Annotated in this window: 103 protein-coding genes, 1 tRNA gene and 14 pseudogenes (1 of these 118 cut by a window edge); 49 read left to right on the top strand and 69 right to left on the bottom strand. The window is 56.0% G+C overall.

The features are described from left to right. Nucleotides 1-51: 51 nt before the first annotated feature. From HK44_RS02580 to HK44_RS02570, 3 genes are all read left to right on the top strand, one after another. Nucleotides 52-666: a nitroreductase family protein gene (locus HK44_RS02580; protein WP_019689194.1), complete on the top strand. Its 615-nt coding sequence runs from the start codon at nt 52-54 to the stop codon at nt 664-666. Between the two features lie 90 nt (nt 667-756). After that, the gene (locus tag HK44_RS02575; RefSeq protein ID WP_019689193.1) at nt 757-2,136 is read left to right on the top strand and encodes an MFS transporter; all 1,380 of its coding nucleotides are present in this window, start codon (nt 757-759) and stop codon (nt 2,134-2,136) included. A 58-nt stretch (nt 2,137-2,194) separates the two neighbouring features. After that, complete coding sequence (locus HK44_RS02570) at nt 2,195-3,148, top strand: alpha/beta fold hydrolase (protein ID WP_019689192.1); 954 nt, start codon at nt 2,195-2,197, stop codon at nt 3,146-3,148. A gap of 28 nt (nt 3,149-3,176) precedes the next feature. Here the strand turns inward: HK44_RS02570 and HK44_RS02565 are convergent, their stop codons facing one another. Next, entirely contained in the window at nt 3,177-4,076 is a 900-nt protein-coding gene (locus tag HK44_RS02565; RefSeq protein WP_019689191.1) for a LysR family transcriptional regulator, read from the bottom strand. Between the two features lie 109 nt (nt 4,077-4,185). Here HK44_RS02565 and HK44_RS02560 point away from each other — a divergent pair, with 109 nt between their 5' ends. The 4 genes from HK44_RS02560 to HK44_RS02545 are packed head-to-tail and all read left to right on the top strand — an operon-like array spanning nt 4,186 to nt 6,759. Beyond that, nucleotides 4,186-4,815: an NADPH-dependent F420 reductase gene (locus tag HK44_RS02560; RefSeq protein WP_019689190.1), complete on the top strand. Its 630-nt coding sequence runs from the start codon at nt 4,186-4,188 to the stop codon at nt 4,813-4,815. 19 nt (nt 4,816-4,834) lie between these two features. After that, on the top strand, nt 4,835-5,656 hold the full coding sequence (locus tag HK44_RS02555; protein WP_019689189.1) for a DODA-type extradiol aromatic ring-opening family dioxygenase: 822 nt from the start codon (nt 4,835-4,837) through the stop codon (nt 5,654-5,656). Nucleotides 5,657-5,669: 13 nt separating this feature from the next. Beyond that, nucleotides 5,670-6,341 (top strand): alpha/beta hydrolase, encoded by a 672-nt coding sequence (locus HK44_RS02550; protein ID WP_019689188.1) that lies wholly within the window; start codon nt 5,670-5,672, stop codon nt 6,339-6,341. A 16-nt stretch (nt 6,342-6,357) separates the two neighbouring features. Further along, nucleotides 6,358-6,759, top strand: coding sequence for a DoxX family protein (locus HK44_RS02545; RefSeq protein ID WP_019689187.1), 402 nt, complete (start codon nt 6,358-6,360; stop codon nt 6,757-6,759). 77 nt (nt 6,760-6,836) lie between these two features. Here HK44_RS02545 and HK44_RS02540 read toward each other — a convergent pair whose 3' ends face one another. Next, nucleotides 6,837-7,718 (bottom strand): LysR family transcriptional regulator, encoded by an 882-nt coding sequence (locus HK44_RS02540; RefSeq protein ID WP_019689186.1) that lies wholly within the window; start codon nt 7,716-7,718, stop codon nt 6,837-6,839. Nucleotides 7,719-7,875: 157 nt separating this feature from the next. Here HK44_RS02540 and HK44_RS02535 point away from each other — a divergent pair, with 157 nt between their 5' ends. Genes HK44_RS02535 through HK44_RS02520 form a run of 4 tightly spaced genes read left to right on the top strand, consistent with a single transcriptional unit; the run spans nt 7,876 to nt 11,538 of the window. Then, nucleotides 7,876-8,892, top strand: coding sequence for an LLM class oxidoreductase (locus tag HK44_RS02535; protein ID WP_019689185.1), 1,017 nt, complete (start codon nt 7,876-7,878; stop codon nt 8,890-8,892). Further along, nucleotides 8,889-9,689 (top strand): sugar phosphate isomerase/epimerase family protein, encoded by an 801-nt coding sequence (locus HK44_RS02530; protein ID WP_024264704.1) that lies wholly within the window; start codon nt 8,889-8,891, stop codon nt 9,687-9,689. The genes HK44_RS02535 and HK44_RS02530 overlap by 4 nt, the downstream gene beginning before the upstream one ends. Nucleotides 9,690-9,704: 15 nt before the next feature. After that, the gene (locus HK44_RS02525) at nt 9,705-10,511 is read left to right on the top strand and encodes a TIM barrel protein (protein ID WP_019689183.1); all 807 of its coding nucleotides are present in this window, start codon (nt 9,705-9,707) and stop codon (nt 10,509-10,511) included. A gap of 43 nt (nt 10,512-10,554) precedes the next feature. Continuing rightward, nucleotides 10,555-11,538, top strand: a complete 984-nt coding sequence (locus HK44_RS02520) for an LLM class flavin-dependent oxidoreductase (RefSeq protein WP_019689182.1) — start codon at nt 10,555-10,557, stop codon at nt 11,536-11,538. Nucleotides 11,539-11,693: 155 nt separating this feature from the next. Here HK44_RS02520 and HK44_RS02515 read toward each other — a convergent pair whose 3' ends face one another. From HK44_RS02515 to HK44_RS02495, 5 genes are all read right to left on the bottom strand, one after another. Further along, on the bottom strand, nt 11,694-12,476 hold the full coding sequence (locus HK44_RS02515) for a (S)-acetoin forming diacetyl reductase (RefSeq protein ID WP_019689181.1): 783 nt from the start codon (nt 12,474-12,476) through the stop codon (nt 11,694-11,696). A 43-nt stretch (nt 12,477-12,519) separates the two neighbouring features. After that, a complete protein-coding gene (locus HK44_RS02510; protein ID WP_019689180.1) occupies nt 12,520-13,851 on the bottom strand; it encodes a carbohydrate porin in 1,332 nt (443 codons plus the stop codon). 121 nt (nt 13,852-13,972) lie between these two features. Further along, the gene (gabD, locus tag HK44_RS02505; RefSeq protein ID WP_431357294.1) at nt 13,973-15,448 is read right to left on the bottom strand and encodes an NADP-dependent succinate-semialdehyde dehydrogenase; all 1,476 of its coding nucleotides are present in this window, start codon (nt 15,446-15,448) and stop codon (nt 13,973-13,975) included. A 75-nt stretch (nt 15,449-15,523) separates the two neighbouring features. Continuing rightward, a complete protein-coding gene (locus tag HK44_RS02500; protein ID WP_019689178.1) occupies nt 15,524-17,194 on the bottom strand; it encodes a flavin-containing monooxygenase in 1,671 nt (556 codons plus the stop codon). Between the two features lie 162 nt (nt 17,195-17,356). Further along, complete coding sequence (locus HK44_RS02495; RefSeq protein ID WP_019689177.1) at nt 17,357-18,157, bottom strand: SDR family NAD(P)-dependent oxidoreductase; 801 nt, start codon at nt 18,155-18,157, stop codon at nt 17,357-17,359. A 313-nt stretch (nt 18,158-18,470) separates the two neighbouring features. Here HK44_RS02495 and HK44_RS02490 point away from each other — a divergent pair, with 313 nt between their 5' ends. Continuing rightward, on the top strand, nt 18,471-20,339 hold the full coding sequence (locus HK44_RS02490; RefSeq protein ID WP_019689176.1) for a sigma-54-dependent Fis family transcriptional regulator: 1,869 nt from the start codon (nt 18,471-18,473) through the stop codon (nt 20,337-20,339). 49 nt (nt 20,340-20,388) lie between these two features. Here the strand turns inward: HK44_RS02490 and HK44_RS02485 are convergent, their stop codons facing one another. Genes HK44_RS02485 through HK44_RS02460 form a run of 6 tightly spaced genes read right to left on the bottom strand, consistent with a single transcriptional unit; the run spans nt 20,389 to nt 26,984 of the window. Beyond that, on the bottom strand, nt 20,389-21,333 hold the full coding sequence (locus tag HK44_RS02485; protein ID WP_019689175.1) for an electron transfer flavoprotein subunit alpha/FixB family protein: 945 nt from the start codon (nt 21,331-21,333) through the stop codon (nt 20,389-20,391). Nucleotides 21,334-21,348: 15 nt separating this feature from the next. After that, the gene (locus tag HK44_RS02480) at nt 21,349-22,113 is read right to left on the bottom strand and encodes an electron transfer flavoprotein subunit beta/FixA family protein (protein ID WP_019689174.1); all 765 of its coding nucleotides are present in this window, start codon (nt 22,111-22,113) and stop codon (nt 21,349-21,351) included. Between the two features lie 60 nt (nt 22,114-22,173). Continuing rightward, the gene (locus HK44_RS02475) at nt 22,174-23,412 is read right to left on the bottom strand and encodes a CaiB/BaiF CoA transferase family protein (protein WP_019689173.1); all 1,239 of its coding nucleotides are present in this window, start codon (nt 23,410-23,412) and stop codon (nt 22,174-22,176) included. A gap of 26 nt (nt 23,413-23,438) precedes the next feature. Continuing rightward, the gene (locus tag HK44_RS02470; RefSeq protein ID WP_019689172.1) at nt 23,439-24,641 is read right to left on the bottom strand and encodes a 3-oxoadipyl-CoA thiolase; all 1,203 of its coding nucleotides are present in this window, start codon (nt 24,639-24,641) and stop codon (nt 23,439-23,441) included. 24 nt (nt 24,642-24,665) lie between these two features. Beyond that, nucleotides 24,666-26,195 carry a 3-hydroxyacyl-CoA dehydrogenase gene (locus tag HK44_RS02465; RefSeq protein ID WP_019689171.1) on the bottom strand — a complete coding sequence of 510 codons (1,530 nt, stop codon included), beginning with the start codon at nt 26,193-26,195 and terminating at the stop codon, nt 24,666-24,668. A 3-nt stretch (nt 26,196-26,198) separates the two neighbouring features. Next, a complete protein-coding gene (locus HK44_RS02460; RefSeq protein ID WP_019689170.1) occupies nt 26,199-26,984 on the bottom strand; it encodes an enoyl-CoA hydratase in 786 nt (261 codons plus the stop codon). Between the two features lie 237 nt (nt 26,985-27,221). Here HK44_RS02460 and HK44_RS02455 point away from each other — a divergent pair, with 237 nt between their 5' ends. From HK44_RS02455 to HK44_RS02445, 3 genes are all read left to right on the top strand, one after another. Next, entirely contained in the window at nt 27,222-28,088 is an 867-nt protein-coding gene (locus HK44_RS02455) for an IclR family transcriptional regulator (RefSeq protein ID WP_019689169.1), read from the top strand. A gap of 60 nt (nt 28,089-28,148) precedes the next feature. After that, complete coding sequence (locus HK44_RS02450; protein ID WP_019689168.1) at nt 28,149-29,303, top strand: acyl-CoA dehydrogenase family protein; 1,155 nt, start codon at nt 28,149-28,151, stop codon at nt 29,301-29,303. Between the two features lie 64 nt (nt 29,304-29,367). Beyond that, complete coding sequence (locus HK44_RS02445) at nt 29,368-30,642, top strand: MFS transporter (RefSeq protein WP_019689167.1); 1,275 nt, start codon at nt 29,368-29,370, stop codon at nt 30,640-30,642. A 100-nt stretch (nt 30,643-30,742) separates the two neighbouring features. Here the strand turns inward: HK44_RS02445 and HK44_RS02440 are convergent, their stop codons facing one another. From HK44_RS02440 to HK44_RS02420, 5 genes are all read right to left on the bottom strand, one after another. Beyond that, the gene (locus HK44_RS02440; protein ID WP_019689166.1) at nt 30,743-32,194 is read right to left on the bottom strand and encodes an aldehyde dehydrogenase; all 1,452 of its coding nucleotides are present in this window, start codon (nt 32,192-32,194) and stop codon (nt 30,743-30,745) included. Nucleotides 32,195-32,221: 27 nt separating this feature from the next. Continuing rightward, the gene (locus HK44_RS02435) at nt 32,222-33,367 is read right to left on the bottom strand and encodes an NAD(P)-dependent alcohol dehydrogenase (protein WP_019689165.1); all 1,146 of its coding nucleotides are present in this window, start codon (nt 33,365-33,367) and stop codon (nt 32,222-32,224) included. A 48-nt stretch (nt 33,368-33,415) separates the two neighbouring features. Further along, entirely contained in the window at nt 33,416-34,354 is a 939-nt protein-coding gene (gene catA, locus HK44_RS02430) for a catechol 1,2-dioxygenase (RefSeq protein WP_019689164.1), read from the bottom strand. Between the two features lie 80 nt (nt 34,355-34,434). Continuing rightward, nucleotides 34,435-35,718: a salicylate 1-monooxygenase gene (gene salA / locus HK44_RS02425; protein WP_019689163.1), complete on the bottom strand. Its 1,284-nt coding sequence runs from the start codon at nt 35,716-35,718 to the stop codon at nt 34,435-34,437. A 175-nt stretch (nt 35,719-35,893) separates the two neighbouring features. After that, nucleotides 35,894-37,231, bottom strand: a complete 1,338-nt coding sequence (locus tag HK44_RS02420) for an MFS transporter (protein WP_019689162.1) — start codon at nt 37,229-37,231, stop codon at nt 35,894-35,896. Nucleotides 37,232-37,563: 332 nt separating this feature from the next. Here HK44_RS02420 and HK44_RS02415 point away from each other — a divergent pair, with 332 nt between their 5' ends. From HK44_RS02415 to HK44_RS02400, 4 genes are all read left to right on the top strand, one after another. Further along, a complete protein-coding gene (locus tag HK44_RS02415; protein ID WP_019689161.1) occupies nt 37,564-38,466 on the top strand; it encodes a LysR family transcriptional regulator in 903 nt (300 codons plus the stop codon). 132 nt (nt 38,467-38,598) lie between these two features. After that, entirely contained in the window at nt 38,599-40,494 is a 1,896-nt protein-coding gene (locus HK44_RS02410) for an FAD-dependent oxidoreductase (protein ID WP_019689160.1), read from the top strand. Further along, a complete protein-coding gene (locus HK44_RS02405; RefSeq protein ID WP_019689159.1) occupies nt 40,491-41,033 on the top strand; it encodes a VOC family protein in 543 nt (180 codons plus the stop codon). The genes HK44_RS02410 and HK44_RS02405 overlap by 4 nt, the downstream gene beginning before the upstream one ends. A 177-nt stretch (nt 41,034-41,210) precedes the next feature. Beyond that, nucleotides 41,211-42,137: a helix-turn-helix domain-containing protein gene (locus HK44_RS02400; RefSeq protein ID WP_019689158.1), complete on the top strand. Its 927-nt coding sequence runs from the start codon at nt 41,211-41,213 to the stop codon at nt 42,135-42,137. 57 nt (nt 42,138-42,194) lie between these two features. Here the strand turns inward: HK44_RS02400 and HK44_RS02395 are convergent, their stop codons facing one another. Beyond that, a complete protein-coding gene (locus tag HK44_RS02395; RefSeq protein WP_019689157.1) occupies nt 42,195-43,133 on the bottom strand; it encodes a LysR family transcriptional regulator in 939 nt (312 codons plus the stop codon). 118 nt (nt 43,134-43,251) lie between these two features. On the opposite strand from HK44_RS02395, the gene HK44_RS02390 reads away from it, so the two are divergent. Continuing rightward, entirely contained in the window at nt 43,252-43,479 is a 228-nt protein-coding gene (locus HK44_RS02390) for a DUF2790 domain-containing protein (RefSeq protein ID WP_019689156.1), read from the top strand. Between the two features lie 22 nt (nt 43,480-43,501). Here HK44_RS02390 and HK44_RS30365 read toward each other — a convergent pair. Further along, a pseudogene (locus HK44_RS30365) lies at nt 43,502-43,903 on the bottom strand (methyl-accepting chemotaxis protein); the annotation flags it as partial. A 419-nt stretch (nt 43,904-44,322) separates the two neighbouring features. Then, nucleotides 44,323-45,591, bottom strand: a complete 1,269-nt coding sequence (locus HK44_RS02380) for an OprD family porin (RefSeq protein WP_019689154.1) — start codon at nt 45,589-45,591, stop codon at nt 44,323-44,325. Nucleotides 45,592-45,930: 339 nt separating this feature from the next. Between HK44_RS02380 and HK44_RS02375 the strand changes: the two genes are divergently transcribed. The 8 genes and pseudogenes from HK44_RS02375 (at nt 45,931) to HK44_RS02345 (ending at nt 53,996) form a co-directional block, all read left to right on the top strand. Beyond that, nucleotides 45,931-46,854 carry a LysR family transcriptional regulator gene (locus tag HK44_RS02375; RefSeq protein ID WP_019689153.1) on the top strand — a complete coding sequence of 308 codons (924 nt, stop codon included), beginning with the start codon at nt 45,931-45,933 and terminating at the stop codon, nt 46,852-46,854. A gap of 335 nt (nt 46,855-47,189) precedes the next feature. Further along, the gene (locus HK44_RS02370) at nt 47,190-48,479 is read left to right on the top strand and encodes an MFS transporter (protein ID WP_019689152.1); all 1,290 of its coding nucleotides are present in this window, start codon (nt 47,190-47,192) and stop codon (nt 48,477-48,479) included. Between the two features lie 4 nt (nt 48,480-48,483). Next, complete coding sequence (locus tag HK44_RS02365; protein ID WP_019689151.1) at nt 48,484-49,668, top strand: amidohydrolase; 1,185 nt, start codon at nt 48,484-48,486, stop codon at nt 49,666-49,668. 212 nt (nt 49,669-49,880) lie between these two features. Next, nucleotides 49,881-51,221: an OprD family outer membrane porin gene (locus HK44_RS02360; RefSeq protein WP_019689150.1), complete on the top strand. Its 1,341-nt coding sequence runs from the start codon at nt 49,881-49,883 to the stop codon at nt 51,219-51,221. Nucleotides 51,222-51,248: 27 nt separating this feature from the next. Beyond that, on the top strand, nt 51,249-51,683 hold the full coding sequence (locus tag HK44_RS02355; RefSeq protein WP_158002028.1) for a hypothetical protein: 435 nt from the start codon (nt 51,249-51,251) through the stop codon (nt 51,681-51,683). Between the two features lie 423 nt (nt 51,684-52,106). Next, on the top strand, nt 52,107-52,388 hold the full coding sequence (locus HK44_RS02350) for a hypothetical protein (RefSeq protein WP_019689148.1): 282 nt from the start codon (nt 52,107-52,109) through the stop codon (nt 52,386-52,388). 64 nt (nt 52,389-52,452) lie between these two features. Beyond that, a pseudogene (locus HK44_RS29560) lies at nt 52,453-52,690 on the top strand (AbrB/MazE/SpoVT family DNA-binding domain-containing protein). Between the two features lie 514 nt (nt 52,691-53,204). Further along, nucleotides 53,205-53,996, top strand: coding sequence for an IclR family transcriptional regulator (locus tag HK44_RS02345; RefSeq protein WP_019689147.1), 792 nt, complete (start codon nt 53,205-53,207; stop codon nt 53,994-53,996). 56 nt (nt 53,997-54,052) lie between these two features. Here the strand turns inward: HK44_RS02345 and HK44_RS02340 are convergent, their stop codons facing one another. The 6 genes from HK44_RS02340 to HK44_RS02315 form a co-directional block, all read right to left on the bottom strand. Further along, complete coding sequence (locus HK44_RS02340) at nt 54,053-55,399, bottom strand: OprD family outer membrane porin (RefSeq protein WP_019689146.1); 1,347 nt, start codon at nt 55,397-55,399, stop codon at nt 54,053-54,055. Nucleotides 55,400-55,540: 141 nt separating this feature from the next. Further along, on the bottom strand, nt 55,541-56,311 hold the full coding sequence (locus HK44_RS02335) for an SDR family NAD(P)-dependent oxidoreductase (RefSeq protein ID WP_019689145.1): 771 nt from the start codon (nt 56,309-56,311) through the stop codon (nt 55,541-55,543). A 38-nt stretch (nt 56,312-56,349) separates the two neighbouring features. Then, on the bottom strand, nt 56,350-57,663 hold the full coding sequence (locus HK44_RS02330; RefSeq protein ID WP_019689144.1) for an MFS transporter: 1,314 nt from the start codon (nt 57,661-57,663) through the stop codon (nt 56,350-56,352). A gap of 139 nt (nt 57,664-57,802) precedes the next feature. Then, the gene (locus HK44_RS02325) at nt 57,803-59,341 is read right to left on the bottom strand and encodes a 3-hydroxyacyl-CoA dehydrogenase (protein ID WP_019689143.1); all 1,539 of its coding nucleotides are present in this window, start codon (nt 59,339-59,341) and stop codon (nt 57,803-57,805) included. Nucleotides 59,342-59,377: 36 nt separating this feature from the next. Then, nucleotides 59,378-60,586, bottom strand: coding sequence for a CaiB/BaiF CoA transferase family protein (locus HK44_RS02320; protein ID WP_019689142.1), 1,209 nt, complete (start codon nt 60,584-60,586; stop codon nt 59,378-59,380). Continuing rightward, on the bottom strand, nt 60,576-61,409 hold the full coding sequence (locus tag HK44_RS02315) for a hypothetical protein (protein WP_024264700.1): 834 nt from the start codon (nt 61,407-61,409) through the stop codon (nt 60,576-60,578). Before HK44_RS02315 ends, HK44_RS02320 begins: the two co-directional genes overlap by 11 nt. A 308-nt stretch (nt 61,410-61,717) precedes the next feature. Here HK44_RS02315 and HK44_RS02310 point away from each other — a divergent pair, with 308 nt between their 5' ends. The 3 genes and pseudogenes from HK44_RS02310 (at nt 61,718) to HK44_RS30270 (ending at nt 63,035) form a co-directional block, all read left to right on the top strand. Then, nucleotides 61,718-62,137 carry a VOC family protein gene (locus HK44_RS02310; protein WP_003411016.1) on the top strand — a complete coding sequence of 140 codons (420 nt, stop codon included), beginning with the start codon at nt 61,718-61,720 and terminating at the stop codon, nt 62,135-62,137. 229 nt (nt 62,138-62,366) lie between these two features. Continuing rightward, nucleotides 62,367-62,663: pseudogene (locus tag HK44_RS30105) on the top strand (sigma 54-interacting transcriptional regulator); the annotation flags it as partial. Between the two features lie 96 nt (nt 62,664-62,759). After that, nucleotides 62,760-63,035: a helix-turn-helix domain-containing protein gene (locus HK44_RS30270; protein ID WP_347249076.1), complete on the top strand. Its 276-nt coding sequence runs from the start codon at nt 62,760-62,762 to the stop codon at nt 63,033-63,035. Between the two features lie 135 nt (nt 63,036-63,170). Here HK44_RS30270 and HK44_RS02300 read toward each other — a convergent pair. Both HK44_RS02300 and HK44_RS02295 read right to left on the bottom strand, forming a co-directional pair. Further along, a pseudogene (locus HK44_RS02300) lies at nt 63,171-63,344 on the bottom strand (transposase domain-containing protein); the annotation flags it as partial. An 82-nt stretch (nt 63,345-63,426) separates the two neighbouring features. Further along, complete coding sequence (locus HK44_RS02295) at nt 63,427-64,152, bottom strand: reverse transcriptase domain-containing protein (RefSeq protein WP_242031535.1); 726 nt, start codon at nt 64,150-64,152, stop codon at nt 63,427-63,429. A 250-nt stretch (nt 64,153-64,402) separates the two neighbouring features. Between HK44_RS02295 and HK44_RS29555 the strand changes: the two are divergent. Further along, a pseudogene (locus HK44_RS29555) lies at nt 64,403-65,497 on the top strand (recombinase family protein); the annotation flags it as partial. 567 nt (nt 65,498-66,064) lie between these two features. Here the strand turns inward: HK44_RS29555 and HK44_RS02285 are convergent. The 4 genes and pseudogenes from HK44_RS02285 to tnpA (HK44_RS02270) form a co-directional block, all read right to left on the bottom strand. Beyond that, nucleotides 66,065-66,775, bottom strand: a pseudogene (locus HK44_RS02285) (reverse transcriptase N-terminal domain-containing protein); the annotation flags it as partial. Between the two features lie 578 nt (nt 66,776-67,353). Then, nucleotides 67,354-68,703: pseudogene (gene tnpC / locus HK44_RS02280) on the bottom strand (IS66 family transposase); the annotation flags it as partial. Between the two features lie 81 nt (nt 68,704-68,784). Then, complete coding sequence (gene tnpB, locus HK44_RS02275) at nt 68,785-69,120, bottom strand: IS66 family insertion sequence element accessory protein TnpB (protein ID WP_019689136.1); 336 nt, start codon at nt 69,118-69,120, stop codon at nt 68,785-68,787. Next, entirely contained in the window at nt 69,117-69,485 is a 369-nt protein-coding gene (gene tnpA / locus HK44_RS02270) for an IS66-like element accessory protein TnpA (RefSeq protein WP_080690565.1), read from the bottom strand. Before tnpA (HK44_RS02270) ends, tnpB (HK44_RS02275) begins: the two co-directional genes overlap by 4 nt. 3 nt (nt 69,486-69,488) lie before the next feature. On the opposite strand from tnpA (HK44_RS02270), the gene tnpA (HK44_RS30360) reads away from it, so the two are divergent. The 3 genes and pseudogenes from tnpA (HK44_RS30360) to tnpC (HK44_RS02255) all read left to right on the top strand — a co-directional run. Next, entirely contained in the window at nt 69,489-69,878 is a 390-nt protein-coding gene (tnpA, locus tag HK44_RS30360; protein ID WP_019689134.1) for an IS66-like element accessory protein TnpA, read from the top strand. Continuing rightward, nucleotides 69,875-70,219 (top strand): IS66 family insertion sequence element accessory protein TnpB, encoded by a 345-nt coding sequence (gene tnpB, locus HK44_RS02260; protein WP_020723502.1) that lies wholly within the window; start codon nt 69,875-69,877, stop codon nt 70,217-70,219. The genes tnpA (HK44_RS30360) and tnpB (HK44_RS02260) overlap by 4 nt, the downstream gene beginning before the upstream one ends. A 37-nt stretch (nt 70,220-70,256) precedes the next feature. Beyond that, nucleotides 70,257-71,505 (top strand): annotated as a pseudogene (gene tnpC, locus HK44_RS02255) (IS66 family transposase); the annotation flags it as partial. 49 nt (nt 71,506-71,554) lie between these two features. Here the strand turns inward: tnpC (HK44_RS02255) and HK44_RS30355 are convergent. Continuing rightward, nucleotides 71,555-71,917, bottom strand: a complete 363-nt coding sequence (locus tag HK44_RS30355; protein WP_198424409.1) for a group II intron maturase-specific domain-containing protein — start codon at nt 71,915-71,917, stop codon at nt 71,555-71,557. Between the two features lie 121 nt (nt 71,918-72,038). Next, nucleotides 72,039-72,677 (bottom strand): reverse transcriptase domain-containing protein, encoded by a 639-nt coding sequence (locus HK44_RS29395; RefSeq protein WP_198424408.1) that lies wholly within the window; start codon nt 72,675-72,677, stop codon nt 72,039-72,041. A gap of 790 nt (nt 72,678-73,467) precedes the next feature. Here HK44_RS29395 and HK44_RS02245 point away from each other — a divergent pair. Next, a pseudogene (locus HK44_RS02245) lies at nt 73,468-73,698 on the top strand (transposase domain-containing protein); the annotation flags it as partial. Nucleotides 73,699-73,801: 103 nt separating this feature from the next. Then, entirely contained in the window at nt 73,802-74,767 is a 966-nt protein-coding gene (locus tag HK44_RS02240; protein WP_019689988.1) for a DUF3298 domain-containing protein, read from the top strand. A 343-nt stretch (nt 74,768-75,110) separates the two neighbouring features. Here HK44_RS02240 and HK44_RS02235 read toward each other — a convergent pair. From HK44_RS02235 to HK44_RS02225, 3 genes and pseudogenes are all read right to left on the bottom strand, one after another. Next, nucleotides 75,111-75,195 (bottom strand) — tRNA-Leu (locus HK44_RS02235). A 333-nt stretch (nt 75,196-75,528) separates the two neighbouring features. Beyond that, on the bottom strand, nt 75,529-76,302 hold the full coding sequence (locus HK44_RS02230) for a ParA family protein (RefSeq protein ID WP_019689986.1): 774 nt from the start codon (nt 76,300-76,302) through the stop codon (nt 75,529-75,531). 360 nt (nt 76,303-76,662) lie between these two features. Further along, nucleotides 76,663-77,325 (bottom strand): annotated as a pseudogene (locus HK44_RS02225) (Ppx/GppA family phosphatase); the annotation flags it as partial. Here HK44_RS02225 and HK44_RS02220 point away from each other — a divergent pair. The 3 genes and pseudogenes from HK44_RS02220 to HK44_RS02210 form a co-directional block, all read left to right on the top strand. Beyond that, nucleotides 77,308-78,069, top strand: coding sequence for a divalent metal cation transporter (locus HK44_RS02220; RefSeq protein ID WP_198424407.1), 762 nt, complete (start codon nt 77,308-77,310; stop codon nt 78,067-78,069). The pseudogene HK44_RS02225 and the gene HK44_RS02220 overlap by 18 nt on opposite strands. A 174-nt stretch (nt 78,070-78,243) precedes the next feature. Further along, complete coding sequence (locus tag HK44_RS02215; RefSeq protein ID WP_019689983.1) at nt 78,244-78,471, top strand: AbrB/MazE/SpoVT family DNA-binding domain-containing protein; 228 nt, start codon at nt 78,244-78,246, stop codon at nt 78,469-78,471. Between the two features lie 940 nt (nt 78,472-79,411). Then, a pseudogene (locus HK44_RS02210) lies at nt 79,412-79,636 on the top strand (transposase domain-containing protein); the annotation flags it as partial. Between the two features lie 61 nt (nt 79,637-79,697). Here HK44_RS02210 and HK44_RS02205 read toward each other — a convergent pair. Further along, entirely contained in the window at nt 79,698-80,702 is a 1,005-nt protein-coding gene (locus HK44_RS02205) for a hypothetical protein (RefSeq protein WP_141651654.1), read from the bottom strand. A 192-nt stretch (nt 80,703-80,894) separates the two neighbouring features. Further along, nucleotides 80,895-81,161, bottom strand: a pseudogene (locus tag HK44_RS02200) (transposase domain-containing protein); the annotation flags it as partial. A gap of 423 nt (nt 81,162-81,584) precedes the next feature. On the opposite strand from HK44_RS02200, the gene HK44_RS02195 reads away from it, so the two are divergent. The 3 genes from HK44_RS02195 (at nt 81,585) to HK44_RS02185 (ending at nt 83,736) form a co-directional block, all read left to right on the top strand. Next, the gene (locus tag HK44_RS02195; RefSeq protein WP_019689979.1) at nt 81,585-81,800 is read left to right on the top strand and encodes a hypothetical protein; all 216 of its coding nucleotides are present in this window, start codon (nt 81,585-81,587) and stop codon (nt 81,798-81,800) included. A gap of 436 nt (nt 81,801-82,236) precedes the next feature. Then, on the top strand, nt 82,237-82,818 hold the full coding sequence (locus HK44_RS02190) for a hypothetical protein (protein WP_019689978.1): 582 nt from the start codon (nt 82,237-82,239) through the stop codon (nt 82,816-82,818). 156 nt (nt 82,819-82,974) lie between these two features. Continuing rightward, the gene (locus HK44_RS02185; RefSeq protein WP_019689977.1) at nt 82,975-83,736 is read left to right on the top strand and encodes a hypothetical protein; all 762 of its coding nucleotides are present in this window, start codon (nt 82,975-82,977) and stop codon (nt 83,734-83,736) included. Nucleotides 83,737-83,749: 13 nt separating this feature from the next. Here HK44_RS02185 and umuC read toward each other — a convergent pair whose 3' ends face one another. Continuing rightward, entirely contained in the window at nt 83,750-85,024 is a 1,275-nt protein-coding gene (gene umuC, locus HK44_RS02180) for a translesion error-prone DNA polymerase V subunit UmuC (RefSeq protein ID WP_019689976.1), read from the bottom strand. Next, nucleotides 85,017-85,442: a LexA family protein gene (locus HK44_RS02175; protein WP_019689975.1), complete on the bottom strand. Its 426-nt coding sequence runs from the start codon at nt 85,440-85,442 to the stop codon at nt 85,017-85,019. The genes umuC and HK44_RS02175 overlap by 8 nt, the downstream gene beginning before the upstream one ends. 103 nt (nt 85,443-85,545) lie before the next feature. Between HK44_RS02175 and HK44_RS02170 the strand changes: the two genes are divergently transcribed. After that, the gene (locus HK44_RS02170; protein ID WP_019689974.1) at nt 85,546-86,229 is read left to right on the top strand and encodes an SOS response-associated peptidase family protein; all 684 of its coding nucleotides are present in this window, start codon (nt 85,546-85,548) and stop codon (nt 86,227-86,229) included. A 29-nt stretch (nt 86,230-86,258) separates the two neighbouring features. Here HK44_RS02170 and HK44_RS02165 read toward each other — a convergent pair whose 3' ends face one another. The 4 genes and pseudogenes from HK44_RS02165 to HK44_RS02150 all read right to left on the bottom strand — a co-directional run. Further along, nucleotides 86,259-87,443 (bottom strand): HEPN domain-containing protein, encoded by a 1,185-nt coding sequence (locus HK44_RS02165; RefSeq protein WP_019689973.1) that lies wholly within the window; start codon nt 87,441-87,443, stop codon nt 86,259-86,261. Between the two features lie 50 nt (nt 87,444-87,493). Then, nucleotides 87,494-88,288 carry a DNA adenine methylase gene (locus HK44_RS02160; RefSeq protein ID WP_019689972.1) on the bottom strand — a complete coding sequence of 265 codons (795 nt, stop codon included), beginning with the start codon at nt 88,286-88,288 and terminating at the stop codon, nt 87,494-87,496. Between the two features lie 150 nt (nt 88,289-88,438). After that, nucleotides 88,439-88,981 (bottom strand): lysis system i-spanin subunit Rz, encoded by a 543-nt coding sequence (locus HK44_RS02155; protein ID WP_019689971.1) that lies wholly within the window; start codon nt 88,979-88,981, stop codon nt 88,439-88,441. Next, nucleotides 88,963-89,094, bottom strand: a pseudogene (locus tag HK44_RS02150) (glycoside hydrolase family 19 protein); the annotation flags it as partial. The pseudogene HK44_RS02150 and the gene HK44_RS02155, both read right to left, overlap by 19 nt. A 215-nt stretch (nt 89,095-89,309) precedes the next feature. Here HK44_RS02150 and HK44_RS02145 point away from each other — a divergent pair. Beyond that, a complete protein-coding gene (locus HK44_RS02145; protein ID WP_019689970.1) occupies nt 89,310-90,134 on the top strand; it encodes a tyrosine-type recombinase/integrase in 825 nt (274 codons plus the stop codon). A gap of 567 nt (nt 90,135-90,701) precedes the next feature. On the opposite strand, the gene HK44_RS02140 is transcribed toward HK44_RS02145, so the two are convergent. Next, nucleotides 90,702-92,204, bottom strand: coding sequence for a DUF6056 family protein (locus HK44_RS02140; RefSeq protein WP_019689969.1), 1,503 nt, complete (start codon nt 92,202-92,204; stop codon nt 90,702-90,704). Nucleotides 92,205-92,753: 549 nt separating this feature from the next. On the opposite strand from HK44_RS02140, the pseudogene HK44_RS30090 reads away from it, so the two are divergent. After that, nucleotides 92,754-94,185: pseudogene (locus HK44_RS30090) on the top strand (IS1182 family transposase). 578 nt (nt 94,186-94,763) lie between these two features. Here the strand turns inward: HK44_RS30090 and HK44_RS02130 are convergent. From HK44_RS02130 to HK44_RS02075, 12 genes are all read right to left on the bottom strand, one after another. Continuing rightward, nucleotides 94,764-95,276 carry a DUF2514 domain-containing protein gene (locus HK44_RS02130; protein ID WP_019689967.1) on the bottom strand — a complete coding sequence of 171 codons (513 nt, stop codon included), beginning with the start codon at nt 95,274-95,276 and terminating at the stop codon, nt 94,764-94,766. Continuing rightward, nucleotides 95,273-95,620, bottom strand: coding sequence for a DUF6527 family protein (locus HK44_RS02125; protein ID WP_019689966.1), 348 nt, complete (start codon nt 95,618-95,620; stop codon nt 95,273-95,275). Before HK44_RS02125 ends, HK44_RS02130 begins: the two co-directional genes overlap by 4 nt. Next, entirely contained in the window at nt 95,617-96,228 is a 612-nt protein-coding gene (locus HK44_RS02120) for a glycoside hydrolase family 19 protein (RefSeq protein ID WP_019689965.1), read from the bottom strand. Before HK44_RS02120 ends, HK44_RS02125 begins: the two co-directional genes overlap by 4 nt. Nucleotides 96,229-96,316: 88 nt before the next feature. After that, nucleotides 96,317-96,877, bottom strand: coding sequence for a hypothetical protein (locus HK44_RS02115; RefSeq protein ID WP_019689964.1), 561 nt, complete (start codon nt 96,875-96,877; stop codon nt 96,317-96,319). A gap of 14 nt (nt 96,878-96,891) precedes the next feature. After that, entirely contained in the window at nt 96,892-98,745 is a 1,854-nt protein-coding gene (locus tag HK44_RS02110) for a hypothetical protein (RefSeq protein ID WP_019689963.1), read from the bottom strand. 55 nt (nt 98,746-98,800) lie between these two features. Beyond that, on the bottom strand, nt 98,801-99,457 hold the full coding sequence (locus tag HK44_RS02105; RefSeq protein ID WP_019689962.1) for a hypothetical protein: 657 nt from the start codon (nt 99,455-99,457) through the stop codon (nt 98,801-98,803). After that, a complete protein-coding gene (locus HK44_RS02100; RefSeq protein WP_019689961.1) occupies nt 99,458-100,585 on the bottom strand; it encodes a baseplate J/gp47 family protein in 1,128 nt (375 codons plus the stop codon). It lies immediately after the preceding gene. Nucleotide 100,586: 1 nt separating this feature from the next. Beyond that, a complete protein-coding gene (locus HK44_RS02095) occupies nt 100,587-100,952 on the bottom strand; it encodes a hypothetical protein (RefSeq protein ID WP_019689960.1) in 366 nt (121 codons plus the stop codon). Further along, complete coding sequence (locus tag HK44_RS02090) at nt 100,949-101,494, bottom strand: phage baseplate assembly protein V (protein ID WP_019689959.1); 546 nt, start codon at nt 101,492-101,494, stop codon at nt 100,949-100,951. The genes HK44_RS02095 and HK44_RS02090 overlap by 4 nt, the downstream gene beginning before the upstream one ends. Next, a complete protein-coding gene (locus tag HK44_RS02085; RefSeq protein ID WP_242031534.1) occupies nt 101,491-102,609 on the bottom strand; it encodes a rhs element Vgr protein in 1,119 nt (372 codons plus the stop codon). Before HK44_RS02085 ends, HK44_RS02090 begins: the two co-directional genes overlap by 4 nt. Next, entirely contained in the window at nt 102,602-103,588 is a 987-nt protein-coding gene (locus HK44_RS02080; RefSeq protein ID WP_019689957.1) for a hypothetical protein, read from the bottom strand. Before HK44_RS02080 ends, HK44_RS02085 begins: the two co-directional genes overlap by 8 nt. 6 nt (nt 103,589-103,594) lie before the next feature. Next, nucleotides 103,595-105,604, bottom strand: a complete 2,010-nt coding sequence (locus HK44_RS02075; protein ID WP_019689956.1) for a hypothetical protein — start codon at nt 105,602-105,604, stop codon at nt 103,595-103,597. Between HK44_RS02075 and HK44_RS02070 the strand changes: the two genes are divergently transcribed. After that, entirely contained in the window at nt 105,603-105,833 is a 231-nt protein-coding gene (locus HK44_RS02070) for a hypothetical protein (protein ID WP_019689955.1), read from the top strand. The two genes, HK44_RS02075 and HK44_RS02070, sit on opposite strands and share 2 nt — an antisense overlap. Before the next feature lie 8 nt (nt 105,834-105,841). Then, nucleotides 105,842-106,312 (top strand): hypothetical protein, encoded by a 471-nt coding sequence (locus HK44_RS02065; RefSeq protein ID WP_019689954.1) that lies wholly within the window; start codon nt 105,842-105,844, stop codon nt 106,310-106,312. Nucleotides 106,313-106,355: 43 nt separating this feature from the next. Here HK44_RS02065 and HK44_RS29535 read toward each other — a convergent pair whose 3' ends face one another. Further along, nucleotides 106,356-107,309, bottom strand: a complete 954-nt coding sequence (locus HK44_RS29535) for a BRO-N domain-containing protein (protein ID WP_242031533.1) — start codon at nt 107,307-107,309, stop codon at nt 106,356-106,358. Continuing rightward, the gene (locus HK44_RS02055) at nt 107,290-107,460 is read right to left on the bottom strand and encodes an Arc family DNA-binding protein (protein ID WP_019689952.1); all 171 of its coding nucleotides are present in this window, start codon (nt 107,458-107,460) and stop codon (nt 107,290-107,292) included. The genes HK44_RS29535 and HK44_RS02055 overlap by 20 nt, the downstream gene beginning before the upstream one ends. 152 nt (nt 107,461-107,612) lie before the next feature. Between HK44_RS02055 and HK44_RS02050 the strand changes: the two genes are divergently transcribed. Beyond that, a complete protein-coding gene (locus HK44_RS02050; RefSeq protein ID WP_019689951.1) occupies nt 107,613-108,026 on the top strand; it encodes a helix-turn-helix domain-containing protein in 414 nt (137 codons plus the stop codon). A 12-nt stretch (nt 108,027-108,038) separates the two neighbouring features. Here HK44_RS02050 and HK44_RS02045 read toward each other — a convergent pair whose 3' ends face one another. From HK44_RS02045 to HK44_RS02010, 8 genes are all read right to left on the bottom strand, one after another. After that, nucleotides 108,039-108,524 (bottom strand): hypothetical protein, encoded by a 486-nt coding sequence (locus HK44_RS02045; RefSeq protein WP_019689950.1) that lies wholly within the window; start codon nt 108,522-108,524, stop codon nt 108,039-108,041. A 178-nt stretch (nt 108,525-108,702) separates the two neighbouring features. Further along, nucleotides 108,703-109,101, bottom strand: coding sequence for a hypothetical protein (locus HK44_RS02040; protein ID WP_019689948.1), 399 nt, complete (start codon nt 109,099-109,101; stop codon nt 108,703-108,705). 95 nt (nt 109,102-109,196) lie between these two features. Further along, on the bottom strand, nt 109,197-109,625 hold the full coding sequence (locus HK44_RS02035; protein WP_019689947.1) for a hypothetical protein: 429 nt from the start codon (nt 109,623-109,625) through the stop codon (nt 109,197-109,199). 58 nt (nt 109,626-109,683) lie between these two features. After that, the gene (locus HK44_RS02030; protein ID WP_019689946.1) at nt 109,684-111,237 is read right to left on the bottom strand and encodes a phage tail protein; all 1,554 of its coding nucleotides are present in this window, start codon (nt 111,235-111,237) and stop codon (nt 109,684-109,686) included. 62 nt (nt 111,238-111,299) lie between these two features. After that, nucleotides 111,300-111,506, bottom strand: a complete 207-nt coding sequence (locus tag HK44_RS02025) for a hypothetical protein (protein ID WP_019689945.1) — start codon at nt 111,504-111,506, stop codon at nt 111,300-111,302. Nucleotides 111,507-111,514: 8 nt separating this feature from the next. Next, nucleotides 111,515-112,336, bottom strand: coding sequence for a hypothetical protein (locus HK44_RS02020; RefSeq protein WP_019689944.1), 822 nt, complete (start codon nt 112,334-112,336; stop codon nt 111,515-111,517). A gap of 1 nt (nt 112,337) precedes the next feature. Then, nucleotides 112,338-112,976: a hypothetical protein gene (locus HK44_RS02015; RefSeq protein WP_019689943.1), complete on the bottom strand. Its 639-nt coding sequence runs from the start codon at nt 112,974-112,976 to the stop codon at nt 112,338-112,340. Nucleotide 112,977: 1 nt separating this feature from the next. Continuing rightward, on the bottom strand, nt 112,978-113,297 hold the 3' portion of the coding sequence (locus HK44_RS02010; protein ID WP_019689942.1) for a hypothetical protein. Its footprint extends 73 nt past the window's final position; only the last 320 of its 393 coding nucleotides appear in the window; its start codon lies beyond the right edge, outside the window — the gene reads right to left on this strand; its stop codon occupies nt 112,978-112,980.

Raw genomic sequence — 113,297 nt, 5'->3', positions numbered from 1 at the left:
CAACGGTAACCGCCGTGGCTACGCACACTCCCGCCCTGCACAGAGACCACCATGTCCGGTATTGCTGAAGTTATTAAGTCCCGAATTTCCGCCAACAGCTACGACACTGAACGTGAGTTGACCGACCAACAGGTCAGCGACCTGATTGATCTGGCTACGCACGCCCCTTCGGCCTTCAACCTCCAAAACTGGAAGTTTCTGGCCGTTCGCAGCAGCGAAGCCAAGGCGCGGTTGCTGCCGCTGGCCTACAACCAACAGAAAGTCATGGATGCAGCCGTGACCTTTATTGTCTGTGGCACCCTCAATCCCCATGAAACCCTGCCTTCAGCCCTGAAACCGACGTTAGACGCCGGCATTATTGACCAGTCGATCTACGACATGTGGCTGGGCGCCGCTCAAGGCATGTACCAGCAAAACCCGCAGTTGCAACGCGATGAGGCAATCCGCTCGGGCTCGCTGGCGGCCATGACCCTGATGCTCGCCGCCAAAGGTCAAGGCCTTGTTTCGACGCCCATGATCGGCTTCGACCAATCGGCAGTGGCACAAGCGTTCGGTCTTGGCGCGACGGAGATACCGGTGATGTTGATCACCGTTGGCTACCCTGGCTCGGCCAACTGGCCTCAAAAGCCTCGCAAAGCTGTTAACGAAGTTCTGCAATTCGTGTAAGCCATGCAGCCAGCGAGAGCCAGGCACTGCCTGGCTGCGCTGGCCTTTCATGATCAACACGCGCCTACAACATGCCTGGACTGTAAACCAGTGTCCGAAAAACCCATCTCATCCGCCTCGCTACGGGCGATCCTGATCGCCGCTTGTTTGGGATTCCTTGTCGTTCAGCTCGATGTGAGTGTCGTCAACGTCGGCCTGGGCGCCCTCAAGAGTGCTTTCGGTAGTGACCTCACCGGCCTGCAGTGGGTCATCAACAGCTACGCGTTGCCTTTTTCTGCCCTGCTCATCCTGGGGGGCGCCTGGGGCGACAAATGGGGAGCAAAATCCGTGTTTGCCGCGGGCTTCGCACTCTTTACGCTTGCCTCCATTGGCTGTGGTGCCGCCGCCAGCATGAGCATGCTGATCACCATGCGTATCGTGCAGGGCATCGGAGCGGCTTTTCTGATACCGACATCACTCACCCTGATTCGCGTGTCATTTCATGACCCCGACGCGCGTCGTGCCGCTGTTGCCCTTTGGGGCGCCTGTGGGGGTATCGCATTGGCTGCCGGTCCTGTGATTGGCGGTTTGATGATCGAGTACTTCGGCTGGCGAAGCGTATTTCTAATGAATATTCCGATCGGCCTGCTGGCTGTCGGGCTGATTCTGCGCTATGCCCCCGCCTCCCCTCGGGTTGATAAGCAGGTCGATTTGCCAGGGCAAATCAGTATCGCGATTTGCCTGGCGTCACTGACCTATGGCTTGACCGAATCCAGTGCCAAAGGCTGGGCAAGCGAAACACTGACGGCAATGGCCATTGCCGTGATCAGTGCGGTGGCATTCATCCTGATCGAGCGTCGGGTAAAACATCCCATGCTGCCCACCCAACTGGCGAAGAACAAAGTGCTTGGGAGCATGGCGCTTGCAGGCGCTGCGATCAATTTGACGTTTTATGGGACGGTCTTTGTTTTCAGCATCTACTTTCAAGCCTTCCTGCACTACGACGCATTCAAAACCGGCTTGTCGTTTATTCCGCTGACAGCGGTATTGACACTTTCCACGATGCTCTCATCAAGGTTTGCCCGGCGATTCAGTGCCACTCGCATTATCACGACGGGTTTCACGGTTCAGATCGTCGGGTTCATCGCGCTCTCGCAGACCACATCCAACAGCTCGCTCTGGCTGCTCAACGGTGCGTTGATGCTGGTGGGAATCGGTAGCGCCATGTCAGTTCCGTTCATCACCAACTCGATGCTGTCCTCGGTCACGCAGCATGACGCGGGCATCGCCTCCGGCCTGATGGCCTCCGCCCGGCAACTGGGCGGCGTGATAGGTGTTGCTGTGTTCGGCACGATGATCGCTCATACGGACATAGCCGATTTTTCTGCCGGGCTATCCAGCGCGATGCTGTTTTCGGCGCTGGTTCTGGCAATTTGCATCGTGGTCAACCTGTATGCAGCCTCCGGTCGGCGTCAAAAAATACCGGTATGAATGCCCCATTACGCCCTGACTCAATTACGCCATTTATTCAACTGGATGGGATAGCACTTTGAAATACCCACTGAACAATCAATCGTTGCTCTCATTTCTCGGCGAAGACTTTCTCTTTCCCCATGAAATACCTGGCCGACCGGTTCGGGTTTCTGACTTTCAAGACCTGAAACTCAACAGCTTTGTCACTAGCGACGGGGTTAACCTCGCCTATTGGGAAGCCGGTGCGGGCACGCCGCTGATCTTCATTCCAGGGTGGTCAGCCAACGGGGCGTTGTATTTCCATCTCATGCACCTCCTCAGCCAGCACTATCACGTGTACGTGCTGGATGTCAGAAACCAGGGACTCTCCGAAAAGGTCAGCTTCGGCAACCGAATTTCCCGATATGCCATGGACGTGAAACAGTTTGCCGATCACCTGGGCGTGTCCGTAGCCGATTACTGCGGCTGGTCAATGGGGGCGTCGATCCTGTGGGCCTATATCGACCTATTCGGCACACAAGGCATGCGCACGCTGAGCATCATTGACCAGGCACCCTCCGTTTATTGCCACGAAGACTGGACGGAACAGGAGCGGCAGCAAGCCGGGGCGTTTACCACCTCGCCCGAGCGCATGATTGCGTCCTACGCCAAAGGAGCACCCACCAATCAACTGATCAGCGCGACTCGGGTGCTGGAACGTGCCATGGCCCTGGACTCACCCTGGTTTCACAACGTAGTAAGCCTGACTCAGGCCGTTATGAAGGATGACATGGCGTTTATGGAGCGCGTGCTGTTCGATCACGTCACCAACGATTGGCGGGATGTCATCCAGGCAAAGATTGATATTCCTACCGCCATTTTCACTGGCGAATACAGCGACTGGCTGGACAGCCAGCGCTGGATGAATTCGGTCGTTGCGGGATCTGCGCTGCATGTGTACACCAAGGCCGAACAGGGCGATCACTTCCTGGCGCTGAAGAATCCGGAAAAGTTCGCGGCCGACCTGCGAGGCTTTCTGGATAAGTATTGAGTCTGCCGCTGTCCGGCGAGGTCCTCTACTACTGCTCCCATTGAGGATTGGCAAATCGCTCAGCGAGAAAGTTGATCAGCACCCGGACCTTGGTTGCCAAGTGCTTGCGCGTGGGATAGACCACGTAAATGCCCAACTCGACGGATTGGTACTCAGGCAGAATCTCGACCAGGTCCCCTTTGCGCAAATCATCGGCCACCATGAAGCTGGGCTGCAAGGCAATGCCGCCCCCCGCCAGGGCGATACTGCGACAGGTATCGCCATTGTTGCAGCGCACAATCGAGCGGGTGCGCACACTTTCGCTGCCATTAGGTCCAGTGAACTGCCATTCATTGCCACTGGCGAAGTTGGTATACGCAATCACCCCGTGCTGTGCCAGGTCTGCCAGCGTGCGCAGTTGTGAGTGTCTCGCCAGGTAGTCGGGTGACGCACACAGGCACATCCGCGTGCCCGCAAGTCGGCGCCCTATCAAGGAAGAGCTCTCCATGCGAGCAATACGAACGGCAGCATCGAAGCCCTCCTCCACCAGATCCACCAATCGGTCATTCAAACAGATGTCCAGCTCGACGTTGGGATAAGCCTGCATGAATTCGCCCCAGATGGGCGCCAAATGGAGCACGCCGAAACTGACCGGTGCATTGACCCTCAAAACGCCGCTGGGCTCCGGTGCAGTGGCCGATACGGCCTCTTCGGCCTGATCCATGAGCGCCAGGACTTCACGCGCCTGGTGATAAAACTGACGCCCCTCCTCCGTCAATGACAGCCGTCGGGTCGTGCGGTGCAGCAACCGCGCGCCGAGTCGCTCTTCGAGGCCGCTGACGTAGCGAGAGATGGCAGCTTTAGACATACCCAACGGTTCGGCCGCGCCGATAAAACTGCCTTTATCGACCACGGTGCAGAAGACCTGCATCTCCAACGCTCTGTCCATCATTGTCTCTGTAAGCGGAACTGTTAATCGCATTTGGCCTTATTTATCTCAATATCTCAACCTATAAACTGAGGCCATTGAAACGCACATCAAGGCAAATGAGGTCGCGATGAAAATCACAGTAATGGGTACCGGCAACATGGGTTCGGCGTTCGCCAAACAACTGTCCAGTGTCGGCCACATCGTCCGAATCACAGGTCGCGACCTCGACAAGGCCGAAACCCTGGCCGCTCAATTTGACAATGTTCGTGCTTATCCGGCTGCCGAGGCACTGGGTGACAGTGAAGTCGTTGTGGTTGCAACCGCTTACGAAGACGCAGTCCGAGCTTTGCAAAGTCTGGGCGACCTGACGGGCAAGGTGGTTATCGACATCACCAACCCCCTGAGCGCCGACTACATGTCGCTGACCATCGGTCACGTGACGAGCGCGGGCGAGGAAATGGCCAAAGCCGTGCCTCAAGCCCATGTCGTCAAAGCGTTCAATACACTGTTCGCCCAGGTGCTCGCCGACGGCCCGAATTTCGCCAATGACCAGCGTGGCAGCGTGTTCGTCGCCAGCGACAGTGAGCGCGCCAAGCAGACCGCGACAGCCCTGGCACACAGCCTGGGCTGGGAGACAGTGGACGCTGGTGGACTGATCAACGCTCGTTACCTGGAGCCATTGGCTGGACTGAATATCTACCTTGGCTATGGCGCGGGCATGGGCACTTCCATCGCCCCTGTGTGGCTTAACAAGTAATCAGTGAGGAGCGTTCACCATGAACACTTCGTTCCCCCTGTTGTTTGTGTCGCATGGTGCGCCGATGTTCGCCATCGAGCCTGGTCTGGCGGGTCAACGTCTGGCCGAGATCGGTCGCGAACTGCCGCGACCCGATGCCATCGTCATTCTCTCCCCGCACTGGATGACCCGCGGCGAAGTCTGCGTTACTGCGAGCACCGCGCCCGAAACCATTCACGATTTCGGTGGTTTTCCCGACGCGTTGTACCAGTTGCGCTACCCGGCACCGGGCGCTCCGGCCCTGGCCGCCCATATCGTGGGTCTGCTGCAGAATGCTGGATGGAGGTCGCGGCTTGACGCCCGTCGAGGTCTGGACCACGGCGCCTGGGTGCCTCTGCTGCATCTCGCCCCTGAGGCCGACATCCCCGTCGTTCAGGTATCGATGCCTGCCGGCCTCGACACCTGCCAGGCCTGGTCGTTGGGCGAAGCCCTTGCGCCACTGCGCGATATGAAGGTGCTGATCGTGGCGTCCGGGAGTCTGACCCATAACTTGTATGAGTTTCGGGGGGCGACCGGCCATGGGGCCGATTACGTGAAAGAGTTTGCTGCCTGGACAGCCCAAGCCCTGAAGGCGGGCAACACCGATTTACTGTTGAACTATAAGCAGCACGCCCCTTCTGCCGAACGCGCCCACCCGACTGACGAGCATTTTTTGCCGTTGCTCATCGCCCTTGGCGCGGCCGGCGAACACTATGAAACCCTTGTCCTGGACGGCGGCGTGAGCTACGGGGTGCTGGCGATGGACAGCTACCTGTTTTCCTCGAACCACAAGAATGGATCTGAATCCATTCAACTCAGCTAAGGCATGACAGACCATGGGTGACATGACATTTTCCGAAGCGGCCCGCGAACCACAAACGGGCCTGATTTTCCGCAAGGGGTGCAGCACTTCGGCGCCCAAGGGCCGCCTGCTGTTACTGCATGGTGTCGGTTCCAACGAAGCGAATCTCGCCTCATTGGCCACATCGCTGCCCGAAGAACTGGAAGTGATGCTGCTGCGCGGTCCGCTGCAAGTTGGCCCACAAGGCTTTGCCTGGTACCAGGTGACCTTCACCGGCAATGGCCCTTCGTTCAATCAAGAACAGGCAGAGTCCAGCCGCCAACTGCTGCAGCGTTTCATCGAAGCACAGCCCAAGCTGCCGACCGTGATCGCCGGCTTCAGCCAGGGCGGCATCATGAGCGCGAGCCTAGGGCTCACCGAGCCTGAGCTGGTTGCCGGCTTCGCCATTTTGAGCGGCCGGATGCTGCGTGAACTTGATCCTCAAGTCGCTTCCGCCGAACGGCTCAATTCCGTTCGCGCCTTCATCGCCCACGGTCATCAGGACAACGTCCTGCCAGTGGCCTGGGCGAAAGAAGCGGACGCCTGGCTGGATCGAATCGGCGTCGTCCATGAAATGCACTTCTACGACATGGCCCACGAGATAGTCGCTGAAGAACTGGTGGACTTCTCGCAATGGTTGGCCCACACGCTGTCACTCTCCAAGTAAAAAAAGGAACTGCACCATGATCGATTCACGCACCGCTCCGTATGCCGCACTCATTATGCGCCTGGCGCTTGGCATCATGTTCATTGCTCACGGCCTGACCAAAGTGCTGGTGTTCACCCCCGCTGGCACCGCAGGTTTTTTTGAGTCCATTGGTTTCCCGGGTTTCCTGGCGTACCCGGTCATGGCCTTTGAAGTCATCGGCGGCTTGATGCTGGTGCTGGGTGTCTACGCACGCTGGGTGGCCGCTCTGGCGGTGGTTCAACTATTCGTGGCCGCTACCGTCCACTTCGGTAATGGCTGGAGCTTCACCAACGCCAATGGCGGCTGGGAATATCCTGTCTACCTGGCGGCAACAGCACTGGTTGTCGCGTTGCTGGGCGATGGCGCCATGGCGACAAAAGCATCCAGCAACGCGTAAGTTACTGCTGGCTCAACATCCACCGACGCCCTGCCCCGGAGCGTCGGTGGTTTTCGTTTGAACTCAGCCGTAAGTCATCACGTCAGGCGCGATGTCATGAAGCTCACGAACGCCTTTATCTTGGGCAACGGATGGCGACTCGATGGCCAGAGAATGCTGAACGTGCGGTGGTCGCGAACGTAGCGATCCAGTACCGGCACCAATCGTCCTTCAGCAATCGCGCCCTCGACGAAAAAATCAGGGAGACAGGCGATTCCCAGCCCCGCCTCAGCCATTGCCATCAACGGTTCAATTGCGTTGGCGGTAGCTGACTGCCCCAGTTCAACACTGGTCTGCCCCTTTTTCGTCACCAGAGGCCAGGGGTCGAGTTTACCGCTGGTGGGAAATCGGTAACGCAGACATGAATGGCTGGACAGTTCCGAGGGTCGTGAAGGAACACCTCGCAGTGAAAGATATTCAGCAGATGCCACCAGGCGGTGACTGTAGCCGTTGAGCTTGCGCATCATCAGCCGCGAGTCTTCAACTTCACCGATCCGCATCACGGCATCGAAACCCTCCTCGATCACGTTGACCAACCGATCACTGAACTCCAGCTCCAGCTCCACGTCGGGATATGCCTGCTGAAACGCAATCAAGTGAGGCATCAGCCTCATCCCCAGCTGCGGCAAACCGAGGCGCAACTTTCCCTGGGGTTTACCGGCAGCCTGAGTGATCTCCCGTTTGGCGACTTCGTATTCGGCAAATATTCGATGGCAGCGCTCCAGAAACAGGCTGCCCTCGGACGTCAGGGTGATGGCCCGCGTGGACCGATGAAACAGCCTCACACCGAGTTCTTCCTCCAGTCGCGCAACCGCCTTGCCAACGGCAGATGAAGACACGCCGGTTCTACGCCCGGCTTCGGTAAAGCTTCGGGTTTGCGCGGCATGAACGAATGCGCCGAGCGCTCCAAAATGATCCATGGCCACCTCAGTCTATTTGAGCGTTTAATTCGTAAATGATCGGAATTTCATCTTATTTTTCTTTCGAATTATACAACTTATAGTCACCGCCATTGGGACTTCACCCGCTCTATCGCGCTGCGAAGTCAACGTCTTCTGACTGTATGAGAGACCTCGAATGACTTCGATGCCTTCCCCCTTTGAACTAGCGCCGGCGCTCAAACAACACCCCGGCTTCGCGCGCGTTTTTCAACCCGGCCATTTGACCTTCGGTTTTATTGCGCCGCTGGAAAGCTATCCCGATAACCCGGGCCCGACCCTGCAGGATCACGCGCAGTTAGCTCATAAGGTTGACGAAGCGGGGTTTTCCGCCATTTGGTTGCGGGACGTGCCCTTTTACGATCCGAACTTCGGTGACGTGGGTCAAATCCTTGATCCGTTGGTCTATGCCGGCTTCCTCGCTGCCGTAACCAAGCAAATAGCTATCGGTACTGCCGGCATTGTCCTGCCTCTGCGCGATCCATTGATTGTTGCCAAGCAGGCCGCGAGTATCGATCAGTTGCTGGAGGGACGATTTATTCTGGGCCTGGCCACAGGCGATCGGCCTGTGGAATACCCTGCCTTCGGACTCGACTTCGGCAATCGCGCAGAGCGTTTCCGTGATGCGCTGGCAATCATTCGCGCCGCTTCGGAAACACACTGGGCCGTGCACCCATCTCGGTTTTATGGCCAGCTGAATGGAGACATCGACCTCGTACCCAAACCAGTGGGCTCACGCATGCCAACCATTATCGTTGGTCAAGCCGGCCAGTCGTTTGAGTGGGTCGGGAAAAACAGTGACGGCATCCTTTCCTACATTTCCAACCCAGCGTTGATTCCCCAGATCATCGAGCGGTGGCGCGCAGCCTGTGGCGGCAACGTCTACAAACCCTATGGCTATGGAACTCTGTTCGATCTGGACCGAGATCCGAACCATCCCCTCCAGGCGGGGCGCGTGCTGCGCGCCGGACGAAACGCATTGATCGAACACTGGAAACGTCAACAGGACCAAGGGGTCGGTCACGTTGCCCTGCACTTCAAACCTCAGCGACGCCACGCCTCGGAAGTCATCGACGAGTTGGGCGAATATCTCTTGCCGCACTTTCCAAGTGCGTCCTTAACCGCCAACCCATTAACCGCGCGGTCCCACTCATGAATCGCCCTTTGCATCATATGGATTTCATTTTCCAGACAACCTTGGGAACCTATCCCCTGGCGGCGCAGTGCGAGATGCTCGCCGAACTCGGCTATCAGGGGCTGACGATATCTGCCTGGAGCAAAGACCTGAAGTCGATCGCTCAGGTCAAACCCACCTGGGATCTTGACGTGGGTGCGGTTTACCTGATCTATCGAAGGGGGTTGGAATCGTTTGTGATCAACATCTTCGAGACCATCGAAGGCTGCACCACAATCGAGCTGGCCCTGCACTCCGGTGACGAAGTCACAAACTTTGACCGCCGAATGCTCGAGCGCCTGCTGCCGATCTGCGAGCGGCGAGGTCTGGAGATCAGCTTGTACCCGCACGCCCGCTACGGCATGCAGACGACCACCGAAGCGGTGGCGCTATGCAAGGAGTTCAACCATCCGCGCCTCAACATCGTATTCAATGGGTATCACTGGTACGCCACTGAAGAGCAGGCCCTGGAGCAACGCCTTGATGCGATGTGGCCTTGGCTGAAGCAGGTGAACATCGCTGGCACTCGGCGCTCCCCGCTCGGATGGGGCGGCCTGGCAACCATCGAACCGCTTGATGAGGGTGAAATGGACAACTTCGTGTTATTGGGCGCGCTCGAGCGACGCGGCTTTGACGGGCGGTTTGGTGTGCTCGGCTGGGAAAGCATGGGTGGCGATGTATATGGCAACCTGCGCCGCTCGGTCACCGCCTTCCGGTCTATGGAACAACGGTTGGCTGCCCACCCTGAGTGGGCTGTCCTGACCGACTCGCCTCGCTGAGCCAGGAGATAAATCATGGCTCAGCGCATCCACGCACTCGATTCCTTCTTCTACTCGTCGATGGGCGTATACGCCTTTCAGACACAGTGCGAAATGTTGGCTGAGATCGGCTACGACGGCATCACTGTCGCCGCCTGGGGTGGCACACCACTGACCGACCTCAGCCTGTTACCCAGCGTCCGGGAAAACCATGGTCTGCACATCGAAGGCCTTTATCTGGTGCTACATGAGGGGCGCAACGATGCCCTGATACGGAGCATCGTCGAAACCGTCGAGGGTGTAGAGCTGATCGAGTTGGCGATTCAGACCACAGTCAATGGCGGCCAAGCCATTCTGCGGTTTATCGAGTCGCTGCTGCCCATTGTCGAGCGGCGCGGAATAAGGATCGCCTTGTATCCGCATCTTCATCATGTCACCCAGACCACCACGCAAGTCGTGCAGATTTGCGAACTCTTTGCTCACCCACGCCTGGGCGCCTCATTCAATGGCTATCACTGGTACGCCAGCCAGGAAGGCCAACTGGAACAGCGCCTTGGCGCGATGAAACCCTGGCTTATGCAAGTGGTGACCTCTGGCAGTGCACTTTCGCAACTGGGCTGGGGCGGCGTGGCGACCATGGAGCCGGTCGACCGCGGAGAGATGGACAACTTCGCCTTGATCGCCGCGCTGAACCGCGTTGGCTATACCGGCAGCATTGGCGTGCTCGGCTGGGATTATGGGGGTGACATTTACCTCAAGCTCCAGCGCTGCCTGGCAACGCTGCGTGAAATCGATCAACGCCTGGAACGTCAACCGTCCTGGTCGGACTTCCCACTTAAGTAGTGAATCCCACGTCACAGACTTCACCTCAAAAACGGAACATGCAATGACAGCCCTTTCTGTGCTTGACCTTATGATGATCGGCGAAGGCAAAACCTTTGCCCACACGATTGATGACGCCACCTCCCTGGCGCGACACGTGGAAGCCCACGGCTACAAACGCTACTGGATCGCCGAGCACCACGACCTGCCGGGGATTGCCTCTTCGGCGACCACCCTACTCATCCAGCATCTCGCTGCGGCAACCAGCACCCTGCGTATCGGTTCTGGTGGAATCATGTTACCCAACCACTCCCCTCTGATAGTGGCGGAGCAGTTCGGGACATTGAATACCTTGTTTCCAGGTCGTATCGATCTGGGCATTGGCAGAGCACCAGGGTCAGCAGGGCTGGCTATTCGCGCGATGCGCGGTGACGCCTCCGAGCGCGACTTCGAGCAAGACATCCAGCAATTGACGGACTACCTGGCGGACAACGGAAATCAGCCAGTTCGTGCAATCCCCGAAACCCATGACGTTCCGCTATGGCTACTGGGTTCGAGCCTCAATAGTGCGGATCTCGCTGCAAAATTGGGGCTTCCCTACGCATTCGCTTCACATTTCGCGCCTCGATTCCTGATACAAGCCATCGCGCACTATCGCGCCTCGTTCCGGCCCTCGGCATTGCTGGACCGCCCGTATGTCATCGCTGGCGCCAATGTCTTCGCGGCCCCAACACGCGCTGAAGCCGATTACCTGGCGAGCTCGCACCGACATTGGGTTAGCAAATTGTACGCGGGAAGAGCGGGTGCTCTGCCGCGCCCGCAAGAGGGTTTTATGGAAAGACTCACCGACGCTGATCGCCAGAATCTGGCTCAAGCCATGTCTTGCACTGCCATAGGCGACAAGGATGATGTTGGAAGTTGGCTGCGCCAGTTCATCGCGACCACTGAGGCAGACGAGGTCATAATCGATGCAAGAATTTACGACCCTGACGCGCGCCGCCGTTCCTATCAACTGGCCGCCGAATCCATTGCCGACCTGCTTGACTGAGGCGTGCATGTGCTGAAATTGCGCAGAGAAACGGTACTGGAGAATGCCCTGGAAATGTCGTAACCAAGACAAGGCGCCGTCAATCAGCTTGAGTGATTGACGGCGCTTGTTCGGGCCGATCTTCTCTTCAGCGGTGCATGGCCGCCAGTCAAGACTTAGTTGAAAACCATTCCGCCATCAATAATGACAGCCTGACCTGTCATATAGTCAGAATCGGGCCCGGACAAGAATGAAACACAGCCAGCAACATCCTCCGGCTGAGAAAGCCTCTTCAACGTAATATGCTGAGCAAACTGCTCCATTCCCCACTCAACGCTTTGATTGGCGTTGTCTGCCACATCCTGGGCAACCTTGCGCATCATGGGTGTATTCACAATGCCTGGGCAATATGCGTTCACCGTTATGCCGAGATGAGCCAATTCCCTGGCCGCCGTTTGGGTGATGCCACGCACTGCAAACTTAGTCCCACCATAAACAGCCAGGTCTGGATTACCGACATGACCTGCCTGCGAGGAAGCACTGATGATTTTGCCTCCATGCCCCAGCGTTTTGAACGCCTTTACAGCGGCCTGGATACCCCATAAAACACCACCCACATTGATATCAAATGTTCTCCTGTAAATTTCTGGCGTAATGGATTCAATAGGAGCAATAGGTGCAATACCCGCATTGTTGATCACAACGTGTAGATCGCCCAGACCATCCACTGCTTCCTGCACAGCTTTGAAGACATTATCGCGATCGGCCACATCGACTTGTATGGCCAAGGCTCTCCCGCCCTCTTTATTGATTCTGTCAGCAACGTGACTGGCGGTATCAATATTCATATCAGCACAGGCTACCGCAAAACCATCTGCTGCCAATCGCAAAGCAATGGCCTCACCGATGCCTTGACCTGCACCTGTAACAAACGCAACTTTTCCCTGGGATTTGCTCATTTCAGTTTTCCTTCTCAATGGTTATGGGAAAAAAGACAACGGTTTAGAAGCTCGCCTGAAGTTTCACGCCAGCGACCAGGGCGTTATCCACTTCGTAAACGCCACCGGGGTGACGCACGTACTGCACGTTCGGGCGCACGGTCAGCCAGTCGGTGACATGAACGCCATAGTTGAGCTCGATGTCGTATTCGCTGTGCTGAACAGGGACGAATTGCGGGTTGTCGTAGTCGTCAATGCCCGTGCTTTCATTGATCTGGCGCTGGCGCTTGGTCACGGCGTCGTTGACCAGCAGCCGGGCGACACCCAGTCCGATGTCATCCTTAGGCCGGGCATCGAACGGGCCTTTGTAGACCGCGCCGATGTTCTGGAAACTTTCGATGCCGCTGGTGGCCTTGTCGTGGACGGTCACGCTGGCAAAAACGCTCAAGCCACGTGACGCATCGCCGTGATGGGAGGTGAGTTGCTGCTGCCCCATGATCCACGCGCCATGTTTGCTGCTGCGCGATTTGGGTGCCTGACCGGTCAACCCTTGCGGCTCGCCATTAACATCGTCAAACACATCATTGGCACTGGCGCTGCTGTGGTAGTAACCCAGGCGGTATTCACCCGGTAGCGCTTCGCTACCCAGCGTCGGTTTCCAGATCACCTCTACTGGCACCAATGCGCCTTTGGTCCCGCTACCGCTGAGTTTGAAGCCGTTGTCAGTCTCCAGGTTCGAAGGGTTTTGCTCGTATACCCCGACCTGCACCGCCCACTGCTCATCGATGTTGTAACGAACCCGCCCTCCCCACTGACTGACAGGACCGCTGTACCAGACATCACCGGCGACGTTGCCGATGGGGGCACTGCAGAACGACAGGCTCTGGAAGTCACAAGGAAAGCTGTTGAAGTCTTCGTTGACTCCCAAGCGCCCCAGTTTGAGGTCCAGTGCGCCGTCGAAAAACTTTTGCCGATACCACATCTGTGTCAGGCGCCAGGTTTGTCCCCGCCCCCATACTTCCTGAACCGAACTGAGTTGACCTGTACGTGGGTCAGCAATTCGATCGTTTGAGAGGTTGTTGCCGTTACGCTCGGTCACCAGTAACTGGAATTCGGCGTCATTCCAGCCCAGCAGTTTTTGCAGATCCAGATGTGTACCCAGTGCCCACTGCGCCGTGTAGCGTGCAGTACGGTCATGGTTGTAGCCGCCGTGGACATTGGTGGCCGCCTCGCCGACGTACCCGACGATGACGTCCACGCCCTGTTCAAGAAGCTCGCTGCGTACCCCTCCCCAATCTCCCGATCCCCACTGCGATGAAGGATCCGCAGCGGCTACGGGTAACGCAATGCACGAAAGGAGCCCGAGCCCCAACGGCAGTTTCCAAGAGATGTACATGTCGATTTATCCTTGTTTTTATGTTTTACGACACAGCATTAGCTGGACCGCAAGGCGATGCCCTTGCGGTCACGAAGAAAGCGATCAATTGAAAAACGGACAGCGCAGGATCTGGCGCGGGTTAGATACCTGCCAGACACAAGTACTTGATTTCGAGGTAGTCCTCGAGACCGTACTTGGAACCTTCGCGCCCGACACCGGACGCTTTGATACCGCCAAAGGGTGCGGCTTCGGAGCTGATGATTCCGGTGTTAACCCCGACAATGCCGTACTCCAAGGCCTCACCGACCCGGAACACCCTTCCCAGGTTCGCGGTGTAGAAATACGCCGCGAGGCCGAACTCGGTGTCGTTGGCCTTGGCGATGACCTCAGCGTCATCAAAGAATCGGAAGACCGGTGCCAGCGGACCGAAGGTTTCTTCCTTTGAGACCCGAGCATGGTCAGGCACATCGATCAGGATGGTGGGTTCGAAGAAATTGCCGCCAAGGGCATGCACTGCGCCACCCTTGATTACCTTCGCGCCCTTGGCCAACGCGTCTTCGATATGCTCGCGCACCTTGGCAACCGCCTTGCCATCGATCAGCGGACCCAGGGTGACCCCGTCGGCAAAGCCGTCGCCAATCTTCAGCCCCCCCACCGCCGAGGCGAGTTTGTCGATGAAGGCGTCATACACCTTGTCATGGACATACAAGCGGTTAGCGCAGACGCACGTTTGCCCGGCGTTACGGAACTTAGAGGCCAGAGCACCCTCCACCGCGGCATCGAGATCGGCATCTTCAAAGACGATGAAAGGCGCATTCCCCCCCAACTCCAGAGAGACTTTCTTGATGTCGCGGGCACACTTTTCCATGATCTCGCGGCCGATTTCAGTGGAGCCGGTAAAAGAAATCTTGCGCACGACCGGGTTGCTTGTGAGCTCTTCGGCAATCTCCGCTGCCGCGCCGGTCACTACCGACAGTACACCTTTGGGAATGCCCGCCTGCTCAGCAAGGTAGACCAACGCCAATGCCGAAAATGGAGTTTGAGAGGCCGGCTTGATGACCATGGTGCAACCGGCCGCCAACGCGGGCCCGGCTTTGCGGGTGATCATCGCGCTGGGGAAGTTCCATGGCGTGATGGCTGCGCACACACCTACGGGTTGCTTGATGACCAGTAGACGCTTGTCCGCTGCACCCGGGATCAAATCGCCGTAAACACGCTTGGTCTCCTCCGCATACCACTCTATGTAGGAAGCGCCGAAAGTGATTTCTCCCAGCGCCTCGGGCAATGGCTTGCCCTGCTCCAGGGTCATGATGTGGGCCAGGTCGTGCTGGTTCTCGATGATCAGGTTGTACCAGCGGCGCAACGTGTTGGCGCGTTCCTTCGCCGATAACTCACGCCAGGCGGGCAGCGCGCGTTCGGCGGCCTCGATGGCACGACGGGTTTCAGCCTTACCCATACGTGGGACCTGGCCGACGGTGACATGGGTCGACGGGTTGACCACGGTGATGGTGGTGCCGTTGTCGGCAGCCAGCCATTCACCGTCGATATAGGCGTGTTGGCGCAAGAGTTGAGGGTTGTTCAATATCACTGCAAGATCTCCGTTGTGTGGCGCCATTGCGCCCGTTAAACACTCGCCTGGACGCTGGGTAACAGACGAGTGCAACCGTTTTGCCAATCGTGTGGTTGTCGATCAGTGCAGTGCTTTGTGCGCGTGCTTGTCCGTGACACTCAGGGCCTTGAACTTGAAGCCGCGGTATTCATTGTTTTTTACTGCCGTCAGGTGTTCGCTGAATGCCCCCAGGCCGCCCATGTAGAAGTAAACCTTGTTGCTCTTGCCGGGGATGTTGGCACCGAAGATCCACGAGTCGGTCTTGGCGAACAGCGTCTGATCAGCGATTTCCTGGCAGATCACGCCCCATTCATGTTCGCTTTGTGGATCGGGCTCCACGCAGGCCAACTCGTTTTCTTCCATGAAGGTAATCAGCTCGGACACCCACTCAACTTCAGTTTCAATGGTGGGAGGGAGGTTGGTGAAAGGACCATTCGGACCGAGGATCATGAACATATTGGGAAAGTTGGCGGTGGCGACTGACATATAGCTCGAAGGTCCGTCGGCCCAGTGATCGTTTATCGAGACATTGTCGCGCCCACGAATATCAATGCGCTTGTAGTTGCCATCTACGGCATCGAAGCCGGTGGCAAAGACCAGTACATCCAGCTCGTGCTCCACACCGTCCGCAGTGCGAATGCCCTTGGCGGTGATTTCCTCGATAGGGTTGGCTTTAACGTCGACCAGCGAAACGTTTTCCCGGTTGAATGTGGCGTAGTAGCCGCTGTCACACAGCGGCCGTTTTGCGTAAAGGTCGCGGGGCATCAACTTGCGGGCGGTTTCCGGGTCTTTGACGATTTCGGCGATTTTTTCCCGCACGAAGTCCTGGGCGGCGAGGTTCGCCTCTTCGCTGGTTGCGATGTCGTTGAAGGTCTGGAACATGTAGCGAAAACCGCCACCACCGTCCCAGGCACGTTGAAAGATGGCTTTCCGCTCAACGGCGTCGACACTCATGGTTGGGATGTCGCTTTCCTGGAAACCGAACGCCAACCGTGAGCTGCGCACTTCTTTCCAGATCGCATCGTAGTTGCGCTTGATGTCATCGACAAATTCGCGGCTAAGCGGACCATTGCCCACTGGTACGGTGTATTGCGCGGAACGCTGGAACACGGTCAAGTGGCCGACCGTCGGCGCGATCGCCGTGATGACCTGGCAGCCGGTGGAGCCGGTGCCAATAACGCCCACCCTCTTGCCCTCGAGCACCGCATCGGCAGGCCAGTTGGCCGTGTGGTACATATGCCCCTTGAATTGGTCGAGGCCTTTTATCTTCGGCACGTTAGTGGCCGATAGCAGACCGAGTGCCGTGACCAGATACTTGGCACTGTATTGGTGACCGTCGTCGGCAGTGACGAGCCAGCGGCTGCTTTGCTCGTCGAACACTGCAGAGGTGATCCCTGTTTCCAACTGGATATCACGACGCAGGTCATGTCGGTCAACCGCATGGTTGAGGTAGGAGAGAATCTGCGGTTGGGTCAGGTAGCGCGTGGTGATATCCCACTCCTGGCACAGCTCACGGTCCCATGAGAAGCAATAGACAAAAGATTCACTGTCGGATAACGCCCCCGGGTATCGGTTCCAAAACCAGGTGCCGCCGATACCGCCCGCCTTGTCAAAGGCGCGGACTTTCAAACCGAGTTCATCGCGTAACTTCTTCAGCATGTAAATGCCGCCAAAGCCCGCGCCAATCACAATAGCGTCATAGTGAATGATGTCGGTGCCAACGGAACGTTTGGCCAGAACTGTAGTTGTCATTATGTTCTCCTGTTTCAGTCATTGCGCCCGCAGACTTCTCTAACGCCAGTGCGTTTTTTGAAAGTTGCAAGCAAGCCGCATCCGTTTCCCTTGACTAAGCGCCAAGGGAAAGAGGTCATCAAAATCGGGGTTGAGCGGGTCAGTACATACCCGCTCGCTCAACTAGAGTGAGAAGCCGCCATCGACGGCGATCGCCTGTCCGGTGACATGGGGTGCACAGGCCAGGTAAACCGCCAGTTGGCCCATGTCTTCAACCGTTTGCGCTTCACCTTGAGGCAGGAGGCTGGACTGGTGCCGCTCCCAGGACTGCACTTCCGTTTCGCCAGGTTGGGCCCAGCGAGCAGATAGCCCTTCATCACCACGCCACATGCCAGTGCCGACTACACCAGGGCATAAGGCGTTGACTGTGATGCCTTCACGGGCGACTTCCTTGGCAAAGGCGTTGGTAAAGCCGATCACGGCAAATTTGGAAGCGCTGTAATGGGACAGGTCAGGGAAACCGACTTTGCCGGCGATCGAGGCCAGGTTAATGATTCGCCCAAATTTATTTTCGCGCATCAGCTTGAGCTCAGCCTGACAGCACAAGAACACACCGCGAGCGTTGATGTTCATGATCCGGTCCCATTCGCTGACCGGTAACTCATCGACCCTGCCGAGACTGACCACGCCGGCATTGTTGACTGCCACATCGAGACGGCCAAATGCCTGCTTGACCTGTTCAATCATGCTGGCGACGCTCTCGGCCTTGCTGACATCAACCTGCAGGGCGACAGCTCGACCACCCAGGGCACGAACGTTGGCAGCGGCCTCTTCGGCGATGCCAATGTCGTAATCCGCGAGCACCAGATCAGCCCCAGCCTGGGCCAGACTTAGCGCAATGCCTTGACCGATACCACGTCCAGCACCGGTCACCAGGGCAACTTTGCCTGTAAGGGAGAAATCGACAGCTTTGGATTCGCTCATGTGATGCCTCTGTTCATTATTGTTGTTGAGATGCGGCCGTCTTATGCGGCCCGCTGAGACAGTCAGAGCAAGGCGAATGCCAACACTGGAATATAAGGCTGAAAGACCCGTAACAGAGCGGTTGAATACTTAAGAAAGCGGACAGAACAGCGCGAGGCTTCAAGACATAATGGCTCTCTCTCCTCATGCCAGGCTGCGAATACTGAGATGTTATGTCTCACCGAAGCCAACTGACCGATTCAGCTTGTAGGGACTGCCCAACGCGACTTTAATGAGTCTCACAGAAAAATAAGATCCAACCCACGGAGGTGCCATGTCCTCTGGCTTTTCAAAGATTCACGTCGAACATGTGAATCGAGTGTTACGCACTGCCGAAAACGCCCCGACCTTGCCGGTGCCTAGTGTCATCCTCGATTCCTGGCGCCGCTCGGTACAGCATCACAAACTCGACCCCGGTTCATTGCAGGGCCCCAGGATCCTTGAGGCTCACCAACTCCTTGAACATCGCGAGCGCGTCGACGACTTTCTGCGCCTTGCCGGCGATGAAGTATCGCGCCTGCACAGCCGCGTACGTGACGCCGATTATTGCGTGATGCTCACGGATACGCTGGGCTGTACAGTTGACTATCGAATCGAGTCGACGATACGCGGCGAATACCGCCGCGCGGGCATGGATGTCGGAACCTGCTGGTCGGAAAGCGAAGAAGGTACGACCGGCGTCTGCGCTGTGCTGATCGACAAACTGCCAGTCACGGTGCATAAGCACGATCATTTTCGCGCAGCGTTCATCGGCATCACCTGCTCCGCGGCGCCCGTGTTCTCTCCGAACAGCGAGATCCTCGCGGTACTGGATGTGTCCTCGATCCGTTCACCGGATGATCGGCGCAGCCAGCACTTGATTCGGCAGATGGTCATTCAGAGCGCCACCGACATCGAGAATGCGTACTTCATGTACAGCACTCAGGATCTGTGGGTGATGCGTGCACATCCGCTGCCCGGATACGTCGACAGTCAGCCGCAGTACCTGTTCGCTTGGGATCGCGATGGCAGGATTCACGCACTCAATCCTGCCGCACGCCGACTTCTGTTGCAGCGTTGTGGAAGAATTCCCACCCATATTGAAGAGGCCTTCGCATCGGAACGACTGCCCGCTTCCGGTGATGACAGCATCCACTACCTGCAATCGGTAGGCTTGCATGTGCGTCTCAAGGTGCCGAGAAGACCCACCAGTGTGCCGATGGCCGGCAATGTGGCTTCAACACTCGATCCCAAGGTGGCTCAAGCGTTGGAGCTGGCGGTGCGCGTCAAGGACCGCGGTTTACCGGTGCTGATCCATGGCGAGACCGGTGCAGGTAAAGAGCACTTCGCGCTGCAACTGCATGCCGCCAGCAAACGACGTAACAAGCCATTCGTAGCGGTTAACTGTGCGGCGATACCAGAGAGTCTTATTGAGAGTGAGCTGTTTGGCTATGCAGCCGGCGCCTTCACTGGCGCCTCCAGCAAAGGCATGCGTGGGCTGCTGCAGCAAGCTGACGGCGGTACGCTGTTTCTGGATGAAATCGGGGACATGCCGCTTATGTTGCAAACGCGCTTGCTCAGGGTTTTGAGCGAGGGAGAAGTTGCGCCATTAGGCGGCGCGCGACCGCAGTCCATCGACATCCAGGTCATTTGTGCTAGCCACCGTGATATCTCCACGCTGGTCGATGACGGCAGCTTTCGTGAGGACCTGTTCTTCAGGTTGAGCGGCGCACGCTTCGATATCCCTCCACTTCGTGAACGCAAAGACAAGCTGGCGTTGATTAATAAACTTCTGGATGAAGAGTGTCAGCGCTCGGGAGAACACCTCGAACTGAGCGAGGGCGCACTGGAAATGCTCTTAAACTACAGTTGGCCAGGCAATATGCGTCAGTTGCACCACGTGTTGCGATACGCGTGCGCCGTCTGTAACAGCCAGGTGATTGGCGTTGAGGACCTACCGGCCACTCTCAGCGTGAGTGCTCCAGTGAAAGGCTTGGAAACGGTATCCGGTAGCCCGGAACGGCAGGCATTGATCGATACGCTGGTACGCAATCGCTGGAAACCTGTGCTGGCGGCACAGGAGCTGGGCATTTCACGGGCGACTTTGTATCGCAAAGTGAATCTGCACGGGATCAAAATGCCAGGCAAAGGCTCCTACAACTGAACAACACCAGGCGCTATGAACATAACGCCTGGTGCCATCGTTTCAAGTTTCAGATCAATTGCTGCAACTGGGGCACCGCCTCGAACAAGTCCGCCACCAGGCCGTAATCGGCCACCTGGAAGATCGGCGCTTCTTCGTCCTTGTTGATCGCTACGATTACTTTGGAGTCTTTCATGCCGGCCAGGTGCTGGATCGCACCGGAGATACCGACGGCGATGTACAGCTGTGGAGCAACAATTTTGCCGGTCTGACCGACCTGCATGTCGTTGGGTACGAAACCTGCGTCGACCGCGGCGCGCGAAGCACCGACGGCAGCGCCCAGCTTGTCGGCCAGGGCGTACAGGTGTTTGAAGTTGTCGCCGTTCTGCATGCCGCGACCGCCGGAAACGACGATCTTGGCAGCGGTCAGTTCAGGACGATCGGACTTGGCCAGTTCTTCGCCGACGAAGCTCGAAGTGCCAGCGTCGTGCGCAGCAACAACCGCTTCAACAGCAGCGGAGCCACCTTCGGCAGCCACCGGGTCGAAACCGGTGGCACGCACGGTGATGACTTTCACGGCAGCGTTCGATTGAACGGTGGCGATGGCGTTACCGGCGTAGATCGGACGCTTGAAGGTATCAGCGCTTTCGACCGAGATGATCTCGGAGATCTGGTCAACGTCCAGCTGTGCGGCAACGCGCGGCAGGATGTTTTTGCCGTTGGAAGTGGCGGCAGCCAGGATGTGGCTGTAGCCCGTGCCCCCGCCTTCATGGGCAAGAGCAGCAACCAGCGGTGCAACGTTTTCCGGCAACTGATGCGCGTAGGCGGCGTTGTCGGCCACCAGCACTTTAGCCACGCCAGCGATTTTCGCTGCGGCTTCAGCCACGGCGCCAGCGCCTTGGCCTGCAACCAGCACGTGGATATCACCACCGATTTCGGCAGCGGCAGCCACGGTGTTCAGTGTGGCCGGGGCCACTACTGTGTTGTCGTGTTCAGCAATAACCAAGATAGTCATATAAGGCTCCTCAACTCAAAGCACCTTCGCTTCGTTTTTCAGTTTCTCGACCAGTTCAGCCACCGACTTGACCTTGATACCCGCGCTGCGTGCAGCTGGCGCTTCGACTTTCACGGTCTTGTTGGTGGAGGCGGTGGAAACGCCCAAAGCGTCCGTAGTCAGCACTTCGAGAGGCTTCTTCTTGGCTTTCATGATGTTTGGCAGGGACGCGTAGCGCGGCTCGTTCAAACGCAGGTCGGTGGTGACGATGGCTGGCAGTTTCAGGGAAACTGTCTGCGCGCCGCCGTCGATTTCGCGGGTCACGGCAACCGTGTCGCCGGACACTTCGACTTTCGAAGCGAAGGTGCCCTGACCGTAGCCGCTCAATGCAGCGAGCATCTGACCAGTCTGGTTGTTGTCGCTGTCGATGGCTTGTTTGCCAAGGATCACCAGCTGAGGCTGTTCCTTGTCGACAACAGCCTTGAGCAGCTTGGCAACGGCCAGGGAAGTCAGATCTTCAGCGGATTCGACGAGGATGGCACGGTCAGCACCCAAAGCCAGCGCAGTGCGCAGTTGCTCTTGAGCGGTGGACGGGCCGACGGAGACGACGACGATTTCAGTCGCAACGCGCCCTTCTTTTATAGAGAGTTCTTTCAGGCGTACGGCTTCTTCCACTGCGATTTCGCAGAACGGGTTCATCGACATCTTGACGTTGGCGAGGTCGACGCCGGAATTGTCCGCCTTGACGCGAACTTTCACGTTGTAGTCGACCACCCGTTTGATGGCTACGAGGACTTTCATGACAGGCTCCAATGGTGAAAATTGACCCGACAGCTCAGGTGGCGTGCGAGGTCATGCATATCAGCGTTCGCCAAGTTGCTCGATGATGCCGCGTGCCTTCAACTCGGCCAGGCGTTCATCGTCCAGCCCCAACTGACGCTTGAGAACTTCATCGGTATGTTCACCCAGCATCGGGGCCGGGCGCAGATACTCCACCGGCGTGCCCGACAACTTGATGGGGCTGCCTACCGTCACGAAATCTGCCTTCAGCGGATGGGGGATATTCACCAGCATATTGCGCGCTTTCACCTGCGGCTCATCCAGTGCCTGGGCAATGCTGTTGATCACCCCTATCGGCACGCCCTGCGGGTGAATACGCCGCACCCATTCATCGGCGGCGGCGCCGAGAAAATGCTGCGCAAGAGTCTCGATGACTGCCTCCCGATTCGTCACTCTGTCCGCATTGCGCGCAAAGCGAGGGTCTGAAGGAAGGTCCGTTAGACCGATAGCCTCGCAGAGTGCAACGAACTGGGAGTCGTTACCGCAGGCGATAACGAAATCCTGATCACTGGCGCGGAATACCTGATACGGCACGATGTTGGCATGGGCATTACCGTAGCGGCCGGGTGATTTACCGGAAGCCAGGTAGTTCTGGCTCTGGTTGCACAGCGTGGCGACCTGAACGTCAAGCAGCGCCATATCGATGTGCTGACCCAGGCCGCTCTTCTCGCGACTGAGCAGCGCTGCCTGAATGGCTACCGTTGAGTAAAGCCCTGTCATCAGGTCGGAAAACGCAACGCCAACTTTCTGCGGGCCTCCACCGGGCAGGTCATCCCGTTCGCCAGTGATGCTCATCAGCCCGCCGATGCCCTGGATGATAAAGTCATAACCGGGCTCGGCAGCCCGCGGCCCGGTCTGCCCGAAGCCGGTCACTGAGCAATACACCAGCCGCGGATTGAGCTGAGACAAGGAGGCATAATCCAGCCCGTATTTCGCTAAAGACCCCGCCTTGTAGTTTTCGATCAGCACATCACAGTCGGTGGCCAACGCACGTACCAGCTCCTGGCCTTCGGGGCTCGCCAGGTTCAGCGCCACCGATAATTTGCCACGGTTGGTCGATTGGTAATAGGAGGCCTCATGTGTGGTCTCATCGTTTTGACCCTTCATCCATGGCGGCCCCCAACCACGGGTATCGTCACCCGCACCCGGTCGTTCAACCTTGATGACTTCTGCTCCCAGGTCGGCCAGGGTCTGGCCACACCAAGGACCGGCCAGCACACGGCTCAAGTCGAGCACGCGGTATCCTGTCAAAGCGCCCATTTCATACCACCTTTTTTTGCGCGCATTCAGACGCGCTGGATAACCATCGCCAGCCCTTGGCCGACACCGATACATAGACTGACCACGGCGTAGCGTTTGCCAGTTAACTGCAAAGCCCGTGCGGTACTCAGCGCCAATCGCGCGCCCGAAGCGCCCAGCGGATGCCCTACCGCAATGGCACCGCCATTTGGGTTTACGCGGGGATCGTCGAAAGCAAGGCCAAGGCCTTTAAGACAGCCCAGCACCTGACTGGCGAACGCTTCGTTTATTTCGATGATGTCCATTTCTGCCAGGCTCAATCCGGCTCGCGCCAAAGCCTTATGGATTGCCTCGACCGGGCCCACACCCATGATGCGAGGCGCCACACCAACGGCCGCTGCAGACAGGATTCGCACCATGGGCACCAGCCCATGGCGTTCACCTGCGGCAGAAGAGCCAATCAGAAGTGCCGCGGCTCCATCATTAACACCGGAAGCGTTGCCCGCTGTCACCACCCCGCCTTCGAGCAAAGGCTGCAAACGAGCCAAGGCAGCGAGATCCGATTGCGGGCGCGGGTGTTCGTCCTGCTCGACCACGTTGGGCGGTGTCTTTCGGCCATTGGGTACGCTCACCGCAAGCAGTTCGTCAGCGAAGAAGCCGGACTTGCGTGCGGCTTCGTAACGCGCCTGCGAGCCTGCTGCAAAAATGTCGGCCTGTGTTCGGTCAATACCGTACTCGTGAGCCACGTTATCTCCCGTCTGAGGCATGCTGTCATTGCCAAATTCGGAGACGATCTTCGGGTTGGGAAAACGCGCGCCGATGGTGCTGTCGAACACCGTCAACTCACGGCTGTAGGCGGCTTCAGCCTTGGCCATAACAAATGGCGCGCGTGACATGCTTTCCACCCCACCCGCAATGAACAGTTCGCCTTCCTTGCAGGTCACTGCGCGGGCCGCATCGATCACCGCGGCCAGACCACTGGCGCACAAACGATTGACCGTCTGCCCCGGTACCGTCACCGGCAAACCGGCGAGTAGCGCAGCATGGCGGGCGATGTTACGACTGTCCTCTCCTGCCTGGTTGGTATTGCCGAGAATCACGTCCTCGATGGCATCACCTGGGATGGCAAATCGCGCAAGCAATTCTCGAATCACATGAGCTGCAAGATCATCAGGTCGCACGGATGCAAGTGCACCACCGTGACGACCAAAGGGAGTCCGCAACCCTGCAAAGATGTAGGCGTCGAGCATGGAAGTATCCTAGGCGTTAAAAGGTCAGGTCAGTGTCAGTTCGGTGTGGCACAGCGACAGGCCAAGGGTGGCGCGTCGGCGCAGCCAAGGGCCAGGCCGGTAACGCGGATCCCCGGTCAATTCAGTCATGCGCTGCAGGATGGTCAGCAAGCGTTTGCTGCCGACATTGTCGCCCCAGGCCAACGGCCCCTGCGGATAACCCAGACCCCGGCGCACGCCCTCATCCAGGTCTTCGACACTGGCGATGCGCTGTTGGACGATATCGCCGGCCAAGTTGACGATCATCGCCAGCACCCGTTGGGCGATGAAGCCGACACTGTCATTGATCACGCTGACACCGACGCCGTCGCGAGCTAGCAACGCATGCGCGGCATTGCGCATGTCGAGTCGGGTTGCCGGGTTCACCATCAGCGTGCGGTAGCGAGCGCAGTCGAGCAGCGGGTCGATGCATACCGTGCGCTCCGGGTCGGTGGCAAAGCACTCTGCGGCACAGGTGGCATCCAGGCCATAGGGCGCCAATAAGCAGAGTGCTTCGCTGGACGGCGTGGCACCCCGCTCTACCTGCGCGCCCAACTGTTCCAGCAAAACCGTAAGGCTGGCACGATCGGCCTCGTTCTCGGTGCCCAGCCACACCGGCGGCAGAGTCTCTACTACCGGCACTGTCTGTGCCTGGGGCGGATCAACCATCTGGCCGTTGGCGTATCGGTAAAAGCCGCGCCCAACCTTGCGACCGACGTAACCAGCCTCAAGCATCTGCCGAGTCAATGCAGCCGGGCGATATCGAGGCTCTTGGTAAAACTGGTTGTAGATCGACTCGATCACCGGGTGCGAGACATCCAGGGCTGTCAGGTCGAACAACTCCAGCGGCCCCATGCGAAAACCCAAGCCTTCGCGCAGGATGCGATCAATCTCGGCGGGCTCAGTCACGCCTTCCTTGAGAATTTGCAGGGCTTCGGTGCTGTAGGCTCGTCCCGCATGGTTAATGATGAAACCTGGCGTGTCCTTTGCCCTAATACCACGATGGCCCATGCGCGCCGCCAACGCCTGCAAGCGATCACCCACTTTCGGATCACTGGCAAGGCCATCGATGACTTCAACGACTTTCATCAGTGGCACCGGGTTGAAGAAGTGGAAACCTGCGACACGTTCAGGACTCCGACATTCCCGGGCGATGCTGGTCACAGATAGCGACGAGGTATTGGTTGCCAGAATGCAATCATCACCGACGACGGCTTCAAGTTGTGCGAGCAAAGCCTGCTTGGCATCGAGGCGCTCAATAATCGCTTCGACGACCAGGTCGACGTCCTTGAGCTCGGTCAGAGCGGTCGCTACCCGCAGGCGATCGCGTGTGGCCTGTGCGTCTGCGGCGAGGACCTTGCCCTTGCTCACCAGCTTGTCCAGTGTCTGTTCAAGGTTATCGAGAGCGGCTTGGGCGGCGCCTTCGCGGTTATCAAACAGCAGAACCTGAATACCGGCCTGGGCTGCAATCTGGGCAATGCCGGTGCCCATGATGCCAGCCCCCACAACCGCCATATGGTTGATCTCGCGTGTCATGAATCACTCTCCCGAGAAGGTGGCTTTGCGTTTTTGAAGAAAGGCACTGGCGCCTTCTTTCTGATCCCTGGAATCGAACAGCAACTGAAACGCCTTGCGCTCCAACGCCAGTGCGCTGTCCAGGGGCAAGTCGGCACCGAGCAACATCACTTCCTTGATCTGCGCGACAGCCAGCGGCGGCAACGCGGCTATTTCAGCAGCCAGCTCAAGCGCTCGCGGCACTGTGCGTTCGTCACTCACCACCTCGCTGACCATGCCCATGGCAAGCGCTTCGGGTGCCGCGACCAGGCAGCCCGTTAGTGCTATACGCATCGCCTGAAATTTCCCGACGGCGCGAATCAGGCGTTGGGTGCCACCGGCGCCCGGCATCAGGCCAAGCTTTACCTCCGGCTGACCGAAGCGTGCCGATTGCCCTGCAACGATAATGTCGCAGTGCATCGCCAATTCGCAGCCGCCCCCCAAGGCGAAACCATTGACTGCAGCGATCACTGGTTTAGGGCAACGAGCAATGGCCTCCCACAAGTACTCCGTGTGGCGGCGGTACATCTCGATAGGACTGGCCTCGGCAAACTCGCGGATGTCGGCACCGGCGACAAAGCACTGTTCACCCCCGGTGAGGACGATCGCACGCACCTGATCATTGCCGGCCAGATCACGAAAGATTTCCGCCAACTGTTCGCGCACAGCGCTGTTAAGTGCGTTTTTGACTTCGGGCCGCTGGATCCGTACGACGGCAACGGCGTCATCGCGGATGTGCAGATCCACTACAGCTTTAAGCTGGGAGTCCATACCTACCTCTTATTTTTGTTTCGATATACGAAACTTAATACCGTAATAACGATCAATCATAGATACGCTTCTAAATTTCTGTAAACAGGCAAACCAATAAATTTGGTTTAACCTCTTATTTACAGTGCATTACAAGCTTTTCATAAATAGATTGGTTTTTTGTTTAGCACCAAATACAATTTCGACAGGCGAAATTGTATTTTATTTTCTTGCATTTCTCGAAAGCGAGGTTCTACCATGGGTCGCAACAAGACAGATCACCAAGCCGTGGACAAGACGAAAGGAGCGGATGAAATCGGCTTACTGAAGATGGGCATGCTGGATCCCGCCAGCGCGCTGAGCGAAGACGAGAACAGTGGTCAGTTCGTAACGGCGTTGGCACGCGGACTTGAGCTGATGAGGTGTTTCACCCCGCGCGACAACGTACTGGGCAATCAGGATCTGGCGCGAATGACCGGCCTGCCCAAACCGACGGTGACGCGTCTGACCAATACGTTGATGCGCCTGGGCTGCCTCAAGCGTGAAGTGCATTCAGGCAAGTATCAGCTGGACGTAGGTGTGTTGGGTTTCGGTTACGCCATGTTGTCGAATCTGGCGATTCGCACGGTGGCTCATCCCTTGATGGAGGAATTGGCCAATCACGCTCAGGCCGCCGTCGCCATGGCCGCCCGGGATCGTCTTCAGATGGTTTACCTGGATGTGGTTCAGGGTCAGGGCAACATGACCATGCGGCGGCAGATCGGCAGCTACCTGCCACTGGCACAGAGTTCGGTGGGCCGGGCATGCCTTGCGGCGATGTCGGAAACCGAGCGGGAGTTTCTGCTCGACCACATTCGCCAGCGTGAATCGGAGCAATGGCCAGCCATTCGCAAGGGGCTGGATAAAGCGTTCAGGGATTTCGCCGACTACGGCTTCTGCCTGTCGATCGGTGAGTGGCACCGCGACGTCAACTCCGTTGCAGTGCCATTGCTACACCCGCAGTACGGGTTACTCACCTTCAACTGCGGTGGACCGAGCTTTCAGCTACCCCGTGAACAGCTCGTGGACGATATCGGGCCTCGCCTGATCAACATGGTCAATAACATTGGCGCCGCTGCTCGCTGACGCAACGGAGTAACGGCGCCCTAAAAAACCGGCTCGCTTTTGCGAGCCGCAGGAGCGCACATGATCCGTGATACCGAAACCCTGCAGATGTTGTTGGATTCCCTTCGTCAGTTCGTTAGCGAGGTGCTGATTCCCCGTGAAAACGAAGTGGCTGACACCGACGCTATCCCCCAAGATATCGTCGAGCAGATGAGGGAAATGGGTTTGTTCGGCCTGACGCTCCCGGAAGAGTTTGGTGGTTTGGGCGTCACGATGGAGGAAGAAGTGAATATCGCCTTCGAGCTAGGCCGCACTTCACCAGCGTTTCGCTCTTACATCGGAACCAATAACGGGATCGGCTCAATCGGTATCCTCCTGGACGGTACTGAGGAACAGAAACATTACTACCTGCCCAAGTTGGCCAGTGGCGAGCTGCTCAGCTCCTTCTGCCTGACGGAGCCTGACGCAGGCTCAGACGCCGCCTCGCTCAAAACCAACGCCGTGCGCGACGGCGACAGCTACATTCTCAATGGCACCAAGCGCTTCATCACCAATGCCCCACATGCCGGAATCTATACTGTCATGGCGCGAACCAATCCCCAGATAAAAGGCGCCGCCGGCATCAGCGCGTTCATTGTCGAGCGCGGCACACCCGGTGTTTCGCTGGGCAAGCCCGACCACAAAATGGGCCACAAGGGTGCTCACACCTGCGACGTCATATTCGAGAATGCGCGAGTCCCGGCCAGCCAATTGATCGGCGGTGTCGAAGGCGTAGGCTTCAAGACTGCGATGAAAGTGCTCGACAAGGGTCGCCTGCATATTGCGGCCCTGAGTGTCGGCGCCGCCGAGCGGATGCTCGACGATGCCTTGCGTTACGCGCTGGAACGCAAACAGTTCGGTCAACCAATCGCCGAGTTCCAACTCATCCAGGCCATGCTTGCCGACAGCAAGGCTGAAATCTATGCGAGCCGTTGCATGGTGCTGGATGCCGCACGCAAGCGTGACGACGGACGTAACGTAAGCACCGAAGCCTCCTGCGCCAAGATGTTCTCCACTGAAATGTGCGGACGGGTCGCCGACCGTTGCGTGCAGATTCATGGTGGTGCCGGCTACGTGAGCGAGTACGCCATCGAACGCTTCTACCGGGATGTTCGCCTGTTCCGCATTTACGAAGGCACTACCCAGATTCAGCAGATAGTCATCGCCCGAAACATGATCCGCGACGCTCAACGCTGAGGCTCCTGGCTTTCAATTTCCGATTCAAGTGCCCTCCCCAAATAAATACAAAAAAGGTAACACCATGGACGCTGCAGCTCAGGCGAGTGTGACTACGCACGCCAAAACCAGTACCTGGGTGCTGGTCTTCATATTCTGCTTTCTTGGATTGTTGATCGACGGTGCCGATCTGATGCTGCTTTCCTACAGCCTCAGCAGCCTGAAGGCTGAATTCGGCCTGAGCAACGTAGAAGCTGGCAGTCTGGGTAGCTTCACCCTGGCTGGGATGGCCATTGGCGGCATCTACGGTGGCTGGGCCTGCGATCGCTTCGGCCGGGTGAAAACCGTAGTCTGGAGTATCGTACTGTTTTCCGTCGGCACCGCTGTTTTAGGCCTGACGCATAGCTATTGGCAGTTCGCGATCACCCGTTTTGTCGCCTCGCTAGGGATCGGCGCACTGTACGTGGCGTGCAATACGCTGATGTCCGAATATGTGCCCACCCGCTACCGCACAACGGTACTCGGCACCCTGCAGGCAGGCTGGTCAGTGGGGTATATCGTTGCGACGCTGCTAGCGGGTTGGATACTGCCGAGCCATGGCTGGCGCTGGCTGTTTTACATCGCGATTGTTCCGGTGATCCTGGCAATGGTGATGCAACGTTTCGTGCCGGAGCCACAAGCCTGGATTAACGCTCAGGCCGAGCGCACCAGGAAGAAAATCACGGGCGTCCAAAATCGGCTCTCCGAAAAGCGCGAAAGCATGTACAAACTGATCTTCAGTGATCCGAAAGCCAGCCGGATGTTTATCTTCTGGGCGCTGACTGCAGGCTTTCTACAGTTCGGTTACTACGGCGTGAACAACTGGATGCCGACGTACCTGGAAAGCGAACTGGGCATGAATCTCAAATCCATGACCGGATACATGGTCGGCACATACACCGCCATGATCCTGGGAAAAATTCTTGCTGGCCTGGCGGCTGATTGTATCGGGCGTCGTACCGTGTTCGCCTTTGGGGCCTTGGGGACCGCGGTTTTCCTGCCGGTCATCGTGCTGTTCCAAAGCCAGGAAAACATACTCTGGATGCTGGTGGTATTCGGCTTTTTGTATGGTATTCCATACGGTGTGAACGCCACATACATGACCGAAAGCTTCGAAGCCAAATTTCGCGGGTCTGCCGTAGGCGGTGCCTACAATATTGGGCGTCTGGGCGCTGCAATTGCTCCGGCTGCTATTGGGTTCCTCGCCTCTCATGGTTCGATCGGTGTGGGTTTCCTGGTCATGGGAGCGGCCTACTTCATCTGCGGTGTGATTCCCGCGCTGTTTATCAAGGACAAGCAGTTCGACCCGCAAAAGCAATAGTGCTTTGCAATACCTAGACGCCTGTCGGTGCGTCTTATTAGGCAAGGCTGTCCATGGCACTCAAGTAAAAAAACCGGCGCTTTATGCGCCGGTTTCAAACTTAAAAGGGATAAGGCTGGTTAGAGGGTTCAACCGTTACCCATTTGACCTCGGTAAACTCCTCAATGACTGCACTGCCATCGAAGCGTCCGTAGCCACTTTTCTTCATTCCACCGTATGGAGCCTGCGGCTCATTTTGGACAGTTGCTCCATTGATGTGTACGCAGCCCGCATCAAGTCGGCCAGCCAGATCCAATGCCCGAGTGACATCGCGACTGAATATTGAAGACGAAAGACCGTAGGCAGTGTCGTTGGCCACCTCCAGCGCTTGCTCGGCGCCCTTCACCCGAACGATAGTGGTCACCGGGCCAAAGGTCTCTTCGTCGTAGATCGACATCTCACGGGTAACCCGATCGACCAGCGTCGGGCCCATCAAGGCGTTTTCCGCCAGGCCGCCAGCGACGATGTCAGCGCCCTTTCCAATGGCATCGTCGAGTAAATAATTGATCCGTTGTACCGAGCCTTGGCCGATCATCGGACCAATCACGCAGTTGGGTGTCGTCGTTGGAACGCCCGTCTCCAGTGACCGTACGCGTTCGGCGAAACGGGAAACGAATTGATCGGCAACCGCTTCATCGACCACGAAACGCTCGGTCGACATGCAGATTTGCCCCTGGTAAAGGAACGCTCCGAAAACGGCAGCATTGACTGCCCCATCGATATCCGCGTCATCCAGAACAATGAAAGGGGCTTTGCCACCCAGTTCCAGGAGGCAGCGTTTGAGATGACTGGCGCAGGTCTGGGCAATCATACGGCCGACCTTGGTTGAGCCTGTGAAGTTCACTCGACGCACAACGTCATGCGCGACCAACGCTTCCGTCACAGCAGACGCGTCCTCTGGCGCGCTGATCAGAAAGTTCAAGACCCCCGCCGGCAAACCGGCATCGTAAAACGCTTCGGCCAACAACGCATGCGTTCGTGGGCTGCTTTCAGAACCCTTGAAGATCACCGTATTGCCACACGCCAGTGGGTAGGCGATAGCCCGTGCGCCAAGAATGACCGGCCCGTTCCAAGGCACGATGCTCAGTACCGCGCCCACCGGTTGGCGCAACGTCATCGACAATGCGCCGGGCTTGTCGGTAGGTATGGTTTCGCCTTTGATTTGTGTGGTCAGGGCTGCGGCTTCACGCAGCAGGTTGGCCGATGCGCCCACGTTAAATTGTGCCCAGAGTTGCGAAGCGCCAATCTCTTCGGCCATGACCGAGCAGAACTGCGCCATTTTCGATTCCAGGGCATCGGCGGCCGCGAGCAGTATGCGGCGGCGTTCGGTTGGGCCGGTTTTTGACCATGTTTGAAAAGCGCGCTGGGAAGACTCGGCTGCGCGGATGGCGTCTTCGACGCTGCAGGCTGCACCTACACTCACGGTCGCGTCACTGAGCGGATTGATGCGCTGGAAAGTCTTGCCATTGGAGGCGTCGAGCTTTTGATTGTCTATTACGATTTGAACGGTCATTGCTGGTTCCTTGGGAGATCGAAAAAGTTAGACCGAAGCAGGGACTGGCATGCGGAGAATCGGTTTGATGGTGACACCGCGCTCGCTATCGGCCATCGCCTGGTTCACCTCATCGAATTCGTAAAACTTGCATAGCTTGTCGAAGGGGAATCGGCCCTGCAGGAAGAGATCAACCAGCTTCGGAATAAAAGCATTGGCAACGACATCGCCTTGCACGATGCCCATGATGCGTTTGCCGGGAATCATCACGTCGTTGATATTGAATGCGACCTCGGTACCCACTTTGGTAGCGCCGACAATGCCACAGGTGCCAAGCGTGGTGACTGAGTCGATCGCCTGGCGCAACACCTCGGAGCGACCGGAGCATTCAAGGCTGTAATTGACACCGCCCTGAGTGATGGCCTGAATGCGTTGAACCGGATCCTCTTCGCGACTATTGATGACATGGGTCGCTCCCAGTTCGAGAGCCAGTTCCAGCCGACTCGGAGTGACGTCCACAGCAATGATGGTCGTAGCGCCAGCGACCTTCGCCGCCATTACCGCCGCCATCCCGACCGCGCCTGCACCAAAGGCGGCGAAGCTCGATCCTGCCTCAACCCTGAGTGCATTGAGAACTGATCCTGCGCCCGTCTGAATACCACAACCCAGCGGCCCCAAGAGTTCCAGTGGTGCCTGCTTTGGGACTTTGACGACGTTGCGCTCATTGGCGATCGTGTAAGTGGAAAACGAGGATTGGCCAAAGAAATGGTCGTGGATGGTGTGGTCGCTGCCACATGCGCAAGCGGAGGTGCTGCCGTCGAGCCGGCCACCACCAAAGTTCAACGGGTGCATGTGTGTGCAGTGCGCCGGGTGGCCCGTTTCGCAAGGCAGGCAAAGACCGCAGGACATGTACGTCATGACCACGTGATCGCCCGGTTGTACGGTCGTCACGGCAGAACCGACTGCATCGACGATACCGGCACCTTCATGACCGAGGATGATGGGCAGAGGAGTGGGAAACAGCTGATCACGCACCACCATGTCAGTGTGGCAAACACCTGTAGCGACCACACGCACGCGCACTTCGGTTGGCCGAGGAGCCTCGAGCAAGACATCCTCAATTTGCAAAGGGGCTCCCGAGGTGCGTAATACTGCGGCACGGATGTTCATCGATTGTGCATCAGTCCGGGACATCGTTGTCTCCTTGAAGTGGTTCGTCGACGTCGAGTGAACGTCGGTTGGTCAGGCAGACTGCAACGCACGCGGGCGTTGGCTGCGATGGGTTGCTTGTTCGCTGGCGGCCGGACGCAGGCTGAAATTGAAAGTCATCTCGGCGAAACGCCCTGCCACACCCATGGCGGCGGCTCGTTCCTCGTCTTCCACAAAGCGAACTTCGCCGATCAATCCGTCACGCGTCGCATAGGCGAAGTCGTCCCACAGGTACTTGTCATTGGACAGATTGATCTGGGTGGTCAGATGTTCATGCCCAGGGGCAGAAATGAAGAAGTGGATATGTGCGGGTCGCTGACCGTGGCGGCCCAAGTGATCAAGGCATTCCTGAGTCGGGCCGGCTGGATCGCAACCGTAGCCCGAGGGCACGATGCTGCGAGCCCGGTAACAACCATTGGCGTCCGTGAGAATCCGGCGACGCAAGTTGAATTCAGACTGGCTCTTGTCGAAGTAGGAGTAGTTGCCCTGGGTGTTGGCTTGCCACAAATCCACGGTGGCTCCAGCGATCGGCTGACCGTTCAAGTCGGTTACGCGCCCTTCCAGAAACATCACCGTTGCTGTGCCATCCTCGGTCCCATCATCCATTCGAGTTTGGTACTCACACAGTGGTGCACCGGCGACGTACAACGGGCCTTCAATTGTCCGTGGGGTGCCACCGGTTCGACCCGCTTCAGCGTCCCTGGCATCCGCCAGCAGATCAAGGAAGTGTTCGATGCCAAGCCCGGCGACCAGCAAACCTGCTTCGTTTCTGGCGCCCAGGCGGTTGACGTAGTCCACCGCACCCCAGAACTCATCGTCGCTGATCTGCAGATCTTCGATCACTCGGGCGACTTCCTGCAGCAACCGTAAGACGATCTGCTTGCGGCGCGGATCGCCTGCATTGTTGTCCAGTCCCGAGGCTTCTCGGAAGAATTGCTGCAATTGCGGCAGTTGAGAAATTTTCACTGTCATTTCGATTCACCTGATCTTATTGGTATGCACCCACGAAGAGAGCCGCTGGGTGCTCCCTCCGCGCGTGTCGGTTCAAATCATTACGCGACTGCTCGCCAGCCCAACTGGGCACGGGCCTCTTGAAGGTCGGACTGCATGTCGTGATTCCACAGCCAGTCGAAGCGCTCGGCGAGGGTTTTGCTCAGTAGTTGTTCGTCATCGGCCACAGCTGGATCACGCATTTCATAAAGCTCCCCGGCTTCCCAGGAGGTACGCTGCACACGGCAGGCACGGGGACGACGGATGGCGTCGTAGGCTTCGAGCACCGCCTGTGGCTGGCTGTCCAGGACCTGTGGATCGGCCAGCAATCGCGCCAGAAGCCAGGCGTCTTCCAGGCCCTGACCTGCTCCAGCGCCCTGGTGTGGCAACATCGCATGCGCAGCATCGCCGATCAGACCCACGCGGCCGTGCACGTAACCTGGTAATTCATCGAGTTCATGCAGCGCCCAAAGGGTGGGGGATGGAATGCATTCGAGCAGAACCCGAGCAGCATCTCCCCAATGGTTGAAGGCAGAGAGCATTTCTTCCTGGCTGGCATTGCGTACCCACGGAGCATCGCTTGGCCAGGTTGGATCAGGACGACTGCGATCGGAAATGAAGGCCACAACGTTGATAAGCCGGCCTTGTTTGACGGGGAACGTGAGGATATGAGCATCAAGCCCCAGGTACATCTGCGGGACGTCGATCAAGTGTTCATCGACACCCCGGGCCCGGTAGGCCGCGCGCAGTTGTTGGCTGTCGATCATCCCGCGATAGGCGCAGGTACCACTGAAACGCGGCGCCACCAGGGGTTGGCCAAGACCGTTGAGAACATGATCACGAATCGATGACTTGATACCGTCCGCGGCGATCAACAGGTCGCAGCGATGCTCAGTGCCATCGGTGAACACCACTCGAGCCTGTTCGGCATCTTGCTCCACACTGACGGCGCGCTTGCCGAATTGAGCGATTCCGTCCGGCAACTGGCTGGCCAGCGCATCGAGGAAGTCAGCACGGTGTACCGATGACTGCCCTACCCCTTCGGCCAGGCTTGCGCCCAGATAACCGGCATCTTCACCACGACGCCATTCGAACCAGATGTCCTGCCAGGGATCCTGCGTCTGGTCGGCAATCTTGCGGTAGGGTTCGGCAATACCCAGGCCCGCAATGGCACGAACGGCGTTGGCGCCGAACGAGACACCCGCTCCGACCTCGCCAAAGGCAGGCGCCGACTCGAATAATTGCACGTCGAGGTGGGAATGACGGCAAAGGTCCAAGGCCAGAGCCACGCCGGCGATACCGCCGCCAACAATGCCGATTTGCAGTTTGGATTGAGAAGTACGCATAGCAAGTTACCCATGAGGCTGATTGTTATTGGAGTAAGCAAATCATCGCCATCCGAGCGCTATTGATAAATACCGCAACTCCCATACATCCCATCATGGGTGTGAATATTACTCGTCAGGTCGACCAGTCATCGGCCGGACGAGCCCTCCCCGGGCTCGTCTTTTGCTGCAAAGGTTACTGCGCCGGTTGCCGGGATAAAGCAGCCTGACGGCCTGGAGCGTTCTGAATCAGAAACACCAGAATGGCGATGGCCCCTACCAATCCTGGTATGGCGAAGATGAGAAAGCTGGCCTGCAGCGGCAGTGATGAAGCGTGCAGTGCCCCACCCAGCAGCGGACCGATGATGGCTCCGGTGCGACCGATATCCATCGCCCAACCAAGCCCGGTAGAGCGTATATGCGCGGGGTAATACTGCACCGTGCAAGCGTTTGCCAGGATCTGCGTGCCAATGGTGCACGCCCCGGCAATGGCGATAAGTAAATAAAGAACCGGTAACGGCGCCTTGAGCGCCAACAGGCTCAGGGCTAACGCTCCGCAACTGAAAAACGCGAACAAGACCTTGGCGATTCCAATCCGGTCCCCCAGCCATCCTCCGGCCACCGCGCCAATGATCGCGCCGACATTCAACGCCAACAGAAACGCCAGGCTGGAATTCAATCCATAGCCCGCTGCAGTCATGAGTTTTGGCAGCCAGGAGCTCAATGCATAAACCATCAGCAAACAACAGAAAAACGCCAGCCACAGCATGAAGGTCTTTAACTTGCGCCCGTCCTGGAACAGCTGTGCAATTGACACAGTCGTGCCTTTGGCGACCCTCTGGTTCAACTGGTCATTGGCGGTGGATTGGTAAGACGGCTCGGCTTGTGCCAGCAGGTTTTGAGCCTTCACGGTCTGCCCGGTGCGCAGCAGGAAATCAATCGACTCCGGCAATTGGCGTATCAGAAATGGCAGAGCCAACAGCGGAACCAGCGCGACATAGAACACGGCTTGCCATCCCCACTGCGGGATCAGCACCATGCCCAGGCTCGCCGATAACATGCCGCCCAACGAGTAGCCACTGAACATGATCGCCACCAGGGTGCTACGGGATTTTTTCGGCGCGTACTCGTTCATCAACGCCACAACGTTGGGCATCACCCCGCCGATGCCCAGGCCAGCGATGAACCGGCACAACGCGAACGCCTCGGGGCTTTTCGCCAGGCCGTTGATCGCCGTGACCCCACTGAAGATCGCGACACACATCATGATGGTTTTACGTCGACCTATACGATCCGACAGTGAACCGAAAAACAACGCCCCCAGCATCATGCCCACCAGCGCGCAACTGCCTAGCGCACCAGCCTGCAACGAACTGAGGCCCCACTCGGTCATCAATGAGGGCAATACGACCCCATAGATGACCAGATCGTATCCGTCGAAAATGATGATCAACGCGCACCAGAACAGCACGCGTGCATGGAAGGCATTGAAACGTGCCCCGTCAATCAGGGCTGATACATCGATCGTACGCATGGCATCGCTCTTTTTGTCATTGTTATAGAGCCGGAAGATCTAGCGCCTCCGGAAAATTGCGAGCTGCCCAATGGACGCAGAGCGTTCAGAGTCGGGCATAGATTCGATCATGGGCAAACCAACAACCGGGATAAATGCAGCCAGGCGAATACTCATTATTTCGATCGTGAATAAAGCTCGAGGTTAAGCAAACGCCCCGTATATCTCTCAATGGACGCGATGTTAGGCGCTTGTTAGGCTTGGAGCCCTTGCAGCGGCGATTTCAGAGCGGTGCAGACCCAATAACGGGCAAAGATCTATCGCCCTCATGAACGCAATCTGCACGAGGCGTTATGGAATTACGTGAGCTTGACCTCAATCTTCTTCTGGTATTCAACCAACTGCTGGTTGACCGCCGGGTATCGACCGCGGCGGATAATCTCGATCTGACCCAGCCCGCTGTCAGCAACGCGTTGAAACGCCTGCGTGTCGCCTTGAACGACGAACTTTTCGTGCGCACTTATCAGGGAATGGAGCCCACGCCTTATGCCCGGCAGTTGGCCGAACCCGTCGCACAGGCCATTCAGACCTTACGCGATGCACTGAGCCGACAGGACACGTTCGACCCGCTCAACAGCAATCGCAGATTTACCATGGCAATGACCGATATTGGTGAAATCTACTTCATGCCACGGCTGATGGACGCGCTGGCTGAACGCGCGCCGGGCTGCTCGATCAGCACGCTGCGCAACACCTCCAATACCTTGGCCGAAGGGTTGCAAAACGGTGCGATCGACCTCGCCGTTGGATTACTGCCACACCTGCAAGCCGGTTTTTTTCAGCAGCGCCTGTTCCACCATCGCTACGTCTGCATGTGCCGCAAAGACCACCCCGCTACCCGGGAACCGTTAACGCTTGAGCGTTTTTGCAGTTATGAGCACGTTCGCGTCGTGGCGGCGAACACGGGACACGGCGAAGTCGATACGTTTCTGGCGCGGGCCGGTATCGAGCGAAACATACGCCTGGAGGTCCCCCACTTCGTCGCCGTTGGCCACATCCTTCAACGCACCGACTTGATGGCCACAGTGCCTGAGCGGTTCGCCAGCAGTTGCGAACAACCCTTCGGCCTTGCGGTGCTACCGACACCCGTGGAATTGCCCAACATCGAGATCAATCTGTTCTGGCACGCACGCTATAACAAAGACCCCGCCAATCGTTGGCTTCGCCAGCTGATGTTTGAGTTGTTTTCGGATTAAGGCACCTGAACGAGTAATGCTGCGACGCCAAAGCAGGATTCTTCAACGCCTCGACATGAATGTTCAATACTCATGCCGGCGCTCATTCCATGCTCGAACCTCAAACAAAAAAAATAATGAGGAGAGATGGCAATGGCACACCCAGACATCCGTAACCTTGTGATTTCAGACGGCCCTGCCGCGGCGCTCTACCAGCCCGGGCGGATCGGCACCTTGCAATTGCGCAACCGTTTCGTACAAGCACCGATCTTCACTCAGTTCGCCAGCACCTTCGGTGAGGTTGACGATAAGCTCATCGAATACCATCGGGCCCGCGCCCGAGGAGGCGTTGGTCTGATCATCACCGAGAATACCTCTATCGATTGGGAAGTCGGGCGCACCGCGGGTCACCCGATGCGAATCGACCACGACAGGTTCATTGGCGCACTCAGCAACCTGGTCGACGCAGTCCACGGCGAAGGCGCGAAAATAGCCGTGCAGCTGCACCACACCGGGCGCCAGAACTCCCAAAGCAATACAGAGCGTAATGAACCGCCACTGGCACCGACAGCCGGTATCACCAGCGCGTTCGGCACCCCGCCGCGCGCAATCGAAGAACATGAAATTCCAGGATTGATCGACAAATATGTTCAGGGTGCCCGGCGCGCGGTGGCCGCTGGCTTCGATGCCGTTGAGCTGCACGGTGCACACGGCTATTTGCTCGGCCAGTTTCTCTCCCCTTTCACAAATAAGCGAACCGACCGCTGGGGCGGATCCCTGGAGAACCGTGCCCGTTTCGCCCTTGAGGTCGTGCGCGGGATTCGCGGACAGGTCGGTGCAGAATTCCCGATCCTGTATCGCCTTAGTGTGATGGAGCCGTACGAGGGCGGTCTCTCATTGGAAGATGGCCTGGCCTTTTGCGAAATGCTCGAGCCTTACGTCGACGCCCTGGATGTCAGCGCCGGGAACTACGACACGGCGATGACGTTGCTGCCCATGGTCGCGCCAGGCTCATTAGTGAATTATGCCAAGCTCGTAAAACAGCGTGTCTCGATCCCGGTGATTGGCGTCGGTCGTCTCACCTGGCTGTTCGACGAGATGGCACAAGCGGTGTCTGACGGCGAACTCGACTTTGTGGCCTTGGGTCGATCGGGTCTGGCGGACCCCGAAACAGTCAACAAGACACGGCGCGGGCAACCGCAAAGTGTCCGCCGCTGCCTGGCGGTCAATGAATGCATCTCGCGGTGGATGTTCAACGGCAAAGGCACCCAGTGCGTGATCAATCCGACCCTCGGACAGGAGCGTCGCGCAAGTGATGCTCGCCGCCCTGCTTCCAGACAGGAGCGAGTATTGATTGTCGGTGGCGGACCGGCCGGTTGTGAGGCCGCGATACTGGCTGCCGAGCGTGGACATAGTGTGAGGTTGGTCGAGAGAGCGGATCGCATCGGCGGCCAGCTCCATGCGTGGGCAGCCGCGAGCCCGTTTCGCATGGAGGTCAAGAACATGATTGCGTTTTACGAGAGCGAACTCGAACGCGTAGGCGTCGACGTTCATCTCAATACCGATGCAGCTGACTTGGACCTGAGCCCATGGGACACCGTACTGCTTGCGACCGGTACCGTTGCGCAGGATCGCGGCCCGGATGTGGCCGATATGCTGGCAAGCGCCAATTTGCCTGTGACGGACGAGGTCACCGTATTTGGTGAAACCGAGGCAGCAATGTTCGCTGCCCTGTGGCTGGCGGAGCAAGGCAAAAAGGTCAGCCTTGTTTCACCCGCGGATAGCGTGGGTATCGACACCAATGATATGCAGCGCGAGCATCTCGCCGGCCTTCTCAAGCATCTGGACGTATCGATCAACACGGCAGCAAAGGTGCCTGATGATGGTTACGTAGTAATGGCGACCGCCCGTGCGCCTTCAACGGTTCTGGAGGAGTCGGTCGATGACATTCGCGTCTACAGCATCGGTACAAGGTCCCGTGGTGGGCGGATGTATGAGGCGACCCAATCCGGTTTCTGGGCGGCGGCGAAAATAGGAGAGTTGTCATGAATGTTCGTGCAATTGAACACGTAGGCATTACCGTTCCCGATATGGAAGCGGCAACCCGATTCTTCGTCGAGGCCTTTGGTGCCGAGAAGCTTTACGACATGCTCGACGCTCCCCTGGGAGGGCCTGAGGTAGAAGCGGGACTCGGCATTCCGCCCGGTGCAGTGATTGCCTCAATCCGGATGCTGCGTCTGGGCAACGGCCCCAACCTGGAGCTGTTTTCCTACACTGGCGTCCAGCAGTTGCAGCCGATTGTTCCGAGCGACTTTGGTATTCAGCACATCTGCATCTACGTTGACGATATCGATGCCGCTGCCAATCGCCTCGAGAAGGCCGGCGGCGTTCTGCTCAGCCGACCCGGCGACCTCCCGGGTGGTGACGCCGGACCAGGTAATCGCTACGTGTACACCCGCACCCCTTGGGGAAGCACGATTGAATTGGTGACTTACCCCTCATCGCAAGCCTATGAGCGTCACACTCACCTGCGCCGCTGGCGACCGGACTTGACCGAGCCGGGTGACCACGAAATCCAGGCGCAGTAAGAAAAGGCTTGCCAGACGAGCGGTGGAAATTCCCCCGATCGATGGCAAGCCTGTTTTGCGTACAAATTTGAAGAATGTGTTAATTTTTAAATCTGTGTTCTCGATGCCTTCAACGCTCAAAAGCCGCTAAGTACTGATAAAAACTCCACAGCCAATACAAATAAAAAGGGAGTTGTGATGAGTGCCATCCTGCTAACGCCAGAAAAAATGCTGGACGTTATCCCTGGTGAAGTAACGATCAAGGGAACCGTTGAGAGCGCGTCTGATAACGGCGTGTCGATCCGGGGTTACCGCTTTGACAAAACCGAAGTCAGTATTCCCTGCATGCGCGATTACGAGTTGGTGAGATGGAAATCAGGTACGTCAAATCTGGGCTTCCACGATGGCAAGCAATGGCAAAAATGGTCCGTTGGCGATAACGACGTCACCATTTTGACCCGAGGCGAATCATCCAGGTGGTACTGGATGAACGATATCGAAGTCAGTCATATCTACATTTCGCAAGCCATGATGGCCAAAGTCGCCAATGAAGTCTTTCAACAGGATGTTGACGGCGTTTTTGTCGACCACTGCCCGCTCGTCAACGACGCGAAGCTCTCCAGACTCATGGCGACCTATGAAATGGAGTGCCTGAGTGGCGAACCGGGGAGCAGCATCTTCGCCCAGACGCTGGAAATACAGATGTGCATCCATCTGCTGCGTCAGTACGTGCGGTGTGACCTCAGAGACAGCGATCAAGCGTCACGCCTGACAAACCTCAAACGCGACCAGCTTCAGCAATACATCGATTCACATCTGTCCTGCCCCATTTCTGTCAAGGAAATGGCCACCATCGTCGACCTGAGTCCGTCGTACTTTGTACGAGTATTTGGGGCTGTATACGGGGTCTCTCCCCATCAGTACGTTCAGTCGCGCCGTTTGAAAAAGGCCGAGCGCATCCTGTCGACGGTGCGCGATATTCCGTTGAAGGCGGTGGCCATGGATTGTGGATTCTCGGACCAAAGCCATATGACCCGACTGTTTCAGGAAAAACTGTTCATGACGCCCAAACAGTATCGCGAGAAAAACGCCTCCAGGCTTTTTTGCTCATCGGCCTTGCAGTAACGAAACAGCGCGTCGGCCAATCACCCAGACACCATCCGGGAATGTTGGCCTTTTCAGTTAGCCTGCTGCCCAATACCGAACATCATTGGCTGTGATCTCATGCCCGGAAAAAAGCCCGGGCAACTCTGCCTTGAGAAAGTCCACCCAAGTCCTCACCTTGGCATCCAGAAAACGCTTGGAAGGATAGAGTGCGTAGACGTTTCGCTCCCTGAGCCGGTGCTCGCCCAGCAGGCGCAGCAGCGTGCCCTCGCGCAGCGACCGGGTGGCGGTGTAGAACGGCAACAGGCTGATGCCCATCCCGGCCTCCGACGCATTGACCATCGCCTCGGGTACGTTGCTCTGGAAGGTCTTGCCAGGCACCACTGAATGCTCACCCTGCTCGTCACGCAAGACCCACTCATCGCCGTACAAAGGGTCAAGCATGCGCAGGCAGCTATGTTGATTCAGTTGTTCCGGGTGAGTGGGCAGGCCCCGACGCGCAATGTACGCAGGCGATGCGCAAAGCATGCTGAAAATGCGCCCTACCGTTTGGGCAACGAATTGTGAATCCTCCAACTCCTGGGCAATGGAGATGACCACGTCGTGTCCGTCTTCAAGGGGATCGGGGTTTCGCTGTGACAAGGTCAATTCAACCACCACGTCCGGGTAGAGCTCGCAGTAGCGGGCAATCAGTGGCGTCATCAAAACGCCCAACCCGTTCAAACAATGCAGTCGCAAGCGGCCACTGGGCTTGAGGTGAGCGCCACGCGCTTCCGCGGTGGCCTCGGCCATGTCGTCCAGAATTTGCCGCGCCCGCAGCAGAAAGCGTTCACCCGCTTCGGTCAGACTCAAGCGTCGGGTGGTGCGCTGCAGCAGGCGAGCCTGCACGTGCTGCTCAAGATCAGCCACCAGCCGAGACACTTGCGCCGTGGAAAAGTCCAGCGCCTGTGCGGCGGTGGTAAAGCTGCCTGCGTCGGCTACACGCACAAATACCCGCAGGCTGTTAAGCAAGTCCATGAACCCTCCGGCGGCAATGACTGTTGCGTCTGATGTAACGCTGCATCAAGTACAGCCCTCTTTATCCACATCGGTAGAAGAATAGAATTGACTCATCGAAACACCACGGAGAAAAACCATGAAGACCTTGTTGAGCGTACTGCTGGCCCTGACTACAACCGCCGTCATGGCTGCCGAGAGCAAGCCGGCCGCGACACCTCCATCCCTGGATATCGCCAAGGTCATCTCGGTAAGCGATACCTCGACTGCCTGCGAAGTCGTGCCGGCGACCATGGTCTACATCGACCACCAGGGTGAAACCCATAAAGTGACCTATCAGGTAATGGGCATGTGCTCGGGCGTTTGAGAGACCGGGACCATCACCGTGTTCAGACCGCTATCCGGGTTGCGTGCAGTGCCAACTCGTGCAGACTGGCCAAGCGCTGCATGATGCGCTCGACCACTTCCAGCCTGGCCACCGCACCACTGCGTAACTCCCCCATCGACTGCAATGCGACCTCGGCCTTGTCCAGGCCCAAACGCGTTGAATCGGCAAGCTGTTCAAGACCCTGACGGGCATCCTGTGCCGACTTTTCAAGGCCCGTGGCGATCTGCCGGATTTGCGCACTGGAGTCCGCAGCCTGACGCGACAGATTGCGCACCTCGTCCGCCACCACAGCAAAACCCCGACCATGATCACCGGCTCGCGCGGCTTCGATCGCGGCATTGAGCGCCAGCAGATTGGTCTGCCGGGCGATGTCCTGGATGCTGCCGACAATCGCACCGATGCGTACCGACTGGCTGCCCAGCTCATCGAACACCTGATCCAGGCGTTGCAGATACTGATCAAGATCCCCAAGCACGGCAGCCGAAGACTGCATGCTCACAGCACTGGCCTGTACCCGCTCACCCGCGCCACGCGCCAACTGGTTGGCAAAGCGCATGTCCTCCTCGGTTTGCTGCACCACTTGAGTCAAGTGTTCGAGTGCCACCTTTACCTGAGCGCCCGGCCAGGCAGGCTCGAGCACTTCAACTACCCGTACCGGCTGGCGCTGATAAAGCACTGCCGCCGCCAGCAGCAACAGGTCGATGAGGCCGGCATACATCAGGTGCATGCCGTTACCGGCAGCGAGCAGCACAACCGCCCCACCCGCTGCAACCAGGGCCAGTCGCGCCCAGCCTTTATTGCTCATACAAGCCTCCAGATCACTCACAACAACGTCCAGGTGTAACTCAGGATCAGCCGGTTCTCATCGATATCACTGCGGTAATTGGAGCGCGCCATTGCATTGCGCACCCGCACGCCAAGCCCTGCGAAGGTGCCGCTCTGCACGACATAACCGAGGTCCAGGTCGCGTTCGCGGTCCTTGCCTTCAAAGCCCTTGCCGGTCTCGACGTTGTTGCCGGTGATGTAGCGCACGGTGCTGGTCAAGCCCGGCACGCCGAGGGCGGCGAAGTCGTAGTCGTAGCGCGCCTGCCAGGAACGCTCGTCGGTGGAGGCGAATTCATAGGTCGGTACTTCGTTGCCGAGCGGCGAGATGTTGGCAAATACCCGGGGAAACGCGCTTTCACCAAACATGCCCTGGTAGCCGACGTAGAAGGTGTGGCCGCCGTACTTGGCCGACAACAGGGAGAAGAACGCCTGGTTGTCGATATTGCCCAACAGCTTCTTGCCATCCTCCTTCGCGTCGAAATAGCCCAGGTTCGCGCCCAGGGTCCAACTGCCCAGGGGCTGGCTGTGTTTCAGGCCCAGGAAGCCTTGCTGGTAGATGTCTTCCAGTTGCCCGTACCAGGCACTGACGCTGGTGTGTTTGTCGTTGAAGACGTAATCGCCGCCACCGTAGTTGAACGCATCACTGCTGGCCTGGCGCTGAGGCACGTAGCTGAGCATGGCCTGCATCTTCTCGTCGCCGGCCTCATTACGCAGGTGGGTAGAGCTCAGATGGCCGCCTTGCAGCGTCAGGCCATTGATCTCGCCGGAGGTGATGCTCGCCCCCTGGTAACTGGGTGGCAGCAGACGGATGTCACTGAACACCAGCACCGGCACGTTGGGTTGCAGCTCGCCAACGCGCAGTTCGGTTTTGGAGTAGCGCAGCTTCAGCGTGCCTTCCAGGCGGCTGTAGTCATCGGCCGCACGGCCATCGCTCTGCACCGGCAACAGGCCGGTGTTGACCCGGTCCGGGCTGCTGTCGAGCTTGAGCCCGAGCAGGCCGATGACATCGACGCCGACACCGATCGGCCCCTGGGTGTAACCGGACTTGGCATTGAGGATAAACCCCTGGGCCCACTCCTCGGCCTTCGACTGCTTGTTAGCGCCGACAATGTCCGAGTAATCCCGGCTGAAGTAGTAATTGCGTGCCTGCAAGGTAGCGGTGGCATCCTCGATAAAACCGCCCTCGGCGGCCATCAACTGGCTGGAACAACCCAAGGCGACAGCCGTGGACAAAAGCGTACGAGTTGCATGAATGGTTGGCTTCATCGATGTGCTCTTATTTTTGTTATGTACGAGGCAAGGCGTGGCGGCAGCACTGTTGCGCGCCATGTAAAACACTGTTACGCATAGTGCAAATCGAGGGTATTGAGACCGTAAGCGCAGCAATATCCGATTTGCGCATATCGCTATCCGATTTGTGCAAAGGGTGATATCGCCAGAGAAGCGATTCCTGTTTTTTGGCTCATGGGTCTTGCAGTAACGAGCGTCCGCCAGCGAATCTGGTTCCGGGGTTCTTCAGATGGCCACCGCATTGTTGCGGCAGTGACAGGCATGACACTATGCAAGCGATTGAATCTTCATCGCACCGCAAGGACCTGTCAGTACGTGAAACTCCATCAAATCAGGGCACTGGTCGCCATCCACCAAACCGGGAGCATCAGCGAGGCCTCGCAGATCCTGCACGTCACTCAACCCGCCATCAGCCGATCGATCAAGGATCTGGAGAGCGAGCTGGGCCTGGCTCTACTGCAGCGCTCCCACAGGGGGATGTCGCTCACTGACGAAGGCCGTCGCATCATTCGCCATGCACAGTTGACCGTCGAGAGCATGCGACGGCTGCAACTGGAGGCTGAAAACATCAAGGATATGCAGGTCGGTGAAGTTACCATCGGCGTCACGTCCCTGACTTCAGTGCTCAAAGGACTGGGGGAATGCATCGCCGGGTTCCAGGCCAAGAATCCGCGTGTACGCATCCGCCTGGTGAATCTGCGCCCCAACCAGATGCTGCATCGACTTAGGGACGGCACCCTGGATTTCGCCATTACTTCGCAGCAGCATACACAGAGGCTAAACCTGGATTGGGAAGCGCTGAGCCGCATGCGGGGTCTAGTGGTCTGTCGAAAAAACAATCCTCTTCGCCACTCCCACTCGCTGCGTCAGTTGCAGTTTGCAAACTGGATCAGCCTCGATGCCATCGACGATCACTCGTCGCAGTTCTATCAAATGTTTGAAGACAACGAGATACCTCCGCCGCAGCGTATAACCGAGTGTTCATCAGTCTTGTTGGCGCTGGATCTGTTACACCACGCCGATGCGTTCATGACGCTCAGTGAAGCCGGAATGGAAAACACGTTACCCAAAGGACTCAATGAAGACCTGATGCAGGTCATGATTGAAGAAAGCATCCCCGAGTACCCCATCTATCTGGTCTGCATTGATCGCCACGCGCTGACCACAACGGCACGAGACCTTTACTACGCGATCAGAAGCGTGCTCTCGAAGAACCAGCCAATGGATGCGTCACGCTAGAGCGCAGCGGCAAGCGAGAAACTTAAGAAAAACGCAACGATATGCCCAACGGTTAAGTCAGTCCCTGTTCCTTGGGACCGACCACCATAACTTCAAGAGCATCGAGCCAAACCCTGTGTTTGCCGCCTGAGTTGCTTGCCATCACGGCTGTGTCGCTGTCGTCAAACAGTGCGTGTGATCGATTATCGGGCGAAACCGCACCGATCTGGCGCCGAGTTTCACTGGGGCGGCTGGACGTCATAACCAACGGTTAATCATCGAAGAAAAGCGCAAGTGCGCAGTGACAGTGTTTGCCGGATATTCGGCCCACAACAAAACTGTCACAGGAAATATCGATGACTACTCTGCAAGCGCCCCCTCTCCCCCGCGCCACCGCGCCATCCGTAATCGGGTCCAGGAAAGCCACCGTCGCCTGCGCTCTAGGCAATGCCCTGGAAATGTATGACTTCACGATTTACAGCTTCTTCGCCGTGGTGATTGCAAAGAACTTTTTCCCCGCACAGTCGGCGATGGCATCACTACTGATGTCGCTGGCCACATTTGGCGTCGGCTTCCTCATGCGTCCGGTGGGCGCACTAGTGATTGGTCGCTTTGCCGACCGCCGTGGCCGCAAGGCCGCTTTGAGCCTCACGATCAGTTTGATGACTTTCGGTACAGCGATGATTGCCTTTGCGCCTTCCTACCAGGACATCGGCTTGTTCGGCACCTTCATGCTGGTTGCTGGCCGCCTCATGCAGGGCTTTTCGGCAGGAGGGGAAATAGGGACTGCGTCGGTGTATCTGATGGAGTCCAGCGCTACGGCAAATCGCTGTCGCAATGTGAGTTGGCAGGCCGCCAGCCAAGGCTACGCCGCCTTAGTGGGGGCCGGTCTGGGTTTACTGCTCAACAGCACGTTGAGCGCAGATGACCTTGAAAGCTGGGGTTGGCGTATCCCCTTTATGCTGGGGCTGCTCATCGGACCGCTTGGCTGGTACATCCGTCGCTGCCTGCCAGAAACCCACGAAACCGAACCGACCAAACGCGATGGTCGACTACGCGATCACATTGACCTGCGTCACACCCTATTGGCAATCGGCCTTATGGCCAGCGCCACCATCGGCATATACCTGTTCATTTTCTATTTGCCCGCCTACCTGACTGTCACCTTGGGTTACCCGCAACGTAGCGCCTTGGCAATCGCTTGTGTGGCAAGTGCTTGTCTGGCTGTCATCACGCCTCTGGCCGGACGCTTTGCCGATCGCCACGGCCTGCGCAAGAAACTGCTGGCCTGGACGATCACCCTGCCGGTGCTACTGGCGTGGCCAGCTTTCTACTTGCTCAGTTTGAGCACTGATTTGTTTGTAGCGATGTTGGTCATTGCGATTCTGGTATTGCCCGGCTGTATCGGGTCGGGTGCCTTCTTCGCCCTGATCATGGAAGCCTTTCCAAAAAATCGTCGCGCCCTGGGCACCGCCGTCAGCTACAGCTTCGGCGTCACCTTGTTCGGCGGTTTCTCCCCATTGATCGCCACATGGCTGACGGCGGCCCTGGATAACCCCCAGGCGCCAGCACTGTACCTGCTCGCCGGCGGCGCCATCAGTCTGGCGTGCCTGGCTGTATTCCCCGAAAACCCTGGTCGGGAGTGACCTGATGAATGCATTGACCCAAACCCAAACCCGGCCCCTTGCCGAACTGGACCTGGACGCTTTTATCCAGTTGCGCCGGGAAATCCACCAGAACCCTGAACTGGGCGCGCACACCCCGCTGACCGCCGAGTTGGTGGCCAGCAAGCTCGAACACTGGGGCTACGAAGTTCATCGCGGCATTGGCGGACATGGCGTGGTCGGCGTACTGCGTCGAGGCAGCGGCAGTCCTCGCCTGGGCCTGCGTGCCGACATGGATGCCCTGCCGATGCAGGAGAAAAACCGATTCGCCCATGCCAGCCGGATCGAGGGACGCATGCACGGCTGCGGCCACGACGGACATACCGCTATCCTGCTGGCTGCCGCGTGGCGAATCGCTCAGGCGCCTGATTTCAATGGCACGCTCAATCTGATTTTCCAGCCTGACGAGGAAGGCCTGGGCGGTGCCAAGGCCATGATGGATGACCATCTTTTCAAACGTTTTCCTTGCGATGCGATCTTTGCCTTGCACAATTTGCCGGGCATACCGGTGGGTACCGCTGTGGTTCAGGCCGGCCCCACCATGGCTTCCTCGGAACGTGTGAAAGTGTTGATCAAAGGTCGCGGCGGTCATGGCGCAATGCCCGAACGCGCCGTCGATCCGGTGCCGGTACTGGCCAGCCTGATCAATGCGATCCAGACAGTGAAATCGCGCAATCTCTGCGTTGATGAACACGCCGTGATCAGCATTGGCATGGTCGAGGCCGGCAGCGTCTACAACATCATTCCCGACACGGCATCGATGCTGATCAGCGTGCGTACCGATACAGCGCAGACCGAAGGCAAAATCAATCAACGCCTGGCAGAGATCGCTCGAGGCCATGAACAGATGTTCGGCGTTGAAATCGAATTGGAAATCACGCAACTGGCACCGGCGCTCGTCAACACGGTGGCGCAAACGCAGGTGCTGCGCCAAAGCCTGGAGCCGCTGTTCAATCCCGGCCAGTTGTTGCCGCACACAGCGAAGATCATGGCGACAGAAGACTTCGCTTGGATGCTGACTGAGGTCCCCGGTTGCTACTTCTTCCTGGGCAACGGTGAAGGCGAGTTTCATGGCTGCTCAGTGCATAACCCCCACTACGACTTCAATGACGAGCTGATTCGCATCGGCTCCGACTGCTGGTTGAAACTGGTGGGGGATTATCTCAACTGATGGCGCAGGCTTTAGCGGCGTCTTCATCGCTGTTTGATGACTTCGAAGTGCTCGAGCCACTGAACCAACAACCCAATACCTGTACGGCCACCAGCAAGCCGCTTGCGGCCTGCTGGACAAGTCGGGCCACGCCCTGCCCGCACAATATCTTCATAACGATTACTCGGCGACTTTCTTCTGATCTGCCCTAAAAACAACAACAGGCAAAGTCTATGTATCGCAAAGGTAATTTGGCGCTTTTCACCGCTGGCTCGCTGGCGGCCGCGGTTTCTACTTCTCAGGTCCATGCCCAGGAACAAGGGTTTCTGGAAGACAGTTCACTGACACTTAATACCCGACACTGGTATTCACACGAAGTCGGCCACAAGGCCACATATTTCAAACTGCAAACACCAGACGGTGTACGCAAGCTGCGTGACCGTACTGCCTGGCTGCAGGGCGTCAGACTCGACTTCGTCTCCGGTTTTACTGAAGGGCCGGTGAGGTTTGGGCTGGATCTTTCGACCTTCTCGGCAGTGGCGCTGGAGCGCAGCCGGACAGCGGCGGCAGGCGGCAGTAATCGAATGTTGGTGGACAAGGATGGCGATGTGGTCGATGACTGGAGCAAACTCGGTATTGCAGCGCTGAAGTTCAAGTTCGCCGACACGCTACTCAAGGTGGGCAGGCAGCAAGTCAGGACACCGATGATGTCCTACACCGACACCCGTACGTTGCCTTCAACGTTCAATGGCGTGTCTCTGGAAAGTCATGACGTCGAAGGGTTGACGATCAAGTCGGGCTACTTCGACAAGGGCTCGCCGCGTACCGGGGCCCGAAGCCAGGATTTGACTCCTACTTACGGTTCGCCCCTGGTCACCAGTGACTTTAACGCTTACGCCGGGGCCGACTATGTGTCGAACGCTGGCTGGCGCAGCAGCGCTTATGTCTCTCGATTCGACAATATCTGGGATCGTGAGTATCTGGGCCTGGGCATGAAAAACCACTGGGGACCGGTTAACGTCGATGTTCAATTGGATGCCTATAACACCCAGTCCAGTGGTCGCGAAATCGGTGGCAATATCGACCAGCAGGCCTACGGCCTCAGTATCACGCCCCAGTGGCGCAACCATTCGCTGAAGATCGGCCTGCAGCAAATCAAGGGCGACGAATATTTCGATTATCCCTTCGAATCCAATGCCATCAACCTGCCCAATACCATGATGTCGTTCTTCAACGGCCCCAATGAGCGCTCGATCGGGGTGTTCTACAACAACGATTGGGTCGCTTATGGTTTGCCTGGTCTCAAGACTACGCTCTGGTACATCAAGGGCATGGGCATCGACGGCAGTCATTACGACGGTGGCCCGAACGGCATCTACAACTCGGTACTCAAGCAACGGGGTGAAAGCCACTATGAAGTGGGCGCCAATGCCAGCTACACAGTGCAATCGGGCACCTTCAAGAACATCAGCCTGATCACGAGTTATTCCACCCACCGAGCCAGTGAATATCAACTGGAAGGTAATCTCGATGAGTTCAGGCTTATCGTCAACGTACCGATCAAGGTGTTCTAAGCCAACCCGTGGCATGTTGCCCGATGAATGGGTGAAACGACCGCAAGGCGCACAATCGGCCTTGCGGTCCATCCACCTGGCGGTTTATTCGACGTGTTCGAACTCAGCCTTTTCGCCTTTGTCGGGAATAGAGAGAGGGGTGCCCTCGACACCCGAGTAGGTAACTATCTGAGCGATCTCATTGAAAAACGGATCCGGGCCATTTTTCCAAAACCATTGTTTGAGGTCGGAATAGATCTGGAGGTGCCGACGATCAAACCCACCGATATGCTCGTTGATGTCAAACGGATACCGGCCGCTTTCATATTGGTAGAGAACGAAATCCTGCAACCTGCGCGCAGTTCCGTAGGTATCGTCGAGCAAAATGTTTTTGTGCAATTCGTAAGGAGACTGAATCATCGGCTGGATCTCGCTGGGCTCATCTCAATCAGTGTAGAGCGCGCGCCCAAAAGTATGCGCTGACAGCTCACATCCTTAAATGACTGCCCCCAAAACTATTGCGAGTACTACGGGTCGTCAGATGGACGATTCGGGGCACTTAAACTCTGATTGCACGACGGATCTTATCCTATCGACCTATTGAGTGCCTGGGGGCCTGAACAGCTCGATGGATGGCTCGCTGCACTCTAAGCAATACTGACAGGTGATGGCCAAGCCACTTCAGTCATCTCGAAAGCTGCTTCCAAGGACGTAGTTAGGGCATCCTTTTCATCACAGACAGTTGCCGTTAAGGGTTGGTAGGCTTACCAGGATTTTTAACCTGCATGCCCCGTAAATGCCAATCTGCAATGCAACAATATGAATGGCATATGGACTTCCCCAACCTGCCCGCCAGTGCACCTAACGAAAACTGAAGTGCCTGGCTTCCGAATAGGAGTAAAAAATTTGCTGACCCGTCCCGACAAAGACGCGCTCCGTGCAATGCTGGAATCGCAAGTCCAAGAAAAACTGCAGCACGATCCTGACGCGATAACGACCTATGCAGCCAAGCCTGAACCAGAGCGCAAACCGTACACAAGCAAACAAACGGTTCAAGACAAGGCATTTCACAAAGTACTCGAGCAGATGCGTGCGGACGCTGAAGCTGGAGTGATACATACGCCTAAGCACGAGCCGCACGATGCTGGGGCTCTTAGCCTTAGGCTTGATGATTATCCAGATCTGTAAACCTGCCGCCATGAAGCAACAAGTATTGAACAGCTTGCAGTATCAGAATTTATATAGAGCACACGTGAGAAAGCCACCTGTGAAAAATCATCATCGAAGAATGGGATGGTGACGGTGTAATCCGGATTCCTGATGAGGCGCTGCAGTAACTGGAGCTGGATGTCGGAGACGACGTGTACCTGTTCAAGGAGTTTGTCGGCAATACTCGCTGCCTAATCCTATCAAAAACGGCTCAAATCGCAGATCGAATAGATGAGCTCACGGAAGCCTGGGGACGGCTTGACGATACCAAGGGCACATGAAGAGTCGAGCATACCCGACTGCCGACAAGGTGGTGTTCAGCCCGAGCTGGCGCTTCTGATAATCAGAAAGACCAGCGCCATGGCGGTACGTGCTGCACACTGTCCATGCTCCAGGATGGCTTCCGCAATCGATGCGTGTGGCGCTTGGAGCGCTTATCCCAGCACCAAGATTTCATTATATTTTTGTATAAAAAACGTAGATCCAAGGTGCAGATTTATATATGGCAGCCCGATTTAACCATTCGAGATTCCCACCAAAATCAAAATTTAACGACAACTAACAAAAGTAAAAAGCCCCATTTAATAGCCCCCCCACTTAGCTAGACCACCCTGCGCATTTAGCTACAACGAAAAACCTTCTATAATTTATTATACCTGCGACAACCACCAAGAACGACAAAAACTCACGCACAGATGACATTCTGGCTTTCGAACACCCACTAAAAATGTATAATCACTTCTTGACTGCGGGTTAGCCCAATCGCTCCAGAGAGAAGCCCTAGGCGAACAAACAATGAAAGACGACAACGCGAACAAGAACTCAGAATCTGAAAGCAAAGCCTACGCAGCGCCCGCTCTCGAGAAGGGTCTGGATATCTTAGAGATGCTCTGCGAGACAGAGCAACCTCTATCCCAGCGAGAAATTGCTCAAAGATTAGGTAGAAGTGTTGGTGAGGTCTACCGAATGATCAACTGCTTAGTTGGCAGAAATTACGTCGCTCTGGTGGAAGACACCTACAGCATCACCAATAAGATTTTTGAATTAGCACACAAAAACCCGCCAACTCACCGGCTGCTAAACGAAGCCAGACCAATTATGCACAAGCTTTCCAGCGAACTTGACCAGTCCTGCCACCTAACCCTATATGGTCAAGGCAAGCAAATGGTTATAGCTAAAGTAGATGTGCCCAGCGGAATGGGATTCAGTGTACGTGTCGGTGCCGAACTCGACGTTATTATTTCTTCCTCAGGCCGAGTGCTTTTAGCATTCCAAGATAAAGGCGTTAGGGCGTTGCGGATTGAAGAGTCCCTATCCCGTAACCCAGATCATGCCGACCCTCAGCTAGACCATATCCTTGATCGCATTGCTGCGAATGGTTATGAATCTGCGCATAGTATCCAGGTTCGCGGGCTGTACGCAGTTAGCTTTCCAATCCTGGACTCGCAAAAACATGCTATTGCCGCCTTAACAGTTCCCTATGCAGAACGAATCGATCAGTCAAAACGAAAATCCATAGCCGAGGTTCAAAGTGCGCTGGAAGCTGCCGCGCTACTGCTATCGAATAGAGTGAGTGGAATTCACTAAGGTCAATTACGATTCCGCTGCGTCGGTCAACGAAACCGACGCAGCCTGCAACCCTGCTACTTAAAAGTGTAAGTATAGTTTACGTACAAACGGGTCTGATCATAATCGATGCCACCCTGAGAATTCGGCACTTCAGTTCGGAAGTTACCTCGACGCAGAGAAAACGCAAGATTTTTGAGCGGGCCGCTTTGCAAAACATAGTCTAAGCGCATGTCCCTTTCCCATTCGCTATACTCCTTGCCACTCCCCTTTGCGTCCTTGATGTCATCTCCCCTAAGGTAGACATAATATGCCTTTAGGCCCGGCACCCCGGCGCCAGCAAAGTCATATGAATACTGGCCAAAAGTAGTGTTTTCGCCTGCTCTGACAAACGCATTGATTAATGAATCAGTGAACAAGTAGACACTGGCGCCCCCTTGCCCTTCTAGGCTGCCGTTCCCACCACGGACATTTCCACTACTAACATAAACCATTGCACCATCATCACTTACTCTCTGATGACCTAACATCAAAGCGTGGGAGCCTAGAGAATATGTGAACATTGCCGACCACGTCTTATTGTCGACTTTACCTGGAGTATCGGCATATCCTCCAGCGTTATTAAACAAATACCCGCCCGAGCCATTTTTTCCATCCGAGTCGCTCTTAAAATATCTTAGATCTGACTTTACAGATTGATTCTCGGCAATATTGAAAACGTGCACCAAGCCAAAGAAATCTTGTGAGTAGTAGTTTTCCAAATTGGAGTGGTAATACTGCAGAAGCAGATCTGCTCTCGGCTTCCAATCGCCTCCAATGAAAGTAAAGTCACTCGAACCTTTACTGCCGCCACTGACAGCAAGCCCCGAATAGTTACTGGAAGCTCGACTTGCACCTTGCGTAAGCTTACCCCCAGTCAATGTCAATCCATCCCATTCCTTGGATGTTAACATTCCACCCTCGAAATTTTGGGGCATAACCCTGGAATCGTTGGCGACTAAGATCGGTAGATTTGGAGCGAGCACCGTCCCTACTGCAAGCTCAGATTTAGAGTATTTGGCTTTGAGGTTCCCGCCGGCGCGCGCCCAACTAGACACGGGCGAACCGTCTGAATCCACGGGAGTTACCGTATTGACGGTCGCCGAAGACTGGTGATCTATACCACCGCCGAGGCTTAACCCCAAGAGCCCTTGGACATCCAACCCAAAGCCTACTGTGCCTTGTGTAAAACCCGAAACGAAATCAACTCTCGCTCCTTGGGCAGTTTGCCGCTGATCGGCGCCTCCAGTTTCTCTATTATCATTTTCGAAATACAAAGTCCGCAACCCGACTGAAGATTTTGAATCCTCAAGAAACCCCGCCGCCAAACAATTCAAGCTCAGTAGAGAAATAGATACAGCTACAACGACCTGGTTACTTTTCATTCGTGAAGCCCCTTGACCATTATTTTTGTTTTCAGGCGACTCTAGCTTGACTATTACGCGCACATGTGTACGCCATCGCAATAGCCAAACTATTGAATTAACAAATAATAGAAAGCGTTATTAAACTATGGAAACAGCCTATTAATGAATGTGACTTCCACCATTGACATCTAATGTTGTCCCCGTGATATAGGAGGAAAAGTCAGAGGCCAGGAATAGGCAGGCGCCGGCGATATCCTCAGCATGCCCAGCACGCTGCAATGGAATGGCTGAGACTATCTCCTTATATTTTTCCGGACTCATGCCATCAATCATCCCTGTTTCGGTCATTGATGGGCACACGGTATTCGCCCTAATACCGTCAACACCAAACTCCCTTGCAATCGTCTTGGTGAGACTGATGACTCCCCCTTTAGAAGCCGCGTAGTGAGCGCCACCCACCAGGCCACCGCCGCGCTGAGCGGCAACGGAGGCAACATTCACTATTGAGCCGAAGCCTTGGGGTTTCATAACTCGCAATGTCTCTTTAGCAAGATTGAAAGCGCCCTTCAGATTCACACTGATCATCCGGTCAAAGTCGGCTTCGTTTATGGACAGCACTGAAAGCGATTGCACGATACCAGCACAGTTAACCAAAGCATCAACCTTACCGAATTGACTAGCTACACTATCCAAAAGAACAGCGCACTCGGCCGAACTGGAAATATCACACTTACGCCCAATCAAAACACTGTCAATCCCATACTTTTCATCAATTGAGTGCTTGATGGTAGATGCGACATCGTCATTCATCGCCAAATCAACTGCCACAACGATTGCGCCCTGGCTTGCGAAAAGGCTGGCAGCTGCGTAGCCAATTCCTCGTAAAGATGCGGCACCAACGACTACACATACCTTATCTTTAAGGATCATGATTAAAGCTCCACTAAGTAAATTATTGTTGAATAGGACTATCGAGACATTTCAAGATGGCGAGTTTCCGGGCTACAGATAATCGCAACGAGTGCTAGACAGATGATCACCCCGCAGAAGATAGTCACGGGTAACGTCGAGCCACCGCCGTTTTGTAGCAACCAGGCCACAACGAAGGGAGTTGGGCCGCCAGCTACCAAATTTGCGCCCGTATAGGCAGCTGCAGATCCAGAGTAACGAACCTTTGTAGGAAACGGTTCAGCGAAGAAAGCAGGTTGCACGCCCGACTGGATTTGCAAGAAGCCTACAAACATTGCCATAGCGGCAAAAATTACGTACCAGTTCTTTGTATCCAGCATTGAGAAATAGAACATAGAGACGATCAACATCATGACTGATGAGATCAACATGATGGGCTTACGGCCGAACTTATCGCTCAATGCTCCCCCAGAAACCACCATAATAACGGCTAACAGGTTTGCACCAGCCAAGCACAAAAATGCACTCTGGCTGTCCATACCTAAATTCTTAGTCAAGTAGCTGAGTGAAAAAACGGTAACAACATAGAAGCATGCAGTTGGCGCACACCAGATGATCAAAAGTCGCAGAATGGTTTTTGGATATTGTTTGAAAACATCGAATGCAGAAACCTTTTCAGTAACACCCTGATTCTGAGCTTTCTGAAAGGCTGGTGTTTCCGTAACACGCATACGAATGTAGACGCCGACGATAACCAAGAGGAAACTCATCCAAAACGGGATACGCCATCCCCAAGACTCAAATTCGACAATGCCCATTATTGCGATAAGAGCGAACATCATCCCGTTGGCGCAGGCAGAGCTGAATGATGACCCTATATTAATGAACGCCCCATAGAGGCCCCGCTTCGACTTCGGAGCATGTTCCATCGTCATCAACTGCGCGCCGGTAGCCTCACCTCCCAAAGCAAAGCCTTGGAAGAAACGTAATGCCACCAGAAAAATTGGAGCCGCTATCCCTATCGTTTTATAAGTAGGAAGACATCCTATCAAGAATGAAGCGCCCCCCATCAGGCACAATGTATAAAGCAAAATATTTTTGCGGCCAATTTTATCTCCGAGCATTCCGAAGAAAAGCCCACCCAAAGGTCGAGCAAAGAAGCCAATGCCAAATGTAATGAAGGCTGCCAATATCCCCATATTAGGATCCATTGCAGAGAAGAACAGCTTTGGAAAAATTGTCGCAGCAACAGCACCATATGCTGCAAAGTCAATCCACTCCAACGCGGCACCGACTGAGCTTGCTATCGTAGCCCTTACGGCCATAGAACTTTCTGGTTTGGTTTCAACCTGATCCATCGTTGCTTCTTTCATAAAAACCTCTTGTAATTATTTTTGTTTTTACTGTATTTCTTTTTTAACTTCTCACGAAAGCCGCTCAACAAAGCCCGTGGAATGCACACGCCTCCAGTTCCATTAGTTGCCTTGAAAACACCGTCACATTCGCAACGTTTCAAATAACTCTTTCAGCATGCCGGAGCGGAATGTTCAACATTGCTCGCCTAGCAAGCCAGGGAGATGGTCGATAACGGGGATCGCCAAGCCCTTGCTGGATATTGTTTAAAATCTCCAGAATGACCTTTGGCCCGAAATGATCTCCAAGCTCGAAGGGGCCCATCGGATAACCGAGCCCAAGCTCTACAGCGAGGTCAATGTCCGAGGGGGAGGCAATGTTCTGCTGAGCAATGTCACACCCGACATTCACAATCAGCGCTACGATGCGTTGAGCCACAAATCCCGTTGAATCATTGATCACAGTGACCGGAGACTCATCATGAGCAAAAAGCGCATGAGCCTCGTTCCTCGCTGACCGATGAGTTGCCGGTGTGGTCATCAGGGTTCGTCTTCTTCCTTGCATCAAAGGATACAAAGCATCCACGGCGATAACACGAGTCGCGTCCAATCCCTCCTCTACGGCGGAAGTGGTGGCATCAGAACCAAACGGCGTAACGACAATGAGTGAACCAGGCTCAGGACGCTGTCCGTCATCGACCTTTATTCCTGCCCCCTCAACAAGGCCGCGTACTTGAGCCGCAGCCTCCGGATACCGATCACTGACCCATACGGTACGTGGCAACATCGAGGGGGCCGGCTGATCCTCAGAAACTACCGGCCTACCCTCTTCATAGCTGTAGAAGCCTCTACCACTCTTACGTCCGAGCAGTCCTCCAGCGAGCCTGACCCGGGCAATGGGCGATGGACGGAAACGAGGCTCCTCGTAAAACTGATGGTATATCGATTCCATCACTGGCTGAGAGACATCGAGCGCTGTGAGGTCAAGTAACTCAAACGGCCCCAGCTTGAACCCAGCTTGCTGGCGCATGATCGCATCAACCTGCTCACATGTAGCCACGCCCTCTCCCAATATCTTGAGCCCTTCCGTATTCATCGCTCTCCCGGCATGGTTCACGATGAATCCAGGCATGTCCTTTGCTCGCACCGGCGTGTGGCCGAGACGTCGGGCAAAAGCGTTGAGAGCGTTGGATACAGCTGGATCGGTATGCACTCCATCGATGACTTCAACAACCTTCATCAACGGCACGGGGTTGAAAAAGTGGAACCCCACGACCCTAGCTGGACAGGCACAAGCACTGGCTATCTCAGTGATGGACAGTGATGAGGTGTTTGTAGCCAAAATACAGCCTTCAGACACGACCTTTTCCAGGTTCTGAAAAATCTCCTGCTTTACCTTGATGCGCTCCACCACTGCTTCGACGATAAGGTCACAGTCAACCAATTCAGCAATCGAATTCGATTGGCACAAGCAAGACTTGGCAATTGCCGCGTGTTCCGCATCCAACTTGCCCTTGTTGGTGAGCTTATCGAGCATCAAGCACACCTGGTCGTAGGCTGCCTGCACCGTGTCAGAATTGGTATCGAACATCAGTACCTTGACACCTGCCAGTACCGCAATCTGGGCAATGCCTCGCCCCATTGCGCCAGCACCGACAATCCCTATTGTTCTGATGTTTGCTACCCGTGATTCGTTCATTACTCCACCTTCACGTCTTGTTGTTTTCGGCACCCACTAAACCCTTTGAGCTACCAAGGCCGCCCGGGTAGAAACCAGATTGTCGATAGCCTCAGAATCGAAGCCCAACTCCTCAAGCAGCTTTCTGGTCTCCCAACCCTTCGGCTGGCTTGGGACACCGGCATCCAAGTAACTACCGTTGAAGCTGATCGTGGAACGTATGCAAGCAACCTTTCCTTCCGTGGGGTGGATCTCATAGTCGATAAGACCAACGGCCTGGAGATGAGGATCGTTAGGGAGCGTCTCGAGCGTGTGACAGGGTTTTGCTGCTAGGTCTGCAGTCCGAAAGTCGGCCAACCATTGCGCTGTCGTCTTCTCAAGCAGAGGCGCCCCTCGGATCTCAAACCACTCCCTCACGTTTTCCGCACGCCCAGCGACTGAGGAGAACCGAGGATCACCAATCAAATCTGCTTTCCCAACCGTCTCTAAAAAGGCGATGACCTGAGCGTCGGTATTGACCGTAAATGAAATCCATCCATCGGCAGTCTGTACTGGCTTGTTGTGGGGACTTAGAAGCCTCTGATCACCAGCAGGCCCAACAGGTGGATCAAAACTCTGTTGCGCCAAGTGCTCTTGCAGCACGAACGCGGACATGGTTTCGAACATAGGGATCTCCAGGCTAACGCCCAGACCGGTTTCGCGGCGGTGATAGAGTGCAGAGACAATCGAACCTGCCGCTATTTCGCCTACGACATGGTCGCAGATCAGCATCGGGACATACCGTGGCACCCCATCACGTGCGAGCGAGAGACCGGTCATGCCTGTAGCCGCCTGGATCACGCTGTCGTATGTCGGCTCACCTGCGTAGGGGCCGTCGGTGCCATACCCTGTTATCAGGCAATAAATCTTTTCAGGGTACTGCTGCAGAATACTCTCCGAATCGATTCCGAGTTTGACCAGCGCCTGAGGCCGCATATTGGCAATGATCACATCAGCTGATTCAACCAGCCTATCCATCACTTCACCCGCGCCGGCTTGTTTCAGGTTGAGGCAAATATTGCGCTTACCGCGATTCAAATGAAGGTAGGCGCCTGAGTGTTGGCCGGTAGGTGAAGTACCACCCAACCCTCTCATTAGGTCTCCTTCTGGGCTCTCCACTTTAATGATCTCTGCGCCGTACTGCGCAAGCCGAGCAGAGCACGCCGGGCCAACGACAACACTCGTGAGATCCAACACACGGATACCTTCAAGAGGCTTAATACTCATAAGCTTCCACCTCCATTTGCGCAGCCACTTCTCCGTAGTTATTGAACACCTTGATATTCAACACATCGCCTTGACTGTCATCCGCGATGGTCAAGGAGCGGCCACTGAACAACGGCGCCGTGTACTTAATTTTCAACTGCCTAGGCGTGACCTTAAGTTCGGTTCGCAAATACTCAGTCAGTAATAAGGTTGTCAGGCCCCCATTCACAACAAGATCGGGAAACCCTTCGACATCTCGCGCATAGGCCCTGTCGAGGTGAATTTTGTGCGAGTTGAACCCTAAGGCGGAGTATTGAAATAACAGCGTGTCATCTGGGGTGAAGGACTTCTGCCGGCTCAACGTAACGGGCTCTGGCTCAGCCTCATACGAGGGCCGCTCGGAGCTCGCAGGCAACAAAAAGAATGTTTGGGTTTCGTTGATAGCAGGCTCTGACTCACCAACAACGACCAATCGATGATCAACGACGACGATAGCGATTTCGCCCGACCGAGTTGATTTTCTTTCGAGGCTGGTTATCGAGCTAAGTCGGGTGATATTGGCGCCAATGGGGATATCGCCGCGAAAGGACACAGTCCGTCCAACCTGCAGTAAGCGGGGAAGCCCCAATTCTGGAAGCGGAATCCCTAACCCTGGAAAGCCATCTCCACGCAGCTGAGACCTCATAGTATCCGCTCCCAGCAACGTGAAATGCCAACCACGAGGCAGAGCCGTACCTTCTACAAGTCCCTCTGAAGGCAGATCCAGCATTGCAGCTACACGACGCGCGTTACTAATGGAGCAGGTTTCGAGTCGACTTGGTGCCGAGTTGATTTGTTCACGCATGGAGTTTTCCTCCTCTACCTAGCGATCGCAAATCACGATTCGCTGGTGAAATTGTTGTTGTGTGAGTGCATCCTATCACGCAAAAACCCGATGCTGTAAAGCACAATCGACAACAATATCTCACAGATGCATCTTTCAATTCACATTTGAATCTGTTTAATATGAGCCCGTCGGCAGCCACTGGCCCACCTCTCAAGGGGGTATCAAGGCTGTCAGCAGAGCCATAGCCGTCCCACAAATGCCCTACTGGCGCGGGATGTACCAAGGCATGAGCCCCTTACTTCCAAATACAATTCGAAGGATCAGCCATGAAATTTCATTTCCATCACATGAACCTCTGCTCGGAAAACGTCGGTCGCCTTTCGTCGTTTTACCGCTCTATCTTCGACCTCGATCGCATCGAGGATGAAGAGCACGTGCGTTGCAACACCGATACGGCCCATGGCTACAGTGCGGAAGTCGATTTCGTGACTGACGGGGCTGTTGAGTTCCACCTAGCGACCAAGGACATCGACCTCAGCTTCCGCATGAACCAGGCGATCAACCCTCTGCACAGCGGCCATTTCTGCTTCCGTACGGACGATATCGAAGGCTTCAAAAAGCGCCTGGAAGAGCTGAAGATTCCGTATGCGGACTACGGTGTTTGGGCCATGGCTAACTGGTACCAGATCTTCTTGCAAGACCCGGACGGAAACATCATCGAAGTACACCAGCCAATCACCAAATAAACATCACCAGCCGCACCCAATAAAGCCCGTCTTGCCCTTTCACTTATGAGTGTTTGAGGCATCACGGGCTTCTTTGTTGGTGCCACAAACTCGGTCGATGGCTTGACCTAGATAAGGAGACGGAAGAAGAGATGGTGTTGACGCCGACACCGAACTGCCCCCCTCGGCACTCTCAGTCCCGTTGAGTATCGTGAGAGCCTGGGCCTAGCGGCATAACCAATCTGAACTTTTCGGACACACTGAAGGAAGCTTCACAGGTGCCCGTAAGGGTGGCTCTATGGGGCTTCTTGAGGCAGCTAAGGACGGTATTCTGCTACTGGACGAAATTGGCGACATGCCATTAACCCTTCAAAGCAGGTTATTACGCGCTCTGCAAGAACGGCAAATAACGCGAGTCGGCAGCACAACAGCTATTCCGTTGAAGGCCCACATTCTCGCCGCCACTCATCGGTCGCTACCCGCATTAGTGGCTAATGGTGACTTCCGCGAAGACCTTTTTTACCGTCTAGATGGGCTACGTGTCGCGTTGCCATCACTGGATCAGCGGCTCGACAAGGAACAGCTGATTGATGCTTTTTTTCAGCGTTCTGGCTACCCAAGACTGAATGCCGAGGCGCGGGCGATGCTCCATGCATATGACTGGCCAGGGAATCTGCGGCAGTTGGAAAACGTAGCAGGCCTTGCTTCAGTTCTTGCCGAAGGCGCTCCCTTTATTACTGTAAATCACCTTCCAGAAGAGATATTAGGCAACACCAGTGCACCGGCCCGGAACCTCTCGGATGCTACGCGAGATATGATCGAGCACGTTCTGCTATCCCATCAGGGCAACGTTACAGCGGCTGCCAAAGAGCTTGGTATATCGCGAACGACCTTGTACAAAAGGTTAGCCCTACGGTAACGCCCGTTTGCAAATAATCCTATAGCTCGAAAGGATGAACCGGCTGAAAGGGTCTTATCCCTCCCCTCCGGCAATCCGAAGTACTGGGGATAGTGACGTCCATTCGTAAGCGCACGGGCAAACCGTCTTGCACGACTAAGCCGGACGCCACCTATGCGGCAGCAGCGCTGCAATCTCACTCGCCCGCTGCGTAGGCAGGCGCGTCAGCACATCCTTCAGGTAGGCATACGGATCGTGCCCATTGTTCCGGGCCGACTGGATCAAACTCATGATCGCAGCGGCGCGTTTGCCGCTGCGTAGCGACCCAGCAAGTCGAGTCAGCCGAAGGAAATTTCACCCCTCGGCTGCTCACAGAACCGTACGTGACAGTCTCCCGTCATACGGCTCTTGATCACACATTCGATGCACGTAGTAAATACCAATGCGCGAACAGCTCCGGATTCTCTCTTCGAACAAGACGCAGCCGATGCTCCGCTTGACGTATAGAGATTCGGTACTTGCTCTTCATCCATTTGAGCAGGCGCGATTGCAACGCGCTCCACAATCGATAGCTGAAGTTTCTGTACCAGAATTTACCGTAGTATTCGATCCATCCTCGAATCACAGCGTTGTACCTGCGAGAAAAATCCCTCAGGTCATCCGTCGTGGATCGATGGATGCGCCAGTGTTTGATCGTGTCTACCATCCTGCGCATCGCCTTCATCGACGCTCCCAGAATGCACTTACGAAAGAGTTCGCCCTTGGAGTTCCTCAGGGTTCGCACCTTGAAGTCATATCCAAGAAAGGTGAAGCTCGTCGCGACATTGTGCCGCTCGAATGTGTCGATGTAGACAATCTTCGACTTTTCTTCGTTGATGGTCAGACCCACTTCACTCATCCGTCGCGTCAGGCTCTCCCTGATTCGAACAGCCTCGCTCATCCTTGTGCAGTGAATAACAATATCGTCGGCATACCGCTCAAACGGTACGCCGCGATGCGTCCTGCCCATCCAACGATCAAAGGCGTAATGCAGGAATAAATTGGCTAACAAGGGCGAGAGAACGCCGGCAACAACAGAGCAAACTCTCGGATAAAATGGGGGCTGCGCATTGCCAGGGATAGTTTCGCCCCAAGGCATGCAGGATGCCCCCACGTCGAGATTGTTCTCGTCATTGAGGGCATTACCCCCACTGATGGGAGACTTCAGTCATGAGCCGAAAACCGCGTATCTGACATATTCGTCTGGCTTTTGAACCAAATCGGTTCTCTTGTGAACAGCTCGAGAGGGCTTATGAGCAGCTTAAGCCGACAGAATCGCGGGCTTCCTCAGAATTGTCGCCATCCCAGCCCTCTGTGACAAAGCATCGTGCTGCCAAGCGAGGTGAGCAATGAGCCAGACTGTGATGGTGGCGCTCTACGCCCGCGTGTCCTCTGACCAACAGGCTAAACGCGGCACGATTGAAAGCCAGATTGCCGCGTTGACAGAGCGGATCTTGGCTGATGGTGCCCACGTGGCTGAGGACATGCGCTTTGTCGACGCAGGCGTCAGCGGTGCGACGCTGATTCGCCCACAATTGGAACGGCTCAGAGACCGCGCTGCACTTGGTCTGATGGAACGTCTCTATGTCCTGTCCCCAGACCGGCTGTCGCGAAAATATGCTCATCAGGCATTGCTGATGGAAGAGCTATCGGCGTGTGGCGTGCAGGTTGTGTTTCTCAATCATGCCATTGGCGTCACTCCGGAGGAGTCGTTGCTGCTGCAAATGCAGGGCATGATCGCGGAATATGAACGTGCCAAAATCATGGAGCGCAATCGTCGCGGCAAGCTTCATGCGGCCAAACGCGGCAGCATCAATGTGCTTTCGACTGCGCCCTACGGTTATCGCTACATTCGTAAGCAACTTGATGGAGCACCTGCACAGTACGTCATCGAATTGCCACAAGCGGCGACGGTCAGAGCCATATTTCAGTGGATTGGGATGGAGCGACTGAGCATTGGCGAAGTGGTACGGCGCCTTGGGGCAGCAGGCACCTTAACCGCCTCAGGTAAACCGTACTGGGATCGCAGTACCGTGTGGGGGGTATTGCAAAATCCAGCCTACATGGGACGAGCTGCTTTCGGCAAAACACAGACGCGTGATCGTTTACCTCGGATACGCGCACAACGCCACAGTGCCAAGGTGCCCAGGAAGGGGTATTCAACCGTACGTACGGATCCAGGTCAGTGGGTCGAGATATCTGTACCGGCAATCGTCAGCGAAGGATTGTTTCAGTCTGTTCAAGAGCAGCTTGCCGAGAATCGCAGAGCACGTCAGCGCCGTCATGGTGCGGTCTACCTGCTTCAGGGCTTGACCGTTTGCGGCCATTGTCACTACGCCTATTACGGTAAAAAGGTCAGCAAGGCAGCGGCCAAAGGCCAACGCCGGGACTATGCCTATTATCGTTGCATTGGAACCGATGCCTACCGCTTTGGTGGCGAACGCGTCTGTGACAATCAGCAAATACGAACGGATCGTCTCGATGAACTGGTCTGGCAGCAGGTTGTTGAACTGCTCGCCCACCCTGGAAGGCTAAAGAATGAATATGAACGCAGGCTGGGTGTCCTCGAAGAAAAAGAACAAACAAATCCTGATACCGCAGCGCTGGAACGACAACGACTGCAGCTGGATAAAGGCAAGTCGCGGCTCATCGATAGTTATGCCGAGGGTATGATCGACAAAACGGACTTTGATCCGAAGATGCGGAACTTGAAGCGCCGCCTGGAACAGCTTGATCAGCAGATTCAGGACTCACGGCGTCATCAGGTGGGTCAGCGCGAGTTGTTTCTCGTCATTAATCGTCTCGAAGAGTTTGCCGCGGCTGTCCATGACCGATTGGGCACACTGGATTTCGTCACAAAACGCGAGATCATCCGCGGCCTGGTCAAACGTGTCGAAATTCATAAGGACGAAATTTTGGTGGTGTTTCGGATTGATCCGGATCCCGGGCTCAACGCCAGCGAGACGTCGACTGGCTCAGGCATCGGAGAGAAAAGTATGCAAGAACGTACGCGGCGTAATGATGCCTCCCTGCGGGGTTCCGGCGTGGCTAGGGAACAGCTCATTCTGGTAGACGTAGCCGGCCTTGAGCCATTTCTGCAAAATCGCTTTATCCATAGGGATGTAGGCGATCAACCAGTCATGGCTAATATTGTCGAAACAGCCTTGAATGTCGCCCTCTAAAACCCACTCTGCGTTTGCTTTTCGTGACAGCACACCAAAGCACTGTGCTGCGGCATCCGCAGTTGAGCGTTCCGGTCTGAACCCGTAAGAGTTCGGATCGGCGGTGGTCTCCGCTATCGGTTCCAGGGCCAGCAAATGCAACGCCTGCATGGCCCGGCATTTCATCGCGGGTATTCCGAGAGGTCTCGTCTTACCGTTTTTCTTCGGAATAAGGACTCTCCGAAGCGGAAGCGGCGAGTAGCCGCGCCGCTTCAACGACTCTATCGCGTGGATCTTGGCCCTCGGTGTATTCCAAGTGACCTTGTCCACGCCGGGGGTGTTTTTGCCTTTGTTTTCAGACACCCGTTTCACGGCTAATGCTTTGCCGCTGAACGAGTGAGTCAGCAACCATTGCAGGGCTTTCGCCTTGTTGTGCCTGCCGTCTTGTATAGCCTTCACAATACGCGCTTGCAGCCCTCTTACTCGACGTTGGACATCGGCCCAGTTGATGCCGTCCCACGTCGTGCCAGAAGGTGCACACTCCAGTGTTGCTGCGCTCATTTGCTCTCCTTCCGTTGAAAGGGTTCTACACACTCTCTTGTGAGGAGAGACCATGAGGACGTCTGCCCGCTTTCGCGTGAAGTGATGTTTCAACTTCTATCCAGCCCGTTACAGGATGGCGTTCGCTTTTTCCTCGTTCCTTCGCCCGCACCGCCATGGGCAGTTTTTGCAAACGGCTTTCCCCGGAGGGAGCGATACGGGATTTCCACGTTCCGCTTACGGAAGTACGTCGGGTTAGGTGCCTGCTATCGACCGGGAGGCGTGCGGGTCACGAAAGCGCAGTTGAAAAACGCTGTTCCCACCTCCGTTACCATTTTGGTTCGAGCGTATAAGCCATTTCCGCTCGTTCAATTTAACGATCTTTACGCAGGTTCACATGTGTTCACCGTACCGACTATCTAGCACTCATCCGGCTACGGCTGCCAGAAGGGTACGCCTCTCGCGATTGATACCCCGCACCTCGCGGTGCCTCGTTACATTGTCAAAGGCGCTCTTGATTCAGCCTTCTAGATTCACCCGGTGACACGGGTGGTTCCCTCCAAGTGGGAACAACTTCTGTAAGCGACTTCGTGTCGCACCTCACACCAATTATTATCGATGGGCACAGCCCCGTCATCGAGGTAGCACGACAGCGCCGTCCAGCGTTTCAAGCTGTAATCCAAGGCTCTGCCAATGGCCGAACCGTTGTGCACGATGTCGCGCTGGGCAACCATCCAGGTATGCAACGCATCCATCACGGGTACCGCCTTTTCTTGCCGTATTCGGCGGCGTATGTCCGGTTCCAGATCCTTAATTTCCCCCTCGATCTCGTACAGCACCTGCATGTAACGCAAGGCTTGTTCAGCCAGCGTGCTCTTGTGGGTCGCATGCAGTTCGAAGAACTTGCGCCGGGCATGGGCCATGCAGCCGATTTCAGTCACGCCGAGTTCGAAGCTGGCCTTGTAACCGCCGAAATCATCGCAGACCAGCTTGCCCTTCCAGTCTTGCAGGAAGTTACGCGCATGCTCGCCGGCCCGGCTGAGGCTGAAGTCGTAAACGACAGCCGAGGTTTCGAAAAACGGGCTGGTGGCGTAAGCCCAAACGTAGGAACGATGGGTTTTCTTGGTGCCCGGCATGAGCATTTGCACCGGCGTTTCATCAACGTGAACGACCGGCTGTTCAAGCACCACTTCGCGCAGCGCATCGACCAGTGGCTGCAACTGCACACCGCAGGCGCCAACCCATTGGGCGAGGGTCGAACGCGGGATAGCCAAGCCGGCGCGGCCGAACATGACTTCCTGACGATACAGCGGCAGATGGTCAGCAAACTTCGCAATCATGACGTGGGCCAACAAGCCCGCAGTCGGGATGCCCTTGTCGATCACCTGCGCCGGCACCGGTGCCTGGATCAGTGTTTCGCAACTGTCGCAGACCCACTTGCCACGGATATGGCGCTCCACGGTGAACACGCCAGGTGTGTAATCGAGCTTCTCGCTGACATCTTCACCGATGCGTTTGAGCGCGCAGCCACAGGCACACTCCGTGCTGTCCGGCTCGTGATGGATCAGCGTGCGGGGAAACTCAGGCGGCAAGGCGCGACGCTTGGGTTTCTGCTTTTCCTGGGTCGGTGCCGGAGTAACTTGCAGCGACTCCAGCTCTGCTTCAATGGCAGCGATATCAGTATCGATCAGATCGTCGAGCAAACTGGCCTGTTCCGGGCTCATTTGCTCGCTGCGTTTGGCGAACTTGAAACGCTTGAGCTGCGCGATCTCGTGGCTGAGTTTTTCGATCAGCGTTTTGTCGTGATGGATCTTCTTGTCCATGATCTGGACGGTCTTGCCCATCGTTTCGACTTGCTCGCCAAGCGCCGAGACGCGTTGCAGCAACTGCGCCGCGAGTGCACGCAGTTGTTCGGGGTTCAGTTGGTCGAGGTCGGGGATCGAAGTCATGCCGCCGATCTTGCCAGATCAGCGTAAACAGGACGACAGGCTGATCGGACAATTGCGCTGCCGGAAGGGGCATGGTTCGGCTCAGAGGATGGAAATGGCGTTTCCGGGGCCAACTCTCTGCCATGGCAAGCCCAGTATCAAGGCGTGTAGCTGTTCGGCGCTCAGCTCCATTTGAGAACCGTGGCGCGTGCCAGACCAAGCGAATTTGCCTTGGTGGAGCCGACGTGCCGCCAACCAGATGCCCAACCCGTCGTGCACCAGGACTTTCATGCGGGTGGCGCGGCGGTTGGCGAACAGATAAGCACAGTGCGGCTGCGCCGCACCGAACACTGAAATCACGCGGGCCATGGCGGTGTCGGTGCCGGCGCGCATGTCCATCGGCTCGGTGGCGAGCCAGATGGTATCGATGCGGATCATCGCAACAGCTCTCGAAGAAAGCTTGCGCAGGCGGCTGAGCTGTCCACTGGCCAAGTCATCTTGACGGGTGTGCGCGGGTGCTGGATTTCAAGGCTGATACTGGAGGGCTGAGCATGTGTTCCAGCGCCGAGCATCTGAGGATGCAGCGGGATGAACGCAGGCTGAAGAGCCACGGCTTTTTGATGATGCAGCCGAATCCATTTGTGGACGAGGTTGGCATTGAGGCTGTAGCCCAAGGCGACGTTTGCGATGGAGGCGCCGGGCTCGGAGCACTCCTGGATGACCTGGGCTTTGAAAGATTTACTGTAGGTACGGCGCTGAGGATGCATGGAAAATCCGCTTGATGGGCCAGAAATGGTGTCCACTTAGTGGACACTATCTTGGATATCGTTGCCCCAGCCCGCCGACCCGGTCGTCGCCCCAACTTCCCACCAGAATTCAAACGCAAAGTTGTCGAAGCCACGTTCCAGTCTGGCGCCTCCGTGTCGTTGATCGCTCGCGAACATGACGTCAATGCCAACCTGGTCTTTCGCTGGCGGCAGCAATATCAAGAGGGCTTGTTCGGCCCGGTCAGCCAGAGTGCAACACTTTTGCCTGTCCAGGTGATCGAGGCGCCAACGGTTTTACCGCAAGTCGTCCAGCCACCGCCAGAGTGTCATTCCGTGATCGTTGTTGAGGCGGGAAAAACCACGCTGCGCATCACTGGCACGCCTGACCCGCAGACCCTGCAACTCATCTTGCAGCAGTTACTGCGATGATTGCTCCTCCCGCTGGAACCCGCATCTGGATCGCTGCCGGCGTCACGGACATGCGCCGTGGCTTCGACGGTTTAGCCGCACTGGTGCAGACTCAGCTTGAAGCCGATCCGTTCTCCGGTCAGATTTTCGCCTTTCGCGGACGGCGCGGTGACCGGATCAAATTGCTATGGTGGGACGGCGACGGGTTGTGCCTGTTTTGCAAACGGCTGGAACAAGGGCGCTTCGTCTGGCCGCAAGCAACCAGCGGCAGCGTGTCGCTGACGGCTGCGCAGTTGTCGATGCTGTTGGAAGGCATTGATTGGCGCAGGCCAATTCGTACAGCACCCGTCCTCGCGGTCTGACTTGCCACGCTGAAAAAATCCCAAGTAACATTCGGTCATGACTCTCGCGACCGACTCCCTGCCTAACGATCTTCAAGCCTTGAAGGCTCTGGTCTCTGCCCAGCGGGCAGAGATTGAGCGGTTGAAAATGATGATCGCCAAGCTGCGTCGTATGCAGTTCGGTCGCAGCTCCGAGCAACTGGACGCGATGATCGATCAGCTCCAACTGAGTCTTGAAGAGTTGCAAGTCAGCCAGACTGAACTGACACCACCAATCGAACCGCCCACTCGCGTCGTCTCTCGGCGCAAGCCGTTGCCTGAACACCTGCCTCGCGAAATTCACGTCCATCAGCCCGAATCACAGTGTTCTGGTTGCGGTGGGAAACTTCGCCATTTGGGGGAGGATGTGTCTGAGGTGCTGGAGTACGTCCCAGCGCGTTTCAAAGTGATCCGTCATGTTCGCCCCAAGTGGGTTTGCCGCTGCTGCGAACACATCGCTCAGGTGCCGGCGCCGAGTCGCCCGATAGCCCGAGGCCTTGCAGGCCCTGGGCTACTGGCCCACGTGCTGGTCTCCAAGTTTGTTGACCATTTGCCACTGTATCGACAATCCGAGATCTACGCCCGTGAGGGCGTGGATCTGGAGCGTTCAACTCTGGCCGACTGGGTCGGCCAGAGCAGTCAATTGCTCAGGCCGCTGATCAACGCCCTTGAGCGTCATGTCATGAGCGGCCATAAAGTCCATGCCGACGACACGCGGATTGGTGTACTTGCGCCGGGCAACGGCAAAACCAAAACGGCTCGCCTATGGACATACGTGCGGGACGACCGACCTGCCGGTTACACGACGCCGGCGGCGGTCTGGTTTGCCTACTCGCCGGATCGCAAGGGGCAACATCCGCGTGCTCATCTCAAGAGCTTCAGCGGGATCTTACAGGCTGACGGCTACGCCGGTTTTGCTCAGCTGTATGCTACAGGCACCATTCAGGAAGCCGCCTGCTGGGCTCACGCCCGGCGCAAGTTTTACGATGTCTACAAAGACCAGGCTTCACCACTTGCTGGCGAGGCGCTGCAACGGATTGCGGCCCTGTATGCCATCGAAAGCGAGATCCGAGGACAACCGCCAGATCAGAGAAAAACGGTTCGGCAAAGTCGGGCAAGTCCGCTGCTGGAGCACCTGCACGCGTGGCTTAACCAGACGCTGACTCAACTGTCGAAAAAATCGACATTGGGCGGTGCAATCCTCTATGCCCTCAACCGGTGGCAGGCTTTAACGCGCTACTGCGATGACGGCCGAATCGAAATCGGAGAGTCGGGATGTGGCGCGGTGGCTTGCGCTCCGTTTCCACACCCCGCTCGTCAAACCGGACGTGCGCTACTAACGCATCCGGCTTTCGTCCGAGATCGATATGCCTTCGCACTCGACACATCGGCCATTCGCACAGGCAACTGATGCAGGCTTAGCTTTCCATATAGAAATGCATCCGGGTATAGACGGTACCCAGAGCGGCCTCGCCGCTTATGCTTCTTGACCAACCAGCGTCGGATACGGCGCTCAGTGTAACGTTGCAGGATTCGATAGTGCTTGAGCACAGGCCCTTGATCGAAGTAGCCAGCCCAGCCTCGAAGGATCGAGTTGAGTTCAGCTATCCGGTGCTCTACCGCATCCCACGTCATGCTGATCGCTGTTTCGTCATGGATTTTTCCAATAATCGACTTCATCGCTCCTTTCGAAGGTTGAGTGCCTATATAGGTTTTCCCATGACGATCGTATTGCCTGCCCAGGTTGTACCCCAGAAAGTCGAGTGACTGTTCCGGGAGTTTCACCAGCGCCGTTTTCTCTTCATTGACCGTCAGCCCCAGCCCGCGCCATCAAACCACTCATCAGCACCATTGCCTGCTCTCCACTGCCGGGGCGGCAGCAGATCACCATGTCGTCCGCGTAATTCACAATCCTTGCATGCAGACGTCTGGCGTAGCCAAACTTTTCCCAGGCCAGAATGAAGCGCCTGAAATACACATTGGCTAGCAGCGGCGAAATCACCGATCCCTGAGCGCTGCCACGGTGCGTGTGCTTGGCTTCGTTGGTGCGTCGAGGCTTTCCGTCAATGAGTTCGATAACGGCCACCTCAAGCCACTGCTTGATCAGCCGCAATACCCTACCATCCGAGATACGCCGGGCCAGACATTTCATCAAAGGCCCGTGTGGAATGGTATTGAAATAGTCACGAAGATCCGTATCGACAACGTCTCTCAACCCAACCCTTGCAGTGTAATAATGCACCTGCCTCACGGCTTCCTTGGCATCTCGACGAGGTCTGAAGCCATACTGCGATGGCTGCATGTCCGCTTCGAAAATCGCTTGGAGTGTGAGATTGACGGCCATTTGAACAACGCGGTCTCGAATGCAGGGAACTCCCAAGGAACGAAGTTTCCCGTTCGGGAATCCATACCCGCCGCAGGGGCTGAGGTCGATATCCACCCGACTTCAGCTCCTCGCGTAGCTGAGCCAGCCACTCCATAGACCCTATGCTTTCAATGTCTTCGAATCGCTGACCATCCACACCGTGGCTGCCTCGGTTTGCGCGGCAACGTTGGTAGGCAATGACCAAAACATCGATTCGGTAGACCTTGTCCCACAGGCTGTAGAAAGCGAAAGTCTGGCTCTGTCTTAGCTTTCACCATACAGGGCACGCTGTAGTTTCCCAAATGGGGTGGCTCTCAGTCTGGTTGGTTGCTGAGCCCAATCCCATCGTTTCTTACCACTTTGTCTCTCTCTCTTGAACCAGGGCTCCTTTCCTACTCCGGCATTACCCGGCTCAACGGTACTACGAGCCCCATCCGCCACCTGTCCGCGAGCGAAGCCATCCCGTCACGGGCTGCGCTGTGTTTGTATGGCCGTGTTTAACGGCTACTTCTCACCCTGGCAGGGTTCCCCTGTTTCGTATGAGTTCCTCTTCTGTACATGTCATCACCACTACCCCGGGCGGCAGTGCCAAGTTCGCGGTCTGACGCTCTCGATCCCTTTAGCACTATCAATCCTTCCCCGTTATTATGGGCGGTCGGCTACCGCAAGGCCATTTTCGGCCTGGGCTCGTGTTCCGCTGCGCGCTACGGCCTGCACAGTCCACTGACTTCCTAAAGAAGCCTTTTCTTCAGATACTTCAGCCCATTCGTTGCCTCCTGAACTGCCTCCGAAAGTGCTTCCGTTCGCGGAGCGACAAGTAGCCGGGTGGATTCGCACCCACTGAACTCATACGCCTTGTCAGGGCGTACACAACAACCAAGTGGAGAATCAGATTCGGCCGTGGGCACTTGGGCGCTCGAACTGGTTGTTTGCCGGATCGCTACGCAGCGGCAAACGGGCAGCGGCCATCATGAGTTTGATCCAGTCGGCACGCATGAATGGGCATGATCCGTATGCCTATCTCAAAGGTGTGCTGACGCGGTTGCCGACGCAGCGGGCGAGTGATATTGCACAATTGCTGCCGCATGAGTGGTAGCCGGTTTGGTGACGCAAGGTGCGACGCCAGGACACATACATTTAGAATGTCATATAAGCGCATCCGCACCGCTCAGTTTTCCTGGATTACAAGGATTGTTGAAATGATTAAGCGTGCTCTGGTTCTGACGTGCCTGATACCAACGATTGCATCTGCCGCGAGTTTCGATTGCGACAAAGCACATTCACCGATAGAAAAAGCAGTTTGCGCTGATTCTGTGGTATCAGCGTTGGATAGCTCTATCGCAACGTCGTATACAGCCGCGATGGAACGTCTGTCGCAGGACGGACAGACAATCCTGCGAGATGGGCAAAGACAATGGTTGCGCTTCGTGCGCGATCTCTGCTTCGCGCATCCGGATAACAGCGGAGTAGGATTCTGTCTGACTCAGCACTATACAGAACGTCTCAAAGACCTCTCTAATGCCGCTATTTCGACCGGGCCCTACCTGTTCAGCCGTAGCGACTACTTTTCCGCGAGTACGCAAGACGAAGCCGGCCAGCCGTACAAAATTCACGCCGGCGCGCCACGAATCGATGCCCCGGTCTCGCCGACGATTGCATTGTGGAATTCGACAGTGGCAAAACAGGCGATGTGGGTAGCTGATTCGGGTTGCGACTCACGACATGGCGATGAGTACTCAGGCTTTACAGTGACCTATGCTTCTGCGCGCGTGATCAGCGTCAGGATGACAGACTGGGAGGACTGCCACGGCACGCCGCATGGCCATGGCGGAAGTACCGGCCTCACGTATCTGATGGAGCCCAGCTTTCATTCTCTTGAAGCTTCAGATCTGTTCGTCGTGGACACCGCCTGGAAAGACTTCCTGACCCGCCGAAGCTACGACGTCATTGAAAAGAAAGCTGACACCACGCAAGTCGAGCTCAGGCAGGTCGAGAAGGCAGCAACCGACATCCGTAACTGGACGCTTACGCGGGACGGCCTGTTGATTACTATCGAGCCATACGCCGTGCTCGCTTACGCGTTTGGGACGACCGAGGTCATCATTCCGTGGCGCGACCTGAAGCCCTTTCTTGCGCCAAATGCGCCGATCCCACCCCAGACCTGATGTTTGTAAATGCCATCGGCCGCGCGCCTCAAGCTCCGGTATCAGGAAGGTGTGTTCGCCGGACGGTTACGGCTTTAGCCCGTATTTACAGGCTTAAAAACTTGTTCAATCAACAACTTACGGACACTCTTGGTCGGCATTGAAGCGTGGGTGAGAGCTGAGTTCGGCACGCCAGGAATGGCGAAAGTTACCAGCGAAGCTCCCAAGTCGGCTCCCAAATAGCTCCCAAGCCTGCGACCAAATTTAAGGTGTTGGATGCCAAATCGCAGACAGCAATAAACACCAGGGTCGGTTAGACGCTAGTGACAAGGAGGGAGCTGGGAAGATGCAGCGGATTTTGTAGTGGTGCCCCGAGCCGGAATCGAACCGGCACGCCCTGCGGCGGCAGATTTTAAGTCTGATGTGTCTACCAATTTCACCATCGGGGCATGGGAAATGCAAAAGCAGGCGCTGATTTAACCCTAAAACAAAACCAGAATCAATCACTTAGGAAATGAGGTACAACTTATGGCCATGAAAATCAATTTTACCAAGTCTGCGCTGGACGACCTGACGTGCCCGGACGGCAAAGCCGACATCCTTGTGTACGACACTGAAATCAATTTATCACAGAGCGCTGAGTGAGTCGGTTGAGCTTTACAGTTAGTGCTTACCTAACCGATTGGGGCATCAAAGCCTATTGCGGCCTAAAGCAGCCCCTGTTTTGCCCTAAAAATGCCCTAAAAGGTATTAGCTTGCACCTGGAACTGTAGTGGTCTCACTCAGGGACGGCCTTCCAGCAAGCTGAACAACTCCACGAATTGCCGGGTGAGCTTGTGTTGCGGTTCCAGATAGATCAGCGGCCTACTTGCTTGATGTGACTCACGCATTTTCACGGAGCTCATCAGGTATGCAGGCAGTACCGGCATGCGCTCAGCAATTAACTCGTCAAGCAGTCGTTGCGGCAGTGCGTTGCGAGCTTGGTACTGGTTAACGACGATGCCTTCAACCTCCAACCTGTCGTTATGATCGCTTTTGGCCTCCTCGATCTCTCGCAGCACACCGTAAATCGCTTGGCGAGAAAAGCTGTCGCAATCGAAAGGGATCAAACAGCGGTCAGCGGCAATCAGCGCCGAAACGCTGTAAAAATTCAGGCCCGGCGGAGTATCCATGTAGATCCGCTCATAATCTTCATCCAGCCTGTCGAGCAATTTACTGAGTTTCTGAATTTTGTAGCGTGTCTCGAGCTTGGACTGCAGATCACTCAACTCCGACGATGCAGCGATTAAATGCAGATTGTCGAAAGGGGTTTCATGGATATGGGCTTGAGCTTTCTTTGACGCGGGGCCTGGGAACAGTGTCTGTTTGAAGAAGTCAGCGATCCCAAGGGGAACGTCCTCGCCACCCAAACCTGTCAAATAATGAGTGGCATTTGCTTGAGCATCCAAATCTATCAGCAATGTGCGGTAGCCCTCGAAGGCGCTGATGGCCGCTAGGTTACACGCGATGCTGGATTTACCGACGCCACCTTTTTGATTGAACACAACGCGTCTCATGAAATGTCCCAAAAATTATCGTATGTGGACATATGTCTCTCCCTGAGTTTGAAAGGCCAACATCTTCGTGCCTTTGAATCCTCTCGCCAGCTTATCGTATCTGTAGCATTCGGATGGCCATGGCAATCGCGCAACAATATCTCCGGCCGCATTTAATAGCAGGCACAGGATGCTGGGGGCTATAGCTTTTGTTCAATGAGCAATCTAAGCCCTCTGTTTACCGGGCACTTGAAGCTGCACTGCAGAAGGCGAGCAAGTGATTTATCACTAAACAAGGAGAGGTAATAGCAGAGGCCCTAATGATCATGCTCGATATCAAGCAATCTCAGGCACCCGCTTCTGCAAGGTAGCTGTCGGGGATCAGTGTTTACACATCAGGCCATGAAGAACCCCGAACCTCAAACCAGGCTCGGAAGGAATCATATGCGAGATACCAAACACCTTGAACGCCGCCAGCATGACCACCAGACCTCCGGGTAAGGCGCTCAGGCGATGGGTTGGCAAGCCCGCTAATTTGAGTCGTTTCACATGCCCCACTTCCAGCAGACGCAACGACAAGCGCAACAGACCGCTGTAGGTGATACCGCTTTGGCCAGAGTCGTTCAATCCGTTGGCCTTGAGCACTTTGGCTAGCACCCTTGCGGTACCTGAAGAGCCGATAGTCTGCTGCCAACCTAGTGCACGATAACGACGTGCAACTTTTTCAAACTGTAGAGTGGCCACACGCTCAGCCTCGAGGAGCGCCTGAGCCGTGATACCACCTCCCTGAAAGTAACGTGCACCAAAGGTACCGCTGCCGATGGCAATGCTCTCGGTCAACAGGGGCTGAGCACCCTGCCCCAGAATCAATTCAGTGGAGCCACCTCCGATGTCCACGACCAGTCGCATGCTCTCTGTACCAGGTATCGTGTGGGCAACACCGGCGTACACCAGCTGGGCTTCTTCATGCCCAGAGATGACATCAATACGAAAACCTAAATGTCGCTCCGCACTGGACAGAAACAGTTGAGCATTATCGGCTTGCACACGGTCTGGCCCAGATTCACCCCGGACGCTACCGTCGCCGCAGTCGTCGTGGCGCTGTTCGGCACGACCATCAGCCCTTATCTGTTTTTCTGGCAGACCTCTCAAGAGGTCGAGGACATGCACAGAAACTCCCACAGTGCACCGCTCAATCAAGACCCGCGTAGCGCACCCAAGGAACTGCTACGCATCCGCTGGGATACCTGGAGCGGCATGCTCTACTCCAACATCACTGCCTACTTCATCATTCTTGCGACGGCAGTGACCCTTAATGTGGCGGGCGTGACCGACATCAACACTGCGGCGCAAGCAGCCAGCGCATTACGGCCGCTCGCTGGCGACTCCGCCTACCTGCTCTTCGCACTAGGCATTCTTGGCGTGGGCATGATCGGCGTACCGGTGCTGGCGGGTTCTGGTGCCTATGCCCTTTCCGAGGTGATGGGCTGGAACGAAGGCCTAGAATGCAGAGTGCACGACGCCCAAGGCTTTTACAGCATCATCGGCATCAGCGTGCTCGTCGCACTCGCCATCCAGTATTCGCCCATCAGCCCCATGAAAGCGTTGTTCTGGAGTGCTGTGATCAACGGGGTCGTTGCGGTACCGCTGATGGTCGTCATCATCATTCTGGTTTCAAAGAAGTCGGTGATGGGCGATTTCACGGTGAGTCGACCGTTGATTGTCCTGGGCTGGGTTGCGACGGCTGTGATGGGTGCGGCGGCGGTGGCGATGTTTATTCCGGGGTAGGCTTGGTCAGCTCATGGCGAGCCTGTTGAGACGGAGCTGATCCTATCGAACTATTAAGTGCCTGGGAGAGTGAATAGCTCGAACGTTTGCTCGCTTCAATCTAAGCCAGCACGTAAAAGCACGTTACCATTGCCGACTCAGAAGCAATGGAGACCGCACGTGAGAAAGCCGCCTATGAAAATCATGATCGAAGAATGGGATGGTGACGGTGCGATTCGAATTCCCGATGAGGCGTTGCAGGAGCTGGAGCTTGATGTTGGCGACTCGCTGTACTTGATAGAGGAATTTTTCGGCAACACGCGCTGCCTTGTCCTATCAAAAAAGCCTCAAATCGCGGATCGAATAGACGAGCTCACTGAAGCCTGGGATAGCGGACAGCTTGTCAACGCCGAGGTGAAATAAGGCAGTCGTAATGAGCTCCCCCAAAGCAGTCAAGGAAGGCCAAGGGGGATGACTCGTCAAGAGCACAGCACGTAAAGACGTGATGCCGAGACGGGCTTAAGCCCGAAGGAGCTTAACTGGACGCATTGCAGACCTGAGGAGGGACACCCTCCAAAAATTGCGGAACACATGACTTTATCGAAGGCAATAAAAAACCCCGTAGATCGTTGATCTACGGGGTTGTTTATAGTGGAGGCCGAGGTCGGAATCGAACCGGCGTAGGCGGATTTGCAATCCACCCACAAAGCTAAGTAGATCAATAGGTTAGCATGGCATGCGTTCCGCAAGCTACTGATTTTCAACGGCCTGTAGACCACGTCCTTCAAGGGCCTGTTTTGGGGTTGCGGAACGTTTTTTTGCTTCATTCTCGGCCCCTCTCCCCTCAGCCAGCCCCATTCCGCACAAGACATTGAGCTGCTTTCGGGCAGCGCTTGGAATGACGTTTGGTTTTTGCCATCCTGCATGATGGCAATTAGCCGTAAACCATCGACGCAGACTTCAAAAGGGCGCATGCGTTTTCACACAGCCTGGACCCATTGAAGCCATTCCCGAACGCCCAGGCACGCATTCCCAGCCAGCGGAGCGAATGGCTTGAGTCGCCTGTCAGGCGCGGAGCTGGTCGAATAGCTTTTGCAGAAAAACATCGTCCGCCACTGAGTCTGAAAGCAAGTAATGCCCAGACCAGTTGTCCCAGCCGGCTGCGAGGCTGAATTCAGCACATTGGAATTTTGGTGAATTTTTTCATCAACGCCTATGACAGGTGAACCCAATCGTTTGAACCCTCGGAGTTTGATCAGGTTTTCAGCTAGCGATAGCCAACAAGAGTCTGACAACTCGTTGAAACTGAGTGTCAGTTCTGTGAGCAGCCGAGGGGGGAAATTCCCTTCGACTGACTCGACTCGCCGGTTCACTGCGTAGCGGCAAACGCACGGCGATCATGAGTTTGATCCAGTCGGCACAGCTCAACGGGCATGACCCGTATGCCTACTTGAAGGACGTCCTTACACGCCTGCCGACGCAGCGGGCGAGTGAAATTACCGAGTTGCTACCGCATCGGTGGCAATCGGTTTTGTTGCGCAAGACGGGATGTCCGGACGCATACAAAGCTCTAACTTCGTGCCTGTAGCGACCTGGATACTTTCAAAAACATTACTTGATAGCACAATTATCTAGTGTGCGCAGTGCACCTACTTGGTGATCACATCGAACACGCGCTTCTCATGCTCCTGCTCACGTTCCGGTCCGGCTACGTAAACACAGCCGCCGCCCGCCTTACTGTCTTTAGACGAGACCTCGCCGTACAGCGAATTCTTGTTCTCGATGCGGTCCAGGCTAGTGGTACTCCAGCCATCTTCGGTCACGGTGATTGTGACTTTATCGGAGAATGTGAGAGAGAAATTTCCGTATGCCGGCGTGCCGAAGCCTTTGGCTGCGATAACGGGACTTTTGTCGGGCTCGACTGCGACTAGGTATTGCCCTTTTTTCGGGGTTCCCCAAATACTGAATCGTTCCTTAGTCCGGTAGTGGGCTAGTGCTTTGAACGCACAGCGATAAAGTAAGGTAGCCTGAACGCCTTTCTGCGCTGAAGTACCCGGAATGCTAGAAGCTACCGGGCCAGGCTCGTCTGGATAGCGAGTGGGGTTTTCTTGTGGATTACCGTTTATTTGTAGGCCAAGACTACGGAGCTCGTCAGGGATATTGCAGCTTTCGAACTGTGGAGCACCCGCTGTCACTGTACAGCGGTCACCACTGAGGTTGAAGACATTATCAGTGGGCCCTTCCAGATCATGCTTAAGTACTTTCCAGACCGAAGCGGTGACCCTGCCGTCATTGGAGTTGAGGCAGCTGCGTCCGTAACGATTCTGGCACTCATTGAGCGCGCCTTTAAGGGCGCTCATCTGGCTTCCGTGGTTACAGGTGACCCCAATTGCGCCTGCGCCTCGCACATTGAAGTTTTCAATTCCCCATAAGGCTGCCCAGCCCCGCTCACAGGAAATCATTCCGGAAACAGTACGGCCAGATTTACTCTCGATCCGTTGCTTTGCAGCCGTTTCGCTATCTGCAAAGACATTGTAGTAATGATTGTCAGGGGTGAAGGCCATATAAAGCTTAGCCGCACTGGCCTCACCAGAAAGTGTGAAAAAAAAGCAAAGAGCAAGACGATAACGCAACCTATTGGCGAGAGGAGTCATGGTTAACTGCTACCCGTTGGCGGAATTTTTAAACTATAGGGCACGGGAGTGAAGGCTTCCAGCTGCACAAAAAATATTCTGACGCTGTCGTGCCTGAAACTGTGACTTGAGGAAACTACAAATCTGAATCATCTGTAATTTTAGCCCGTGTTAATGGCGGATTTGCAGATGACATTTGTAAGCGAGCAGGCATTACAGGTTGCGTAACGGCATACAGTTATGCAGCAACAGCTCGGCGATCTCGCTCGCCCGTTGCGTCGGCAGCCGCGCCAGCACGTCCTTCAAATACTCGTACGGAGCATGCCCATTAAGCTTGGCTGATTGGATCAGACTCATCTGTGTCGCCGCGCGTTTGTCGGTGCGCAACGACCCAGCAAAGAGCCAGCTCTTGCGGCCCAAAGCCCACGGCCTTATCTGCTGCTCGGCGTGATTGTTGTCTATGGGTACTGCATCGTCATCTTGGCTTAGCAGAGCGGGCTAGATGACTTTGCCGGACGCATACGTCTATTAAACCAGGGGCGATTCAAACGTAATCGTCCAGGCACTCCGGCAGCAAAGTGACTTGCGTCCGAGCCTCCCCCTCAATGAATCGCTTCATGATCGTCCCGCGCCACGATCTAGACGATCAGAAGGTTAAACAACCGCTGGAGTTTTCACACAGTCTGGGTCGATTGTTGCCGTACTATCGCATCTATCAGGATAGGGATTCGAACCCCTTCTTGCATCCCTTTAGGCCGCCTCAGGCCAGAAAATACGGTGCTTTCGTCCTGTTCTCATGGCGTCCTGCGGTATATGGCGGCCCTGAATTTGCCCTAATTTTGCCCTAAACCTCTTCACCACTGTCGCTGCTATGCTTGGATTTTATCGAACGGAGTCGACCCCATGCCAGGCGATTACTCACTACCCGACGTACTGGAAAGGATCTACGACAATCAGCTCGCCTTGGAGGCGGCGGTAATGGAGCTGACGTTGTGGGTGGAACAGCGGGGTTCGCAAGAGGTAGGTGACAATGTCCGTGGTGCTCTGGAAGCTGTTGGAGAAAACGCTGGCCACATCAAGCAGGGCTTGGCCAAACTCAGGGGTACGAATCTCGGCTAGGCATCAACCTTCCCGAGAAAATTTCAGGATGGCCCCAGGCAAACCTAACGATTGCCAATGTAAATATTTTTGCTAGACAGCTTTTGGTCCAGGCTGTGTGAAAACGCATGCGCCGTTTTGAAGTCTGCGTTGCTACGTAAAATCTGCCAGCGTTTGGTTAATCAGCAGCCCGAAAATTTGCGTAGGAACGCGATTTTCGCTCCAGTCCTGGCTGTCAAACCTGCTCAAAAACGTTTTCACACAGCCTGGGCCAAAAATAGACATTGGAACTTCTAACAACTTTGGCGGTAACTCGACTCGTTTACCGAGCTAATCTTCCCGATGACTCGATGTCGGGAAATGGGCATAAAGTCGTTTCGTGGGCCAGAAGCGCGTGTTTATCGTTATAAACGGCCCATAAGCTGACCCTGATGACGGCTCCCTAAGGTGGTGAGACATGAATGATGATGAAATTCTCAAAGTGATGACTGCAAGCCGATCAGGCGCGACGGTCCATTGCGTCGATTTTGCGTTCCGCTCCTTGAGAGCCGCTGAAACTCAGGTGTGGAGAATCTGGAATCGGGAAATACCGCCTAGCCAGCAGGATGTTGAAGTTACGAACAAGTACTACCAGGACATCTTGATTGACATCCACTTCTACTTTATCTCGCTGAGGAACGTGTATAGGTACTTGGCCAAGTCAGTGGACGATCCTGCTTTTGATGCTTTTCGCCCAGAGCTGGCTGAGTTAAAAGATCGCTGGTTTTCGCACTATGCCAAAGGGCGTGAAGCATTTGAACACATTGATCAGCGCTTGCCCGGTCAAAAGCATGAATCTCAGATTGTGGAAATCGTAGATAACAATGGCGGCCGGAGAAAGATTCACTACGCCTTTTGGCCAAAAAAGGGGCTGTTCGCCCATTCCGATGGAGAGTGGGATATCACGTCAGCCACATTTGATCGGATCAGCGCGGATGTGAAATCGCTATTATCCCGGATCGTAGAAAGCTGCGTAGTTACAGATCTGCCTCATCCCTAGCGATCAATGTGATTGGGAGTTGAAAGAGCTCAATTTCGGCCATTGGCGCATTAGCTCATCCTCTCAAATGGCTTCTTCTTGGCACCAGGCATCGCTATTCTACGCGGACGCAGCAGATTTTTATTCCTACCCCCAGATTACTCTCGCAGGCTAAAAATGGATTATTTTCAAAGCCTCTTAACTACCATCGTCTCAATTGATTTCTCCCCTCTTAAGTCGCTTGTAGACTTAAACGACCTGCGCAACCTTGCCGCAATTCTCGGTGTCGCAATTGGACTAACGACAGCAAGCAAAAAATGGGGCAACAAAGCTGTATATTTTGCAACGATAGGCGCATCCTCAAATAGCCCATTAAGCATAACTTCTTTATCAATAGCAAATCTAAAGGACAAGCCATTAATCATATATGAAATCAATGTCATTTTTAAAAAAACCAATCGATATTTCCGCCTACAAAAATTTGACCCTCCTCTAGTCATTAAAGGCTTAGAAGCCACAACATTTGTACCAGAAAAATATTCCGAACTGGAAATAAAACCAAACCCATTTCTTGAATTTAATTCAAAGATAGATCTAATCCTTATCACAGAAAGCTCAGCCATAAAATGCAAACCAGCTGAATCACCTGAATCAATTGTCTATCGCCACATGAAGCGTCATAGGCCTATCACCGTATCCAGACGGATATTTAACAAGAAAATTTATAGCAAAGAAACTGCCTTGGCACTCGTATACATGTATGAGGGAACACAGCGAACCAGTTTCCTCTTGAATAACGGCTTATTTTGTGATGAATGGCCATTTCACACCAACATGCTGTCAAAAACTCTAATGCAAAACCGGGAATCGATCATAGCTGGAATTGACGAAATAGCAGAACAAAACAAAGTTCAAATAAATATTATCGAACTCCCTTAATGGAAAAAGTCATCTAGCTACAACTGATTTTCCATAACTGATCAAGCTTAGTGGTATAACTTTGGCTCATCATTTCCCGGCGCATGCCCCAGTCGGGATTCGTCGGCACGCTGGCGGGCCGAAGCGTACCTTTACCCCACCGCCCGTTGATCTGGTCCAACACCGCCATCACCCTTGTCGCCTCAGTCGGCTGGGAAGTGGCGAACAGATCGTCCGTGTACTCACCCGGCTGGCACAGATTCAGGAGCATCACCTCGGCTTTGCTGTAGTTGAATCCAGGCCGGAATACTCGATCAAGCGCATCGACAGCCGCCTTGGTCAGCAAACGAACATCGTCTGTCGGGTAAGGCAGGTCCACCACCACGCCGTTCGCGTATTTGGCCTCCTCGGGATTGAACATTCCAGTGCGGATACTCACCCTGATCTTTTTGCACAGCGAGTTCTGGGCTCTGAGCTTCTCCGATGCTCGCATCATGTACGTGGCCACCGCCTCCTTGATGGGGGGCAGCTCCTTCAGCCGCTTACCGAACATCCGGCTACAACAGATCTCCTGTTTTTGGGGGGGCGGCTCGTCCAACTCCAGGCACGGCGTACCCGCCAGTTCCCGCGCCGTCTTCTCGATCACCACGCTGAAATTCTTGCGCAGCGTCCACGCATCGGACTTGGCCAGGTCCATCGCCGTTTTGATACCCATGGCATTCAGGTGCATTTTCATGCGCCGCCCCACGCCCCACACCTCGGCCACGTCGGTATTACGCAGCACCCAATCGCGCTTTACCTGGTCGCAAATGTTCACGACGCCACCGGTCTGGGCCTGCAAGCGTTTTGCCGTGTGGTTGGCCAGTTTGGCCAAGGTCTTAGTAGCCGCGATGCCAACGCCGACCGGGATGCCAGTGCACCGCAGCACCTGGCTGCGAATCTGTCGGCCGAGCACGTCCAGCCCGTCGATACCGGTGAGGTCGGCAAAGGCCTCGTCGATGCTGTACACCTCCACCGCCGGGACCATGGACTCAATCAGGCTCATGACCCGCTCGCTCATGTCACCGTACAGGGCGTAATTCGACGAGAACGCGACGATGCCGTGTTGCTGCAGCTTGTGCTTGATCTGGAAATACGGCTCGCCCATTTTTACGAAGGGCTTGGCGTCATAGCTTCGCGCGATGACACAGCCGTCGTTGTTCGAAAGGACCACGATCGGGACCTTCGCCAAGTCCGGGCGAAATACGCGCTCGCAACTGGCGTAGAAACTATTGCAGTCGATCAGACCAAAAACTGGTGGCTTAGACATGGCTGCGCACGCTGCTGGTGATCACACCCCAAATTGATAGCTCGTCACCCTCAAGGATATATCGAGCCGGGTATCTCGGATTTTCCGACAGCAGGATCACCTCTTTGCCGCGCTTGCACAGACGCTTACAGACCGGATCGTTGTTCAGCAATGCGACGACAATATGTCCGTGCACCGCCTCGATTGAGCGATCCACTACCGCCAGATCACCCTCAAAGATGCCCACCCCTTGCATGCTGTCGCCAGTGATCGTAACCAGGTAGACGTGCGGCGCCCGGATATTCAAGACCTCATCCAGTGAGATGTGCTGCTCGATATGGTCAGCTGCTGGTGATGGAAATCCGGCAGGGACCCGAAAAGAGCAGAAAGGCAGCTTCGTGCCGCCCTCTAAAATGGGACCTAGAATAGAAAAGCTCATGACGCGGCCTTTTACATATACTGTATTAATATACAGTTAACTTTGATACCGGCTTGGGGTCAATTTTCTTGCAGAAGATTTCGACAGGCGGAGGGCTTATCCAATGTGCGGAAGGCTTTCACAGTACCGGGGCATCCACGACTTCGTTGCGGCGTTGAGCATGCCCAATGTCCTAGTCAACACCGTTGGCGATCAGCCGCTTGAACGGTACAACGTCGCACCGGTGACTCAGGTCGCCCTGCTCCATCTCGAAGGTGACACTCTGCACGCTAACCGAGTGCGCTGGGGATGGCGACCACACTGGGCGAAGGACCGCGCCGCCCCGATCAATGCCAGGGTCGAGAAGGTCGCACACGGGCCGTTCTTCCGGGCGATCTGGCCACATCGCGCCATCACCCCCATCGATAACTGGTTTGAATGGGTTGATGAAGGCGGACCGAAGAAGCAGCCCTACTTGATCAGGCACCGGGACGGCTCACCGATCTTGTGTGCCGCCATCGGCCAACTTCCCGACAGTGACGAAGGTCCAGGCGAGCACGATGGGTTCGTGCTCATCACCGCCGACAGTTCCGGTGGCATGGTGGATATACACGACCGGCGACCGGTGACGCTTTTGCCAGCGCTCGCTCGGGAATGGCTGGACCCGGCGACACCCAAGGAGCGCGCCGAGCAGATGGTGTTGCAACAGAGTGAACCGACCGAGGTCTTCGAGTGGTTTAAGGTAGACAACGCCGTAGGAAACGTTCGAAATAAAGGATCAGAGCTGATCAAAGCGATCCACGAATGAATGATCCCAATCACCATCAGACCAGGTATTTAGCCCTGAAGATCGGGTAACAAGCTGATTTCTTTATTTATCGAACTAGTTAGCATAGACATTCCAAAATCCAACAACTCAGTGTCAGCAAATGAAAGCTTTCTTTGGACTCCATGAACGACACTTGATCTAAGCTGATAGAGATCCCTGCACTTTCTCATAATATCTTTCCTTTCAGCCGCACTTGATGCGAGCGAATAACCACACCTATCAGAAAGCGATTTCGTCAAACCCCCTTCGGAATTATCCTCACCATAAACCGACTCAAGGCCGATACACGTCTTTACGACTTTCATTGCGGGTACATGCTCAGAATCGGCGTCAAAGCTCCATTCACATGCTGCAATAATCCGCGCCAGAGACAGATCATTTGAGCTCGTCAATTTCAAAAAATCCTTCATACCCTCAACGAAAATCTTCTCAATACCCCCCTCTCTATAAAGTGCAGTAGACAACTGAATGGAAGTTAGAGCCTCGGCAATATCTTTGGAAATCGGCAGACTAATAGAGTTAATTATTGATCCATCGTCAATTTCATGTATATAAACTACCGGCTTCGCGGTTTTTCGAGGCCACATTTTCGAAAAAATATCATCAACAAGAACCCCGAACGCCTTCCCTCGCTCGATAAAAACCTTGACCAACGTCAAACTTTCCTGTGGAGTTACTGCTGCTGAATCATAGTCACAATAGCCAGCAACTTTAGTTCTAAGATAGCATGACTCACCCTGTACGTTTACCCCTAGCTTACTCGCCAAGGATTCTCGCCTAACGAAATTATCACTTAGCATCTGCAGAGAAATCCCCGAACCAACATTAATTCCAGCGCCATTCGGAAGAGAGATGCTTGGAAGCTCATAGTATATGTCGTAGTGATAAGGCAGCCCGATAATACGATTGTAAATTCGTACGCACAGTTCCGCCGAATCGATGAAATCAGAAAGCTTCCCACTCAATCTGGAGCCATCATCAGGTTTCGGGATAGCTCGCGCAACAATGCTACTGATCATCATTTGCGCTTGGCGCTGACTGATCCACTGTGCCTTTAGCTTCGATACAGATAGCGCCAAGTTTTCTATTCTTTTCCAGTTTTCATCGTCCTCGATAGATGAGTTCATCAATACACAATTATTAACCAACCCCTCGATTTTAACCTTAAGGTTTTCCAACGCCCGCGCATCCATAATGGCCTCATCAAAGAAATACAGTCCCCTCCTAAACTATCACAACCGTACTAAAACAAGCCTCCAAAGTCCGCTGGTTTCCAATTCATGATCACCAGTTCACCGCTTACTTCGGCTTTCCCCTGCCGCTGATTGGTGTTGCTGTAGCGGATGTCCAACGTTTCAAAATGGAAGCCCTCGAACACGTAGCGAATGTCCGGATGGTCGTTGATGCTGACCATGACCTTGCCTTTGCAGCGGCGCATGAAGTCAGCCATTCGCTCGTAGTTCTCAAACGGAAAGTCCACCCCATAGCCGGCGGTCTGCCAGTAAGGCGGGTCCATGTAGTGGAAGGTATGGGCGCGGTCATAGCGTTCTGCGCATTCAAGCCAGGGGAGGTTTTCGACGTAGGTGCCGGACAGGCGCTGCCACGCGGCCGAGAGGTTTTCCTCGATGCGCAGCAGGTTGATGGCCGGTGCGGTGGTCGCCGTGCCGAATGTCTGACCAGAGACTTTGCCGGCGAAGGCATGGTGTTGCAGGTAGAAGAAACGGGCGGCGCGTTGGATGTCGGTGAGGGTTTCGGGGCGGGTCATTTTCTGCCATTCGAACACCTGCCGCGAGCTGAGCGCCCATTTGAATTGGCGCACGAATTCTTCGAGGTGGTTCTGCACGACGCGGTAAAGCGTGACCAGGTCGCCGTTGATGTCGTTTAGGACTTCGACCGGCGATGGCTGGGGCTTCATGAAGTAGAGCGCGGCACCGCCGGCAAAGACTTCGACGTAGCATTCGTGTGGCGGAAAAAGCGGGATGAGGCGGTCGGCCAGGCGGCGTTTGCCGCCCATCCAAGGGATGATGGGTGTAGACATTGAAAGCAAGACCTTTACTGTATGGATAAACAGGTGCTAGGCTCGCCGCGCTTTGTGCACGAAGCAGGAGCCTAGGCTGGACTTGCAGGGACATTCTGCAGGGACGGCGGCCGGATTGGATGTTGACGCATCCACACCGGCCGCTCTTTTTTACTTCGGTGTTGAGACTTCTTTGGTGTAGGCCTGACAGGCCGCCAGGGCGATCAATCCTTGGTCGCCGGCATCGGTGATACCGATAATTCGTTGAGCATGCGCTGGGTCAAGTTGGGCTCTTGTGGCTCCATGAACCACGCCGCTGGTTGAGGTGGCGGCTGACACTGTGGTGCCGCTGGCTGAATCGGTGGTCTCGAGTAGGACTGACAAGCGCAGATCAGCAGTGGCAAGGCGGTCGCGCAGGCGACCTTGATCACGTTGGGCATCGCTTAAGGCTCGGTAATGGGTTCGTTCACTGGCGGAAAGCCGGCGCTCGAGGGCGAGACGTTTATCCTGCTCGGCTTGTTGCTGCGCGGCCGCTGCCAGTGTCTGTTGACTGAGGCTTTCCGCCTGCAGGCGGGCTTGCTGCTCCAGCTGCTGGCCGTAACGCCAATCCTGAACCTGCCACGCTAACGCAGCCGATCCACCGGCCAATACCATCAGCAGCGCGCCGCTGGCCAGTAACCGATACGGCGCAGGGATCAGGTCGACAAAACGCATAGCACTGCCCTCGCCCGCCCCCACAACTCCAGCCGATCCGCCTGGCCGTTGAGCCCGCCGTTAATCTTGCGGGTGATCGCCTCGAACTCACCCCGATCTGCCAGGGCGTTCAGCTCACGTAGCCACCTCCAGCGTGTCCGGGAGTGCGTTCATGTCGGGAACATTGAGGATGGTTATTGGCTCATCCGGCCGCCGCTGCCCCCTCCCGTATCTTTGAGATTCGTCGTCTAGCCCGCGAATCCGGCTGCGCATTCATCCCCACAAAACCCATGCAAAAAAATCGCACCGCGCCTGCTCCATTCGATCCCAATGGCGGAGGGCACGCAGCATGAGCAAGTTCAAACTCGACAACCGCACCCTGCAACTACTCAACGCCCAGGTCAATCTGAGCGAGACCTTCAATCACACGCTGCGCTCGACGCCACTGCGCGAAGCACTGGCGTTTCGCCTGAAAGTTGAACGCAGCAAATCTGACACCCTCTTCACCGTCGAGCTGGGTATCCGCGCCTACAAGGCAGATGAAGAAATGCTGCGACCTCAAGACGAACCCAACGCCAATCCCTGCTTTGGTGTTCGACGTAATAAAGAAACGCCCCGCGACTATTACGCAGGGGAAACGGTGTGGGATGCGGTCTACGCCCAGGCCGTGCAGGAACTCAAGGACGCGATGGACCTGGCCTATCTGACTGGGCAGCGCCCAGCAGATGTACTGAAGATTGCCGCCACTGATTTGAACAGCGGCTTCCTGATGGTCGGGCAAGGCAAAACCGAGAAGCGCCTGCGTATTCGTCTGGAAGACGCCGGCGCCCAATCTGGACTCAGCACTTTTATTGATGACTTGCAGGAGCGCAGAGCGCTAAACGGTATCAAAACCTCAACCCTAATCACCAACACGTCCGGACTCAGGATGAGCCAGCAGATGTTGCGCAACCGTTGGGATGAAGCTCGGGAAAAAGCCGCAGTCAAGGCTAGTGCCGACGGTGACACAGCGTTGGCCATCAGCATTCGCCAGTTTCAGTTCAAGGACATTCGCTCGAAAGCCGCAAGTGAAATCGAACTGACACACGCCAGCCGACTACTGGGGCACTCCACAGAAGAGATGACCAAGAAGGTTTATCGACGAGTGGGCGAGATCGTAAAACCCACGAAGTAACCCCCCTTCAACTAGCGTCAACCTGGTGCAAGGTTGGCGCTCCCCCACGAAAAATGCGAAATTGCACCCCAGTTGACCACTTAATTACATGGGTACTGACCACTCGCTTGCATTGCACTTGACCAGACATTTGCATTCAATCTGACCACCGATTGCATCAGATTAGACCAGCGCGCTTAGTAACCATGGTCAGGAGAGGGCTGCCCACTGCTGCCGGTGGCGATAGTCAAAAACGACCCACTGCTGACAGTTATGATCTACGTGTTTTTGTTCCCGATAGCGGGCGTTCGCGGTTAGCCGGCAAAAACTGCATGGGATAATTGGAATAAAGCCGCGGAGAGTTGCTCATCCCCGTGCTGCTTCCAGGTCCATTTGAATGGACTTCGTCAGCCAACGCCCTGCATTGACACCAAGCAGCCTGCATTAATCGAAGCGTTGCGTTTAATGTTGAATGCAAACGCCTTAGTCGCGTGGCGGATTTGCAAAAGCTTTAGCCGCAAGCTTTGAATATTTAGGAGAAGTGCACAGTGGATGCAAGATTAAGATCTCACCATTTCACAATGGCCGTTAGTCCATATCTGATGAGACCGCTCTCACATCCGGCGGCTGGCTCATTACATTATGTTGCTCGCCAATAACGTTGTTTGGAGGCCCTAGTCTAATGGTTTTTAAAGCATAATATTTTGCCATTAGCGTGTTGGATAGTTCGCCCGCATCAGTAGAAAGTTCAGCGACTGAAATGGTGCGAGGAAGCCTGGTCACACTTGGAACCAAGGGATTGAGCTGCCCTTCACCTACAGCGCCCTTGATTATCTCAAAGCGCCCACGCATTTCCACCCAATAGCGGTGCCCTCGATAAAGGTCTTTGACCGCTTCATAAACACTCGCTGAACCCAGCAGACTGATGACTAGCAGAATTTGCACCACGTGCACGAAAGAGGCTGAAGCTCTCAGAGGGGCTCCTTTGAAAGCCCAATGAAACAATATGATTAATGTTGGATAGCACCCCAGCAAAAATACAAAATAAACAACACACTCGGCACGATCCGGAAGTGGGTAATGATTGATTAAGAAGCCAACCCCATTTAGCGCGAACAGCAACACCACCCAAGCCAAGGGAAAATACAGCCACTTATATTGAAATTGTCCGTCACGGAAAAATAGTTGGTGGAACTGATCGCGCGTGGCGAAATGTAGAAGTACTGCAGATGCCCATAGGGCTGGATTGGCCAACCAGTTGGTAGCCCTGAGAATAACCCACGGCACAAACATAATTGTCGCTAGCCAGGTTGGAGGTCGAATCAGTCCATTGCTTGTTAAGCTGGCTGCACGTACTGCATTACCCGGTGCCAAAACAGAGATAAAAGAGCAGACAACTCCAATTACTAATATCGCGAGCCAAAATCGAGCACTATCACGCCGCAGTCGCACCGCCAAAAAAAGTAAAGCTGACAATATCGTCAGCACTGAAATCATAGTGAGTTCATTCGACCCAACCGCAATGGCCGTAATCACCGCCGCCGTCAGAAAGCGCAGCGCGATTATCAAATAATTATTAGACGGATAAAATTCACGCCGCGCCGCAACAGCTAGAACAAAGAGAAGGGCCACGTTTGCAAGTTGATAGTCTGCAATACCCATATCCCAGTAGACCGATTGCGCAATGTTAGGCAAGCCTGAAATATATATAACCCAGAATGCAAGAGAGCATACGCAAGTAGTAAGCAGAGGTAACTTGCGACCGACGACTGATTGGAAAAAAGTAAACGTCGTCATCAATGAAAGTGCAATGGCTGACAGGGGGCCGAGGAAATAATAACGCTCGCCCCCTGGCAGCTCGGCAAAAATCGACATGACCGCAGTCGCCGTGTATCGACCTGACCAATGCATGTACCATTCACGCTGCGCTCCCCAAAACCCAAACTGGTTTACTTGATCAAAATACGCAAAATCATCTACCGCAGGGAATGAAAATAAGCTCAGCACCGAGAACAGAAAAACGATTGACAGCGCTACTGCACCGATTAGAGCTGGAGCCGTTTCGTAACGAGCAAATATGGGGCGCTTCATGGGTCGCGTTTCATCTCTGTCAGCGTTGTTATTTCAATTATTACGCTTGTATAGTAAAGGAGCTGGCCGATTCTTAAACGAACAGATAACATTTCGCTGGCGGAAAGCTAAAGCGCGAAATGGCAGTCTTACTTGTCCATGTACCTATTCAGCAAGGCTATTATTGGAAGGCTGCTGATTATCGTTCTCAAAGCAGTGATGATTTGTTCATACTGCTTTATGGCCGGCCATCCTTGCAACACGTAATTAGTTTGATTTGCGTCAGCCAGCATAACAAGTATCGGCTCGGTTGGGAAACTCAATGAACCGAACAGCCGTATACTTGCCCCGTATGTACGGTGGTAATGGGAGGGAGGCGACCTTAGGCGTCCCCCTGTCCCGATTGAGACTGTAAAAAACCTCATTTCGTTCGGCTGGCTTATCCCGTGCGACCGTCTGCTTCTCCATCAGGAGTAATTTTTGCAACGTCTGCTATTGGCCCAGAGTGTGTAAAAACACCTTCGCGAACCCTTGCTATGATTTCTGTGGATTTCATTGCAGGGATCGCCCATGAAGCGCTTTATCCAAGGTGAACATCGAGGCCAAGGCACCTTACTCCCCGAGAGCCTCGACGACTACGTATGCGATACCAATCCGGTGCGCATAGTCGACGTCTTTGTCGACGAACTCGACCTGGTCAATCTGGGTTTTTGAAAGTGCCATTCCAGCTGATACTGGCCGGCCTGCTTATCACCCTGCGATCCTGCTGAAGATCTACATCTACGGCTATCTCAACCGCATCCAGTCGAGCCGCCGTTTGGAGCGAGAAGCCCAGCGCAACGTCGAGCTGATGTGGTTGACGGGGCGTTTTGATGCCGGATTTCAAGACCATCGCCAGCTTCCGAAAAGACAACAGCAAGGCCATCCGAGGCGTCTGTCGCCAGTTCGTTGTGCTGTGTCAGCAGTTGGGACTGTTTGGAGAAAATCTGGTCGCCATCGACGGCAGTAAATTCAAAGCAGTCAACAACCGCGACCGCAATTTCACCAGCGCCAAACTGAAGCGGCGAATGGAAGAAATTGAATCGAGCATCAACCGTTATCTGACGGCACTCGATGCTGCCGATCGGCAAGAACCAACAGCCTCCGAGCCCAACGCCGTGCGGCTGGAAGAGAAAATCGCCAAGCTGAAGACGCAAATGAAAGAGCTTCAAGCGATAGAAATCCAGCTCAACGAATCGCCGGATAAACAGGTCTCACTGACCGATCCAGACGCCCGCTCCATGATGACGCGCGGCACGGGAATCGTCGGCTACAACGTGCAAACAGCGGTTGATACCCAGAACCATTTGATCGTTGCTCATGAGGTCACCAACTTCGGTTCCGACCGCGATCAACTCAGCTCGATGGCGAAGCAGGCTCGCGATGCCATGGCGTCAGAAACGCTGGCGGTGGTAGCTGACCGAGGTTACTTCAAGAGTGAAGAAATCCTTGCCTGTCACGACGCGGACATCACTGCCTACGTGCCAAAGCCGATGACTTCAAGCGCCAAGGCGGATGGTCGATTCAACAAGATGCTTTCGTTTATGACGCGACGAAAAACGAATACATCTGTCCGGCGGGAGAGGCGCTGCCCTGGCGCTTCTCCAGTATTGAGAAAGGCATGAATATGCACTGTTATTGGAGTTCGAAATGCCAGGGCTGCGCGCTGAAAACGCAGTGCACACCGAGCAAAAATCGTCGAGTAAGACGCTGGGAACATGAAGCGGTGCTGGAGGAAATGCAGCGTCGGTTGAACCATGCACCGGACATGATGCGAATCCGAAAAAGGACAGTTGAGCATCCCTTCGGGACGCTCAAACAATGGATGGGCTCAACGCATTTCCTGACGCGCAAACTGGTCGGGGTAAGCGCGGAGATGAGTCTGAATGTACTCGCCTACAACATGAAGCGGGTTATGAGCATTATCGGTACAGCAAGCTTGCTGAAGGCGATGAGGGCGTAAAGTCTCGGTTTTCTCAGCCCCAGAAGGCGCTAAACCGCTACATAACCGCTTTGGAACGTCAGTAAATGCTATCACGGAAAACGCTTGGGCAATCGCATCGCCCAGGAACGCCTGGTTGACGCACTCGATATACGAAAGCGTTTTTACACACTCTGGGCCGTTCTCTGCCGGTCATGGTTACGAAGCCTGCTGGTCAAGTCCGATGCAAATGACTGGTCAGATCGAATGCAAACGGGCGGTCAAGTCAGTGCAATTACCCACGAAAAAAGCCGGCAGGTTGCGGAACACATCCAAAAAGTTGCGGAACACTTACCAAATCGCAGGCAATAAAAAACCCCGTAGACCATTGATCTACGGGGTTTTAATAGTGGAGGCCGAGGTCGGAATCGAACCGGCGTAGGCGGATTTGCAATCCGATACGGAAACGCATATAGGCAGCGGCCTCCAGCCTTTTTTAGTTCCGAAACTAGGGCAAAACAGATGCTCTACAGACCGCGCAGAATACGGGCTCGCCTTTGAGTTTGGGAACTGATTTTACCCCCCCCCTCCTCGGCGTCCTGCCGACCGAACACAATCCCCTATTCCCGTTTCACCAAAGCATCATAGGCCGCTTCACAGGCCAATCCATTCACTCGGGCAGTATCAGCGATTTCTGCCAATTCCCGATTTCGCTGGACAGATTTGTCGAGCACGACGGCGAGCAGATTGCCGGGGTTGGTTGCTGGCGTGCCTGCGGTGGCAGTTCCGGAATTGCCGGAGCAGCTACTGGCAGCGGTGACCAGCTTTGCGGCTGATTCGCGCAGCCGGCCAGCAGCAGTGTTGGCAGTAGCAGCATCAGTGCGAGCCTGTTCAAGTGCTTGTGTGGCATGGATTGCTACCTCGTCAGTTGCATGTTGGCGGCGTTGCTCTTCTACCCGGGCGGCAGACTCGGCGGCGGCCTTGTCCTTTTGCTGCTGGGCGACAGCCTTGTCCCAGCGGTCCTGCCACTCGGCATTGGCCAGGGTCTCGCCGTGGTGATAGGCGCCGAACAGCGCGCCGCACGCCAGAGTAATCAGTAGCAGGATGGCGCCCGCTTTCAGGTAGACAGTCATTCTTCATCCTCCCAGTCAGGCAAGTCGACCGTCTGCCCAGCCAGTGCGTGCGTGCAGTCGCCAAGGAACTGGATGCGACCATCGGTCACGAACGAGTGGCAGACTTTCTTCACGTCCTTGGAGATATCGTCAAATTCGCCCGGGTTGTCGCTCGGTTCACTCCATGTGACCAGTACACTCGGCGTGAAGGTCGGCTTCTCGACATCGCCGCTCCATCCCCAGCGCGGCCCAGCGCCCGCCCCATGAGATATGCCGTGAACCATGTCGCAGCCTGGGCACCTGAAGAAAAGCCGATCTTCCTCAGATTTGGCCAGCGCTCGGGAAAGCTTCGTGAAAGCAGTCATGCCAGCACCTTCAGCGCAGTGTTGTAGAGGTTCAGCCGGTCCGCCGCGCCGTTCTGTCCGCCGTTGATCCGCTGCGTGATGCCGGTGAAGTTGCCGGCGTCGGCCAGGGTGTTCAGCCCATTGATCGACCAGAACCAGGCGGCCGATAGTGCGGCGTACTGAGGCTGTGTCAGCAGGTCCGGATTGCCGACCAGGTCCACACCCAGTGCATCGCCACACTCTTGATAATTGGCGCGACCCGTGATCTGGATCAGCCCCCTACCCCGATACATCCAGCCATCACCGCTAGTCGAGTTGCCGTTACCCATGCGCGAGGCATAGGCAATGTTCGCGATCTTCTCCGGCTGACGCGCGCAGGCAGCGGCGAGATCGGCCGGAAACCGGTTCGGCCACGTCGCCATCAGCCCCGGAGCGCCATAGTTCAGGTTCTCCACGACGCGAGCGAGCTGCCCCGACTCATGGCCGACTTGTGCGATGAACGCAGCAATCCGTCGTACCGTAATGATCTGGAACCGCCCCATCGCGGTGTTCAGCACAGGCACAAAAACGCCGGCAACTGGGCCGGCGTTCGGGAAGATTTGCAGCAACTGCTGCTGGGTGATGGGCATACTTTTCTCCGGGCGAAAATAAACCCGCTCGATGGCGGGTGTTTTTTCTTGCTGCGATCAGGCCGGTAACTGAGGCCAGACGACTTGCTCAGCGCCAGACTACGGCTTGTACGGCCTCAACCGTGGCCGCAGCTGCTATAGCCGCCTCCAGCGTGATCTTTTTCGAGATCATCACGGTGATCATCGTCTTGCGGCACACGCCGACTGCTTGAATCTGCGCGGCCGTATGCTCGCGATAACCCCAAGTCCCCGTTTCATCGGCGCACCAGAACGGGGTTGTCCAATTGGTAGCCAACCCCGGGACCAGCGAAGACAACACCGAGTCCGACAGATTAGCCTGATCGGTCAGCTTTGACGGATAGGTGTACGGCGTACCCGGCACCAACGCGTCACAGGTGAATCCGGAAACAATGGCGGCGGCACACGCAGCATCCACCAGAGCCGACTGAATCGGCTGAGCATTGGCCACCAGATCAGCTACCGCTGCCAAGGTGATCACACCATTGACCCGTCGATAACTTAGGTAGTTATTAAACTGGTCCTCTGTGCATTCAACTTCGGAGTCTTCGAGGATGTTGTTTTCTGCAACCCCGGAAAGCATCACACAGCCGAACGGCGTGCCATCAGCATTAAACTGAATTACATACATGGATTAATACCTAATTAGTTCGCAGGAATAAACATAAAGCCGGCGTTCCGGCCAAGTGAGACCCATGCCACGTTAGTTGCAGACCCTGAAGTTGCGCCAGTTACCGTAACTGTTTCACCCTGAACTACAGCCAGGCTTACGCAGTTGACTGTCGTGCTATATCCGATGTCTGTCGCAGCAGCCGATCCTGAAATAGAGCCCGAGATGGTTACCCCACTGGAGATAGAAGCGGGCTGGGCGGGGGAGTTCGTTGCGTGGGAGGCAAATACCACGCCGTTGCAAGGCGCAACAAATGAACCCGCTGTAACTGTGAGTGAGAATGCCGCGTTGGCTGCCGGGGTGGATGAGGTATATGCCGTTCCGGAAAGGCCCTTTCTGGCCAGGAATGAAGCTGAAGCCTGGCCGCCGGCCCCCTGCACCAGGGTCGGCGCCGTGGCCCAGGTCCCCGCCGCTGCTTCAGTGATCTGGATATAGCCGAGCACCCGATAGGGCGAACCGGCTGCCACCGCCGACGCCGAATAAATCGTACTGGCCAAGGTGGCGCCGGCGCTGATGGTGGTTGGAGTGATGACCCCTGCCTCGCTAAGGTCCAAGTCGCCCGCGATGTTCCCCACGCACAGGACAGGCGTGCCGGCGTTGTAGGCCACCAATAGCACCAACTGCGCGGCTTTCCCAGAGGTAGTGCCCAGCGTGGCGCCCGCTGGCACGACCAGCGACAGCGTGCCGGCGGGGGTCGCCGACACTGGCGCGCCGTTGGCCAACGTGGCATTACGAAACACCAGCGGCTGCGCGGCCCAGGTCAGCGTTAGGGCGCTGGAAGCAACCGATGCCGTAATAGATTGCAGCGAGGATGGGAGCGCCTGGACCTGGCCGAGTTGGGTGGCATGCTGGCTTTGGGTGGCTGGTGCTACTTGCTCAGCTGCTCCCGTGCAGAACAGCAGGATGTAGGAGCCACCGCCGATTGAGGTGTTCCACTGCACCCACGCGTCACCATTGGCAACCAGCTCGCCGCCTTGAAGGGCTGAATGCGCGCCACCGACCAGAGCTACAGCGCCCAAGCCATCGTTGAAAGTTGAGGCGCCGGTATTGGATGTCTTGACCTTGAAGCGCAGCGGCTGCTGCTCACTGCGAGCGGTAATAGCTGGCGTGAAGGCGCAGACGTAAGTGTTGGCGGTGCCGGTGTCGACGGCGGACGAGGTGTTGCCGTTCTGAATGGACTGCAAAATTCCGCTCGGCAGCAGTGGCGCTCCGCTGTACTGCGAAATGCTGGTCGAGGTGATCGTGGTCTGACCGAACGCCACAGTCACCACGTACAGACCGATGTAACCGGCATCAGGAGCGGGCGTTACCTGGCTGCCAGTGTTGGCCGATGCGCCGGCCTTGACCGCAACGATTGCTGCGCCCTTGCGCGACGTGTTCTGCGTCAGGCCGTTGTTCCCCATGCCACTATAAGGCAGCGCAGGGTTGGCGCTATTGTAATAAGGCAGCAGAACCGGCGCTGAATCGGAGTCCTGGTAGGTCGCCTGCACCAGGTAGTTAATGGATTTCCCGGATGTGCCCGGCGCCGGGCAGCTTAGCGTCACACCATCGAGCAGGATGCCCTGCTTCATGATCGAGTGCGCGGTATCGGCCGGCAGCGTCGAGAACGCCAGGGCGTCGATACTGGTCAGTCCGTAGATCTCGCCCGGCGCGCAAACCACTTGCAGCGATGCCGGTCCGGTCGGCGTCACGGCAAAGCCGTTCGCCATGGTGCTGGTACCGAGAACCGCAGCCGATAGCTTTGCCAGACCAATCATGGAATCTTTCGCCATCTGGAGCAGGCTGGTTTCCGGCAGAATCTGGCCGGGATAAACGATCTGTCTGTCCATGGAATCCCCAATAAAAAACCCGCTCAAGGCGGGCTATAGAGTTGAATGAGTGAAATCAGTTGGTGATTCGATACCAGACGGTCGTGCCATAGAGTTTGGTGGCTTCAATGGCCGCGACGATGTCGGCATCCGATACCGCGGGGGCGATTTGCGCTGCTGGGACTAGGCCGCTGGTCTGGGAGAGGCCAAACCAGTTCGTGGCAACGCCTGGCCAGTTGGCCGCACCACTTCCTGCGGGCCGATAGGCAGTGACGAACGCCTGATAGGGGCATGAGGTAGAGCCAAGCGGCCCGGCAACGCCAAGACCCAGCGTCAGGCCCAAGCAGCCCGCGTCTGTCGGGCAGGCTGGCTCAATGATCAGTGGGTGCCGGCCGGTCAGGTCAAACAGCACCCGATCCATGCCGTGGCGCGTGGCGCGCTCTCGGAAAATATTGATCAGGATTCGATTCCGGTAACTCGGGTCGAGCTGATTGGAATAGCGGATCAGGTTGTTGCCGAAGAAATCCAGCCCGATCAGGTCGAGCCAGCCGTCAGAAGCGGTTTTGATCCGCGTCTGGTTCTTCGCATAGAGATAGAGGGTGAAGCCCCATGACAGCGCCTGCGCATAACCCCACAGCAGTGCGTCCCTGACCGGGTTGTTGTCACCAAACCAGCCGACTGGAAGCAAGTTCTTCAGCCGGCCGAACATATCGTCTTGGTCGCCGACACTCATTTAAGCCACCGTCACTGTGCCGGGTCGAATGACCTGCTGTTTGGTTGCGCCAAGGTCGGCCGTGCTGCCGTTGAGTAGAACGCCAGAGACGTTCGTGATGGCCGGGCTCACGGCATAGGCGATGGCTGCAAGTTGGGTATAGGGAAGCATTTGCCCGAGCCTGAGCTTTGAGATGTAGGTCTGTATGGCGGTTGTGACTTGAGCAACCGCCACGCTATGCGTCACCGTCGCATCGGTCGTAATGGTCATGCCGACGTTGGCCGTCACCAATACCGGGGCGAATACGCCATACCATGTGGTAAACCCCCTGACTGACTCAATGGTCGCGCCAGCCGTTACCAAGAACGCACCTGATGGCGCACCACTGCCGTCATCGACCACCGCATAGAAGTAGCCGTAGAGCACATTTCCGCTGTAGTCCTGGTTCTCGGTCAGCGTATAGGTGACACCGGCCTGCATCGAGGACAGTACGTAACCGATGGCTGCTTTCGTACCCTTGGACAGCGACTGCACCCAGAGCACGAAGCGCGCGCGGAATGCTGGATCTAGCTCTGGATCAACACCGTTGGCGAAGACTGCGGCATTGGACACCGTATCGACGCCGCTGATGCTGCCGACGATCACCGTGACGGTGCCGATCAGCGCATTACCTGCAGCGCCGGCCGTACTGGCAATCACCGGAACCGTCGCAGATGCAGTCCCAGCCGGGATCAGGTAGCCGCCCAGCGTGGCGCTGTACATCGCATTTGTGGTGTCGATCGTCACCGCGAACTGCTGAGAGCCATCGGTCGAGCCGACCAGAGCGCCAATCGGGATCAGTGCAGAATTGGTCGGCGTGAAGCGCGAATAGGTGACGCTGCCGGTCGCGAAACTGGCCGACAGCCGATAGAAGCCGAAGTCAGCCATCCAGCTATCAAGATCAGGCCCGACACAGGTCGAGGCGCGAGTATTGATCAGCAGCGTCACGATCAGCTGCTGGAGCCATTGCAGCACGCTGGCATTGCTCTCGGCGCAGGCCCGCAACAGGGAACCAATGGTGAAGTCGACCAGTCCGGCCGCCCTACCCTGAACGGCAGTCACCTGGTCCCTTACGAGGGTGGTGAAGTCCTTGATATTGAGCGTTGCCATATCAGCGATTTACCTCAAACGAGAGCGTCACCGGCTCGCCAGAAGCAGAGTCGGTGTAGCTGATAGTGACGGACAGGGTGTCGTTCGATGACGAGACCGATATGACCGGCGCAGGCTTTTTCGCCACGCAGTCCTCGAGCAGAATCTGTCCGCGAATGAGGGCGATGATTTCCGGGATGTTCATCAGCGCGCCGACGTAGCGGCCGAGACCGGCGCCGTATTCCGGGTGGAACAGGTAGTCGCCGGGGTTAGTGATCAGCCGGCGTAGAATCCGCTGCTTACCGCGCTCGATGCCTTCGACAGTCGATAGACTGCCGGTCGGCGATAGCGAAAGATCGCCGCCGACGTAGTGGTTCAGGTCTTTCATGGGATAGGCGCCGAGGTCTTGCCGCTGATGGTCCCACCGTTATGCAGGTGGTTTTCCAGGCTGACTGTGCCGGCCACAACATCGCCGGCCGCCGTAATGGTGCTGTCAGTGGTTATTGGCCCATGGAATTGGTGCACGGTCGCCGTATAGGCCATTCCGGCTGCCGCCTTGATCTCGACCGATCCGTCGTTATGGAACTTGAGCAGCGAGCCAGACTTGTGAACCATCCAGATTTCGCCGGACGGCACCGGCATAGGCAGGTTATTGCTGTTTGCGTGGCGAGCCGTGACTTTGCCGAGGTTCGGGTCATTCGATTCAAACGAGACGGTTACCTCGTCGCCTATCTGGGGGCCGATCTGGACGCCCCAGCCATTCCCGACGCCAGGGCAGTCCAGCTGAATCCAGTTCGTTTCTCGGTCTTCTGGCTGAATCTTGACCTTTACACCGCTGCCAGGATCGTAGCTGGAGATTATCCCGGTGCGCGGCCCTGTATCGTCTGTGTTGCCATGCTGGCGCAAGGCATTCGCGAAACCTGCGATCATGGCGCCACCTGCAGTGAATTGGGGTTATGGTTCTTCGCCGTGAGGCTCATGGTGTAGCCCGACTCGAAGCTCAGCGAGCGCCGCACCGCGTCCACGTAATACAGCTGGTCGAAGCCCGATCCGGTCCCTTCCTGCCGGACGATCGTGTTCGGCATCAGCGAGTTGTCGCCGGGCATCGAGCAGGACAGGCGCATTTCGTGGTCGGTGATTTGCTTGTGGATCTTCTGGGCGAGTTGCTGTGCCTGGTTCAGGTCGAGGCCGTTGCGCTTGATCTCGTAGACCTGGCGCTTCGACGTCGATTGGCCGGGCGCAATGCCTTTGGCCGAGTTGTTCGGAAAGGTCGCGGTATAGGTCTTGCCGTCCTTGTAGGAGATGACCTGCACCGTCACGCCCTTGGCGATGGTCAGGTCACGCTCAAATTCCAAGTCATCCGAGGTGTTGGATTGCGGGTAGGCCAGCAATCCTGGCTCGACCCAGCGAATCAGGTACTGGTCGGTGGTCGCCGGGTCGAGCGCCGGCTCGTAGTGCAGTTCGTCACCGGTGACGTACACCTGAAAGCCGTCAAGGCCGGCCAAGTACGCCAGCAAGTCCCATTCTGTGCGCTCATCGGTGACGTGCGCGTGATCCCATTTGGTGATGTCGCCCACCTTGGTCTTGGTCGCCGTGACCACAGGTGTAAGGCCGCGACGCTTGGCCAGCAGCGTGGCCACTTCACTGGTGGTCTGTCCGGAAAACTTCTCGTTGGTCTTGGTATCGATGAAGCGGCTGGTGTAATCCCGTCCTTCGACGCTCACTTCGCGCTTCGCCAGGCGGATCTTCAGCCGGTCCACCCCACCAACAATCAGCGTGCGCCAGTCGGTGATGCCCTGACCGATCACGCCGATGGAAATTGACACCTCAATCGCCGTTTGATCACCCCACCATTTGACCGTGTTGTAGGGCGGCTGCATGTCCGACAGCACGAACACGACCGAGAAGGTATCGGCCGAGTAGAAGGCGTTGCTGTCGACGTCGCACGAATAAAACGGAACTTCCACCCCATTCAAAAGCAAACGTCCGACTATTTGTCGGACGTCTTGGGCTGTCGCATCGGTGTTCAGATCCAACTTATTCACCTATGGGGATTTTGATCGTCTGGATGCCGTTGAGTTGCGGGTCAACAATGCTGTTGGCCGCGGCAATCTCGGTCCAGCGCGACTGATCGCCATAGCTGTCGGCGGCGATCTTCTGAAGGCTGGAATTGCTGGTGGTGACGCTGGAGGTGCCATTGGCCAGCGGACCGGCGAGCACGTTCTTCTGCATCCGTTCCAGCACGCTCTGCATCTGGTACAGCGGCGCGAGCTGGGTCAGCGCCATACCCTGACGCAACACGTTGTTGGCCGCCGACGACACCGGATTACCCGGAATCAGGCCGCCGAGCGTGGTGATGTCGTTCACCGAGCCGGCGACCTGCGCAATCGTCGACTGCACGACCGCCTGCGCGGCCACCAGCGGACGAATCACCGTCTGCACCGTGTCGATGGTGGCATTGGCGAAGCCCTGCACCTGCGACACCGCATCCTTCACCGTGTTGATGCTGCTGGTCACGGCATCCGAATTGATGATGCTGGCCAGTCCCAAGGACTTGCCGACATCGCTATTGACCAGCGCATCCAGCGTGCCCGACAGTGAATTGGTTGTGACCGGCGCGTCCAAGCGCTCGATCACCGTCAGCTCCAGGCTGTAATGGCGCCGGTAGACGTGTTCGAAGCGCGGCACGAAGTCCGAAAGAATCACCCGGAAGTGGTAGCCGTCCAGACTGAACGCCAACGGCTCGCCGGCATCACGCAGGGTCTCCAGCTCGGTGACCCGTTGCCCCGCCGTCGCCCCCAGAATCCAGCCAGACCAACTGATCGGCTCATAATCGACGCCCATGACGTCGATGACGCGTTTGCCGCCGACCAGCTTATGCATGACCAGTTGCTGCTTGCCGGCGCCCGGTGTGGCCGACTCGGGAACCTCCAATCCCTGGAACTCGAAATCCCCCAAGATGACCCGCGTGGCAAAGGGATCCCCGCCCGGAGCGAAATTGTCCAGGAAGCTGGTGAAGCTCATGGGTTCTTACCTCGGGTAGACCACGCTCGGAGTGCCCGGCATGAATGGGTTGCGGGATGGGTCAAAGCCTTGGGTGCCAGTCTGTGGCTTGGAAGCTTCGCGGGTCATGTGAGTCGTGACCGACTCGGCAATCTTCTTCCCGTCCAAGTGAATGGGCTGAGTGAGCTGCAGTAGCACCGATTGTTTTGGGGGGACCGGAGCAACCAGAGGGCTGGGCACGGGCGGCTTTGCAAGTTCGGGAAGCAGTGACAGCACTGGCGGAGCGAAACTGTACTTCGGCAGTATTCCAGGGAGTTCCGAATTGGGCGTCTCCCCACCGTCGTAATTGCCCGCAAAGTGCACTTTCTTTATTTTCAAAGACTCTGGAAGTATCGTGTTCGCCCCGGCAATCAGCGTATTGAAGATCGTTTGCCAGCCCAGTAGAAACACATGAGTAAAGGACTTGAAGGCGCCCGATATATCGCCATGGAACAGCTGGATGAATCCAGTTTTGATATCGCCCCACATCACCGTCAGCGCCCTGCTGATCTCATTCCAGTTGTTCCAGAGCAGGAGGCCGACTACTACGATGGCAGCTAAGGCCAGCCCTACCGGCGCTACTGCCGCCATGAGCATCGGCCCAATCCCGAGGAGCTTGATAATGCCGGCCGCCATCATGACTTTGCCGAGGATACTGAATGCGACACCCATCGCAAGGAAACTGCCAACCAAGGCTTGCAGCTTGACCGGATGGTGCTGCATCCATTGCCCTATCCCGTCGAGCCAGTCCGCAAACTTAACCATGTAAGGGAGTATCACTGGCAGAATTGTGTAACCGATGCGAGCCAGAACATTATCCCACTGCTTATCCAGGGCTTTGTGCGCGAGCAATGGATCTGTCTTCAGCAATTTGTCGTAGGAATCCTTGCTGCTTCCAACCTGGTCGATGAGGATCTTGTCTCTGTCAAACTGAACCTTCTGGAAGTGGAGCTTCTTAAAAAAGTCAGTCGTCATCTGGTTGGTGCCCAAGGCGCTGATCGCCTGAATATCGGTCAACCCCTTCGTCTTCATCAGCTTGGAGATGGCCGCCTCGCCATAAAGCTCCCACCAGTCGCGTGGGTTGGCGCTCGCCAAATCCTGCCCCACCACGCCGCCCGGATTGATCTTTTTCAGGCCGGTATGATGCTTGTTCCAGACCACGCTTCCCGCCTTAACCAAGCCGGCATCCATCCAGGTCTGAAGCTTGTTCAGTGGAATGACTTGGCCAACAACTGCTCTGTCGAAGTTTCGCAGCAGCACGCCAGCACCTGAAGCGCCCGCATGACCGGTCTTCATTTCTTGAATCAGAGTCGGGAAATAGTGCGCGATGAAATCGTCGTTGTAGTTCAGCGAGGCGCCGCGAGTCATCTTTAGAGCGCCGTGAAAGTCATGCATGTTGATTTTGCCGCCAAAGGCGATCGACGCCTTGGTGAATTGCTCGGCGCGCTTGGCCAGCTGTGCCTCATTCATGCCGCCAACAGTGGTCAGTTCAGCGGCCTTTGAGATGTCGTAGCCAACGTCCTTAACCGATGCCATTTTTCCCGTCAGCGACGATATGATTGCACTGGCCCGCTGAGCAATCGGAAGTACCGCCAAGGCTTCGTGTTCATGACCTGCGCCGAACACGGCGCGCAGCTCACGGTATGCTTCAATATTGTCAGCGGCACTTGAAGTAATTACGTCGCGCGAGGTTTTCCAGGCTGTGGAGATGACATCGGCAATTTCGGCCTGCTTCATGCCCAGAATATTCATCTGTGCGACTTGGTGCGTGTATTCCTTGCTCGCCTCAACCGTCTTGCCAATCATCCCTAGCATGCCGTCGCCAGCCTTGGAAATACCCCAACCGACGCCTATCATTTTGAGGGCTTTGAGCTTCTCTTCTACCCGGCCGACGTTCTTTTCCAGGCCAAGCAAGTCCGCTGCAATGATCTTAAGCCCTGAGCTGACCATATTGGTCAGGCTCAACCTGACGGCAACACTATAGGATTCTGCTGACATGAAAGCTCCTTTGAAATTCAGGGTTCAAGAGTGGCTTGCGAGCCGCACCAAGCGTGCTCAGTACCCTAAGCAGAAATTCATTCCGAAAAATCAGGTTGCTCAGAAGGAGTTGGATTGGCTAGACAAAATTGGGAGGCTGATGATTTTTGCGGTTGCTATGTGGTGGATATTTGGGCCGGTGATAATCGTTGTCGGCTTTTTTGCAATTGCGGCACTTCAGCCAGAGTAAGGATGAATATGAAGACAATATCGTTTATAGCAGCGCTGTTATTATCCGCTACTTGTACGGCAGCTGACATGAGCAAGTCGTGCTCAATCGTCGACTGCAACCCCGGAGACAAGGCGGTAACATTTATAGAGTCCAAGAATGAATTTTATTTTGCCTGTCCAACCCTGGATATCGCAGAATACGTGACTACAACCATTGGAATGGTAGAGGCGACTTACCAGATAACAGGCAAGCTCCCAAACATCTCCACTAAAACAGGAGAGCCAGAGTTCGAGGGCCAGACGAAAGAAATGTTAGACATGTTGCGCTCTAAAGCGGAAGTTTCTACTTACGACGAAGCTCAGGCGCAGTGCCAAAAAGGCAAATCCAAAATCTCTGTAACAGTTATGAACAACCCAGAAGACACCATGTCTATCTGGGTTTCTGGCTCTGATAATAAGCCGTTCTGGATGCCCAAAGCATTTTTGAATAAACGGTAGTCAAAAATAAACCCCGCCGAAGCGGGGTTTCTTTTACCTCAAATCAAGCAGTAGCTGCATACCCACCCGGAGAGCAGCCGGTAGACAGATACGTGCTGTAAATTTCCGACCTCCGTGCATCGAGAAAAGAAAATGAAGATCGCCCCTCATTGATCTGGTCGAACACGCGAATGAGCGTTCTTGAGTCAAGGAGCCGACCAGCCGAAAGGATGGCTTCGCGATCCCGCATGAGCGAGGCGTGACGAGACATCAGCAAGTAGATGTGCTGGACCTCATGAACGTTGAAAAACACCCCATCCTTGTCGGACCGACCGATCCATTCACCATCCAGGGCATACGCAGCCACGAAATTGCATGCGTCCGCCAAATGCTCGGCTGGAATGAGTGCTGTCCGCTGAACATTGAAGCGCGAGCGCAGCCGGCTCTTCATGGTGTGCTTGAAACTGCGCTGAAGGGCATGCGGGACCGGCGATGCTTTCTGGTCGATCACACGGTCAAGGACGTTCTCGCCGCTGGTGCCGATGACGGCGCCAACGAGGTCGCCCATGGCGTTGTAGCGGTCGACGTAGTTACCATGCTTGCGGATGGCTGGCAGAACCTCTGATGTCACCCAGCGGCGAAAGGCGTGAGGCTTGCTGCCCTTCGTCACCGCGTCGCGGCAGCGCAGTGTGAGGGTGTAAAGGCCCGACTCACTGATGATGTTTACATCGCCCTGACGCCCTAACTTAAAGTTAGACCGTTCGTCATCGTCCAGCGCGTACAAGGCTTTGGTTGTATTGGTCTGGCCAAGTACCTTGCAAACATCGACAGCGACGAACCACGGCTCTCCATTGATGGAGACTGCGCGGACGCTATGTCCGCGAAAATCGAACGGGATGACATTGGATACAGCTGTGCTATTATTCGTCATGACGTTTTTCCTAGTAGATTGACGTTCTGCTTCATGAGCCTCAAGCGTTGGCGCGCTTGGGGCTTTTTTATGGCTGTTGCTTTTCATGTTCCGCCTCCTGCTCTAACGACTTCCTCAGTCGGTAGATAATCTCGCCGCTCAAGCTTCGCCCGTTTTGTTCGGCCTTTCTGGAGAGCGTCTCACGCATCTGATCTACCAGTCGGACACCTACTACCCTCTTCTGTTTTTCCGCGCTCATGACCGCTTCCTTTGTGTCGTTTCGTTTGTGTAGTTTTGTGTCTTTTGTTTCTTTTGTCAACAACAATGTTTCCTTTGTTGCACGGCGCAGCGTGCGCCCGTACCCTTTAGGTACGGGGATAATTCCTCCGCGTACAAAATGCTAAGGCGGTCATGAACGACACATTCGCTGACAAGCTCGCGTATTTGCGAGCACAAAAAGGGCTGACTCAGAGAGAGCTGGCGGCCTTGACCGGCATTGCCTGGTCGATGATTTCTAAATACGAGTCTGGACAATCCAAGCCAAGGCTCAAGGTACTGCTGCGCCTGGCTGAGGCCCTTGGCGTTTCTAGCGAGGATTTGCTGGGAATCCAAGAAAGCAAACCCCGCGATCTAAGCATTGGCTTGCCTCAAGATTCCCTGGACGAGCTCCAGAGAATTGCAGACGAGTCCGGAAAATCCTTTAAAGAGGTCGTATCCGAGACCCTCAGATGGGGTCTAAAAATGTTCAAGGAAGATCCCGAGTTCGCCGCCAGCATCAAGCGAGGGATTGAAGAGAGTCGAGAGCTTCGGGAAAAAGCCAAGTAATACCCCCCCCCTTTAAGTTTCGCCATCGTAGCCCAGCGAAGCATGGATCGGATTACCTCCAATTAGGCCGCTGGTTGCTGCATGGCCAATTCGGCGCCGGATGTACTCCTTGTTCCTGAGAAGCGCGGCCCCTACAACGTTGCGCGGCGGCATCTTTGGCGTACCAAATTCGTGATAGACCATCACTGGGTCTGTCGAGCCAACAACGGTTTCAAGTCCGTGAGTTGTATGCGTGAAGCTCTCTGCCAGATCGCCATTTGCACGCAACGGAGAATCAGCTGGATAGCCATTTGCCGCCTTGCTGGCCTCTGTCGAGTCAGCAAGATCCGCCCAAGCCTCAAATGGGCCGATACCGGCCTGGTAATGGCCAATCTCAGCCTTCATGGTCTGCTCGAGGCGAACAGCGCAATCCTCAAGACCAGCCTCAAGATGTTTCAGCATCCCCGCCTCTATGCCAACGAGGTGCGCGGCCAAATCTCCAAGACTTTTCAGCTCCACTACTTCTTCTCCTTGAACGTCATAGAGTCCCAGTCGAACTCACTCCCCTCGAACTCGGAGAAGATGATGGAAAACGCCATTCGCTCGTATTCATCCAAGTAATCGCACTCAAAAACTACACTGAAGGGAACCCCGTTCTTCACCAACCAGCAACGGCTGCGAAAATCAGGGTTCGTTCCTAGTTTTTTGCTGCGGCCTGCTCAGCGCTCAGCGCTGCTTGTTCCTGCTCTTTTTTCTGGGCTTCATACTTTTTCAGCAGATAAGCACCAATCGCCTCCATGCCCTCTTCGCCCAAAATGCTGATCATCGCTTCAATCTGCTTGATGTTGGCTGGCATGCCAAAGAAATCGTCGTCGACATGGGTGACCATGGCGGCCGGGATTGCAAATCCGGACATAAAAACGTTGTTGGCTGCAATTTCACCGCCGACCGACATTACCAGTCGGCCTTTCTGCAACGGGTCAAGCTCGCGCAGCTGGATCGTGCGCCCGGTACTGTCGGTGATAGTGGCATTCCTGGACTTTTTTGGTGTTTCAACAGGCGCCGCTGCATCGTGGTTAACAGTTACTTTGGTCATAGGTAAATCCTCTGGTCAGCGAGTCGTCAAAGGAGCATGGCGTGCGGGGTGACGAGTCCCGCGCCCTGCGTGCCGGGCTGCCATGCAAAACTGGATTAGGAGACTTTCAGGCGACGACGGGCAGTGAACGACATCGACTGCTTGATGGTCTTGTCGCCTTCCTTCTTGCCGGCGTCATCCAACTTCAGCTGGACTTGGGTGTAGCGGAAGGTACTGACGCTGCCGTCCGGCTCCGAGAAGGTCTCGGTGATGGTCGAGGCAGGCTGCGACACGCCGGCGTAGTAGTCGGCCTCCCACTGCGCCCAGTAGTTATCAATGGTCGCGTCTTTTCGCTCAATGCTGAACGTGCCAGTCCAGCCCTTGGGGACGTTCAGCTCATCGGTCTGACCGTTGAGCGGCGTAATTTCTGTACTGGTGATCTTCGGCTTGCTGTCGAAGTCCATCAGGGCCGGGATGCGGATCGGGCCGTAGGGGCCGTTGATGTCGATCGAGACATCCTTGCCCGTGTTGTATCCACCTTGCATGGCGTTCTCCAAATGAAAAACCCGGCGCTAGGCCGGGCTTGGAAGTGGGTGTTAGCGCTTATTGGCGCGGATTGGTGGATACGGTGATGGTGACGGACTGCCCCGCCTCCAGATTCACCAGGAAGTAGTAAACGACCGACAGGTACTTGACCTGCACGTCGGCCTGCATGTAGCCCAGAGCGACTCGCGAGTCAGGGTTGTTGGCGGCGTTGATCTGCACGGAGAACGCCGGGCCGCCATTCGGGTCGCCGATCATCCCCTGCCCAACCAGGTTCTGCAGGAAGCTTTCGATGGTCGACTTCGTGGTGCGACGAAGATCCTCCACCTGCAGTCGCCCGATCACGTACCCGAACGATGCGGCCAACGTCAGCGCAATGAAGTTGGTCATCCGCGTGTAGTTGTCGCCATTGATCGTCGGGTTGCTCGAGCTGTTCATGCCGATCCGATGCCCGAAATAGTTTCCTCCCGGGCACGGGTTGGTGATCACGTCCAGTCGAGCGAGGTTGATCGCGCCGATCTCGGCCAGGCTGTACGGCTGCTGGGAAAGATTGCGCTGAGTCGATACCGCGTTGCTCAGCGGCTTGTTCAGCGGCGACTGGTGCGGTGCCAGGGCGGCGATCTCGGCGGCTGAGAAGGTGGCCGGGGCCAGCATCCGGCGCTGGCCGTTGACCTGGTCCATCCAGTAGGTCCAGTCACCCACCAGTACTTTCAGCGCGTAGCTGTCGCAACCGGCGGTGACCAGGCTGGCGGAAACCGTGACGTAGGAAGCGCCAGCCGGTCCCTGGGTGATCATGTAACAGCCCTCGGACAAGCCGAAGGTAACCATGGTCGGCCATTGGGTCGAATCGGTGAGATCCACCAGATTGGCGACTTGGGCGCCGCTGCCGCGCAGGGCATACATGCCCTTGCGGGTCGAGCCGGTCACGCCATCGACACCGATCAGCACTGCATCGGTGATGGTGGTCGCACCATCCGTACCGGCTGTGAATGCGACAGTCTGCGTGACTGCTGGCGCAAGAATGGAGGCCCCGGTGGTAGCAATCACCAACTGCGACGCGCCGCGAATCCCGGACTGGCCGTTGTTGACGGCTGCGACGATGTTGGCCCAGAGCGCGCCGGCAGTGCCGGTAATATTGTCGAATACTTCAGGCGATACACCCGGCAGCGAAATGACCAGCTTCCAGCTCGCCAGCGCGGTGCCGGCGGTGAGCGTGGCGGTGAGCGAGTTGCCGAGGGTGCCGGTGTAAAAAGCGGTCAGGGTGGCACCGATGGCGGCCGCCGTATCCTTAAGGGTCGAGGTCGCGGCAGTGTCCGTGCCGTCGGTCACGCGCACCGCACGGATGTTCGAGGCGCCCAGTCCGATCGATACCGCGATGGCGGTGGCCAGGTCGTACTTGCGCACCTGTTGGGTGCCGATCTTCTGTGATGCATCGCCGGGCGAACCAATCAGCACTGGACTGTTCACTGCGCCCCAAGAAGCCACACCGACAATCCCCAGAATGTCGGTCGGCACCCCGTTGATGTATCGAGTCTTCGGCGGAACGATCTGAATGTACAAATCGGGTGCTGTGAGCGCCGCCGTGTTCAAGCTGCCTGCCGGATAAATTGGCATGGCTTCCTCCTAAATGAAAAAACCGCCTCAGTGGGCGGTTTCTTGTGTGTGGGTTTCGCTTGTCAGGCGGTGGCGACTTTCAGGACGTTGCCGGCGCATTCGCCAGCCAGGACGGCGGCGACTTCACTGGGGTCGGTAATGCTTTGGCCGACCTGGTAGTCGGCGAAGGCGAACTTAACGGTCAGCGAAAATGGCGAAGTCTTGGCCTTTGCGGCCGGTGCGGATGCTGGTGCAGCAACCACACTGCTATCTGGGGTATCGGAGTCCATGTCGGGCCTCAAGGGTTCAGCGTTGCGATTGGAAGCCCGGACTGGGCGTTGACGATATTCAGCACCGGAGCGATAACTTCGGCCGCTTGTTGTGTCTGGGTGGTGGCGTAGTCGATCAGGTAGAAGAGGTCCATCCGGTAGAGGTTGGCCTTTTGCAGCTTGTCGTCCATGAGTCGGCCGGAGTACTCAATGATCCCCACCGAGCCATCTGGGAACGCAATATTGTTGCTGTCGGACAGCGTGGAATCGATCGCGCTTTCGACGAGATCGCGGGCATTCGGCGTGCTGGCCCAAACAGTGACCTGCACCGATTGCGCCTGGCGCTTGGTTTCCTTGATTGCCGCACCGAAACCGCCGACTCGCGTGAAGACGCTGTGCGCGCCCGTGAGCGTAACGACTGGCCCAGCGCTGGAAGCGCCAGGCACTAGCGATGCAAGGCCGGCTGCGGCGGTCGTGAGCGTGTCGCTAGGCTGCATGGCGTAGACGTAGCTGATGCCATTCAGGCTGATCAGCAGGTTTTGCTTGCTGACCGTGCCGGAGAGCGTCACCACCGAGCCGGCGACGGTCATGGCGACCGTATGCACTGGGGCGGAGAGCGTGATCCACGACTTACCCAGGTAGCGGGTGGTCTTCTTATCCCTGCCGGCGGCGTAGACGCTGACGTGTACCTTCCCCGCCGCCAGATCCGCCTCAAGCGTTTTAGGAATAGGCCAGCCGGGGTAAACCTTGATGGGCATCCCGGCAATACTTGGCTGCCCGGTCCCGGCCGGGTAGACGATGGTGGCGATCTGCGCCGCGACCTGCTTCAGTACGTCGGTTAGGCTCGCCATATCACACCTGCGCCTGCATTGCCGTGCACCGCCAACCCATATCGGTCAGCTCGGCACTGGAAATCACGTATTTGCGGCCCAACTCGTCGCGGATGATGTCGCTGGTCCGCAGCGTGATACCGGGCCAAGCCGGCATCAGCACCAGCCACCACGGCGTGCGCACATCACCCGGCAGCTGGGTCGGGTTCTGCTCGCCTTTGGTGCCCTGCAAGACGCTGGCAGGCCAGCCTTGCATCAAAGCGACCTCGGTCGCCGCGGTATCGCCGGCATAGCCAAGCAATCCCGGCCCGGTATCCATCGCCACGCGCAGGACCGAGACAACCCGGTTGGTCTGCACGCAGTAGATCGGCAGCGTGGCTTGCATGGCGGCAATGAAGAACGTGCCGCCCTTACCCACCAGGTAATCGCCGGGCAGAAACGTGCGCCCATCAAATAGGCCCAGCCAAGTGGCCTGTCCGTACTTGTTCGGCGCGCTGTAGGTGAAGTTCGTAGTGAACGACGCAGGCAGTGTCTGCAAAGCGGTTGTCAGCAGCGGATTATTGGCGCTGGTGGCGCGAAATTGCTGGTAAGGGAAACCGATTCGCTTGGCTGCCTGCGCGTATCCTTTGTAAATCTTGGCTTGGAGCTTGGTGCCGTCCATGTCAGCCCCTTGCCAGGCTGATGCTGCCGTCGCCTAGGGATGGACCGGCCGGCACGCCGAGAAAGCCGCACAGTTCGCGCCGCCACATCCGGTAAAGGCCCATGCGGTCGCGCACTTCGTTCTTGTTGTGCACCCAGACGGCGGCCTGATCGGTGTCAAGGTTGTCGGTCGAGGACAGCACGTCCGCCTCGAGCCCGGCAATCTTGGTCAGGAACGAGATCATGGTGACCTCTTCCTCAGGGCGCAGATTGTTCAGCCGATGATTCATCGTCTGCCAGATCGCCGGAGCAACCCAGCCCCACGCCGTATCGCGCCGATCAT

Origin of the sequence: Pseudomonas fluorescens HK44, assembly GCF_000217955.3 — a bacterium.
Taxonomy (GTDB): domain Bacteria; phylum Pseudomonadota; class Gammaproteobacteria; order Pseudomonadales; family Pseudomonadaceae; genus Aquipseudomonas; species Aquipseudomonas fluorescens_AQ.
Note: the sequence above shows the minus strand (reverse complement) of the source record. Positions and strands in the feature narration are given on the sequence as shown.

Excerpts from the sequence above, each read along its gene's own strand:
- HK44_RS02465 (WP_019689171.1), bottom strand. The coding sequence starts at position 26,195 with ATGACACGCGAGATCAACCATATGGCGGTTGTGGGGGCTGGCATCATG.
- HK44_RS02165 (WP_019689973.1), bottom strand. The coding sequence starts at position 87,443 with ATGGATGCGCGGGCGTTGGAAAACCTTAAGGTTAAAATCGAGGGGTTG.
- HK44_RS02530 (WP_024264704.1), top strand. The coding sequence starts at position 8,889 with ATGAATCGCCCTTTGCATCATATGGATTTCATTTTCCAGACAACCTTG.
- catA (WP_019689164.1), bottom strand. The coding sequence starts at position 34,354 with ATGACAGTGAAAATTTCTCAACTGCCGCAATTGCAGCAATTCTTCCGA.
- HK44_RS02390 (WP_019689156.1), top strand. The coding sequence starts at position 43,252 with ATGAAGACCTTGTTGAGCGTACTGCTGGCCCTGACTACAACCGCCGTC.
- HK44_RS02475 (WP_019689173.1), bottom strand. The coding sequence starts at position 23,412 with ATGGGCGCTTTGACAGGATACCGCGTGCTCGACTTGAGCCGTGTGCTG.
- tnpB (WP_019689136.1), bottom strand. The coding sequence starts at position 69,120 with ATGATCCGCATCGATACCATCTGGCTCGCCACCGAGCCGATGGACATG.
- umuC (WP_019689976.1), bottom strand. The coding sequence starts at position 85,024 with ATGTCTAAGCCACCAGTTTTTGGTCTGATCGACTGCAATAGTTTCTAC.
- HK44_RS02525 (WP_019689183.1), top strand. The coding sequence starts at position 9,705 with ATGGCTCAGCGCATCCACGCACTCGATTCCTTCTTCTACTCGTCGATG.
- HK44_RS02025 (WP_019689945.1), bottom strand. The coding sequence starts at position 111,506 with ATGGACTCCGATACCCCAGATAGCAGTGTGGTTGCTGCACCAGCATCC.
- HK44_RS02370 (WP_019689152.1), top strand. The coding sequence starts at position 47,190 with ATGACTACTCTGCAAGCGCCCCCTCTCCCCCGCGCCACCGCGCCATCC.
- HK44_RS02230 (WP_019689986.1), bottom strand. The coding sequence starts at position 76,302 with ATGAGACGCGTTGTGTTCAATCAAAAAGGTGGCGTCGGTAAATCCAGC.
- HK44_RS02420 (WP_019689162.1), bottom strand. The coding sequence starts at position 37,231 with ATGCGTACGATCGATGTATCAGCCCTGATTGACGGGGCACGTTTCAAT.
- HK44_RS02120 (WP_019689965.1), bottom strand. The coding sequence starts at position 96,228 with ATGCCCATCACCCAGCAGCAGTTGCTGCAAATCTTCCCGAACGCCGGC.
- HK44_RS02510 (WP_019689180.1), bottom strand. The coding sequence starts at position 13,851 with ATGTACATCTCTTGGAAACTGCCGTTGGGGCTCGGGCTCCTTTCGTGC.
- HK44_RS02020 (WP_019689944.1), bottom strand. The coding sequence starts at position 112,336 with ATGGCGAGCCTAACCGACGTACTGAAGCAGGTCGCGGCGCAGATCGCC.
- HK44_RS02395 (WP_019689157.1), bottom strand. The coding sequence starts at position 43,133 with ATGGACTTGCTTAACAGCCTGCGGGTATTTGTGCGTGTAGCCGACGCA.
- HK44_RS29535 (WP_242031533.1), bottom strand. The coding sequence starts at position 107,309 with ATGAAAAGCAACAGCCATAAAAAAGCCCCAAGCGCGCCAACGCTTGAG.
- HK44_RS02405 (WP_019689159.1), top strand. The coding sequence starts at position 40,491 with ATGAATGTTCGTGCAATTGAACACGTAGGCATTACCGTTCCCGATATG.
- HK44_RS02345 (WP_019689147.1), top strand. The coding sequence starts at position 53,205 with ATGAAAGACGACAACGCGAACAAGAACTCAGAATCTGAAAGCAAAGCC.
- HK44_RS02335 (WP_019689145.1), bottom strand. The coding sequence starts at position 56,311 with ATGATCCTTAAAGATAAGGTATGTGTAGTCGTTGGTGCCGCATCTTTA.
- HK44_RS02450 (WP_019689168.1), top strand. The coding sequence starts at position 28,149 with ATGATCCGTGATACCGAAACCCTGCAGATGTTGTTGGATTCCCTTCGT.
- HK44_RS02075 (WP_019689956.1), bottom strand. The coding sequence starts at position 105,604 with ATGTCAGCAGAATCCTATAGTGTTGCCGTCAGGTTGAGCCTGACCAAT.
- HK44_RS02535 (WP_019689185.1), top strand. The coding sequence starts at position 7,876 with ATGACTTCGATGCCTTCCCCCTTTGAACTAGCGCCGGCGCTCAAACAA.
- HK44_RS02415 (WP_019689161.1), top strand. The coding sequence starts at position 37,564 with ATGGAATTACGTGAGCTTGACCTCAATCTTCTTCTGGTATTCAACCAA.
- HK44_RS02520 (WP_019689182.1), top strand. The coding sequence starts at position 10,555 with ATGACAGCCCTTTCTGTGCTTGACCTTATGATGATCGGCGAAGGCAAA.
- HK44_RS02560 (WP_019689190.1), top strand. The coding sequence starts at position 4,186 with ATGAAAATCACAGTAATGGGTACCGGCAACATGGGTTCGGCGTTCGCC.
- HK44_RS02130 (WP_019689967.1), bottom strand. The coding sequence starts at position 95,276 with ATGACTGTCTACCTGAAAGCGGGCGCCATCCTGCTACTGATTACTCTG.
- HK44_RS02070 (WP_019689955.1), top strand. The coding sequence starts at position 105,603 with ATGAAAGCTCCTTTGAAATTCAGGGTTCAAGAGTGGCTTGCGAGCCGC.
- HK44_RS02055 (WP_019689952.1), bottom strand. The coding sequence starts at position 107,460 with ATGAGCGCGGAAAAACAGAAGAGGGTAGTAGGTGTCCGACTGGTAGAT.
- HK44_RS02445 (WP_019689167.1), top strand. The coding sequence starts at position 29,368 with ATGGACGCTGCAGCTCAGGCGAGTGTGACTACGCACGCCAAAACCAGT.
- HK44_RS02320 (WP_019689142.1), bottom strand. The coding sequence starts at position 60,586 with ATGAGTATTAAGCCTCTTGAAGGTATCCGTGTGTTGGATCTCACGAGT.
- HK44_RS30355 (WP_198424409.1), bottom strand. The coding sequence starts at position 71,917 with ATGAAGTCGATTATTGGAAAAATCCATGACGAAACAGCGATCAGCATG.
- gabD (WP_431357294.1), bottom strand. The coding sequence starts at position 15,448 with ATGGCGCCACACAACGGAGATCTTGCAGTGATATTGAACAACCCTCAA.
- HK44_RS02215 (WP_019689983.1), top strand. The coding sequence starts at position 78,244 with ATGAAAATCATGATCGAAGAATGGGATGGTGACGGTGCGATTCGAATT.
- HK44_RS02365 (WP_019689151.1), top strand. The coding sequence starts at position 48,484 with ATGAATGCATTGACCCAAACCCAAACCCGGCCCCTTGCCGAACTGGAC.
- HK44_RS02115 (WP_019689964.1), bottom strand. The coding sequence starts at position 96,877 with ATGTATGTAATTCAGTTTAATGCTGATGGCACGCCGTTCGGCTGTGTG.
- HK44_RS02175 (WP_019689975.1), bottom strand. The coding sequence starts at position 85,442 with ATGAGCTTTTCTATTCTAGGTCCCATTTTAGAGGGCGGCACGAAGCTG.
- HK44_RS02580 (WP_019689194.1), top strand. The coding sequence starts at position 52 with ATGTCCGGTATTGCTGAAGTTATTAAGTCCCGAATTTCCGCCAACAGC.
- HK44_RS02455 (WP_019689169.1), top strand. The coding sequence starts at position 27,222 with ATGGGTCGCAACAAGACAGATCACCAAGCCGTGGACAAGACGAAAGGA.
- HK44_RS02155 (WP_019689971.1), bottom strand. The coding sequence starts at position 88,981 with ATGCGTTTTGTCGACCTGATCCCTGCGCCGTATCGGTTACTGGCCAGC.
- HK44_RS02015 (WP_019689943.1), bottom strand. The coding sequence starts at position 112,976 with ATGGACGGCACCAAGCTCCAAGCCAAGATTTACAAAGGATACGCGCAG.
- HK44_RS02480 (WP_019689174.1), bottom strand. The coding sequence starts at position 22,113 with ATGAAAGTCCTCGTAGCCATCAAACGGGTGGTCGACTACAACGTGAAA.
- HK44_RS02490 (WP_019689176.1), top strand. The coding sequence starts at position 18,471 with ATGTCCTCTGGCTTTTCAAAGATTCACGTCGAACATGTGAATCGAGTG.
- HK44_RS02565 (WP_019689191.1), bottom strand. The coding sequence starts at position 4,076 with ATGGACAGAGCGTTGGAGATGCAGGTCTTCTGCACCGTGGTCGATAAA.
- HK44_RS02440 (WP_019689166.1), bottom strand. The coding sequence starts at position 32,194 with ATGACCGTTCAAATCGTAATAGACAATCAAAAGCTCGACGCCTCCAAT.
- HK44_RS02295 (WP_242031535.1), bottom strand. The coding sequence starts at position 64,152 with ATGCCTTGGGGCGAAACTATCCCTGGCAATGCGCAGCCCCCATTTTAT.
- HK44_RS02095 (WP_019689960.1), bottom strand. The coding sequence starts at position 100,952 with ATGAAAGACCTGAACCACTACGTCGGCGGCGATCTTTCGCTATCGCCG.
- HK44_RS02110 (WP_019689963.1), bottom strand. The coding sequence starts at position 98,745 with ATGGACAGACAGATCGTTTATCCCGGCCAGATTCTGCCGGAAACCAGC.
- salA (WP_019689163.1), bottom strand. The coding sequence starts at position 35,718 with ATGCGTACTTCTCAATCCAAACTGCAAATCGGCATTGTTGGCGGCGGT.
- HK44_RS02500 (WP_019689178.1), bottom strand. The coding sequence starts at position 17,194 with ATGACAACTACAGTTCTGGCCAAACGTTCCGTTGGCACCGACATCATT.
- HK44_RS02240 (WP_019689988.1), top strand. The coding sequence starts at position 73,802 with ATGATTAAGCGTGCTCTGGTTCTGACGTGCCTGATACCAACGATTGCA.
- HK44_RS02050 (WP_019689951.1), top strand. The coding sequence starts at position 107,613 with ATGAACGACACATTCGCTGACAAGCTCGCGTATTTGCGAGCACAAAAA.
- HK44_RS02205 (WP_141651654.1), bottom strand. The coding sequence starts at position 80,702 with ATGACTCCTCTCGCCAATAGGTTGCGTTATCGTCTTGCTCTTTGCTTT.
- HK44_RS02555 (WP_019689189.1), top strand. The coding sequence starts at position 4,835 with ATGAACACTTCGTTCCCCCTGTTGTTTGTGTCGCATGGTGCGCCGATG.
- HK44_RS02040 (WP_019689948.1), bottom strand. The coding sequence starts at position 109,101 with ATGACCAAAGTAACTGTTAACCACGATGCAGCGGCGCCTGTTGAAACA.
- HK44_RS02315 (WP_024264700.1), bottom strand. The coding sequence starts at position 61,409 with ATGCGTGAACAAATCAACTCGGCACCAAGTCGACTCGAAACCTGCTCC.
- HK44_RS02340 (WP_019689146.1), bottom strand. The coding sequence starts at position 55,399 with ATGAAAAGTAACCAGGTCGTTGTAGCTGTATCTATTTCTCTACTGAGC.
- HK44_RS02515 (WP_019689181.1), bottom strand. The coding sequence starts at position 12,476 with ATGAGCAAATCCCAGGGAAAAGTTGCGTTTGTTACAGGTGCAGGTCAA.
- HK44_RS02105 (WP_019689962.1), bottom strand. The coding sequence starts at position 99,457 with ATGAGTGTCGGCGACCAAGACGATATGTTCGGCCGGCTGAAGAACTTG.
- HK44_RS30270 (WP_347249076.1), top strand. The coding sequence starts at position 62,760 with ATGCTCCATGCATATGACTGGCCAGGGAATCTGCGGCAGTTGGAAAAC.
- HK44_RS02545 (WP_019689187.1), top strand. The coding sequence starts at position 6,358 with ATGATCGATTCACGCACCGCTCCGTATGCCGCACTCATTATGCGCCTG.
- HK44_RS02195 (WP_019689979.1), top strand. The coding sequence starts at position 81,585 with ATGCCAGGCGATTACTCACTACCCGACGTACTGGAAAGGATCTACGAC.
- HK44_RS02330 (WP_019689144.1), bottom strand. The coding sequence starts at position 57,663 with ATGAAAGAAGCAACGATGGATCAGGTTGAAACCAAACCAGAAAGTTCT.
- tnpB (WP_020723502.1), top strand. The coding sequence starts at position 69,875 with ATGATTGCTCCTCCCGCTGGAACCCGCATCTGGATCGCTGCCGGCGTC.
- HK44_RS02065 (WP_019689954.1), top strand. The coding sequence starts at position 105,842 with ATGAAGACAATATCGTTTATAGCAGCGCTGTTATTATCCGCTACTTGT.
- HK44_RS02410 (WP_019689160.1), top strand. The coding sequence starts at position 38,599 with ATGGCACACCCAGACATCCGTAACCTTGTGATTTCAGACGGCCCTGCC.
- HK44_RS02550 (WP_019689188.1), top strand. The coding sequence starts at position 5,670 with ATGGGTGACATGACATTTTCCGAAGCGGCCCGCGAACCACAAACGGGC.
- HK44_RS02310 (WP_003411016.1), top strand. The coding sequence starts at position 61,718 with ATGAAATTTCATTTCCATCACATGAACCTCTGCTCGGAAAACGTCGGT.
- HK44_RS02355 (WP_158002028.1), top strand. The coding sequence starts at position 51,249 with ATGGGTGAAACGACCGCAAGGCGCACAATCGGCCTTGCGGTCCATCCA.
- HK44_RS02380 (WP_019689154.1), bottom strand. The coding sequence starts at position 45,591 with ATGAAGCCAACCATTCATGCAACTCGTACGCTTTTGTCCACGGCTGTC.
- HK44_RS02170 (WP_019689974.1), top strand. The coding sequence starts at position 85,546 with ATGTGCGGAAGGCTTTCACAGTACCGGGGCATCCACGACTTCGTTGCG.
- HK44_RS02360 (WP_019689150.1), top strand. The coding sequence starts at position 49,881 with ATGTATCGCAAAGGTAATTTGGCGCTTTTCACCGCTGGCTCGCTGGCG.
- HK44_RS02325 (WP_019689143.1), bottom strand. The coding sequence starts at position 59,341 with ATGAACGAATCACGGGTAGCAAACATCAGAACAATAGGGATTGTCGGT.
- HK44_RS02485 (WP_019689175.1), bottom strand. The coding sequence starts at position 21,333 with ATGACTATCTTGGTTATTGCTGAACACGACAACACAGTAGTGGCCCCG.
- HK44_RS02160 (WP_019689972.1), bottom strand. The coding sequence starts at position 88,288 with ATGTCTACACCCATCATCCCTTGGATGGGCGGCAAACGCCGCCTGGCC.
- HK44_RS02435 (WP_019689165.1), bottom strand. The coding sequence starts at position 33,367 with ATGTCCCGGACTGATGCACAATCGATGAACATCCGTGCCGCAGTATTA.
- HK44_RS02035 (WP_019689947.1), bottom strand. The coding sequence starts at position 109,625 with ATGCAAGGTGGATACAACACGGGCAAGGATGTCTCGATCGACATCAAC.
- HK44_RS02190 (WP_019689978.1), top strand. The coding sequence starts at position 82,237 with ATGAATGATGATGAAATTCTCAAAGTGATGACTGCAAGCCGATCAGGC.
- HK44_RS02090 (WP_019689959.1), bottom strand. The coding sequence starts at position 101,494 with ATGATCGCAGGTTTCGCGAATGCCTTGCGCCAGCATGGCAACACAGAC.
- HK44_RS02470 (WP_019689172.1), bottom strand. The coding sequence starts at position 24,641 with ATGCTCGACGCCTACATCTTTGCAGGGTTGCGGACTCCCTTTGGTCGT.
- HK44_RS02495 (WP_019689177.1), bottom strand. The coding sequence starts at position 18,157 with ATGAGCGAATCCAAAGCTGTCGATTTCTCCCTTACAGGCAAAGTTGCC.
- HK44_RS02030 (WP_019689946.1), bottom strand. The coding sequence starts at position 111,237 with ATGCCAATTTATCCGGCAGGCAGCTTGAACACGGCGGCGCTCACAGCA.
- HK44_RS02400 (WP_019689158.1), top strand. The coding sequence starts at position 41,211 with ATGAGTGCCATCCTGCTAACGCCAGAAAAAATGCTGGACGTTATCCCT.
- HK44_RS02460 (WP_019689170.1), bottom strand. The coding sequence starts at position 26,984 with ATGGACTCCCAGCTTAAAGCTGTAGTGGATCTGCACATCCGCGATGAC.
- HK44_RS02145 (WP_019689970.1), top strand. The coding sequence starts at position 89,310 with ATGAGCAAGTTCAAACTCGACAACCGCACCCTGCAACTACTCAACGCC.
- HK44_RS02185 (WP_019689977.1), top strand. The coding sequence starts at position 82,975 with ATGGATTATTTTCAAAGCCTCTTAACTACCATCGTCTCAATTGATTTC.
- HK44_RS02100 (WP_019689961.1), bottom strand. The coding sequence starts at position 100,585 with ATGGCAACGCTCAATATCAAGGACTTCACCACCCTCGTAAGGGACCAG.
- HK44_RS02540 (WP_019689186.1), bottom strand. The coding sequence starts at position 7,718 with ATGGATCATTTTGGAGCGCTCGGCGCATTCGTTCATGCCGCGCAAACC.
- HK44_RS02125 (WP_019689966.1), bottom strand. The coding sequence starts at position 95,620 with ATGACTGCTTTCACGAAGCTTTCCCGAGCGCTGGCCAAATCTGAGGAA.
- HK44_RS02080 (WP_019689957.1), bottom strand. The coding sequence starts at position 103,588 with ATGAGCTTCACCAGCTTCCTGGACAATTTCGCTCCGGGCGGGGATCCC.
- HK44_RS02140 (WP_019689969.1), bottom strand. The coding sequence starts at position 92,204 with ATGAAGCGCCCCATATTTGCTCGTTACGAAACGGCTCCAGCTCTAATC.